This window comes from Mesorhizobium sp. NPDC059025, assembly GCF_042739655.1.
Classification (GTDB): Bacteria; Pseudomonadota; Alphaproteobacteria; order Rhizobiales; family Rhizobiaceae; genus Mesorhizobium.
The window spans coordinates 113,848-224,458 of the sequence record NZ_JBHYIM010000002.1 but is presented as its reverse complement, the minus strand read 5'-3'; the positions used below and the strand labels follow the sequence as shown (position 1 = coordinate 224,458).

General features: G+C 59.6%; 115 protein-coding genes and 2 tRNA genes (2 of these 117 running past the window's edge). 73 read left to right on the top strand and 44 right to left on the bottom strand.

Annotated features, from left to right (window positions below; genetic code table 11):
* Positions 1-432, top strand: the 3' portion of a protein-coding gene (locus ACFWYE_RS05220) for a MerR family transcriptional regulator (RefSeq protein WP_379110053.1). It extends 108 nt beyond the left edge of the window; only the last 432 of its 540 coding nucleotides appear in the window; its start codon lies off the left edge, out of view; its stop codon occupies positions 430-432.
* Between the two features lie 126 nt (positions 433-558).
* Positions 559-635: transfer RNA gene (locus tag ACFWYE_RS05215), tRNA-Pro, on the top strand.
* A gap of 190 nt (positions 636-825) precedes the next feature.
* On the opposite strand, the gene ACFWYE_RS05210 is transcribed toward ACFWYE_RS05215, so the two are convergent.
* The 4 genes from ACFWYE_RS05210 to ACFWYE_RS05195 form a co-directional block, all read right to left on the bottom strand.
* Positions 826-2,178, bottom strand: coding sequence for an O-antigen ligase family protein (locus tag ACFWYE_RS05210; RefSeq protein WP_379110051.1), 1,353 nt, complete (start codon positions 2,176-2,178; stop codon positions 826-828).
* On the bottom strand, positions 2,175-3,713 hold the full coding sequence (locus ACFWYE_RS05205) for an undecaprenyl-phosphate glucose phosphotransferase (RefSeq protein WP_379110049.1): 1,539 nt from the start codon (positions 3,711-3,713) through the stop codon (positions 2,175-2,177). The genes ACFWYE_RS05210 and ACFWYE_RS05205 overlap by 4 nt, the downstream gene beginning before the upstream one ends.
* A gap of 216 nt (positions 3,714-3,929) precedes the next feature.
* Positions 3,930-5,090, bottom strand: coding sequence for a P1 family peptidase (locus tag ACFWYE_RS05200; RefSeq protein WP_379110047.1), 1,161 nt, complete (start codon positions 5,088-5,090; stop codon positions 3,930-3,932).
* A 36-nt stretch (positions 5,091-5,126) separates the two neighbouring features.
* Positions 5,127-5,729 (bottom strand): TetR/AcrR family transcriptional regulator, encoded by a 603-nt coding sequence (locus ACFWYE_RS05195; protein ID WP_379110045.1) that lies wholly within the window; start codon positions 5,727-5,729, stop codon positions 5,127-5,129.
* A 145-nt stretch (positions 5,730-5,874) separates the two neighbouring features.
* On the opposite strand from ACFWYE_RS05195, the gene ACFWYE_RS05190 reads away from it, so the two are divergent.
* The gene (locus ACFWYE_RS05190; RefSeq protein WP_379110043.1) at positions 5,875-7,281 is read left to right on the top strand and encodes an APC family permease; all 1,407 of its coding nucleotides are present in this window, start codon (positions 5,875-5,877) and stop codon (positions 7,279-7,281) included.
* Between the two features lie 260 nt (positions 7,282-7,541).
* Here the strand turns inward: ACFWYE_RS05190 and glnA are convergent, their stop codons facing one another.
* Both glnA and ACFWYE_RS05180 read right to left on the bottom strand, forming a co-directional pair.
* The gene (gene glnA, locus ACFWYE_RS05185) at positions 7,542-8,951 is read right to left on the bottom strand and encodes a type I glutamate--ammonia ligase (protein ID WP_379072101.1); all 1,410 of its coding nucleotides are present in this window, start codon (positions 8,949-8,951) and stop codon (positions 7,542-7,544) included.
* Between the two features lie 58 nt (positions 8,952-9,009).
* The gene (locus ACFWYE_RS05180) at positions 9,010-9,348 is read right to left on the bottom strand and encodes a P-II family nitrogen regulator (protein ID WP_024926327.1); all 339 of its coding nucleotides are present in this window, start codon (positions 9,346-9,348) and stop codon (positions 9,010-9,012) included.
* A 304-nt stretch (positions 9,349-9,652) separates the two neighbouring features.
* Here ACFWYE_RS05180 and ACFWYE_RS05175 point away from each other — a divergent pair, with 304 nt between their 5' ends.
* On the top strand, positions 9,653-11,167 hold the full coding sequence (locus ACFWYE_RS05175) for an NAD(P)H-hydrate dehydratase (RefSeq protein ID WP_379110041.1): 1,515 nt from the start codon (positions 9,653-9,655) through the stop codon (positions 11,165-11,167).
* Positions 11,168-11,284: 117 nt separating this feature from the next.
* The gene (locus ACFWYE_RS05170; RefSeq protein WP_379110039.1) at positions 11,285-13,057 is read left to right on the top strand and encodes a gamma-glutamyltransferase family protein; all 1,773 of its coding nucleotides are present in this window, start codon (positions 11,285-11,287) and stop codon (positions 13,055-13,057) included.
* Between the two features lie 5 nt (positions 13,058-13,062).
* Here the strand turns inward: ACFWYE_RS05170 and ACFWYE_RS05165 are convergent, their stop codons facing one another.
* Positions 13,063-14,586, bottom strand: a complete 1,524-nt coding sequence (locus tag ACFWYE_RS05165; protein WP_379110037.1) for a DHA2 family efflux MFS transporter permease subunit — start codon at positions 14,584-14,586, stop codon at positions 13,063-13,065.
* Positions 14,587-14,808: 222 nt separating this feature from the next.
* On the opposite strand from ACFWYE_RS05165, the gene ACFWYE_RS05160 reads away from it, so the two are divergent.
* Positions 14,809-15,372 (top strand): TetR/AcrR family transcriptional regulator, encoded by a 564-nt coding sequence (locus ACFWYE_RS05160; protein WP_379110035.1) that lies wholly within the window; start codon positions 14,809-14,811, stop codon positions 15,370-15,372.
* A 53-nt stretch (positions 15,373-15,425) separates the two neighbouring features.
* Here the strand turns inward: ACFWYE_RS05160 and ACFWYE_RS05155 are convergent, their stop codons facing one another.
* Positions 15,426-16,061 (bottom strand): VOC family protein, encoded by a 636-nt coding sequence (locus ACFWYE_RS05155; RefSeq protein ID WP_379110033.1) that lies wholly within the window; start codon positions 16,059-16,061, stop codon positions 15,426-15,428.
* Between the two features lie 235 nt (positions 16,062-16,296).
* Here ACFWYE_RS05155 and ACFWYE_RS05150 point away from each other — a divergent pair, with 235 nt between their 5' ends.
* From ACFWYE_RS05150 to ACFWYE_RS05135, 4 genes are all read left to right on the top strand, one after another.
* On the top strand, positions 16,297-19,203 hold the full coding sequence (locus ACFWYE_RS05150) for a valine--tRNA ligase (protein ID WP_379110031.1): 2,907 nt from the start codon (positions 16,297-16,299) through the stop codon (positions 19,201-19,203).
* Between the two features lie 423 nt (positions 19,204-19,626).
* A complete protein-coding gene (locus ACFWYE_RS05145; RefSeq protein ID WP_379072077.1) occupies positions 19,627-20,832 on the top strand; it encodes an outer membrane protein transport protein in 1,206 nt (401 codons plus the stop codon).
* Between the two features lie 287 nt (positions 20,833-21,119).
* Positions 21,120-21,371, top strand: coding sequence for a hypothetical protein (locus tag ACFWYE_RS05140; RefSeq protein WP_379072074.1), 252 nt, complete (start codon positions 21,120-21,122; stop codon positions 21,369-21,371).
* Positions 21,358-22,191, top strand: coding sequence for a tetratricopeptide repeat protein (locus tag ACFWYE_RS05135; RefSeq protein WP_379072072.1), 834 nt, complete (start codon positions 21,358-21,360; stop codon positions 22,189-22,191). Before ACFWYE_RS05140 ends, ACFWYE_RS05135 begins: the two co-directional genes overlap by 14 nt.
* Positions 22,192-22,226: 35 nt before the next feature.
* Here ACFWYE_RS05135 and xth read toward each other — a convergent pair whose 3' ends face one another.
* From xth to ACFWYE_RS05120, 3 genes are all read right to left on the bottom strand, one after another.
* Entirely contained in the window at positions 22,227-23,021 is a 795-nt protein-coding gene (xth, locus tag ACFWYE_RS05130) for an exodeoxyribonuclease III (RefSeq protein WP_379110029.1), read from the bottom strand.
* A 192-nt stretch (positions 23,022-23,213) separates the two neighbouring features.
* Positions 23,214-24,302, bottom strand: a complete 1,089-nt coding sequence (locus ACFWYE_RS05125) for a nucleoside hydrolase (RefSeq protein ID WP_379110027.1) — start codon at positions 24,300-24,302, stop codon at positions 23,214-23,216.
* Positions 24,303-24,438: 136 nt separating this feature from the next.
* On the bottom strand, positions 24,439-25,407 hold the full coding sequence (locus ACFWYE_RS05120; protein ID WP_379110025.1) for a GlxA family transcriptional regulator: 969 nt from the start codon (positions 25,405-25,407) through the stop codon (positions 24,439-24,441).
* A gap of 122 nt (positions 25,408-25,529) precedes the next feature.
* Between ACFWYE_RS05120 and ACFWYE_RS05115 the strand changes: the two genes are divergently transcribed.
* Positions 25,530-26,150: a cysteine hydrolase family protein gene (locus ACFWYE_RS05115; protein ID WP_379072060.1), complete on the top strand. Its 621-nt coding sequence runs from the start codon at positions 25,530-25,532 to the stop codon at positions 26,148-26,150.
* A 72-nt stretch (positions 26,151-26,222) separates the two neighbouring features.
* Here ACFWYE_RS05115 and ACFWYE_RS05110 read toward each other — a convergent pair whose 3' ends face one another.
* Positions 26,223-27,923, bottom strand: coding sequence for an amidohydrolase (locus ACFWYE_RS05110; RefSeq protein WP_379110024.1), 1,701 nt, complete (start codon positions 27,921-27,923; stop codon positions 26,223-26,225).
* A gap of 212 nt (positions 27,924-28,135) precedes the next feature.
* Here ACFWYE_RS05110 and ACFWYE_RS05105 point away from each other — a divergent pair, with 212 nt between their 5' ends.
* The gene (locus ACFWYE_RS05105) at positions 28,136-29,026 is read left to right on the top strand and encodes a response regulator transcription factor (protein WP_379110022.1); all 891 of its coding nucleotides are present in this window, start codon (positions 28,136-28,138) and stop codon (positions 29,024-29,026) included.
* Between the two features lie 30 nt (positions 29,027-29,056).
* On the opposite strand, the gene ACFWYE_RS05100 is transcribed toward ACFWYE_RS05105, so the two are convergent.
* The 4 genes from ACFWYE_RS05100 to erpA form a co-directional block, all read right to left on the bottom strand.
* A complete protein-coding gene (locus ACFWYE_RS05100) occupies positions 29,057-29,962 on the bottom strand; it encodes a DMT family transporter (RefSeq protein WP_379072052.1) in 906 nt (301 codons plus the stop codon).
* A 120-nt stretch (positions 29,963-30,082) separates the two neighbouring features.
* Positions 30,083-30,466, bottom strand: a complete 384-nt coding sequence (locus tag ACFWYE_RS05095; protein WP_379110020.1) for a VOC family protein — start codon at positions 30,464-30,466, stop codon at positions 30,083-30,085.
* Position 30,467: 1 nt separating this feature from the next.
* Positions 30,468-30,980, bottom strand: a complete 513-nt coding sequence (locus ACFWYE_RS05090; RefSeq protein WP_379110018.1) for a hypothetical protein — start codon at positions 30,978-30,980, stop codon at positions 30,468-30,470.
* A complete protein-coding gene (gene erpA / locus ACFWYE_RS05085) occupies positions 30,977-31,324 on the bottom strand; it encodes an iron-sulfur cluster insertion protein ErpA (protein ID WP_379072044.1) in 348 nt (115 codons plus the stop codon). Before erpA ends, ACFWYE_RS05090 begins: the two co-directional genes overlap by 4 nt.
* A 73-nt stretch (positions 31,325-31,397) precedes the next feature.
* Here erpA and ACFWYE_RS05080 point away from each other — a divergent pair, with 73 nt between their 5' ends.
* From ACFWYE_RS05080 to ACFWYE_RS05070, 3 genes are all read left to right on the top strand, one after another.
* On the top strand, positions 31,398-32,612 hold the full coding sequence (locus ACFWYE_RS05080; protein WP_379110016.1) for a deoxyguanosinetriphosphate triphosphohydrolase: 1,215 nt from the start codon (positions 31,398-31,400) through the stop codon (positions 32,610-32,612).
* Between the two features lie 62 nt (positions 32,613-32,674).
* Positions 32,675-34,432, top strand: a complete 1,758-nt coding sequence (gene argS, locus ACFWYE_RS05075; RefSeq protein ID WP_379110015.1) for an arginine--tRNA ligase — start codon at positions 32,675-32,677, stop codon at positions 34,430-34,432.
* Between the two features lie 102 nt (positions 34,433-34,534).
* Positions 34,535-37,582 (top strand): SPOR domain-containing protein, encoded by a 3,048-nt coding sequence (locus ACFWYE_RS05070; protein ID WP_379110013.1) that lies wholly within the window; start codon positions 34,535-34,537, stop codon positions 37,580-37,582.
* Positions 37,583-37,711: 129 nt separating this feature from the next.
* On the opposite strand, the gene ACFWYE_RS05065 is transcribed toward ACFWYE_RS05070, so the two are convergent.
* Positions 37,712-38,326 carry a CGNR zinc finger domain-containing protein gene (locus ACFWYE_RS05065; protein WP_379110011.1) on the bottom strand — a complete coding sequence of 205 codons (615 nt, stop codon included), beginning with the start codon at positions 38,324-38,326 and terminating at the stop codon, positions 37,712-37,714.
* A 139-nt stretch (positions 38,327-38,465) separates the two neighbouring features.
* Here ACFWYE_RS05065 and ACFWYE_RS05060 point away from each other — a divergent pair, with 139 nt between their 5' ends.
* Both ACFWYE_RS05060 and ACFWYE_RS05055 read left to right on the top strand, forming a co-directional pair.
* A complete protein-coding gene (locus ACFWYE_RS05060; protein WP_379110009.1) occupies positions 38,466-38,831 on the top strand; it encodes a hypothetical protein in 366 nt (121 codons plus the stop codon).
* Positions 38,831-39,430, top strand: coding sequence for a YdeI family protein (locus tag ACFWYE_RS05055; protein WP_379110007.1), 600 nt, complete (start codon positions 38,831-38,833; stop codon positions 39,428-39,430). Before ACFWYE_RS05060 ends, ACFWYE_RS05055 begins: the two co-directional genes overlap by 1 nt.
* 47 nt (positions 39,431-39,477) lie before the next feature.
* On the opposite strand, the gene cml is transcribed toward ACFWYE_RS05055, so the two are convergent.
* Entirely contained in the window at positions 39,478-40,674 is a 1,197-nt protein-coding gene (cml, locus tag ACFWYE_RS05050) for a CmlA/FloR family chloramphenicol efflux MFS transporter (RefSeq protein ID WP_379110005.1), read from the bottom strand.
* A 341-nt stretch (positions 40,675-41,015) separates the two neighbouring features.
* On the opposite strand from cml, the gene ACFWYE_RS05045 reads away from it, so the two are divergent.
* From ACFWYE_RS05045 to ACFWYE_RS05035, 3 genes are all read left to right on the top strand, one after another.
* The gene (locus ACFWYE_RS05045) at positions 41,016-41,336 is read left to right on the top strand and encodes a DMT family transporter (protein WP_379072022.1); all 321 of its coding nucleotides are present in this window, start codon (positions 41,016-41,018) and stop codon (positions 41,334-41,336) included.
* Positions 41,337-41,501: 165 nt separating this feature from the next.
* Positions 41,502-42,707 (top strand): MFS transporter, encoded by a 1,206-nt coding sequence (locus ACFWYE_RS05040; RefSeq protein ID WP_379110003.1) that lies wholly within the window; start codon positions 41,502-41,504, stop codon positions 42,705-42,707.
* A gap of 9 nt (positions 42,708-42,716) precedes the next feature.
* The gene (locus ACFWYE_RS05035) at positions 42,717-43,184 is read left to right on the top strand and encodes a hypothetical protein (protein WP_379110001.1); all 468 of its coding nucleotides are present in this window, start codon (positions 42,717-42,719) and stop codon (positions 43,182-43,184) included.
* 13 nt (positions 43,185-43,197) lie between these two features.
* Here ACFWYE_RS05035 and ACFWYE_RS05030 read toward each other — a convergent pair whose 3' ends face one another.
* Positions 43,198-44,100, bottom strand: coding sequence for a DMT family transporter (locus ACFWYE_RS05030; protein WP_379109999.1), 903 nt, complete (start codon positions 44,098-44,100; stop codon positions 43,198-43,200).
* Positions 44,101-44,192: 92 nt separating this feature from the next.
* A complete protein-coding gene (locus ACFWYE_RS05025) occupies positions 44,193-44,492 on the bottom strand; it encodes a putative quinol monooxygenase (RefSeq protein ID WP_379109997.1) in 300 nt (99 codons plus the stop codon).
* Between the two features lie 114 nt (positions 44,493-44,606).
* Between ACFWYE_RS05025 and nagZ the strand changes: the two genes are divergently transcribed.
* From nagZ to ACFWYE_RS04970, 11 genes are all read left to right on the top strand, one after another.
* Positions 44,607-45,626, top strand: coding sequence for a beta-N-acetylhexosaminidase (gene nagZ, locus ACFWYE_RS05020; protein WP_379109995.1), 1,020 nt, complete (start codon positions 44,607-44,609; stop codon positions 45,624-45,626).
* Positions 45,627-45,693: 67 nt separating this feature from the next.
* A complete protein-coding gene (locus tag ACFWYE_RS05015; protein WP_379073083.1) occupies positions 45,694-46,491 on the top strand; it encodes a segregation and condensation protein A in 798 nt (265 codons plus the stop codon).
* Complete coding sequence (gene scpB / locus ACFWYE_RS05010; RefSeq protein ID WP_379109993.1) at positions 46,488-47,228, top strand: SMC-Scp complex subunit ScpB; 741 nt, start codon at positions 46,488-46,490, stop codon at positions 47,226-47,228. Before ACFWYE_RS05015 ends, scpB begins: the two co-directional genes overlap by 4 nt.
* Positions 47,229-47,406: 178 nt before the next feature.
* Positions 47,407-47,625, top strand: coding sequence for a twin-arginine translocase TatA/TatE family subunit (locus tag ACFWYE_RS05005; RefSeq protein ID WP_129415574.1), 219 nt, complete (start codon positions 47,407-47,409; stop codon positions 47,623-47,625).
* Positions 47,626-47,777: 152 nt separating this feature from the next.
* Entirely contained in the window at positions 47,778-48,455 is a 678-nt protein-coding gene (tatB, locus tag ACFWYE_RS05000) for a Sec-independent protein translocase protein TatB (RefSeq protein ID WP_379110618.1), read from the top strand.
* A complete protein-coding gene (tatC, locus tag ACFWYE_RS04995) occupies positions 48,452-49,324 on the top strand; it encodes a twin-arginine translocase subunit TatC (protein WP_379109991.1) in 873 nt (290 codons plus the stop codon). Before tatB ends, tatC begins: the two co-directional genes overlap by 4 nt.
* 173 nt (positions 49,325-49,497) lie before the next feature.
* The gene (locus tag ACFWYE_RS04990) at positions 49,498-50,082 is read left to right on the top strand and encodes a hypothetical protein (RefSeq protein WP_379109989.1); all 585 of its coding nucleotides are present in this window, start codon (positions 49,498-49,500) and stop codon (positions 50,080-50,082) included.
* 80 nt (positions 50,083-50,162) lie between these two features.
* Positions 50,163-51,467, top strand: coding sequence for a serine--tRNA ligase (gene serS, locus ACFWYE_RS04985; protein WP_379109987.1), 1,305 nt, complete (start codon positions 50,163-50,165; stop codon positions 51,465-51,467).
* Positions 51,467-52,225, top strand: coding sequence for a 5'/3'-nucleotidase SurE (surE, locus tag ACFWYE_RS04980; protein WP_379109985.1), 759 nt, complete (start codon positions 51,467-51,469; stop codon positions 52,223-52,225). The genes serS and surE overlap by 1 nt, the downstream gene beginning before the upstream one ends.
* A complete protein-coding gene (locus tag ACFWYE_RS04975) occupies positions 52,222-52,872 on the top strand; it encodes a protein-L-isoaspartate(D-aspartate) O-methyltransferase (protein ID WP_379071990.1) in 651 nt (216 codons plus the stop codon). The genes surE and ACFWYE_RS04975 overlap by 4 nt, the downstream gene beginning before the upstream one ends.
* 136 nt (positions 52,873-53,008) lie before the next feature.
* On the top strand, positions 53,009-54,601 hold the full coding sequence (locus ACFWYE_RS04970) for a peptidoglycan DD-metalloendopeptidase family protein (protein WP_379109983.1): 1,593 nt from the start codon (positions 53,009-53,011) through the stop codon (positions 54,599-54,601).
* Between the two features lie 117 nt (positions 54,602-54,718).
* On the opposite strand, the gene ACFWYE_RS04965 is transcribed toward ACFWYE_RS04970, so the two are convergent.
* Entirely contained in the window at positions 54,719-55,588 is an 870-nt protein-coding gene (locus tag ACFWYE_RS04965) for an ATP-binding protein (RefSeq protein WP_379071984.1), read from the bottom strand.
* Positions 55,589-55,819: 231 nt separating this feature from the next.
* Here ACFWYE_RS04965 and yajC point away from each other — a divergent pair, with 231 nt between their 5' ends.
* From yajC to ACFWYE_RS04935, 6 genes are all read left to right on the top strand, one after another.
* Positions 55,820-56,158 (top strand): preprotein translocase subunit YajC, encoded by a 339-nt coding sequence (gene yajC / locus ACFWYE_RS04960; protein WP_379071981.1) that lies wholly within the window; start codon positions 55,820-55,822, stop codon positions 56,156-56,158.
* Positions 56,159-56,207: 49 nt separating this feature from the next.
* Entirely contained in the window at positions 56,208-58,754 is a 2,547-nt protein-coding gene (gene secDF / locus ACFWYE_RS04955) for a protein translocase subunit SecDF (protein ID WP_379109981.1), read from the top strand.
* A gap of 23 nt (positions 58,755-58,777) precedes the next feature.
* Complete coding sequence (locus tag ACFWYE_RS04950; protein WP_379073080.1) at positions 58,778-59,173, top strand: Mth938-like domain-containing protein; 396 nt, start codon at positions 58,778-58,780, stop codon at positions 59,171-59,173.
* A gap of 20 nt (positions 59,174-59,193) precedes the next feature.
* Positions 59,194-60,018, top strand: coding sequence for a phytoene/squalene synthase family protein (locus tag ACFWYE_RS04945; RefSeq protein WP_379109979.1), 825 nt, complete (start codon positions 59,194-59,196; stop codon positions 60,016-60,018).
* 128 nt (positions 60,019-60,146) lie between these two features.
* Entirely contained in the window at positions 60,147-60,584 is a 438-nt protein-coding gene (locus ACFWYE_RS04940; RefSeq protein WP_379109977.1) for a hypothetical protein, read from the top strand.
* Positions 60,584-61,534 (top strand): sterol desaturase family protein, encoded by a 951-nt coding sequence (locus ACFWYE_RS04935; RefSeq protein ID WP_379071972.1) that lies wholly within the window; start codon positions 60,584-60,586, stop codon positions 61,532-61,534. The genes ACFWYE_RS04940 and ACFWYE_RS04935 overlap by 1 nt, the downstream gene beginning before the upstream one ends.
* 73 nt (positions 61,535-61,607) lie before the next feature.
* Here the strand turns inward: ACFWYE_RS04935 and ACFWYE_RS04930 are convergent, their stop codons facing one another.
* The 4 genes from ACFWYE_RS04930 to ACFWYE_RS04915 all read right to left on the bottom strand — a co-directional run bounded on the left by ACFWYE_RS04930 (position 61,608) and on the right by ACFWYE_RS04915 (position 64,514).
* Positions 61,608-62,171, bottom strand: coding sequence for a hypothetical protein (locus tag ACFWYE_RS04930; RefSeq protein ID WP_379109975.1), 564 nt, complete (start codon positions 62,169-62,171; stop codon positions 61,608-61,610).
* A 63-nt stretch (positions 62,172-62,234) separates the two neighbouring features.
* Positions 62,235-63,662 (bottom strand): methylenetetrahydrofolate--tRNA-(uracil(54)-C(5))-methyltransferase (FADH(2)-oxidizing) TrmFO, encoded by a 1,428-nt coding sequence (gene trmFO / locus ACFWYE_RS04925; RefSeq protein ID WP_379071967.1) that lies wholly within the window; start codon positions 63,660-63,662, stop codon positions 62,235-62,237.
* A 525-nt stretch (positions 63,663-64,187) separates the two neighbouring features.
* A complete protein-coding gene (locus ACFWYE_RS04920) occupies positions 64,188-64,328 on the bottom strand; it encodes a DUF1127 domain-containing protein (RefSeq protein WP_129415561.1) in 141 nt (46 codons plus the stop codon).
* A 45-nt stretch (positions 64,329-64,373) separates the two neighbouring features.
* Positions 64,374-64,514 carry a DUF1127 domain-containing protein gene (locus ACFWYE_RS04915; protein WP_129415560.1) on the bottom strand — a complete coding sequence of 47 codons (141 nt, stop codon included), beginning with the start codon at positions 64,512-64,514 and terminating at the stop codon, positions 64,374-64,376.
* 239 nt (positions 64,515-64,753) lie between these two features.
* Here ACFWYE_RS04915 and ACFWYE_RS04910 point away from each other — a divergent pair, with 239 nt between their 5' ends.
* Complete coding sequence (locus ACFWYE_RS04910; protein WP_379109973.1) at positions 64,754-65,872, top strand: DUF2157 domain-containing protein; 1,119 nt, start codon at positions 64,754-64,756, stop codon at positions 65,870-65,872.
* The gene (locus tag ACFWYE_RS04905) at positions 65,866-66,462 is read left to right on the top strand and encodes a GDYXXLXY domain-containing protein (protein ID WP_379073078.1); all 597 of its coding nucleotides are present in this window, start codon (positions 65,866-65,868) and stop codon (positions 66,460-66,462) included. Before ACFWYE_RS04910 ends, ACFWYE_RS04905 begins: the two co-directional genes overlap by 7 nt.
* Positions 66,463-66,631: 169 nt before the next feature.
* On the opposite strand, the gene ACFWYE_RS04900 is transcribed toward ACFWYE_RS04905, so the two are convergent.
* Positions 66,632-66,766, bottom strand: a complete 135-nt coding sequence (locus tag ACFWYE_RS04900) for a hypothetical protein (protein ID WP_379109971.1) — start codon at positions 66,764-66,766, stop codon at positions 66,632-66,634.
* Between the two features lie 408 nt (positions 66,767-67,174).
* On the bottom strand, positions 67,175-68,800 hold the full coding sequence (locus ACFWYE_RS04895; protein ID WP_379109969.1) for a D-glucuronyl C5-epimerase family protein: 1,626 nt from the start codon (positions 68,798-68,800) through the stop codon (positions 67,175-67,177).
* Between the two features lie 331 nt (positions 68,801-69,131).
* Between ACFWYE_RS04895 and ACFWYE_RS04890 the strand changes: the two genes are divergently transcribed.
* Positions 69,132-70,286 carry a tyrosine-type recombinase/integrase gene (locus ACFWYE_RS04890; RefSeq protein WP_379109967.1) on the top strand — a complete coding sequence of 385 codons (1,155 nt, stop codon included), beginning with the start codon at positions 69,132-69,134 and terminating at the stop codon, positions 70,284-70,286.
* Here the strand turns inward: ACFWYE_RS04890 and ACFWYE_RS04885 are convergent.
* The 6 genes from ACFWYE_RS04885 to ACFWYE_RS04860 form a co-directional block, all read right to left on the bottom strand.
* The gene (locus ACFWYE_RS04885) at positions 70,283-71,614 is read right to left on the bottom strand and encodes a hypothetical protein (protein WP_379109965.1); all 1,332 of its coding nucleotides are present in this window, start codon (positions 71,612-71,614) and stop codon (positions 70,283-70,285) included. The genes ACFWYE_RS04890 and ACFWYE_RS04885 overlap by 4 nt on opposite strands.
* A 915-nt stretch (positions 71,615-72,529) precedes the next feature.
* Complete coding sequence (locus ACFWYE_RS04880; RefSeq protein WP_379109963.1) at positions 72,530-73,066, bottom strand: hypothetical protein; 537 nt, start codon at positions 73,064-73,066, stop codon at positions 72,530-72,532.
* Positions 73,063-73,392: a hypothetical protein gene (locus tag ACFWYE_RS04875; RefSeq protein ID WP_379109961.1), complete on the bottom strand. Its 330-nt coding sequence runs from the start codon at positions 73,390-73,392 to the stop codon at positions 73,063-73,065. Before ACFWYE_RS04875 ends, ACFWYE_RS04880 begins: the two co-directional genes overlap by 4 nt.
* Positions 73,393-73,396: 4 nt before the next feature.
* Positions 73,397-74,008, bottom strand: a complete 612-nt coding sequence (locus tag ACFWYE_RS04870) for a hypothetical protein (protein WP_379109959.1) — start codon at positions 74,006-74,008, stop codon at positions 73,397-73,399.
* A gap of 36 nt (positions 74,009-74,044) precedes the next feature.
* Positions 74,045-74,659 (bottom strand): hypothetical protein, encoded by a 615-nt coding sequence (locus ACFWYE_RS04865; protein WP_379109957.1) that lies wholly within the window; start codon positions 74,657-74,659, stop codon positions 74,045-74,047.
* Positions 74,660-74,684: 25 nt separating this feature from the next.
* Positions 74,685-75,251, bottom strand: a complete 567-nt coding sequence (locus ACFWYE_RS04860) for an Arc family DNA-binding protein (protein WP_379109955.1) — start codon at positions 75,249-75,251, stop codon at positions 74,685-74,687.
* 108 nt (positions 75,252-75,359) lie between these two features.
* On the opposite strand from ACFWYE_RS04860, the gene ACFWYE_RS04855 reads away from it, so the two are divergent.
* The 10 genes from ACFWYE_RS04855 (at position 75,360) to ACFWYE_RS04810 (ending at position 80,483) form a co-directional block, all read left to right on the top strand.
* On the top strand, positions 75,360-75,569 hold the full coding sequence (locus ACFWYE_RS04855; RefSeq protein WP_379109953.1) for an Arc family DNA-binding protein: 210 nt from the start codon (positions 75,360-75,362) through the stop codon (positions 75,567-75,569).
* 11 nt (positions 75,570-75,580) lie between these two features.
* Positions 75,581-76,021 (top strand): hypothetical protein, encoded by a 441-nt coding sequence (locus tag ACFWYE_RS04850; protein ID WP_379109952.1) that lies wholly within the window; start codon positions 75,581-75,583, stop codon positions 76,019-76,021.
* Positions 76,018-76,275, top strand: coding sequence for a twin-arginine translocation signal domain-containing protein (locus tag ACFWYE_RS04845; protein ID WP_379109950.1), 258 nt, complete (start codon positions 76,018-76,020; stop codon positions 76,273-76,275). The genes ACFWYE_RS04850 and ACFWYE_RS04845 overlap by 4 nt, the downstream gene beginning before the upstream one ends.
* Entirely contained in the window at positions 76,272-76,529 is a 258-nt protein-coding gene (locus ACFWYE_RS04840) for a hypothetical protein (RefSeq protein ID WP_379109948.1), read from the top strand. The genes ACFWYE_RS04845 and ACFWYE_RS04840 overlap by 4 nt, the downstream gene beginning before the upstream one ends.
* Positions 76,516-76,710: a helix-turn-helix transcriptional regulator gene (locus tag ACFWYE_RS04835; RefSeq protein WP_379109947.1), complete on the top strand. Its 195-nt coding sequence runs from the start codon at positions 76,516-76,518 to the stop codon at positions 76,708-76,710. Before ACFWYE_RS04840 ends, ACFWYE_RS04835 begins: the two co-directional genes overlap by 14 nt.
* Complete coding sequence (locus tag ACFWYE_RS04830; protein WP_379109946.1) at positions 76,707-76,910, top strand: hypothetical protein; 204 nt, start codon at positions 76,707-76,709, stop codon at positions 76,908-76,910. Before ACFWYE_RS04835 ends, ACFWYE_RS04830 begins: the two co-directional genes overlap by 4 nt.
* On the top strand, positions 76,907-77,332 hold the full coding sequence (locus tag ACFWYE_RS04825; protein WP_379109944.1) for a hypothetical protein: 426 nt from the start codon (positions 76,907-76,909) through the stop codon (positions 77,330-77,332). Before ACFWYE_RS04830 ends, ACFWYE_RS04825 begins: the two co-directional genes overlap by 4 nt.
* A 73-nt stretch (positions 77,333-77,405) precedes the next feature.
* Positions 77,406-78,143: a hypothetical protein gene (locus ACFWYE_RS04820; RefSeq protein ID WP_379109942.1), complete on the top strand. Its 738-nt coding sequence runs from the start codon at positions 77,406-77,408 to the stop codon at positions 78,141-78,143.
* On the top strand, positions 78,143-79,891 hold the full coding sequence (locus tag ACFWYE_RS04815; RefSeq protein WP_379109940.1) for a toprim domain-containing protein: 1,749 nt from the start codon (positions 78,143-78,145) through the stop codon (positions 79,889-79,891). Before ACFWYE_RS04820 ends, ACFWYE_RS04815 begins: the two co-directional genes overlap by 1 nt.
* A gap of 31 nt (positions 79,892-79,922) precedes the next feature.
* Positions 79,923-80,483, top strand: a complete 561-nt coding sequence (locus ACFWYE_RS04810; RefSeq protein WP_379109938.1) for a transcription termination/antitermination NusG family protein — start codon at positions 79,923-79,925, stop codon at positions 80,481-80,483.
* 123 nt (positions 80,484-80,606) lie between these two features.
* Here the strand turns inward: ACFWYE_RS04810 and ACFWYE_RS04805 are convergent, their stop codons facing one another.
* Together ACFWYE_RS04805 and ACFWYE_RS04800 are read right to left on the bottom strand one after the other, a co-directional pair.
* On the bottom strand, positions 80,607-81,068 hold the full coding sequence (locus ACFWYE_RS04805; protein ID WP_379109936.1) for a hypothetical protein: 462 nt from the start codon (positions 81,066-81,068) through the stop codon (positions 80,607-80,609).
* Positions 81,069-81,082: 14 nt separating this feature from the next.
* Positions 81,083-81,277, bottom strand: coding sequence for a hypothetical protein (locus ACFWYE_RS04800; protein WP_379109935.1), 195 nt, complete (start codon positions 81,275-81,277; stop codon positions 81,083-81,085).
* A 356-nt stretch (positions 81,278-81,633) separates the two neighbouring features.
* On the opposite strand from ACFWYE_RS04800, the gene ACFWYE_RS04795 reads away from it, so the two are divergent.
* Entirely contained in the window at positions 81,634-81,870 is a 237-nt protein-coding gene (locus ACFWYE_RS04795; protein WP_379110650.1) for a hypothetical protein, read from the top strand.
* Here ACFWYE_RS04795 and ACFWYE_RS04790 read toward each other — a convergent pair.
* On the bottom strand, positions 81,775-82,050 hold the full coding sequence (locus ACFWYE_RS04790; RefSeq protein ID WP_379109933.1) for a DUF2158 domain-containing protein: 276 nt from the start codon (positions 82,048-82,050) through the stop codon (positions 81,775-81,777). The two genes, ACFWYE_RS04795 and ACFWYE_RS04790, sit on opposite strands and share 96 nt — an antisense overlap.
* Before the next feature lie 130 nt (positions 82,051-82,180).
* Here ACFWYE_RS04790 and ACFWYE_RS04785 point away from each other — a divergent pair, with 130 nt between their 5' ends.
* The 15 genes from ACFWYE_RS04785 (at position 82,181) to ACFWYE_RS04715 (ending at position 98,539) form a co-directional block, all read left to right on the top strand.
* Positions 82,181-82,627, top strand: a complete 447-nt coding sequence (locus ACFWYE_RS04785; RefSeq protein ID WP_379109932.1) for a terminase small subunit protein — start codon at positions 82,181-82,183, stop codon at positions 82,625-82,627.
* Positions 82,572-84,020 carry a hypothetical protein gene (locus ACFWYE_RS04780; protein WP_379109930.1) on the top strand — a complete coding sequence of 483 codons (1,449 nt, stop codon included), beginning with the start codon at positions 82,572-82,574 and terminating at the stop codon, positions 84,018-84,020. The genes ACFWYE_RS04785 and ACFWYE_RS04780 overlap by 56 nt, the downstream gene beginning before the upstream one ends.
* A 220-nt stretch (positions 84,021-84,240) precedes the next feature.
* Complete coding sequence (locus tag ACFWYE_RS04775; protein ID WP_379109928.1) at positions 84,241-86,088, top strand: hypothetical protein; 1,848 nt, start codon at positions 84,241-84,243, stop codon at positions 86,086-86,088.
* Between the two features lie 14 nt (positions 86,089-86,102).
* A complete protein-coding gene (locus tag ACFWYE_RS04770; RefSeq protein WP_379109926.1) occupies positions 86,103-86,390 on the top strand; it encodes a hypothetical protein in 288 nt (95 codons plus the stop codon).
* 278 nt (positions 86,391-86,668) lie between these two features.
* Positions 86,669-87,433: a hypothetical protein gene (locus tag ACFWYE_RS04765; RefSeq protein WP_379109925.1), complete on the top strand. Its 765-nt coding sequence runs from the start codon at positions 86,669-86,671 to the stop codon at positions 87,431-87,433.
* 5 nt (positions 87,434-87,438) lie between these two features.
* Positions 87,439-88,404, top strand: coding sequence for a phage major capsid protein (locus tag ACFWYE_RS04760; RefSeq protein ID WP_379109923.1), 966 nt, complete (start codon positions 87,439-87,441; stop codon positions 88,402-88,404).
* Positions 88,405-88,416: 12 nt separating this feature from the next.
* A complete protein-coding gene (locus ACFWYE_RS04755) occupies positions 88,417-88,689 on the top strand; it encodes a hypothetical protein (RefSeq protein WP_379109921.1) in 273 nt (90 codons plus the stop codon).
* Between the two features lie 82 nt (positions 88,690-88,771).
* Positions 88,772-89,548: a hypothetical protein gene (locus tag ACFWYE_RS04750; protein ID WP_379109919.1), complete on the top strand. Its 777-nt coding sequence runs from the start codon at positions 88,772-88,774 to the stop codon at positions 89,546-89,548.
* 1 nt (position 89,549) lies between these two features.
* A complete protein-coding gene (locus ACFWYE_RS04745) occupies positions 89,550-90,254 on the top strand; it encodes a hypothetical protein (protein WP_379109918.1) in 705 nt (234 codons plus the stop codon).
* On the top strand, positions 90,254-91,870 hold the full coding sequence (locus ACFWYE_RS04740; RefSeq protein WP_379109917.1) for a hypothetical protein: 1,617 nt from the start codon (positions 90,254-90,256) through the stop codon (positions 91,868-91,870). Before ACFWYE_RS04745 ends, ACFWYE_RS04740 begins: the two co-directional genes overlap by 1 nt.
* Positions 91,870-92,331: an N-acetyltransferase gene (locus tag ACFWYE_RS04735; RefSeq protein ID WP_379109916.1), complete on the top strand. Its 462-nt coding sequence runs from the start codon at positions 91,870-91,872 to the stop codon at positions 92,329-92,331. Before ACFWYE_RS04740 ends, ACFWYE_RS04735 begins: the two co-directional genes overlap by 1 nt.
* Positions 92,276-93,706, top strand: coding sequence for a tail fiber domain-containing protein (locus tag ACFWYE_RS04730; RefSeq protein ID WP_379109914.1), 1,431 nt, complete (start codon positions 92,276-92,278; stop codon positions 93,704-93,706). The genes ACFWYE_RS04735 and ACFWYE_RS04730 overlap by 56 nt, the downstream gene beginning before the upstream one ends.
* Positions 93,703-93,948, top strand: coding sequence for a hypothetical protein (locus ACFWYE_RS04725; protein ID WP_379109912.1), 246 nt, complete (start codon positions 93,703-93,705; stop codon positions 93,946-93,948). Before ACFWYE_RS04730 ends, ACFWYE_RS04725 begins: the two co-directional genes overlap by 4 nt.
* A complete protein-coding gene (locus ACFWYE_RS04720) occupies positions 93,948-96,470 on the top strand; it encodes a hypothetical protein (protein ID WP_379109910.1) in 2,523 nt (840 codons plus the stop codon). Before ACFWYE_RS04725 ends, ACFWYE_RS04720 begins: the two co-directional genes overlap by 1 nt.
* A 224-nt stretch (positions 96,471-96,694) precedes the next feature.
* A complete protein-coding gene (locus ACFWYE_RS04715; RefSeq protein ID WP_379109908.1) occupies positions 96,695-98,539 on the top strand; it encodes a hypothetical protein in 1,845 nt (614 codons plus the stop codon).
* Here the strand turns inward: ACFWYE_RS04715 and ACFWYE_RS04710 are convergent.
* Positions 98,534-98,737: a hypothetical protein gene (locus ACFWYE_RS04710; protein WP_379109906.1), complete on the bottom strand. Its 204-nt coding sequence runs from the start codon at positions 98,735-98,737 to the stop codon at positions 98,534-98,536. The genes ACFWYE_RS04715 and ACFWYE_RS04710 overlap by 6 nt on opposite strands.
* 70 nt (positions 98,738-98,807) lie before the next feature.
* Here ACFWYE_RS04710 and ACFWYE_RS04705 point away from each other — a divergent pair, with 70 nt between their 5' ends.
* Both ACFWYE_RS04705 and ACFWYE_RS04700 read left to right on the top strand, forming a co-directional pair.
* Positions 98,808-100,181, top strand: coding sequence for an SGNH/GDSL hydrolase family protein (locus ACFWYE_RS04705; protein ID WP_379109905.1), 1,374 nt, complete (start codon positions 98,808-98,810; stop codon positions 100,179-100,181).
* 550 nt (positions 100,182-100,731) lie between these two features.
* Positions 100,732-102,405: a hypothetical protein gene (locus tag ACFWYE_RS04700; protein ID WP_379109903.1), complete on the top strand. Its 1,674-nt coding sequence runs from the start codon at positions 100,732-100,734 to the stop codon at positions 102,403-102,405.
* 136 nt (positions 102,406-102,541) lie between these two features.
* Here the strand turns inward: ACFWYE_RS04700 and ACFWYE_RS04695 are convergent, their stop codons facing one another.
* Together ACFWYE_RS04695 and ACFWYE_RS04690 are read right to left on the bottom strand one after the other, a co-directional pair.
* Positions 102,542-102,823 carry a hypothetical protein gene (locus ACFWYE_RS04695; RefSeq protein ID WP_379109902.1) on the bottom strand — a complete coding sequence of 94 codons (282 nt, stop codon included), beginning with the start codon at positions 102,821-102,823 and terminating at the stop codon, positions 102,542-102,544.
* 124 nt (positions 102,824-102,947) lie between these two features.
* Positions 102,948-103,469 carry a hypothetical protein gene (locus tag ACFWYE_RS04690; RefSeq protein ID WP_379109900.1) on the bottom strand — a complete coding sequence of 174 codons (522 nt, stop codon included), beginning with the start codon at positions 103,467-103,469 and terminating at the stop codon, positions 102,948-102,950.
* 42 nt (positions 103,470-103,511) lie between these two features.
* On the opposite strand from ACFWYE_RS04690, the gene ACFWYE_RS04685 reads away from it, so the two are divergent.
* The 3 genes from ACFWYE_RS04685 (at position 103,512) to ACFWYE_RS04675 (ending at position 105,143) form a co-directional block, all read left to right on the top strand.
* The gene (locus ACFWYE_RS04685; RefSeq protein ID WP_379109898.1) at positions 103,512-104,327 is read left to right on the top strand and encodes a hypothetical protein; all 816 of its coding nucleotides are present in this window, start codon (positions 103,512-103,514) and stop codon (positions 104,325-104,327) included.
* Between the two features lie 3 nt (positions 104,328-104,330).
* Positions 104,331-104,579: a hypothetical protein gene (locus ACFWYE_RS04680; RefSeq protein ID WP_379109896.1), complete on the top strand. Its 249-nt coding sequence runs from the start codon at positions 104,331-104,333 to the stop codon at positions 104,577-104,579.
* A gap of 165 nt (positions 104,580-104,744) precedes the next feature.
* A complete protein-coding gene (locus ACFWYE_RS04675) occupies positions 104,745-105,143 on the top strand; it encodes a hypothetical protein (protein ID WP_379109895.1) in 399 nt (132 codons plus the stop codon).
* A 19-nt stretch (positions 105,144-105,162) separates the two neighbouring features.
* On the opposite strand, the gene ACFWYE_RS04670 is transcribed toward ACFWYE_RS04675, so the two are convergent.
* The 4 genes from ACFWYE_RS04670 to ACFWYE_RS04655 form a co-directional block, all read right to left on the bottom strand.
* A complete protein-coding gene (locus tag ACFWYE_RS04670) occupies positions 105,163-105,786 on the bottom strand; it encodes a hypothetical protein (protein WP_379109893.1) in 624 nt (207 codons plus the stop codon).
* A 90-nt stretch (positions 105,787-105,876) separates the two neighbouring features.
* The gene (locus tag ACFWYE_RS04665; protein ID WP_379109891.1) at positions 105,877-106,122 is read right to left on the bottom strand and encodes a hypothetical protein; all 246 of its coding nucleotides are present in this window, start codon (positions 106,120-106,122) and stop codon (positions 105,877-105,879) included.
* Between the two features lie 756 nt (positions 106,123-106,878).
* Positions 106,879-107,016 carry a hypothetical protein gene (locus ACFWYE_RS04660; protein WP_379109889.1) on the bottom strand — a complete coding sequence of 46 codons (138 nt, stop codon included), beginning with the start codon at positions 107,014-107,016 and terminating at the stop codon, positions 106,879-106,881.
* Between the two features lie 176 nt (positions 107,017-107,192).
* Positions 107,193-107,277: transfer RNA gene (locus ACFWYE_RS04655), tRNA-Leu, on the bottom strand.
* A 340-nt stretch (positions 107,278-107,617) separates the two neighbouring features.
* On the opposite strand from ACFWYE_RS04655, the gene tig reads away from it, so the two are divergent.
* Both tig and ACFWYE_RS04645 read left to right on the top strand, forming a co-directional pair.
* Positions 107,618-109,084, top strand: coding sequence for a trigger factor (gene tig, locus ACFWYE_RS04650; protein ID WP_379110617.1), 1,467 nt, complete (start codon positions 107,618-107,620; stop codon positions 109,082-109,084).
* A gap of 241 nt (positions 109,085-109,325) precedes the next feature.
* Positions 109,326-109,850 carry a hypothetical protein gene (locus ACFWYE_RS04645; RefSeq protein WP_379071961.1) on the top strand — a complete coding sequence of 175 codons (525 nt, stop codon included), beginning with the start codon at positions 109,326-109,328 and terminating at the stop codon, positions 109,848-109,850.
* A gap of 119 nt (positions 109,851-109,969) precedes the next feature.
* On the opposite strand, the gene radC is transcribed toward ACFWYE_RS04645, so the two are convergent.
* Positions 109,970-110,611, bottom strand: partial view of a DNA repair protein RadC gene (radC, locus tag ACFWYE_RS04640; protein ID WP_379071958.1) — the 3' portion only. It continues 111 nt past the right edge of the window; 642 of the gene's 753 nt are visible here — the last part of the coding sequence; the start codon falls outside the window, past its right edge; its stop codon occupies positions 109,970-109,972.

Sequence of the window (110,611 nt, the reverse complement as noted above, 5' to 3'; positions counted from 1 at the left end):
CCGATGAAACGCGGCGGCGGCCGTCGTTATTACCGGCCGCAGGATGTCGAGCTGATCAAGGGCATCCGCCACATGCTCTACGACCAGGGCTACACCATCAAGGGTGTGCAGAAGCTGCTGCGGGAGAACGGCAACCAGTTCCTGATCGCCGTTGGTCATGGTGATGTCGCAGCCGTCGAGGCGATTGCGCAGCGCCGCCAGGCCGAAGAAGTGCCGCTGACGTCGGCCGCGCAACCGCGCACCGACGACGAGATGCTGGTCGGCCAGCCGACAGCCAAGCCAAATCGCCGTTTCTTTGGTCTCGGCAAGGCCGACGATGAGGGCCCCGTGCAGGCCGGTTCCGGTAAGCTTTCGCGCGACAATCGCGCATTGCTGCAGGAGGCGCTGTTCGACTTGCTGGAGTGCAAGCGCCTGCTCGATCAGGTGCGGTAGCAGTCTGCCGGATCGACAGAAATGTCGGCAGACAATGTTCCTTTGCAGAGGCTTGGCTCCACTTCGCAAAATCGCTTGCAAAACAGGTTGACCGGCGCAGGGGTATCACGTACATCGCGACCGGCTCGGAGTGTAGCGCAGCCCGGTAGCGCACTTGACTGGGGGTCAAGGGGTCGTCGGTTCGAATCCGGCCACTCCGACCATTTTTCAGACAGATTGACTTGACCCCATTGCCGGTTCGCCCGGCAATTACCCATGCCCGCAAGGGCTGGACCTGGCTTTCGTTCCGGAACCTAGAGCATTTTAGCCAAGTGGAATCGCTTGGCGTTGCAAAAATGCGGTGAAAACAAAAGCTTAGAGCATTTCCGCGTTTCCGTGAAAAACGGAACCGCTCTAGTTCGCGGGCGCCAGGGACAACAATGATACGGAGCGGACGGCGGGCTGGGCCTCTTGCCCGCTGAGGACAGCCGGACCGACGCTCTGCCGGCGGCTTGTTTGTGTAGCGACGGGCTCGGCCAAGGCAATCAATCCACGCTGATAACGGTATTCCAGCGCGATGCCACCCCAGACAAGGCCAAGCAGCAGGTAGAAATGGCGCCAGTGGTCGATATCGATGACGCTGCCAAGCCCGATATGGCCGACATAGACGACATAAGCGCATAGAACATAAGGTTGCCATGGCCTGTTGCGCAGCAGCAGGCGGAAGCCGGCGGCGATCGTCCAGATCGTCAGCGTCAGGTAAGACACAAAACCCAGCCAGCCATAATCCATCAGCGTCTTCAGCCAGATGTTATGGGTGTCTTCGCCGTAGATCTTGCCGAACACCAGCGCGCCGATGCCGAACGGCTTTTCCAGGGCCAGCATGAAGCCGATGCCATAGCGGGCAAACCGGCCGAGACGCGCCGAATCGTAGTCTTGCGCTAGTCTCGCGCGCGTGGTCAGCATCTCCGACACGCCCGGTATCTGCAGCACCACGAGCATTGCAACCACCAGCAGCACCAGTGCTGCAATGGTCATGATCACAACGCGCAGCCGGAATCGGCCGCTGGTGTTCTCAAGGAACACCAGCCCGGTCAGCAGGATGACAGCCACGCCAAACAGGCCCCAGGCGCCACGCGAAAAGGACAGAAAGATACCGCCGACCACGATCAGCAACGGTATTGCCAGGAACGGCATTCGCTGCACAGGCCCGGTCAGCAGTCTGTAGAACAGGTAGATGCCGGGCAGGACGAGGAACGGGCCAAAGACGTTCGGATCCTGGAAGGCGCCGGCGGCGCGCTCATACTTGGTGAAGATTTCGGCCCCCGGAAACAGCCTGAAATAGCCGGCAATGCCGAGGATCGAGGTGAAGACCGCAGTGGTCACATAGGCCAGGAAGATGAGCCTGTAGAGATCCGGCTTCCGCTCGAGCACGGAAGCGAAGAAAACAGCGGTGAAGGCCAGAAACAGCGAGACGGCCAGATAAAGCGGCGTCCACGAAAGGTCCGCCATTTGCGTCATGGCGATCATGCCGCCAATGTTCATTGACACCAGCAGGATGAGCAGTGGCACGACCGGCCGCGAAATGTGCAGGCCGAAAAGCGCCCACACGCCGATCAGCGCTGCCATGTAAAGCTCGTACGGGGCGGGTTCCTCGATGACGAAGCCCGAAAGCAGGATGCCGAAAATGATGGCGCTTGATGACAGCAGCGCGATCAGCTTGGCATTGACCGCGCTCGAAGGCAGCTCATGTGTCAGCGTGCTCAATAGGCATTTTCCGTGTTGAGCAGGCGTACCGGCGTCAACAGCAGGATCTTCAGGTCGAACAGCATCGACCAGTTTTCGATATAATAAAGATCATACTCGGTACGCATGCGGATCTTGTCATTGGTGTCCATCTCGCCGCGCCAGCCATTGATCTGCGCCCAGCCGGTCACTCCCGGCTTGACGCGGTGGCGGGCGAAATAGCCGTCGACCACTTCATTATAAAGAAGGTTGTGGGACTGCGCCGCGACAGCGTGCGGTCGCGGGCCGACGAGCGAAAGCGTGCCGAACAGCGAATTGAAGAACTGCGGCAGCTCGTCGAGCGAGGTCTTGCGGATGAAGCGCCCGACGCGGGTCACACGCGGATCGTTCTTGGTGACGGTTTGCTTGGCGCTGGGATCTGACTTGTCCGTGTACATGGAACGGAACTTGTAGACCACGATCTCCTCGTTGTTGAAACCGTGCCGCTTCTGCTTGAAGAGCACAGGGCCCTTGCTGTCCAGCTTGATGGCAATCGCTGTCGCCAGCATGATCGGCGAGAATGCGACGATGAAGAGGATCGAGAAAATGATGTCGAAGGCTCGCTTGGCGACCGAATCCCAGTCGTTGATCGGCTTGTCGAATATGTCGAGCATCGGCACGGAGCCGATGTAGGAGTAGGAGCGTGGCCTGAACTGCAACTGGTTGCTGTGCGCGGAAAGGCGGATGTCCACCGGCAGCACCCACAGCTTCTTCAAAAGCTGCAGCACGCGCGCCTCCGCCGAAATCGGCAATGACACGATCAGCATGTCGATGCGGGCGACGCGGGCGAATTCGAGCAGCTCCGCAATGGTGCCGAGCTTAGGATAACCCGCAACCACGGGCGGCGAACGACTGTCGTCACGGTCGTCGAAGATACCGCAGATGCGGATATCGTTGTCCGGCTGCTTTTCGATCGAGCGGATAAGCGTCTCCGCCGCCTTGCCGCCGCCGACGATGACGGCACGGCGCTCCATGCGTCCGTCCCGCGCCCAGCGGCGCAGCAGGCGTGCGGTGACCAGCCGCATCAGGAAAGTGAGGACGAAGCCGACGATGAACCATGTGCCGAACAGAAGTCGCGAATAATCCTCGGAGATCTTGAGGAAGAAGGCGGCGACGGCAAGCGCCGCGAACGTGCCTGCCCAGACTGACAGGAGGCGGCCTAAATTGGCGACAGGCCTGAGCAGTCGCGGGACCTGATAGCAGTCGGCCACCTCGAGAAGGATAATTGCAAGCAACGAGGCGGATGCAAAAGTCAGCGTGTATTGCCAGGCGAGGTTCTGGAAGAAGCCTTCGTAGAAGACGTAGAGGGCAAGGCCGGACACGAACAGCAGCGAAAATTCGATCAGCCGCAACGTGCCGATGACCATCACGGGCGACATCGTATCGCTGCGATACTGCGCAGCCACCTGGCGGGCAAGCTCGCTCAAGCCGGCGGAAGACGTCTTGTCTGCGTCCGGATCTTCGAACTTGCGCACCGCATCTGCTGAAAAGCGGCTGCCCGGATCGCTCTTGTTCATGGAATAGTCCCCAAGCTGGCTTCACCCTATCACAGGAGAGCTAATATTCTCTTCCTGGAACCTTTAAGTTCAAACTTTCAAGCGGGGTGCTGCTCCAGGCATGCTAGCAGAATGCCGTGGGCTTGTCGCGAAAGCCAACATCGGTTCGGGACTACGCGGGACTGACTGGCGCGTCGACGAACGCCGACGCGCTTTCGTGGGGACGGGGATCGGCTGTCAGCCTGCGATGGCACCGCGTGCCTTGAGGGCCTCTACGACACGATCGTGCGGCAGCGCGGGACTGCGATGGCCATCGCGGCCAATCATCTCCGCATTGGCGACCAGCGCGTTGACCACTGCCTCCTCGGTGGCCTGCACCACCGCGGTATAGAAATCGTCCATGCGGCCCCACAGGATGAAATCCATATGGCCGTAGGCGCTGGCATCAGGTTCGCCCCTCGGAAAACGGCCGCTTAATGCATCCCGATTGCCGGTCGAGAAGGCGAGAAAGATGTCGCCGGAGAAATGCGAACCTGCAGTTCCCGTGCGCGCAAGTCCAAGGGGTACGCGCCTGGCGAGCGCCTTGCACTGGCCGGGCAGGAGAGGGGCGTCGGTGGCAACGATGCCGATGCAGGAGCCGGCCCCGGCGGGCAGGCTGGCTGCAAAGGCCTCCATCGGGTTGTCGTCGGAGAGTTCCGCGCCAAGCGGCACTCCAGCAATGGTGAGCTCGTTGCGGGAACCGAAATTGGTCTGCAGAAAGACGCCGACCGTATAGCTGCGATGGCCGTAGTCGACGACACGCGAAGCAGTGCCGTTGCCGCCCTTGAAGGCATAGCAGTTCATGCCGGTGCCACCACCGACTGAACCTTCCTCGATCGCGCCGCTCCTTGCGGCGTCGAGCGCCGCGACGGCATGGGCGCTCGTCACATGCGGTCCGTTGATGTCGTTCAAATAGCCGTCCCAGGTCTCCGCTGCCACCGGCAGCATCCACTGGTTGGCAACCTCCGGCTTGTTTCGCACCATCCAGTCTATGGTGCCGCGATGGCAGGGACCGACCGCGTGCGTGTTGGAAATGAGGATCGGCATGTTGAGCGCGCCGGTTTCTTCCAGCCATGACACGCCGGTCATCTCGCCATTGCCGTTGAACGAATGATAGCCGGCGGCGATCGCCTGGCCGGCACCTTCCCGGCCGAGCGGCAGGATCGCGGTGACGCCCGTGCGCACCGGCCCCTTGCCGATTTCCATGCCGCCGTCGCCCGATATCAGCGTGGTGTAGCCGACCTCGACCCCAGGCACGTCGGTGATCGCGTTCAATCGACCTGGATTGCCGGTGAAGGGAATGCCTAGCGCCCGGGCGCGCGGTTTGCCTGCGGGCGTGACATGCGAGGTCTCACTCATACGTTCTTCCTTGAAGGTTGACGGTTGGAGAAATGGTCAGGAGAGGCGGCAGCCGGTCGCAGTCTCGGCGTAGGCAGTAAGGATGCGGAGCGCGGTTGGATGGTCGACGGCGGGTACGACGTTGAGAAGGTGAAGGCCGAGACCGTCTTCCAGAATGACAAGGCTGCGAGCCAGCGTGTCGCTGGTATCGGAAAGTTTGAACGTGCCGGTGATGGCGCCTGCCTCGAGGATGCCGACATAGATGGCGACCTGCCGCTCGAACAGCGTGATGTGACGCGCCGCATAGGCGGCATCGGAGCGGGCATAGGCACCAAGTTCCATCAGCAGTCGGCAAAGCCGGTCGCTGGGGTCATCAGGTATGCCGGAGCGGATCATCGCCTTCAGGCGTTCGCGCGGGTCCGAAATCTGCGCAATCGCCATGGCCCTTACCGTGCAGAAACGCTCGACAGCTTGTTTCTGCACGTCGTCCAGAAGGTCTTTCAGGCCCGGATAGTAATAGAGCGCGGCGCTCGAACTCATGCCTGCCTCATTGGCGACGGCACGCAAGGTCACGCCAGCGAGGCCGTGCTTGGCGATCATCGTCTCGGCGGCGCTGATCAAGGTGAGGCGACGTTCGGTCTGGGCAGCAGGTCTGCTCATATTTTCTCCTGAATGATGTTCAAATTAAAATCGATGCTGTGAGCATTGCAAGCGATTTTAGCCGAAGTTCATTGACGAATTGCTGAGTCGGGCGTAGCGTTTTGATGGGAGCATTATTTTAATAATATCAAAATGGGAGGGCTTGATGCCATCACAGGAAACGCCATCGAGCGGGGGGCTTGATCGCGCGCTCAACGGACTGGGCACATTGATGATCGTGCTGTCGGCGGTGACGCCGGCGTCATCGGTTTTCATCATCGTGCCCGGTGTTATCGCACTGGCCGGCACAGGTTCGTTCCTGTCATTTCTCTTTGCCGCGATCATCGGCCTGTTCATGGCGTTCGTTTATGCGGAGCTGTCATCGGCGTACCCGACAGCCGGTGGCGAATACACCATGATCGGTCGCACGCTCGGCCGTTTTTGGGGTTTTGTGACGCTGGTTCTCGTCTTCATTTCCATCGTGCTGATCATCGCGGTGGTGGCGTTAGGCGTAGGCACCTATCTTGGAGTGCTTCTGCCCAACCTCAATGCGCAGTGGGTCGGGGTGGCAACGATCATCCTGGCCGGCATCGTCGCGGCATTGCGGATCAAGCTTAATGCTTTTGTCACCGGCATCTTCCTCGGCATCGAGATGCTGGCTCTGCTGGTCCTGGTTGCGCTCGGTTTCATCAACATCGAACGGCCGCTTTCCAGCCTGTTTACCTCACCACAGATTCTCGACGCTGCAACCAATTCGCTGGTTCCGGCTTCAACGGGTCTGATCCTGGCCGCCACCGCCGTCGCCATCTTTGCCTACAATGGCTACGGTGCCGCAGCCTATTTCGGTGAAGAAACACAGGACGCCAAGCGCAGCATCGGCAAGGTCGTGCTGTGGGCGCTCGTCATCACGGTCGCCGCGGAACTGATCCCGCTGACCGCTGTCCTGCTCGGCTCGCCCGATCTCACCGCCTTGCTCGCCGCACCAGCGAAGATTGAATATTTCCTCGAGGCACGGGGCGGGCACGCGCTGACGGTGGTCGTCAGCCTTGCCATCGCGATTGCGATCTTCAACGCAGTGATCGCCATCGTGCTGCAGGCGTCTCGTCTCCTGTTTTCGTCCGGCCGTGACAAAACCTGGTTCGGACCGATCAACAATGCGGTCGCGTCGGTGCATGGTACCTATGCATCGCCCTGGGTCGCGACCATTGTGGTGTCGATTGCCGCAGCCGCAGCCTGTTTCATCGATCTCAGCCTGCTTCTGGTGGTGTCCGGCACGTCGCTGGTCGTCATCTATGCGCTGCTCTGCCTGGCGGCTGTTGCCGGGCGCCGCAACGGCACAACCTCGGAGGGGCATTATCGCATGCCGCTTTTCCCGCTGCCGCCGATCCTTGCTTTCGTTGCGCTTGTCTATGTCGCTTATCAGAACTGGCTGGACGTCGCCTTCGGCAGGCCGAGCCTGCTCGCGACGCTCGCGATCGTGGCCGTGGCGGCAGTCTACTATGTGGTGTTCCTGGCGCGTCGTGCCGATTGGACGATGCATGCACCTGAAGAGATCGAAGAGATTGCCGGGTAAGTCGTCCTCCTTCGACAAATCCAGCAATACCCCGGCCGCGAGGCCGGGGTCTTTTTTTTGCCCACCACCCGTCCTCGGCCTCGCTGTTACAAGGCGGGAAGGCGTCGTTGATCCTGAGGCGGCGGCGACCCGGGCTGGTCGATGCCAGTGAAGCGGCTGATCAACCCGCGCCTGCTGGCGCTTCCGCATGACCGTGTGTCAAAAAGCAAGGAACCCCGGTCTTGCGACCGGGGTTCTTCTCGTCAGGCGGATAGGGAAGCTTAGATCGAGTAATACATGTCGAATTCGACCGGATGCGGGGTCATTTCGAAACGCATCACCTCGGCCATCTTCAGTTCGATGAAGGCATCGATCTGGTCGTCGTCGAAGACGCCGCCGGCCTTCAGGAAGCCGCGGTCCTTGTCAAGGCTCTGCAGGGCCTCGCGCAGGCTGCCGCAGACGGTCGGGATCTTCTTCAGTTCCTTCGGCGGCAGGTCGTACAGATCCTTGTCCATCGGCTGGCCGGGATGGATCTTGTTCTTGATGCCGTCGAGACCGGCCATCAGCAGCGCCGCGAAGCCGAGATACGGGTTTGCGCCCGGATCGGGGAAGCGGACCTCGACGCGCTTGGCCTTCGGCGAATTGCCGAATGGAATGCGGCAAGATGCCGAGCGGTTGCGAGCCGAATAGGCGAGCAGCACCGGAGCCTCATAGCCCGGCACCAGACGCTTGTAGGAGTTGGTGAGCGGGTTGGTGAAAGCGTTCACTGCCTTGGCGTGCTTGATGACGCCGCCGATGAAGTACAGGCAGTTCTCCGACAGGCCGGCATATTCATTGCCAGCGAAAGTCGGCTTGCCGTTCTTCCAGATCGACATGTGCACATGCATGCCCGAGCCGTTGTCGCCGAAAATCGGCTTCGGCATGAAGGTGGCCGTCTTGCCATAGGCATTGGCAACCTGGTGCACGACGTACTTGTACAGCAGCATCTTGTCGGCGTTGCGCACAAGGGTGTCGAACTTGATGCCGAGTTCGTGCTGGGCGGCAGCCACTTCGTGGTGATGCTTCTCGACGCGCACGCCCATCTCGGTGAGCACCGTGAGCATCTCGGAACGCATGTCCTGGCAGCTGTCGATCGGCGGAACCGGGAAATAACCGCCCTTGACGCGCGGGCGATGGCCAAGGTTGCCGGTCTCGTAGTCGGTGTCGTCGTTGGACGGCAGTTCCGAGGAGTCCAGTTTGAAACCGGTATTGTACGGATCGGCCTTGTACTTGACGTCGTCGAACACGAAGAATTCGGCTTCCGGGCCGACATAGATGGTGTCGCCGATGCCTTCGGCTCTCAAATAAGCCTCGGCCTTCTTGGCGGTGCCGCGTGGATCGCGGTTATAGGCTTCACCGGAGACCGGATCGAGGATGTCGCACAGGATGACCATGGTCGACTGCGCGAAGAACGGGTCCATGTGAACCGTGTCGGTATCGGGCATCAGCACCATGTCGGACTCGTTGATGGCCTTCCAGCCGCCGATCGAGGAGCCGTCGAACATGACGCCGTCGGCGAACATGTCTTCATCGACTTCGGCCACATCCATGGTGACGTGCTGCAGCTTGCCCTTGGGGTCGGTGAAGCGCAGGTCGACGAATTTCACGTCGTTGTCCTTGATCTGCTTCAAGATGTCTTTGGCTGTCGTCATGTCTCTTTCCTGTATGATGACGTTGAAATTCGAAAACTGAAAACGGTGGCGCGGAGCGTCAGATCGCGTCCGGGCCAGTTTCGCCGGTCCGGATACGCACGACTTCCTCGATGTTGGAGACGAAAATCTTGCCGTCGCCGATGCGACCCGTCTGGGCGGCTTTGCGGATGGCCTCGATGGCAGCCTCGACGGACTCGTCACCGAGCACAACCTCGATCTTCACCTTGGGCAGGAAGTCGACGACATACTCTGCGCCGCGATAAAGTTCGGTATGGCCCTTCTGTCTGCCGAAGCCCTTGGCCTCCGTTACGGTGATGCCTTGCAGGCCGGCCTCCTGAAGCGCTTCCTTCACTTCATCCAGTTTGAACGGCTTGATGATCGCTTCGATCTTTTTCATGTCGATATGGGGCCTCCACTGCCGGTACAACGGGTTGTCAGTCCCGCTCGCGCATCCTTGAAGCATGAAGCGTGCCAATTGGCTCCGCTGAGAAGGTATCGTTGCGAATTTTCATGGAAAGCACATGACGCAACAGGTTTGCGCCGCTCGTCCTGTGACGGGTAGATTGTGCTGCGTGTCGCCTCATAGCCCAAATTTCCAACCGTTTGCACAATTTTTGAGCAAATTGCGCGCGGATTGCGCATTTGCCTCCCGTCTCAAACTGTCCGAATGTCTGTTCGGGCGCGCCAATGGGAGATACGGCATGAACCTTGAGTTGCTCACGCCCACTGAAATGGCCGAGGCCGATCGACTTGCCATCGCCAACGGGCCATTCGACGGCATCGGCTTGATGCGCAACGCAGGTGCGGCTGTCGCTGCCGTCGTGCTCGAGCGCTTTCCGTCCAGCAACCGCGTCCATGTGTTGGCTGGTCCGGGCAACAATGGTGGCGATGGCTACGTGGCGGCCAGGATGCTGCATGAGAGCGGTGTAGCCGTTTCACTCTGGTTTTCGGGTGCGCCGCGCGACGGCAGCGATGCCGCCGTCGCAGCTGCTGAGTGCCCGGTGTCGGGGCGGCCTATTGCTGATTTCGATGCCGGGGCCGATGATTTGATCGTCGACGCGCTTTATGGCGCCGGCTTGTCGAAGCCGCTTGCCGATGACGCCGCGCGCGCGCTTTCGCTCGTCACCACCAGACGATTGCCGGTCGTCGCGGTCGATTTGCCGTCCGGTGTCTCGGGTGAAAGTGGCAGGGTGCAGGGCAACGCCTTTCAAGCCGTTGTAACCGTGACCTTCGCGCGCAAGAAACCAGGCCATCTGCTGCTGCCGGGCCGCGCATCCTGCGGCGAGGTGGTCGTCGCCGACATTGGCATCGCCGCGGGTGTTATCGATTCCCTTGCTGTGGGCACCTTTGAAAACCAGCCGGCACTGTGGCGGAAAGCCTTCCCATTACCCGATGTCGATACACACAAGTATCGCCGCGGCCATGTCGGCGTCTTTTCAGGAGGGCCGACCTCGACGGGCGCGGCCAGGCTTTCGGCGCTGGCCGCCGCGCGCGCCGGGGCTGGTGCTGTCACGGTTCTGGCGCCTGGCAGCGCATTGGCGATCCACGCCATGCACCTGACTTCGATCATGCTGCGCAAGGTTGAGGACGTTGCGGAGTTCGCGGCGATGTTGGGCGAGGGGCGCTCCTCCGCGTTCGTGCTGGGACCAGGCTTTGGTGTCGGTGAAAAGGCGCGCGATTTTGCGCTGGCGGTGCTGGCCGCCGGTGACCGGTTGAGCGAGCCCCGCGCCGCGGGGCTGGTTCTCGATGCCGACGGCATCACGGCCTTTCGTGAAGCGCCGCAATGGCTGTTCGAGGCTGCTGCCCGTCCCGGTGCCCCCGAGCTGGTTTTGACACCGCATGAGGGTGAGTTCGCCCGGCTGTTTCCCGACATTGCCGGGGGCGATGACCTGTCGAAGCTCGGCAAGGCGCGTGCCGCCGCCAGAAGAGCGAATGGGGTCGTCATCTACAAAGGTGCGGATACGGTCATTGCCGCGCCGGACGGTCGCGCAGCGATCAACGCCAATGGAGTGCCATGGCTTGCAACGGCGGGTTCCGGCGACGTGCTGGCCGGCATTGTTACCGGGCTCATCGCGCAGCGCATGCCAGCCTTCGAGGCGGCGTGCGCGGGTGTCTGGCTGCACGCCGAGGCGGGCCGACGCTTTGGTCCCGGCCTCATCGCCGAGGATCTGCCCACGGCGCTGCTCCCGGTTCTCGCCGAACTTTACGGAGGGTAGCTGGGGTCAAGGCGGTTCTGCTGCCCGAGGGGTGAGGGGCGGTTGACGTTTATGCTTGCCAAGTCGAGCGGTATTTTGAGAAGCAGAAGATCCTGCCTGGTTTCCGGTGTTGCAACAATGACTTCTATCCTGGGTGTCACGAGCAGTTTTGCGCCATCGGCGACGCCCTTCGGCACGCCGACCGGGACGGAAAATCCAGGCGGGCGGCTCAATGGCACGACCGTGCCCGGGATGCGCCCGATGGGATGGTCCGAACAGGGACGGTCAGAGATTGTCGCGCGCAACGGCATGGTCACCACAAGCCATCCGCTTGCTGCTCAGGCTGGACTGGAAATCCTGCAGAAGGGCGGCAACGCAATCGATGCGGCCGTCGCTGGACTGGCGACGCTCGATGTGGTGTCGCCCAACGATACCGGCATCGGCGGCGATGTCTTTGTTCTTTATTGGTCAGCCACCGACCGCAAGCTCTATTCCCTCAGTTCGGCAGGCTGGTCCCCCGAAAGCTGGACGACCGACTATTTCAGGGACCGTAAGCTTGAAGGCGTGAATTCCGTTACCGTGCCGGGTGCGGTCGCAGGTTTCGACGCCATGTTGAAGCGCTGCGGCACGATGACTTTCAAGGAGACCTTCGAACGCGCCGCAACCATTGCCGAACAAGGCTGGGGAATGAGCGAGCGCCACCACAGGGATCTGGTGCATAACCTGGATGTCGTACGCAAGGATCCGGAATCCGCGCGTGTCTTCCTTCGCGATGGTGATGTACCGCCACTTTACAGCATCCTCAGAAATCCCGACCTGGCCAGGACCTTGCGGTTGCTGCAGGAGAAGGGGCGTGACGGTTTCTACAAAGGCCCGGTGGCTGACGCGATCGTTGCCCGCGTGAAGGCGGGCGGTGGCGTGATGGCCAACACGGATCTCGAAGCATTCGAACCGGAATGGAACGAGCCGATCACGACGAGCTATCGTGGCTACGATGTCTTTCAGGTGCCGCCGCCCGGTCAGGGGTGGGCGACGCTTCTCCAGTTGAATCTGCTTGAAGCTTGTGGCCAAAAGCTCGGGCTCGACCTGAGCAAATTCAATCATAGCTTCCCGGAATACTGGCATCTTCTGGTGGAGACGAAGAAGCTCGCCTACTCAGATCTGCTTCGATACAACGCCGATCCCAGATTCGCGGATGTCCCGCTGGGCAGGCTGTTGTCCAAGGACCACGCGGCTGAGGCCTGCTCCAGGATAGACATGAAGAAAGCTGGAACGCCCGACGTTGCCGGTACCCTGAAAGGTGGCACGGTCAATCTGATTGCCGCCGACCGCTGGGGCAATATGGCTTCGGTAGTTCACAGCGTCTACAACGTCTATGGCTCCAGGATAACGGTTCCGGGCTACGGCTTCCTCCTGCACGACAGGGGGAGCGGCTTCTCGTTGGATCCAGTCAGCCCAAACCGTGTCGAGCCGCGCAAGCGTCCCTTCCACACCATCATAACCGGCTTTGTGATGAAGGATGGTGAGCCGCTGTTGGGCTTCGGCAATATGCAGGGTTCCATCCAGGCCTATTCACTCACCACGCACCTGGCGAACATGATCGACCTCGGCTTCAGTCCGCAGGCAACAGCGGATGCGGCCCGCTACGTGCATGAGCAGAGGAATGACGGCCCGGGCAAGCTTGTCCTGGAGCCTCGCCTGTTCGAACGGGTCGGCCAGCAATTGCGGGCGCTAGGTCATCCGGTCGAAACCATGAAGGCGGATATGAGTGTGGGTGGTTTTCAGGGGATATTGTTTCAGCAGGACCAGTCGATGCCCGCGCCGCCGAGATACCCCGAGCAGGCTCCCGTAAATGGCGTTTATCGTGCAGGTTCCGATCCACGCAAGGATGGGCAAGCAGTAGGATGGTAACGGCATTATCCAGGATCGATCGCGAGGTTCGGGCCGTGATCGCGGAGGGTGTGCTGTCCAACTGCCACGAGCACGGCGGCTGCCAGCAGACCCAAGGCCCCGGCGCAGGCAACGGCCATAGAAAATCCCTGGCCAATGGCCTCTGCAAGCAGTGATCGGAACAGGTCGGGCGCCATGTCGAGGCCGGCCGGCATCGCGTGCTGCCTGACCGCGGTGGTTGCGGCACCGAGGGCGTCAGTCGCATTCGTGGTGGAGAGGTAGTCTGTCAGCGAGGAAATGGCGCGGGCGCTCATCAGCGTGCCGAGCAGGGCGATGCCGACCGTCATGCCGCCCTGGCGAAGTGCGTTCATCGTTGCCGAGGCGGCCCCGCTTCTTTCGCGTGGCGTGGCTGCCATTGCCGCCGCCCCGGTAGAGGGGACGGCCAGCCCCATGCCGATGCCCAGGATCGCGAAAACCGAGGCGATGATCGGGTAGGGCGTGCCCGGCGTGAACAGGGCCATGGCCAGCATCGAGCTGCCGAGCAGGGCATAGCCGACGATCATCGGCCAACGGGTTCCGCACCACGACGAAAGCTTGCCGAACAAGGAAGAGGTGAGCGCCATTGCGACGAAGACGGGGGTCATTCGCCATCCCGCCGCCGTTGCTGACAGGCCTTGCACCTGCTGGAGAAACAGGGAAAAGAAGAACAGGCTGCTGTAACCTGAAAAGCCGAGTGCGAAGGAAGCGAAGTTGACCGCTGCGAACTGCCGGTCACGGAAAAGGTCGACCGGCAGCACCGGGCGCGCCGCGCGCAATTCCATGGCTATGAAGGCAACGAACCCGGCAATCGCGACAGCAAGCGCGCCGGCAATGCGCGGTGACGTCCAGCCGGCATCGCCAGCCCCGATCAGCGCATAGGTCAGTGCACCGAGAAAGACGACAGACAGCGCCTGTCCGACAGGGTCGAGGGCAGCGTGGTCAGGGTCTGCGCTCTCGCTGATGCCTCTCAGTCCGAGTACCATGGTGATCGCACCCAGCGGTATGTTGATCAGGAAGATGCTCGACCAGCCGACAGTGTCGACCAGGAACCCGCCGAGCATCGGTCCGAGGATAAGCGACACGGCGCTGAAGGATGCCCAGCCTCCGATCACATGGGCACGTTGCGCGGGATCGGCAAATGCCTGCGTCAGAATGGATAAGGCGCCCGGGATGACCAGCGCACCCGCAATACCCTGCAAGGCGCTGCCGGCGATGAGGGTGCCGAGCGACGAAGCCATGGCCGAGATCGCCGATCCAGTCGAAAACAGCGCCACGCCCACCAACCAGACGCGCTTGCGCCCGTAGCGGTCGCTGATTGGTCCGGCGGACAGCATGAAGGCGGAAAGGCAAAGCGCGTAGGACCCCACGACCCACTGCAACCCGGACAGATCGGTTCCGAGCGCCGCCTGGATGGACGGAAGCGCGACGGTGACGATGCTGATGGCCAGCGTTGCCATGAAGGTGCCAAGGTAGACGGCCGCGACAAGGTCGCGTCTGCGAGATGATGGCATGGGATAAATCCTGATGATTTAACTCAACAATATGATTCGACCGACCGTCGGTCAATACAAAAACATGTTGAAATCATTACTGCTATGCGAGGGGAGGTCGGTTGTCTTAAACTGACGACGCCTTCGCTGACGGGAATCGGGATGAACGCAAACGTAGCTGCAGAACGCCGATCGCGCCCCCGGCGGCGTACCCTGCCGCCCGAGGTGCGAACGGATGATCTGATGACATCCGCGGCAGCCCTCTTCATCGCGAAAGGGATCGAGGCGACGACGATCGACGAGATCGTCGCGCGCGCCGGTGTAGCCAAGGGAACTTTTTATCACTACTTCGCGACGAAGACGGATGTTGTCCTGGCCCTGCGGGAGCGTTTCTCGCAGGATTTTTTGAGCAGCGTGAATGAGGCAATCGAGGCTTGTCCCGCAACGGACTTCCCGGCGCGGCTGTCAGGATGGGTCCATGGCGCGGTGCAGGCCTATCTCGCCAATTTCAAACTGCACGATGTCGTCTTTCACGATTTCAGTCACTCCAGGCGGCAATCACGGGAAAAGGACGTCGTGATTGCTCAGCTTGTTGCCCTGCTCGAAGCCGGCCAGGCGGCCGGGGTCTGGACCATGCCCGATGCGCGCATGACCGCGCTCATTCTGTTTGATGGCATGCACGGTGTGGTGGACGACGCGATTGCGCGTGAGATCCGCGATCCGCAGCCGCTCTGCGACATCCTGCTGGAGTTGTTTTCCAGGATGCTGTCGGCCGGCGGAAGCTTCCTGCCGAAGGCCGCCGGGTGATCGAGCGGTGAGAGCCGGCTCGCGCTTTCGATGCCGGCTCGCCGTCCCACGGATCATGGAGCTGCGGTGAAACACACGAGGTTGTTATCAGGATCGCTCACGATGAAGGCACGCGAGCCCCAGGGTTCTGTCTTGAGCTGCTGGAAGAAGGAAACGCCGGCGGCCTGATAGTCGAGGAACAGTTTCTTGATGCCGTGGTCCAGCACGATCGTGGCCACGACGAGATGTTCGGGCACGATCCTGCTGGTATCCACCACTGGTGTATCGACATGACGCAGGTTGATGCGCGCGCCATCCCGAAAGACCTGGGCGAAAAAGGGTGGTTCGCCATAGGTGAATCGGAGCGTGAAGCCGAGCTTGCTTGTGTAGAAATCGCAGGCCCGGCCGATATCGGCAACGAACAGCTGTGGTTCCGACAGGGCAAGGAAGGGTTCTTTTTCAGCTGTGGTGGAGGTGCTCATGTCTGAAGATCCTTTTTTGAGCGCCTCCCAGTTTTCGAAACCGGCCTTGCGGGCAACAAGCTCCTGGGCGTCGGCGAGCTTGAACTCCTGCTCGAGGATCTGCGTGTCGCTGAGATCTCGAAAGCGCGGCAGCAGGGAACGTATCGCCGCCGCGGCGGGATAACGGCCCTCGCGATGCCATTTGAGATAAAGTTTTGCCTGCTTGCGGAAATGCTCGAACTGGGACATGGGCGCATTCTGGGTTGATGTGGCGTAGGCGGGCAATGCCCCTTCGGCCGAAACCGGTGCGCCCTACAGCAGCAGCAGGATCGTAGGCGGAGCACGCCGCCAAGGCAAGAGGTCGCCTTGGTTCGGCCGTCTGGTGCTCCTATCTGTCGGATGGCGGTTGTTCGCGTGGTTGACTTGGTCAAGTCCTTCCGATTTACCGTCACCAGCAAATCCCGACAGTCCGGACGCCTTTCCCATGCTCGAAAAAACCTATGACGCAAAAAGCGTCGAGCCGAAGATCGCCAAGATTTGGGAGGAGGCGGATGCCTTCCGCGCCGGTGCTGGCGCCGAGGAAGGCGCAGAACCCTTTTCCATTGTCATCCCGCCGCCCAATGTCACCGGCTCGCTGCATATGGGCCATGCGCTCAACAACACGCTGCAGGACATTCTGGTGCGCTTCGAGCGCATGCGCGGCAAGAACGTGCTGTGGCAGCCGGGCATGGACCATGCCGGCATCGCCACCCAGATGGTGGTCGAGCGCAAGTTGATGGAACGGCAGATCCACCGCCGCGACCTCACCCGGGAGCAGTTCGTCGAAAAGGTCTGGGAGTGGAAGGACGAATCTGGCGGCGCTATCTTCAATCAGCTGAAGCGGCTGGGCGCCTCTGCGGATTGGTCGCGCGAGCGCTTCACCATGGATGAGGGCCTGTCGAAGGCCGTACTCGAAGTGTTCGTCACGTTGCACAAGCAAGGCTTGATCTACCGCGGCAAGCGGCTGGTGAACTGGGATCCGCAATTCGAGACGGCGATCTCGGACCTCGAGGTCGAGAACAGGGAAGCCGACGGCCATATGTGGCACTTCAAGTACCCGCTGGCCGGCGGCGAAACCTACACCTACGTCGAGAAGGACGCGGACGGCAACGTCACGCTGGAGGAGGAGCGTAACTACATCTCGATTGCGACCACCCGGCCGGAGACGATGCTGGGCGACGGCGCGGTCGCTGTTCATCCTTCGGACGAGCGTTACGCGCCAATCGTCGGCAAGCTGTGCGAGATCCCGGTCGGCCCGAAGGAGCACCGGCGCCTGATCCCGATCATCACGGATGAATATCCGGATCCGACCTTCGGTTCAGGTGCGGTCAAGATCACCGGCGCGCATGATTTCAACGACTATCAGGTCGCCCGCCGCAACAACATTCCGCTCTACCGGCTGATGGACACGCAGGCCGCGATGCGCGCTGACGGTGAGCCCTATGCCGATTATGCGGCGCAGGCGCTGGAAATAGCTCGCTCCGGAAACGTGCCGAACGAGGCCGAAGTCGATGCCATCAACCTGGTCCCGGACGAGTATCGCGGCCTTGACCGATACGCTGCCCGCAAGCTGATCATCGAGGCGATCACGGCGGAAGGGCTTGCCGTTACGGTCAAGGATGCCGACGGCAACGACATTCCCTTCGTGGAAAAGAAGAAGCTGATGCAGCCTTTCGGCGACCGGTCGAATGTCGTGATCGAACCGATGTTGACCGACCAGTGGTTCCTTGACGCCAAGGTCCTTGCAAAGCCGGCACTGGCATCCGTACGCGAGGGCCGCACCAAATTCGTGCCCAAGAACTGGGAAAAGACCTACTACGACTGGATGGAGAACATCGAGCCCTGGTGCATCTCGCGCCAGCTTTGGTGGGGTCACCAGATCCCGGCCTGGTATGGCCCGGACGGACATATCTTTGTCGAGAAGAGCGAAGAAGAGGCACTCGAGGCTGCCATCCAGCACTATCTGGCGCACGAAGGTCCGTGGAAGGCCTGGGTCGAGGAGAAGCTGGAGAATTTCCAGCCGGGCGAGATCCTGACCCGCGACGAAGACGTCCTCGACACCTGGTTCTCATCCGCGCTGTGGCCGTTCTCGACACTCGGCTGGCCGGACAAGACGCCGGAGCTGAAGACCTATTACCAGACCGACGTGCTGGTGACCGGCTTCGACATCATCTTCTTCTGGGTCGCCCGCATGATGATGATGGGCTTGCACTTCATGGACGAGGAGCCGTTCCACACCGTCTATGTGCATGCGCTGGTGCGCGACAAGAACGGGCAGAAGATGTCGAAGTCGAAAGGCAACGTCATCGATCCGCTCGAACTGATCGACGAATATGGTGCGGACGCCCTGCGTTTCACCCTGGCGGTCATGGCCGCGCAGGGGCGTGACGTGAAGCTCGACCCAGCCCGCATCGCCGGCTACCGCAATTTCGGCACCAAGCTTTGGAACGCAACGCGCTTTGCCGAGATGAACGGTGTGGCTCGCGACGACACGTTCTGGCTGAACGACGCCAAGCTGGCGTTGAACCGCTGGATCCTGACCGAACTGACCCGTGCGGCGCGCGAGATCACCGACGCGATCACGTCGTATCGCTTCAACGAGGCGGCGGGCGCCGCCTACCGGTTCGTCTGGAACCTGTTCTGCGACTGGTATCTTGAGCTGCTGAAGCCGGTGTTCATGGGCGAGGATGAGGCTGCCAAGGTCGAAAGCCGGGCTTGCGTCGCCTTTGTGCTCGATGAGATCTACAAGCTGCTTCATCCCATGATGCCGTTCATGACCGAAGAGCTGTGGGCCGAGACGGCAGGCGAAGGCAAGGAGCGCTCCTCGCTGCTCTGCCATGCGACGTGGCCGTCGCCGGACTTCGAAGATGTCGAAGCCGCGGACGACATCAACTGGCTGATCGATCTGGTCACCGGCATCCGTTCGGTGCGTTCGGAGATGAACGTGCCGCCGGCTGCGATTGCACCGCTGGTGGTCATTGGCGCCAATGCCACCACCCGGGAGCGTCTGGTCCGCCATGATGCCGCGATCAAAAGGCTGTCGCGGATCGGCGAGATCTCGCACGGCGACACGGCGCCGAAAGGCTCGGCACAGATCGTGCTGGCCGAGGCGACGGCGTGCCTGCCATTGGGAAGCCTGATCGACCTGACCGCCGAGGCAGCGCGCCTGCAGAAGGAACTGGCCAAGGTGACAGAGGAGATCGCCCGCCTGCACAAGAAGCTGTCGAACGAGAAGTTCGTTGCCAATGCGCCGGAAGAGGTGGTTGAAGCCGAGCGCGAGAAACTCGTCGAATACAACGAACAGCAGGCAAAGCTCTCGGCAGCACTTACCCGCGTGCGCGACGCCAGCTGAGTACGGCAGGCAATTTGAGGCCGATTCCGGTGGTCAAATTCTGCCTGCCGGAAATGCGATTCTGACGTTGCGTCCGCTGCTTTCAAACCGATCGCAGGCAGCCGGAAAGAGCATTCCGCAGCGTCACAATTGACGTAAAGGGAAAGTTTTGAACCGCATTGTTGCCATAATGTAACAATGCGAACGAGTACCCCGCAAAATGCGGCTTTTTCGGGTGTTTTCAGCGCGTTTCGCTGCGATTTTGCTGCCGCAACCTTCAAAAATGGTGGCTTTTTGGTGTCCGGCCAAGGGTTGGGGCGAGTATCCGCAGTGTATTCGGCGTCACAGTAAAAAACTGTACTTGTACGCCTTGAAATTCCTTATTGCCTCATTAACGCGAATTGGCTCTAGCTTGGTGCACGGAATTTCCGGGGAGAGGATTTCATGACCAATCTACGTATCAAAGCGCTCCTGGGGGCAGGGTGCATGTCGCTGGCGATGATCGGCACTTCGAATGCCGGCGGCTTCTCGCGCGGCTCGGCCGATACGGACATTCTTTTCGAACAGGGCAACTTCAACATGCGCTCGAGCGTCACCTATGTGACGCCGACCCGCAAGTTCAACAAGAATGGCAATCCGAAGCTTATCGGTACCGATTATGCCGAGGACTATGTCATTCCGTCGGCCGCGGTGAAGTTCAACCTGACCGATAACCTGCGTTGCGCCGGCACGCTGGTGAACAACAACGGCGGCAATGCAAAGTATGACTTTCCGACGCTGAGCGGCAAGATTTCCGAGGAGTTCACGACCTATGAATCCGCACTGACCTGCGGTGTCGGATTTGATGTCGGCAAGGGCAAGCTCTGGGTGCTCGGCGGCGGCTTCATGGAGAAGTTCGACTACAATCGCGTGAATTCCTACGCGGCACTGGGCCTCGGCAACGCTACCCTGAACCTCAAGGGCCAGGAATACGGCTACCGCATTGGCGCTGCCTATGAGATTCCGGACATCGCCTTGCGCGGCCAGGTCATGTACCGCTCGGGCACGAAATATGGTGCGGATGGTGGTTTGACCGCGCCGGCCGCCGTGTTGGCCCAGGCAACGGCAGGCACGCCGCTTCAGGCCCGTTTCCTCCAGATCATTCAGCAGGCAGGCCCGAATGCACAGGTGCCCGTCGATGCGATCGGTGTCGGCAATCTGCCACAGAGCGTCGAGTTCAAACTGCAGACTGGCGTCGCGCCTGGCTGGCTGGCGTTTGGTAGCGTCAAGTGGACCGACTGGAGCCAGCTGACCACGCTTGATGTTCGTTCCAAGATTGGTGGTGTGACCGTTTCTTCGGACAAGTATTTCTGGAAGGACGGCTGGACCGTTACCGGCGGCGTTGGCCACGCATTCAACGATCAGGTTTCCGGTTTTGCCAGCCTGACCTGGGATCAGGGTGTTGGCACCGGCTGGGACGTCATTGGCGACACCTATACGCTGGCAGTCGGCGGCTCATTCAAGGACGGTATGGGCGGCGAGTTCCGTGGCGGCGTCGGCTTCAGCTATCTCGGTTCCGGCGAAGAAACCAAATATGCTCCGGGCACCAACCAGGGTGTGAAGTCGGGCTATGCCATTGCCTTCAACGGTGGTTACAGCATCAAGTGGTAAGTCTTTCATTTTGAACAAAAAAGCCGGGCCACGTGCCCGGCTTTTTTGTTGCAAGGAGCATCCGGCACAACCGTTTTGTGGGGTCGGGCGTCCCGCGCGCCAGCCCGTGCCGTAAATGCAACATCAACGGCCTCATTCATAATTGTGACGTTTCGGCAACAGTTTCGAAACAAGCCATCGGCTAAGAAGTCGACATGGGCGCGATGCCCATTTCCCGCCATAAACCCGGAGCACTTCGATAGGGCCCCGGCAAGACCGAAGACGGTTGGCGTGAGGGGATAGGCCGCATGGCCGCGGCAGGAATGGAAATGAACGCCAGCGTGTTTATCAATGCCAGCCAGTTGAACCGCAGCGCGGCCGCCATTTCGCTGCGCGGTTTCAACCGCAGTTTGGCCGAAAATGCGTGGCAGAATTCGTTTGAATATGAGTCCCAGCGCCATGCGCCGCGCAAAGGCGTGGCCGTGAAGTCGCTGGCTGGTACGGGTTCGATCGTCCGCATGGGCGACACGAAAGAAATGCGCAGCCATGCGGGTTGGTGAGTTGGCAAGATCTTCTGTTTTGACGGTGCTGGTCGCGGTGGCGACCCTTGGCGCTGCCGGACAGGCTTTTGCCTTCGACGAAAAGGTTTTCGACGACAAGAGTGGCGTGAAGCCGAAGTCCAGCCCCTGGGAAGTCTTTCAGTTCGGTTTCTCGGCCTACAAGAACGGCCACAAGGAACAGGCTGTCGAGGCCTATAAATATGCCGCAGAGAACGGCCAGATCGGTGCGACCTGGAAGCTGGCGCGCATGTATGCCGAAGGCGATGGCGTCGCCCAGGACGACTACGCGGCCTATAAATTCTTCTCTGAAATCGCCGAGCAGGATGTCGAGCCCGGTTCGCCGGAAGAAAGCTACGTCTCTGATGCGCTGGTCGCCCTGGGCGACTACCTGAAGCAAGGCATCCCTGGCAGCCCCGTCAGCGCAGACCCGGTCACGGCGCAGGAGTACTTCACGCGCGCTGCCGCCAACTACCGCAATCCAAATGCCCAGTACGAATTGGGCAAGATGTTCCTGAAGGGTGAGGGCGGTGCAAAGGCCAGTGTCAGGCAAGCTGGCCGCTGGCTGCAACTTGCCGCCGAAAAGGGCCACGCCGGCGCGCAGGCAACGCTAGGAAACCTGTTGTTCCAGAGCGGCAAGGTGGTGCGTGGGCTGGCCATGATGACAGCCGCGCTTTCGCGCGCGACACCGGCCGATCAGCCGTGGATTCGTTCCATGCAGGAAGAGGCTTTTGCGGTTTCCGGCGAGGCTGACAGGCGTACCGCCATCTCGCTGGCCGATGACATGCTGGCCAAGGGCGTCACCGGGGCCGAACAGCAGTAGTCTGCTGTCATTTCACTGGAATACTCGCTTGCTGGTCACGCCGCAGTGAGCGTCAGGTCCACTGCCACCGGCACATGGTCTGACGGCTTTTCCCATGCGCGAACATGCTTTTCGATCGATGCTGCGGAGAAACGGTTCGCTGCCTCGGGTGACAAAAGCAGGTGGTCGATGCGGATGCCGTTGTTTTTCTGCCAGGCGCCGGCCTGGTAATCCCAGAACGTATAGACACCCGGCGCATCCGTAACGGAGCGCACGGCTTCGGTGAAGCCGAGGTTCAGCAGGCGCCGGAACGCCTGCCGGGTCTCCGGTTGGAACAGCGCGTCTCCCAGCCAGGCTTCGGGATTTCTGGCATCGATGGCTTCGGGAATGACGTTGTAGTCTCCAGCCAGCACCAGGGCTTCTTCCAGCGCCAGCCTCTGTCGGGCCCATCGCTCCAACCGCGCCATCCAGGAGAGTTTATAGGGAAATTTCACCGGATCGCTGATTGGATTGCCGTTCGGCAGATAGAGCGACACGACGCGCAACGCGCCCTTGTCGGTGGAGAACACGCCCTCGATGAAACGAGCATGTTCATCGGCATCGTCGCCCGGCAAGCCGCGATTGACTTCGTCGAAGCGCAGCTTCGACAGAATGGCGACACCATTGAAACCCTTCTGGCCGTGCGTCTCCACATGGTAGCCGAGCGCTTCCACCTCAAGGCGCGGGAACTGGTCGTCGACGGTCTTGATCTCCTGGAGGCAGACGATGTCAGGCTGGCTCTCTTCCAGCCAATGGACGAGGTTTTCGATGCGGGCGCGTACGCCGTTGATATTCCAGGTGACGATCTTCATGAAAATCTCGCGTCTGTCTCAGGCAAATCAAGCGGGGCAAACCCATGTCGATTCGATCCTGCAATATCCATTGCGGGAAAGGAACCCGGGTAACCGGGATGGGCACATCATCTTGCCAATTCCTGTCCGCAGGTCAGACGTGATGACTTGCAACAAAGGCCGCCTGGACAACGGCCCTTGTTGGACTTGAACCTAGTCTTTCGTCACGGGAACCGGTCTGGTGAGCAGATCGACGTAGAAGTCATTGAAGCGTTTGTTGTCGAACTCCTTCACCACCTTGACCTTTTGCAAAAGCTGAGTCGGCTGCTCCTTCCAGTAACCGAACGTGCGGCCGTACCCGGGACCAAAGGCTACATCCACGTCGATGAAGAGGTCTTCCACCCTGGTCGCGAAAGTGGGGTCGACAAGGTAGGCAAGAGCCAGCGTGTCGAAGACATTTGCCTTGGCGTTGGCATCCTTGGCGAAGCGCTTGGCCATCCAACTGTCGCCGAGCAGTTTCTGCACCGGCCCTTCCTTGGCGACGATGCGGTCGAATTCCGCTTTTCCGATCTGGGTGATGTCGGTGACGTCGAGCGGGATGAGGGCTTGCGCGATGGGCTCTCGCATGACGATGCGGGCGGCCTCCGGGTCGATCCAGACATTCATTTCGGCAGCCGGCGTCGTATTGCCTTTCACGTCAACGGCACCGGCCATGTAGACGATCTGCTTGATCAAGGGAACGATTTCCGGATTCTTGCGGATCGCGAGTGCGATGTTGGTGGCCGGACCTATCACCAGGAGCGACACCTCCCCGGGATTCGCCTTGACTGTATCGATAATGAAGTCGACCGCGTTTTCCTGCCGCAACTTCGCCTTCATGGCAAAACCATCCGGCGGAGCGATCAGATCCTTCTCGGTCGGTTGCGGACGATGGAATGCAGTCTTGTAGCTTTCGCCGAAGCCAAACAGGGCACGTTCGTGTTCGAAACTGCGTGGATCATGGACCAGTGGAAGGTTTGCACCGGCATACACTCCAACCTTTTCGTCGATCCCGAGGCGCTCGACGGCCCGCAACGCATCGACGACCTCCTGTTTGAGCCAGTTGTTGCCGGTGACCACCGTGACGCCGAGCAGGTCGATCACTCCCTCTTTTTGCAGCTGCGCCGCCATGATGAGTGTCTGGCCATCGTCGCCGATGGTGCTGAAATCCGTGTCGAGAATGACTTTCTCCGGTGCCGCGCTGGCCACCGACGCCAAAACGGCCCCCGCAGCAGCCAGTAACATCGTGATGAAACGTTTCATTTGAAGAAGATACCTCCCGTCAATTTCGTCCTTGATCCGCCCATGCGTATCAACAGACGACAGATCTGCCCAAGTCAAGCTGGCAGGCTTGCCGGAAGGAAAATGGACGGGGACGATGAAGGCTCGCCTCTCGTGGTCAGGCATCTTCCACGGCAGGTTTCGTCTGGAACTGGCGCCGATAGCTGGCCGGTGAGATCGAAAAGGCCCGCGTGAAATGCTGGCGCAGCGACACCGTCGAGCCAAAGCCGGCCATCACGGCTATGTGGTCGATCGAACATGATCCGGTCTCCAGCAGGCGTTGCGCTGCGGCGAGGCGATGGTTCAGCAGCCATTGCGTGAAGGTCGTGCCGGTCTTGTTGCGGAAATGTCGAGTGAAGCTGCGCAGGCTCATGCCCGCGCGCGCCGCGAGCCGGTCAAGGCTCAAAGGTTCGTCGAGATGCTCGATTGCCCAGCCGATCGCCGCGCCGATCCGATCCTGGTCGCCACCTGTCGGCAAGGGCTTTTCGATGTATTGCGCCTGGCCACCATGACGATGCGGTGCGACCACCAGGCGTCTGGCGACACGGTTGGCGATCTCCGCACCGTGATCGCGGCGCACGATATGCAGGCAGCAATCAAGAGCGGCGGCTGTTCCGGCTGACGTCAGGACATCGCCGTCATCGATGTAAAGTGCATTCTGGTCCAGGGCGACGTGCGGGTGGTTGCGCTCGAACTCAACGGCCCAGGCCCAATGCGTGGAGACCGTGCGCCCGTCGAGCAGGCCGGCTTCGGCGAGGACAAAGGTGCCGAGACACAGGCCGACCATGCGCGCGCCACGCGCATGCGCCGTCCGGAGAGCCTGCAGGAGCGCTTGTGATGGTCGCTCGTCGGGATCACGCCAGGCGGGTACGATGATCGTATCCGCTTCCCTCAGTCTGGTGAGGTCGTGTTCCACATCGATCCGGAAACCGGACATGGTGGCGACCGGCCCGATCTGCTCGCCGCAGATCAAGAGGCGATAGCGTGGTGCGCCCAGCTTCAGCAGATCGTCCCCGAATACGACGCAGGGTACCGAGAGATGAAACGGACTGATGCCTTCGAAGGCGACGATGGCGATTGTGTGCATAGGAAGACGATCCAGGAACAAGTTGGCCGGAACCTATCACATATTGTCATTCAGGCCACTTCTGTCGATCCACCGATTTTGGGACCAAGCGCCATCGGAAAATTGCAAGGAAAGGAAGTTCCGTGGCACAGCACCCAACCATCCGCGCCATCGCCGGCGCGCCCGCGCCTCAGCAACTCGATCCGACAAAAACAGCGCTGTTGGTGATCGATTTCCAGAACGAGTATTTCAGCGGCAGAATGCCGATCCCGAATGGTACGAAGGCGCTGGATAACGCCAGGCGCCTGATTGAGCGCGCTGACGCCGAAGGCACCGCAGTCTATCACATCCAGCATGTCACCCCCGCCGGCAGCCCGGTTTTCGCCGAAGACAGCGAGACCTCCGCATTCCACCGCGACAGCCAGCCGGCAGCCAATCATGTGATCCTGCGCAAATCGTCGGTCAGCGTTTTTCCGACAACGGACATCGACCAGCGCCTGAAGCAATCCGGGGTCGATACCTTGATCATCACAGGCCTGATGACCCACGCCTGCGTGGCCGGTGCGGCACGCGACGCGGTGCCGCTCGGCTACAACGTGATCGTGGCGGAGGACGCCTGCGCAACTCGCGATCTCGATACCGGCAATGATCGGACCATAGCTCACGATTCGCTGCATCGCGCCGCTTTAGCCTCGATCGACGACACCTTCGGCGACATCCTTACGACCGAGCAGATCCTGAAGCTGCAGCGCGTGGCAAAGTAGCAACGGGCAGCCTTCCCGCTGGCTGGCCCCGGCGGGAGGGCCCTCCCGACATCTTGTGTCGGGCTGTTGTCGCTACGGCTTACGATAGACTTCGTTGCCGGCCAGGTAGGTTGCCTCGACCTTGCGCTGGCGGATCGAGCGATCGAGCGGATCCGGGAGACTGCCGTCAATGACGACGAAGTCAGCCCATTTGCCGACACTGATCGATCCGATCTGGTTGCCCCATGGGGTCATGTTGGCTCCGGCCTGGGTGTAGGAAAACAATGCCTGGTCGAAACTCACCGCCTGCTCGGGATGCCACGGTCCGTTCCCTAGTCCGAATGGGCTTTCGCGGAAGACGGCATCATTGATCTGGGTGAGGGGACTGAGTGGCGATGTCGGCCAGTCCGAGCCGAATACCAACGGCACTCCGGCCTCCAGCATGGAATGCCAGACATAGGCTCTGGGTTCGCGGTTTTCGCCGATGCGCTCGGTAATGTATTTTCCGATCGTGCCGGTGGCATGGTTCGGTTGCATGGAGGCAACGACGCCGAGATCCTTGAAACGCTTGATATCCGAGGTCTCGACAACTTCGATATGCTCGATCCGGTTTGGCTGGGCGCGCGGAACGGAGGCTTCTGCAAAGGCATCGAGCACCAGGCTGACGCTGCCGTCTCCGATCGCGTGCACCGCGGTCGGGAAGCCGTTCTCGTTGGAGGCACGGATGGCCGCAGCGAGCTGTTCCTTGGTCTCGAACGGTTTGCCCTTCCAGCCCTTCTGATCCGAATAGTCCTGGTGAAGATAGGCTGTACGGGTGGAGAGAACGCCGTCCATCACCGACTTGGTGTAGCCGAGTTTCAACAGCGGTCCCTTTTTCTCCTGTTCGCCGCTTTCGCTCGAGATCTTGTCGACCGCTCGCCGGTCGTTGACAGCTGCCGCGATCTTTTTCGGATCACCTTCAAAGAAGCCATACCAGACGCGCAGCGGCATCTTCTTGTCCGCGACAAGGGCGGCATAGTCGTGCACCGCGGCAAGGTCGGACATGTCGTTGACGGCGGTGATGCCGACACTGTTGGCGAATTTCAGCGTTTCCAGCAGGCCTGCGCGCCGTTCGGCATCGGTCGCTACCGGCCGGTGCTTTTCGACAAGCTCTCCGGCAGCCTCAAGCAGAATACCGCTCGGCTCGCCCTTGTCGTTGAGCAGGATCTGCCCACCTTCCTTGACCTCCGATTTCGCGGTGACGCCACCAACCTCCAGCGCCTTGGAATTGACCCAGACCGAATGGAAATCGATATCGCGCAGGATCACGACGCGATCGGGAACGACGGCATCGAGGTCTTCCTTTGTCGGCAGCTTGCCTTCGCCCAGCGTGTAGTCCCAGCCACCGCCTGTCAGCCACGCGCCCTTCGGCAGACGGGCGTCGGCTTCCTTGATCTTTTCGAGCCAGGTCTTCTTGTCCGGGATGTAGGAGAGGTCGGCTCCGAGGACCATATCGGTTCCCATGGTCAGGTGGGTGTGCCCATCGATGAAGCCGGGCGTTATGGTCTTGCCGCCGGCATCGATGGTCCTGGTGCTGCTGTCGGCCAGTGCCTTGATCTCGTCATTGCTGCCGACGGCTGCGAATTTGCCGCCCTCCACCGCGAAAGCCTGCGCCTTCGGCTTGGCCGGATCGGCCGTACGCACATCGGCATTGACGACGATCAGATCGGCGGCAGCGATCGCTGGACCGACACTGACGGCAAACGCTATCAGGCAAGACGCCAGCAGTTTCTTTTTCTGGTCTTTGTGTTTCATGGTTTCCCTCGAGTGCAGTCCGGCGGACGCAATTCCTGACGGGCGCCTGGACAGATGCATCGGGCATTGTGGATCGCTGCGGGAGATTGAAAATACGCCTTCGGGCTAGGTGCTGCTGTGAGAGGTTTCTAGCAGTGTCGCGCCGGGGCGCCCGCGCTGCTTGCCGACCTTGTGGCGTTGTCCTACGCTGCGCCCGGGAGAGGAGACCCAAGATGCATGGCGAGCTATTCGCCCAAACAGCCGGTGGCCAGACATCGGCGATAACCGAACTGGCGCTTTCACTGCTTGCGGGAGTCGGCTCGCCTGATTTTCAGGAGCAGCTTGCACGGTCGCTCAAACGGCACGTCAAGGTCGATGCCGGCCTGATCCTGCTCTATCGCAGGGACGCCGCGCCCAAAATACTGTTCAACGACTGGTGCAACGACAGGGGGCTCTCCGACATCCGCAGCTATCTGCAGGGTTCCTATCTGCTGGATCCATTTTATCGGCTTGCGTTGGACAATGGCGATGACGGACTTTACCGACTGAACCAGATCGAACCATCGCTCGACCGCTCGCGATATTATCGCGACTACTATCGGCATTCCGGATTGCACGACGAGTTCAACATCTTCGTCAGTCTCGACGTCGACACCAAGGTTGCGATCTCGCTCGCCCGGCGCAGGTCGCACGAGATCTTCAGCGGCGAAGATGCCGAGTTCCTGCAGATGGCTGCCCCGTTGTTGAGCCAGGCGGTGCTCAAGCACTATCGCGACTTGCGGCCGGAAGCCATTGAAGATCAAGGATCATTACTGCAGAGCGCATTGGCCCAGGCGCTGAGGAATTTCGGACGCAGCATGCTGACCGCGCGCGAATGCGAAGTTGCTCAGTTGATCCTGCGTGGCTTTTCCGTGAAGGGGGCCGCGGTGCGGCTCGGTATTTCGCCGGCGACGGTGAAGCTGCACCGCCGCAATCTTTATGCGAAGCTCGACATTCCTTCCCAGACCGCGCTGTTTTCGCTTTTCATCGATGCCGTCGCGTCCGCGGGCAATGCCTCGGAAGATCCGCTGATCACTTATCTCGGTCGGCGCGGCCTGCTGACGGGGCAATTTGTGTCCAATTGAAGCTGGCTGTCGCCTGCCTGTCCGGTCGCTTCAGGCTTCAGCTGCCGCTTTCTTCCGCTCGGGCAGTGTCATCGCGATTACGCCCGCGATCACGGCCACCAGGCCGATGCCGGCGGTCGCCGTGACGGTTTCGCCGAGGACGACCACACCGATTGCCACGCCGATGGGGACCCTCAGGTAAGCCTGCGCGGTTGCGCCGACTGAGCCCAACGTCTGCAACAGCCGGAAATAGATCGCAAAGGCCAATGCGGTCGAGAAGATCGCAAGGCCAAGAAGCGCCAGCAGCGAGTGTGTCGAAGGGGTCAATGTCCAGGGACGATCGGCGACAAGGCTGAGCGGGATGAGCATCATGGCTCCCGCTATCAGCGAGCCGGCTGCCGGCATCATCGGGTCCATCCCCTTGAAACCCTTTCCGGTTATCGCCGCAGCGCCGTAACAGACGGTCGCGGCCACCATGGCGAGCTGTGCCCATAGCTCGGTGCCCAGTCCGTTTAGGGCCTGCAATCCGATGATCAGGCATGCGCCGGCAAGTCCGGCTGTCACGCCGAACAGTTTGCGGCTGGTGACCTGCTCGTGCCTGGTCACGAGAGCCGTGAGCAGGAAAGCGAAGATGGGTGTCAGTGAATTGAGGATGACGGCGAGACCCGCATCGATGGAGCGTTCGGCCCATGCGATCAGCGTGAACGGTATTGCGCTGTTGAGCACCGCCTGCAGCGCGAACCGGCGCCACATCACCGCATCCCTCGGCAACCGCAGGCCACGCCAATGCAAGACGCCGAGCAGGATCAGTCCGGCAATCAGCGTGCGCGCTGCGATGAACGTCACCGGCGGAATGGTCTCCACGCCTATCTTGATGAATGTGTAAGAGGCGCCCCACAGCGTCGAGAGGAGAACGAGAAGGGCGAGTTCTGTGACTGGAACGGTCCTGGCGGGCATCGCGCTGGTCCTTGTGACGTTTTACCGTCATCTAGCTTGCTGCCGCCATGCAATGTTTCGATATGGGTCGAAGTGTTGGGCCACATCCTCGTACAGAGGCCGTGCGCTCAGAACAGGCCGTTAGCTTGTCTTGCGCTCGACCAGGCCGATGGTATTGCCGGCAGGATCTTTCAGGAAAGCCATCCATTCGCTTTCGCCCGCCGGCCCGAACAGGCCGTTCACGTCATGGTGCACCATTGCCGGTGCCGCGGTGAACGGCACGCCCGCTGCTTTGGCCTGCGCGTGGAAGTTCTCGATGTCAGCTATGTCGAGGTAAACGGTGCCCGCTGGCACGCCGTCGGCAAAATACAGCCTCACATGCCCAGCCATGATGAAAGCCATGCCGGGCGGATCGAAGCGCGAATGCAATGGCAGACCGAGCACATCATGCCAGAAGCCGAGCGTGGCATCGAGATTGCGCCCGGCCGACAGCGCAACCTGACGAACCGCGCCGATCAAGGGCATGCTAGCTTTTCTCCAGAGACAGATGAGTTCTGTTCGCGGCGAGAAGCGCTGCAATCACATCATGCAGATGTTGTGCGTCTTCCCGCTCTGTGCGTTGATCAATCCAATCACAGCCATTGTCAAAGTCACCCAGCCATTCAGGATATCCATATAGGGATTCGATCGGGCTCAGCATCCGACACGTCTGGAATGGCTTGGATGCATCATCCAGGTACGCCCTGATGCGCCGAAGAAAGATGGATCGCGCGATTTCCTCACCCTCCTTGGAGGTCAGAGAGAAAGCGGGGAAGCGGCGCCCGACCAATTCATCGAGATGCTGGCGGGCCTTGCCCAAGTTGCCTTCATTTCGCGGATTTGATCGCGCCAAGTTCAGAAAATCCGCGTCGTCGGCATAGCTCTCGCTCGGCCGGTGGCGATTTGCCCAAATGATGATCTCCAGATCGGAAATCGCATTGATCTCGCGCGCAATGAGAACCGTCGTCGGATTCTCATGCCCTTCGAGAACTGACTTCATATGCTGAAGCTGGTTCCGCAACCGCAGGAGGCGACGGCGTTCGGATTCCTGATCTGGAACGACTGCCCCATCAGATCATCGACGAAGTCGATGACGGAGCCACCCATATAGATCAATGATATGTCGTCGATGAGAATGGTGGCGCCGTCGCGCTCGATGGCGATGTCGTCATCGTTGCGGCCATCCACCAGGTCGAACTTGTAGGAGAAGCCGGAACAGCCGCCACCTTCGACGGCAACGCGCAGCGCGGTTTTGCCGGGTTCGTCGCGGACGATTTTGGAAATCCGCTTCGCGGCGGATTCCGTCATCTCGACTTTCATGGCGGTTTTGGCGTCGGCACCCATGGGCGTCACCTTGCGTTCGGTTCTGCATGATAGGTATGAAGCGGGACGGGGCAAGTCAACAGCGACAGGGGCGATGACCAGCGAGCTTGGCGATATCGGCTTCGGCTACCGGCCACGCGCAGCCTATGCGTGCGATCCTGCGCGTTCGCGTGGGCGACTGTTCCAGGAGGTGGAAAGCCCGACACGCACGCCTTTCCAGCGTGACCGCGACCGTATCATCCATTCCACGGCTTTCCGACGGCTGAAACACAAGACGCAGGTTTTCGTCGCCCATGAAGGCGACCATTACCGCACCCGACTCACCCACACGATCGAGGTAGCGCAGATCGCTCGCGCGCTCGCGCGGGCTCTCTGTGTTGATGAGGATCTGGCCGAAGCGGTGGCGCTGGTGCACGATTTTGGTCACACGCCCTTCGGTCACACCGGCGAGGACGCCCTGAACGAGAAGATGGCGCCGTGGGGCGGTTTCGATCACAACGCGCAGTCGTTGCGTGTCGTCACACGGCTGGAGCGGCGCTACGCCGAGTTCGATGGGCTGAACCTGACCTGGGAGACGCTGGAAGGACTGGTCAAACACAACGGCCCGCTGACCGACGGTGCGGGGCAGGGCCTGAAAGGGCCGGTCCCTCGGGCGATTCTGGACTATTCCGAACTGCATGACCTCGAATTGTCGCGCTATGCCAGCGTCGAGGCGCAATGCGCGGCCATTGCCGACGACATCGCATACAATACCCATGACATCGACGACGGCATCCGCTCGGGGCTGATCAGCCTGGATATGCTGGAGGTCGTCGGTTTGCCGGGCTCTATCCTCAAGGGGGTGCGCGAACGTTACCCGGCGCTTGATCCGGTACGCACCGGCCACGAGCTGATGCGGCGCCAGATCACGCAGATGGTCGAGGACGTCATCGTCACGGCCAAGGCCAATCTCGCGCGGCTCGCTCCGGGCAGCCCCGATACCGTGCGTGGGGCTGGCGAAACCGTTGTCCGGTTCTCCGAAGCGATGGCCGGGGCGGAGGGGGAATTGAAGACCTTTCTCTATGCGCATCTTTACCGCCACCCAGAGGTCATGCGTGTGCGCGCCGAAGCCGAGCAGATCGTGAAGGACCTGTTCGATACCTATTTCGCCGACCCACGCGCCATGCCGGACGGCTGGCGCGAAGGGCTCGACCGCGCCGAAGATCGCATCAAGGCGCGCGACGTTGCCGACTTCATAGCCGGCATGACCGATACCTACGCGCTGAAGGAACACCGACGTTTGTTTGACCGAACGCCCGATTTGAGTTAGGCCGGGCGCGATTTTCGCCGGCCAATGACCGGTTCTTCTTGCATAAACGTTGAGCAGTTTTCATGAACATCTTCGCCGACTTCACCGCGCGGGTCATCAGGGCCGTGGAAAGCCTTGATCTGAAAGACAAAGATGGCGGCGTGCTCGATCTTGGCCGCATCGCGGTCGAACCGCCGCGTGACGCGAGCCATGGCGACCTTGCGACCAATGCCGCGATGGTGCTGGCCAAACCTGCCGGACAGAATCCGCGCGCACTGGCTGAGCGCATCGTCGAAGCGCTGCGCAACGACGCGGATGTCACCAGCGCGGAAGTCGCTGGCCCGGGCTTCGTCAACCTCAGGCTCACCGACGCATTCTGGCACCGGCATCTCACTGGTCTGGTCGCCGAAGGTCAGGACTATGGTCGCTCGAAGATCGGCGACGGCCTCTCGGTCAATGTCGAATATGTCTCGGCCAATCCGACCGGGCCTATGCATGTCGGCCATACGCGCGGCGCCGTTGTCGGCGACACGCTGGCCAACCTGCTCGCCTTTGCCGGTTACAAGGTGACCAAGGAATATGTGATCAACGACGCCGGCGTGCAGATCGATGTGCTCGGCCGCTCAGCCTTCCTGCGCTACCGTGAGGCTCTGGGCGACGACATCGGCGAGATACCCTCCGGCCTTTACCCCGGCGATTATCTGGTGCCGGTTGGTCAGGCGCTGGCCAACGAATTTGGCCGCAATCTCTTGCAGATGCCGGAAGATGAAGCGCTGGCGATCGTCAAGGATCGCACGATCGATGCCATGATGGTGATGATCAAGGAAGATCTCGCGCTGCTCAACGTGCATCACGATGTCTTCTTCTCCGAGCGGACGTTGCATGCCGACAGCGCCAAGGCGATCCGTGCGGCGATCGCCGATCTGACGCTCAAGGGACATATCTACAAGGGTAAGCTGCCTCCTCCCAAGGGTGAAAAACCCGACGATTGGGAAGACCGCGAGCAGACGCTGTTCCGCTCGACGGCGGTCGGGGATGACATGGACCGTGCGCTGGTCAAGTCGGACGGTTCCTTCACCTACTTCGCTGCGGATGTGGCTTATCTGAAGGACAAGGTCGACCGCGGTTTCGATGAGCTGATTTATGTGCTCGGTGCCGATCACGCCGGTTACGTCAAGCGGCTGGAGGCTCTGGCGAAAGCTGTGACGGATGGCAAGGTCAAGCTCACCGTGCTGCTGTGCCAACTGGTCAAGCTGTTCCGCGACGGCGAACCCGTTCGCATGTCGAAGCGCTCGGGCGATTTCATCACACTTCGCGAAGTGGTCGAGGAAGTCGGCCGCGATCCCGTGCGCTTCATGATGCTCTACCGCAAGAGCGATGCACCGCTCGACTTCGACTTCGCCAAGGTAACCGAGCAGTCGAAAGACAACCCTGTGTTCTATGTGCAGTATGCCACCGCACGTTGCCATTCGGTGTTCCGCCAGGCAAAGGAGCAGCTCGGCATTGTCGATCCGTCGCGCCAGCAGCTGTCGGCCGGGCTTGATCTGCTGAAGGATGAAGGTGAGCTTGCGCTGATCAAGAAGCTTGCTGAATATCCGCGCCTGATCGAGCAGGCGGCGCAGTCGCAGGAGCCGCACCGGCTGGCTTTTTACCTGTACGATCTGGCCAGTGGTTTCCACGCACAGTGGAACCGCGGCAATGATCATGTGGACTTACGTTTTGTTAAGGTTAACGACCCACAATTGACCTATGCCAGACTCGGGCTGGTGCAGGCTGTTCTGGACGTATTGTCGTCTGGCCTTGCGTTGATCGGAGCGGATGCCCCGACCGAAATGCGCTAGGTTCGACCGAAAAGCCTGTCACCATTTGCCCACATTGCGCTGGTAGGGGCCAACCTTCCGCGACGTCCATGGCGTCCGATGAGTGCGAGTTCGGGAACGACAATGGCAGACAGAACCCAGGCGCGTGTAGCCAACCACAACGACATCGCAAGTGACGATCCGTTCGCGGAACTGACCCGCATCATGGGCTTTGATCCTCGCGAACCTGTGCAGCGCCAGGCTGCGCCGCAGCCCGTCGCGGGGCCGTCCGAGGACTTCGATATCGACCTCGAAAAGGAGTTGATGGGCGAGTTCGGTGTCTATCAGGAGGAGCCTGTCGCAGCGGTTCAGCCTATGGCCGGCGTTCCGCAGCTGGCGGCCGAATCGTATGCAGACAACGGACTGGACGATGATTTCGTGGCTTCGATGGAGCACGAGTTCAATGTCGCCGAGCCCGCTGTCCCGGCGATCGCCGGCCCGGTGGAAGACGACGCGCCTGATTTCGATTTCACGGCCGCTGCCGGAAACATGGACGAGCAGGCTTTTGATGCCGTCACGGTCGATGAAGAGATCGTTTCGGAAGTCACGCCGACCGGGCAGCAGTTTGAAGACTATGAAGCTGCTATGGGCGACGTTGATTTCGGTGATCTCGATTTCACCGATGAAACGGTAGGAGAGCCTGTCGCAGCAGTTGAGCCTGTCGCTGCCGGACACGTTGCGGTCGAGCCTGTCGCCGAAGTATCGGCAAGCCTCGCGGCCGAACCGGTTGCCGTCGATGATTTCGACAACCATTTCGACACGGCCATGGCCGGTGTCGATAGGGATTTCGGCGCGCACGAAGAAGCGCCCGTTGTCGCCGAGGCAGAGGTTGATGCCGATCCGCTGCGCTCCGAGCAGACTTTCATGCCAACGTTCGGTCATCACGCACAGGCAACGGACGTCGTTGCCGAGAGCGAGCCTGACTTCGACATCGATCTGGACGATGCTTTCACCGACGAAAGCCAGGCCGTGGCGCTGGCTGCCGCCGAGCCCGAGATGGTCGAGCCTGTTGCAATGGCTCCCGAGCCCGTGGCCGAAGTGCCCTCCATTGCTGCGCAAGACCGCAGTCTGGAAGATGAACTGAACGCGCTGCTGGGGCGCATGACGGCGCGGCCGGCTGCGGCTCCGGCCGCAGAGGTCGAGACTTGGCGCCCGCAATTTGCAGCTTCTCCTGCGATGAGCGAGCCTGAGGTTCCGCATGAGGTCGATGCCGATCTCGACGCTGCGCTGGTTCAGGAGTTTGCAGCGGCAGAAATCGAAGAAGCTCCGCGTGCGGAGGCCGACATCGATTTTGATACCGACGCTTTTGATGCGGCAATGGCCGGTGGCCTGGATACGCTCGACGAGGAACCTTCCGAACAGATCGAAGATCCTGTCGAAGCATTGAAATGGGCGGCTCCGGCCGCAGCGGTTGCTGCTGCTACCGCGACCTTCGCTCAGCCGATTCGCGCATGGAGCCGCGGTAATCCCGTGGCGCCTTCGGCGCAGCCATACGCGGCTCCTGCACAGCCGTACTCTGCATCCGTGCAGCAGTTTTCTGCGCCGATGCAGCTGACACCGGTTCAGCCGGCGATGCAGATGGAGCCGCGCGTGGCAGAAGCGCCGCAACCGGCCGTTCAAGCCGCTGCTCCGTCCTGGCAGAAGCCTGCGCATCAGGCCGCTGTTCGCGAAGATGTGCCGGATATCGAGACCATGGATGTGCCGGAGCGTGTGGTTGCGCTCGCGGACGATCTCGACATTCCGGAAGTGCCGTTCGAACAGGACAAGCCGGAAAATTCCAATTTCGACGAACTTGACGCCGAATTCTCGACCCTTCTGAACGAGATGCTGCCAGGTGAATCGGCTGCACCTCAGCAGACGGCACAGTATGACGACGACACCGGCAACGGCTACAAGCGCGACCGTGTCGAGATGCCGGCATATGCCGACTCGCCGCAGGCCGCGGCTGCTGCCGCCGCCTATGCGGATCTCGGCTACCAGGCTTACGATCCTCGTGGCGCTCAGCGTTCCACACCTGCAGCCGGCCAGATCGCCGATGACGGTTTCGACTACGATCCGGATTTCGACGAGAGCATGACCATCCCGGACGCATCTGCTGCCGAACCCAACGAGGCGCCGCGTCGCCGCGGTTTGATGATTGCGGCCCTGGTCGGTGCAGTCGCCGTGGTTGGAGGCATCGGTGCCTTCGCCTTCTCGTTCGGTGGCGGTTCGAGCTCGGAAGCGCCGGCGATCGTCAAGGCTGACAGCCAGCCGATGAAAGTGAAGCCGGAAAATCCCGGTGGCACCGTCATCCCGAACCAGGACAACAAGGTCTATGACGCCGTCGCCAAGGGCGCGCGCCCGGCCAATCCGGTGCAGCCGAAGCTGGTTGCCAATGCCGAGGAACCGGTCGATGTCGTAGCCAAGGAGCAAGCCGCTCAGGCTGAGCGCACTGCTGCCTTCTCAGGAACAGACGACAGTGAAGGCGGGGCACAGAATGCCGCGCAGCAGCCGGTCAAGTCGGAAGACCGCGTTGCCCAGGTCGCACAGGAGAACGCAGGCACGCAGGAAGGTGCGCTGGTAACACCGCGCAAGGTCCGTACCATGGTGGTCAAGCCCGATGGCACGCTTGCACCGCGTGAAGAGCCGGCCCTCGCTCCGGTTGCCGCTTCCGAACCGACTGACCCCACGCCGCAGCGTGTTGGCCAGGATCAGACCGGCACTGTGCCGCAAGCTGCCGAACCTGTGCTGAAGCCGGCCAAGCCGAGCACCGTCGCTGCAACGCCGTCCGCTGCTCCGGTTGTCCCGCAGCGTCCGTCCGACCAGCCGGTCGATATCGCCGGTGAGGTCAAGCCGCAGGCACAGCAGCAGGTTGCTGCGGCGCAGCCGCAGGCTCCGGCCGCCGCAGCATCTGGCTGGTCGATGCAGATCGCATCGCAGCCGAGTGTCGAGGGCGCGCAGTCGACTTATCAGGACCTGGCTCGTCGCTATTCGAATGTGCTGGCTGGCCGCAGCGCCAACATTGTGAAGGCAGACGTTGCCGGTAAAGGCACCTTCTACCGGGTACGCGTCATGGCGCAGTCCCGTGAAGACGCCATCAAGCTGTGCACCAGCTACAAGGCGGCTGGTGGCAACTGCTTCGTCTCGAAGTAGGCTGGACACACGTTTCAACAAGAACGGCGCGGCCTTTGCCGCGCCGTTTGCTTTTTGAAGAAATCCTTGTTCCGTTCCCACGACTTTGCCGGCAGCCAAGCCCCGACGTCAGCGGGTCCTTGACGGGGTTCATTTCACTCGCCTTGCACGGTAGGCGCGGCGCACACGCTCGCGATTGCCGCACAGGTCGCTGGCGCACCAGATACGGGAGCGGTTGTTGGTGTGATCGATGAAAATCGCCCGGCAGTCCTTCGCATGACAGGTCCCCAGCCTGCCGAGGTCCTCCGAAACCAGCAATGACGAAAGTGTCCACAGAACGGGCCATAGCGGCTCGGCGAGGTTTTGGCCCGGCAGATCGTAGGTGGCTTCTCCCGTCCCTCGCATTTTCTGCAGCCGGGGTGGGGAGGCGAGATATGCGAGATAGGTGTTGATCAAGGGCAGTAATGGCGAAAGGTCGCCATTTGCCTGTGCCGTTTCAGCGAGCTGGCGGATGACGCTGCGCAGCGCCAGCGCGTCCGCCAGCGCTTTGGCGGCGTCTGAGGGCGCCGTACGTGCCCGCCGCCGCAGCTTTTCTCCCGTCGCCGAGGGCATCGTACCGCGTGCCACGCTCCAGCCGACAAGTGCGTCGTAGTCGGCGATCAGGTCGCGTTCTTTTGGCGTACCGGTCAGATCGATCGTGTTGACGAAATCCAGACACAGGGTGCCTGCGACAAAGCGGTGCGGCCAGACCGGTTCTGCAGGCACATGAACCTCTTTTGTCAGGATGATTGCCTCGATCGGCACTCAATTCTTGCTAACGCCTGGAGCCATTAGTAGCGTGGAGGTGCGGCCTGGGCAACCGGCGCGCTACTGCCCTTGGACGCGATGCTCAATGGAGGAAGTCATGACGCAGGCAAGCCTGATGACGCAGATCGTGCGCGTTTGGCGCGGCAGCACTCCGGCCAGTCGCGCCGACGATTATGAAGCCTATCTCTATGCGGAAGGTCTTCCGGATCTGAAGGAATATGCCGTCGGCGTGCAGATGCTGCGGCGGGATCGTGCGGGCGAAAGCGATTTTGTCGTCATGTCCTTCTGGAAGGACATTTCGTCCATGTCGCGTTTCGCCGGCAGCGATCCCACGAAGATCAGGCACCTTGAGCGGGATGAGGAATTCCTGACCAATTTGCCCGAGACGGTCGAGATCTTTGAAGTGAAGGCCAGCACGCTGCCGGCGCCGTTGACGCTTGCCTATTCGGCCAAGGCGCACTGATGGCGCCGGTTTTCGTTGACCCCGCGAAGGTATGTGAGTTCCCGGACGCAGACAGTTTCTATCGCTGGCTTGCCCAAAATCGTTCCGGTGAAACGGAGGTCTGGATCAAGATCCACAAGGTCGGTTCGGGATTGCCCTCGATCACACCGCTTGAGGCCATCGACGTCGTCCTGTGCTGGGGCTGGATCGATGCCATCCGCAAGGGGTTGGACAAGACCAGCTATCTGCAGCGCTACACGCCACGCGGCAGGAAAAGCATCTGGAGCCAGATCAATGTCGACAATGTCGCTCGACTGATCGAGGAAGGGCGCATGACGGAGCATGGTCTGCGTGAGGTGGATGCCGCCAAGTCCGACGGACGATGGGCCAACGCCTACAGTGGCAGCAAGAACTTGACGGTTCCCGAAGACCTGCGGGCCGCTATCGACGCCGAGCCATTGGCGCGCGAAATGTTTGCCAAATTGAGTTCGCAGAATCGCTTCGCGCTCGTGTTCCGCATCCACAATTTGAAGACGGAGGCCGGCCGCAGGAAAAAGGTCGCGGAATTCGTGGCGATGCTGATGCGCGGCGAGACCATCTACCCGCAGAGCAGGAAGTGACGGCTCTCCCGCAGGGCGACGGCGCGCCACGCGGGAGAGGGATGTCATCAGCGTGACCGGTCCTGATCGCGATGCATGGTCAGCGCTGTCAGCACGATTGTCGCCATGACGACCATGTAAGCTGCGAGTGGCCAGGCCGTGTTGCCGTCGAATGCCAGCACAGCCAGTGTGCCGACGCCGCCGACGATCAGGCTTTCGATGCAGAAGTACAGTGCCACGGCCGTTCCCGCGCGATCACCGAAATCGGCCAGCGCGCCATTTGCCGTCACCGCGCCGGTGAACACGATGCCGATAGCCGCTACCCACATCGGCAGGATGAAGGTGACGAAGGACGGTTCGGCGAATGCCTGCCCCAAGCCAAGGAACAATGCCGCTGCCAGCAGCAGCACCATGCCACGTTTCGTGCATCCGGGAATGCCCCAGCGGGTCACGAAACGCCTGGCGAAGCGCGTCGTCACAATCATGATGCCGGCGACGGTGGCAAACACGAGGCTGAACACCAGTTCCGAGTAACCGGCCTGGGCAATCAGCACGCGCGGCGCCGTCGAGAAGAACACGAAGAAGCTTCCCATCGCGGCGCTGAAGGCCAGCGTATACGTCCAGAATGCCGGGCTGCGCAGTATGGGCAGTATCGCGGGGGCAGTCTTCGTGATCGCTGCCGGCCGGGTTTCATGCCACCGCACAAACGCATTGGCGACGGCTGGCAGCGCCAGCAGGCCCAGCGCGACAAACACGGCGCGCCAACCGCCCTGGCTGGCGATCAAGGCGCCGAGGATCGGTCCAAGTGCCGGAATGAAGGCCAGCATGGCGCTGAAAAGGCTGTAGATGACAGTGCCTTCCGACCGCTCGGCATAGACATCGCGCACCGTGGCGAAGGTGGCGACCAGCGCGGCCGATGCTCCGACAGCCTGCAACAGACGCAGGCCGAGGAACAGCGCTCCGGTCGTTGTCGTAGCGAGGGCGAAGGAAGCGGCTGCAAACAGCATGGCGCCGCCAAGCAGTACCGGCCGGCGACCAATACGGTCAGAGAGGGGTCCGAACACGATCTGGCCTGCGCCGAGCAGGACCATATAGAGGCTGAGCGTCAGCTGGATAAGGGCAGGGCTCGTGTTCAGCTTTTCGGGCATCGCAGGGACGACGGGCAGATAGATGTCCATCGCCAGCGAGGCGAGAAGGTCGAAAGGGGCCATCAGCAGCAGCGCCGCCGGCAGGCCATGGGCCCATACGGGATTGTTCTTAGACATGATAAAGGGTCCGCTCAAAAAAGGGTTCGAGCAGCGCCTGTCAGTCAGTCCGGTCGATCGGCTGGGAGTGGACAGCACGCCGCAACAACGAAAGCGTCGTTGCGGCCTATCTGTCTGATTGCGGTAAGGCTCCCATGCCGGTGCTCCGATGATGATCGCGAAGAGCGGCGTTTAGCACCCCGTCTCGTGCAGGGCAACGCGGTTTGGCAGGCGCGCATGGCAGCCATGCGCCGCAAGCCATTGCTCCGATGCCGAAAAACCTTAAATTAGAGCCAGAGGACGACCTCCCCAGCTTGGGAAAGAATGTCCGGGACGGCCCGGCTCTCCAAAGGAGGGTCGTCATGGCCTGGGTTTATCTCATAGTCGCCGGACTGCTGGAAGTCGTCTGGGCCTTTTCGATGAAGAAGTCGGAAGGTTTCACCGTGCTCACCCCTACCATCATCACCATCGTCATGATGATCGCGAGTTTCGGGCTGTTGTCGATTGCCATGAAGACGTTGCCGCTCGGCACGGCTTACACGATCTGGACCGGCATCGGGGCCGTCGGCGCCTTCGCCGTTGGCGTGATGGTGCTGGGCGAAGCAATGACGCCGATGCGTGTGCTGGCCGCCGTCCTCATCGTCAGCGGCCTTGTCCTGATGAAGCTGTCGAGCAGCCACTAACCCGGAATCGCGGTTGCTGTCAGGTCATGGCAGCTATCATCGTGTCCGAAAAAGAAAACCTCGTCCAATGTGTCGGCGGTCTCCGGCCCGGAACGTCATTTTGATGACGGCGGGCCGGTGGTCGGCACGCCTTCGGCAGTTTCCTGCTTTGGGAGGCGGACGGATATGGGTACTTCTTATCGTTGGGTGATCGTCGCAGCCGGTGCGCTGATGACCTGTGTCGCGCTGGGCGCGATGTTTTCCCTCGCGATCTTCCTCGAGCCGATCTCGGTCGACACCAACTGGTCGCGAGCCGGCATTTCCAGCGCCATGACGCTGAATTTCCTGGTCATGGGCGTTGGCGGCTTCATGTGGGGCGCCGCGACCGATCGGTTCGGCCCACGCATCGTGGTGCTGATCGGCGCTGTTCTGCTCGGGCTCGCTCTGGTTCTGGCAAGCCAGGTGCATTCATTGCTGATCTTTCAGGGCATCTACGGCGTGCTGGTCGGATTGGCGGCAAGTGCCTTTTTCGCACCGATGATCGTCGCCACAACGGCATGGTTCGACAAACACCGCAGCCTGGCGGTTTCGCTGGTCTCAGCCGGCATGGGCGTGGCGCCAATGACGATTTCGCCCTTCGCGCGCTGGCTGATCACCGCCTACGACTGGCGTACCGCCATGTTCTGTATAGGCGTGATGTCCTGGGTATTGCTGGTGCCGGCGGCCCTTCTGGTGCGGCGTGCGCCGGACGGGCTCGCCGCCGACGGCGAGGGTGGAGCCGTTGCCGGCGACAGCAACGGCATGACCGTTGGCCAGGCATTAAAGTCCATGCAGTTCCTGGTTCTGGGGCTGACGTTCTTTGCCTGCTGCATGGCGCATTCCGGTCCGATCTTCCACATGGTCAGCTATGCCATGGCCTGCGGGGTGGCGCCGATGGCAGCCGTCTCCATCTATAGCGTCGAAGGTCTGGCAGGCCTCGGCGGCCGTGTAATATTCGGTGTCCTTGGCGATCGGCTCGGCGTCAAGCCGGTCCTGATTGCCGGCTTGCTCATCCAGTCCGTTGTCATCGCAGCCTATCTGATGGTCAGCACACTCGGCGAGTTTTACACGCTGGCGCTGATTTTCGGCGGTACCTATGGCGGCGTCATGCCGCTCTATGCCGTGCTGGCGCGTGATTATTTCGGGCCACGTATCCTGGGCACCGTCTTCGGCGCGGCAACCATGCTCTCCTGTATCGGAATGGCCTTTGGTCCGCTGGCCGGCGGTTGGGTCTATGACGCCTATGCGAGCTATTCGTGGCTGTTCATCGGTTCTGCGATCGTTGGTCTGGGCGCCGTGGCCATCGCTCTGGCGTTTCCACGGCAGCCGAGACAACAGCTGCAGTCCGCATGAGGCTGGATCGTGTTTCAGGTCCATGCAGACAACCTGGAAAGCTATTTCGAGTTCGACCCTCGACGGCGGGGCGAACTCGAAGCAGTCGACGGCTTGATCCGTCGTGCGGCTCCAGGACTTCTCCGGTATTTTCATCGTGGCACGCCGGCTGGCGAGGCCGGCATGCGTTTGCAGATGATCGGCTATGGCCAGTTCCGCTATGCGGTCGGGGGCGAAAAACAGGTACTATGGCCAGTGATCGGGCTGGCGCTGCAGAAGAACTACATCAGCCTCTATTGTGCAATCACCGTCGACGGACGTCCTATCGTGGCGCTCTATGCCGGTCAGCTCGGCGCGCTTCGCGCCGGGCGCAACAATTTCAGCTTTGAGCGCTTTTCCGATCTCGATGCCCATACATTGGAAAAGCTTGTCACTCGCAGCGCTGAAATCTTCGAGGCCGAGCCCGACAACCCCGTTCGCTACAAACAAGGTGCATAGGGGCCGAACACCGTCAGTTTCGGCTTCGCGCCATGGATCCTGACAGCATTGGCCAACCGAGGTTGACTGCCAGCCCAGCCAGAAGAATGAGAACCAGCCCGGCGCCTTGCGTGAGCGTGATCGAGCGCCCGAAGACGGCCAGATCCGTGATCAGCGCGGCAGCAGGATTGAAAAAGGCACCAACCGCGATCACCGGGGTTGGTAGCTTGGGATATGCGGAATAGAGCAGGACGTACACAATACCCGTATGGATGAGGCCGAGGCCCGCCAGCCAACCCCACATCGGCAAGCCGCCGGTGAGTGTTGCGGTCCCCACGAACGGGGTGAAGGCAACAAGACCGATCATGCAATGCAGCGTGCTCAGCACATCCGGCTTGACCGATTTGACGGCGCGGGTGGTCAGGGTTGTCGCCGCATAGAACAGCGACGCCAAAACTGCCAGGCCGATACCGATCAGCCAGTCCCGGTCTGCCTGCATGGCGCCGATCTTGGGCAGGATGGTCAGCACCAGGCCCATGAACGCGATCGCGATCCAGCCGAGCTTGTCGCGCGACAGCGTTTCCCCGAGAAACAGGCCGGCGATCAGCACGATCCAGAACGGCTGCAGATGATAGATGATGGTCGCAAAGCCGATCGAGGTGCGGTTGAATGCCTCGAACAGTGCCAGCCAGTTGATGACGAGGCACAGTCCACTGATCAGGATCAGTGGCCATTGCCGCCTGGCTATACGGAAGTAATCGCTGCAACCGCCACGAAAGCAGACCCAGGCGAACAACACGACCGCGCCGAACAGGCAGCGGAAGAAAACAACATTGAACGTGGGCTGGCCGGACATGATCGAGAACAATCCCGATGTTCCGGACAATGCCATGCCGGCCGACAGCATGATGGTGGGGCGAGCGAGATCGTTTTTCATCGTCGTCTGGTTCTGGACAGGCATCATCTACGTGGCATAAGGCCAGTATGCCAATCGGACTGGACGCCTCTTCTATCAGGCCAGGCGACGGGCTACGTCGCCCGTGCTTCACCGATCTCGTAGACGAGGAGGTTGCGGTCAACGATGCCGAGTTGCGCCCAGGTCGCCCGCCAGGCCTTGATGTGGTCGGAAGCAAAATGGGCGTCGAGCGAAGCCTGGTCGAGCCAGACTTCCTTGACGTGGATACGCCCGGCAACCAGCACATCCTCGGCATAGGAATATTCGAGGCAACCTGCTTCAACGCGGCTGGCGAGGATCATGCGCTCCATCACCGGGCGCGCTTCGGCCAGTTTTTCAGGCGGTAGGCGGACAGTGCCGATGATCAGAAGCATGTTTGGAAGCCTTGGACGTGTTGTTTTGGCATCTTATGCAGCCCGGCAGTCGTCCAGATTGCGGCCGTTCGGCCCGAGATTCCCTTGGCCTGCCGAAAGCTCTAGACTCTGGCCATGACCGAATCACAGACCCTCATCCTCGGCTGCGCCGGAACATCTCTCACCCGTGAGGAAAAGAGCTTCTATCGGAGCGAATGTCCATGGGGCTTCATCCTGTTTGCCCGCAACATTTCCGAGCCGGAACAGATCCGCGATCTCGTGGCCGAGATGCGCGATTGCATCGGCCGGCCGCAGGCGCCGGTGTTTATCGACCAGGAGGGCGGGCGCGTGCAGCGGCTGCGGCCGCCTCTGGCACCGAACTATCCAGCCGGCGCGGCGTTTGGCGCATTGTACCGGGAAAATGAAGAGGCCGGGCTGCGCGCCGCCTGGCTGCTTGCCCGGCTGCATGCTTTCGATCTCCTGCGCTACGGCATAACCGCCGACTGCCTGCCGGTGCTGGATGTGCCGGTGGAGGGCGCCAACGACGTCATCGGCGCGCGCGCCTATGCCAAGGACCCTTCGATCGTCACCGCGCTTGGCCGTGCCGCCGCCGAAGGTCTGATGTCGGGTGGCGTCATCCCCGTCATGAAGCATATTCCCGGCCATGGCCGGGCCTTCGCCGACACGCATCTCGAGTTGCCGACGGTGACAACGTCACTGAAAGAGCTGCGCAGGCATGATTTCGCCCCATTCCAGGCGCTCAACCACCTGCCGATGGCGATGACCGCGCATGTCATCTTCAGCGCGGTCGATCCCAACAATCCGGCGACCACCTCCGGCAAGGTCGTGGAGGAAATTATCCGCGGCGAGATCGGTTTTGACGGGCTCCTGGTGTCGGATGACACGTCCATGAAGGCACTTTCTGGGGATTTCCAGACAAAGGCCGCCTCGATCCTTGCGGCGGGCGTCGATCTGGTCCTTCACTGCAACGGCGTCATGGAAGAAATGATGGCCGTGGCTTCACGGGCGAAACCTCTGGAAGGCAAGGCGCTGGAGCGGGCCAATCGGGCACTCGCTTCGGTCAAGGGACATGACGGCAAGGACGAGGCCGAACTGCGCGCCGAGTTCGCGGATTATTTCGAGGCGGTCGCGTAACCGCATGGAGTGAAAAAGAGGCAAGGTGGCGGAACTCGCGGAGAAAAGGGCCGGCAAGGCCGCGCCGATGGACCGCCTCTGGACTGAGGGTGACGGCGATCGCGTCACCGGAGATCCCGAGCTGGTCGTCGACGTCGCCGGTTTCGAAGGACCGCTCGACCTTCTCCTCCATCTTGCCCGCAACCAGAAGGTCGATCTCGCACGCATCTCGATCCTGGCGCTGGCCGAGCAGTATCTGGCCTTCGTCGAGAAGGTGAGGGCGCTGCGCCTCGAACTTGCCGCAGACTATCTGGTGATGGCAGCGTGGCTCGCATTCCTCAAGTCGAAGCTGCTAATTCCCAAGCAGCCAGGCGAGGAGGGGGAGAGCGGCGAGGAGATGGCGGCGGTGCTGCAGTTTCGACTGCGACGCCTCGAAGCCATGCGAGATGCGGCGGCACGTCTTGTCAACCGCAACCGGCTCGGCCGCGATGTTTTCCAGCGTGGCATTCCGGAGATGGTCATCGTTGAGAAGCGCAACGAATACTCTGCGACGCTCTACGATCTGCTCACCGCCTATGCCGGCCAGCGTCAGCGTCAGGCGATCTCCAATGTGCGCATTGCCAAGCGCGGGGTCTGGTCGCTCAAGGAAGCGCGCACCATCCTTGCCCGGCTGATCGGTACGTCGGCGGACTGGACAGCGCTGGACAGCTTCCTGATCGAATATCTGGCGAGTCCGGCGGAAAAGCGCACTGCCATGGCGTCTTCCTTCGCGGCGACATTGGAACTTGTGCGCGAAGGCAGCATGGAAATGCGCCAGGATGAGGTGTTCGCCCCACTTTATCTGCGTGGGCGCCAGCGCGCGAAGGCAGTCGAGGTCGTGCAATGAACGAAAGCAGCAACGCTTCGGTCATCCCCTTCACGGTGGAAGACGAGGAGGAAGCGGTCTCGGTAAAGAATCCGGCGGAACGTCTCCATCAGGCCGAGGCCGTGCGCATGGCCGAGGCCATCGTCTTTGCCAGTGCCGATCCTGTGACCGAGAAGCAGCTCGCCCAGCGCTTGCCCGACGGTGTCGACGTTGCGGCAGCGATGGTGGAACTGCAGGACATCTATTCGCGCCGCGGCGTCAACCTGGTGCGTGTCGGCGATAGTTGGGCCTTCCGCACCGCGGGCGATCTCGCTTTCCTGATGAGCCGGGATTCGGTCCAGCAGAAGAAGCTGTCGCGCGCGGCGCTCGAGGTACTGGCCATCATCGCGTACCATCAGCCGGTCACGCGCGCTGAAATCGAGGACATCCGCGGCGTCGAAACCTCAAAGGGCACGCTGGACACGCTGCTGGAGACGGAGTGGATTCGCATGCGTGGCCGGCGCAAGACCCCGGGCCGACCTGTCACCTATGGCACCACCGACAAGTTCCTCGACCATTTCGCTCTGGAGGAAATCCGCGATCTGCCGGGCATCGAAGAACTCAAGGGGGCTGGTCTGCTTTCCACTCGCATGCCGGCCAATTTCTCGGTGCCGCTGCCGCCGGCCGATCCCGACGAGTTGACCGAGGACGAGGATCCGCTGACCGACATCGATCTTGAAGAGCTTGGCCTTCTGACGCCGCGCGTCACGGAAGAGTGATTGGTCACCACCGGGAAACCGGTTCATGCGCTGTTTGGTAGCGGCCTATTTCCGGATGCGCCCAACAAATCCGGCTGACAATTGGCCGCACGTGATAGAAGCTGTCGCGGTTCCGTTTGAATCCGGATGCGAAAACGCATAGATCAGCGGCAGGGAAACAGTTCAAGAGAGAAAAACAATGGGTTCCTTTTCGATTTGGCACTGGCTGATCGTGCTGGTCATCGTGCTCCTGGTGTTTGGCCGGGGCAAGATTCCGGAGCTGATGGGCGACATGGCCAAGGGCATCAAGAGCTTCAAGAAGGGCATGGCCGACGATGAAGCCGATGATTCCCGTACCGTCGAGCACCGCGCCGACGAGACCGTCTCGAACATGAAGGAAAAGGCTGGCAAGAGCTGAGCCAGAATTTTCCGGAGATACCGTCAGGCACTGGAGCGGTTCCGTTTCTTCACGGAAACGCGGAAACGCTCAGATCCTTTGTTTATATGCAATTCCGGACGCAAAACCGCTGTGCACTTTTGCTGGAATTGCTCTAGTCGGAACCGATAGTGATGTTCGAAGTCGGCTGGACCGAGATGCTGGTGATCGCGATCGTCATGATCGTGGTCGTCGGCCCGAAGGATTTGCCGAATATGTTGCGCACCTTCGGCCGCACAGTGGCCAAGTTGCGTGCCATGGCGGGTGATTTCCAGAAGCAGTTCAACGAAGCGCTGAAGGAAGCCGAACTCGACGACGTCAAGAAATCGGTCGACGAGCTGCGCAGCCTCAATCCGGCCGCGCAAATCCGCAAGCAGCTCAATCCGTTCGAGCAAGCCGCTGCCGACGTGCGCTCCGGTGTCGACAACATGATGAAACCGAAACCGGCGGAAGATCCGGCGGCACCGGCAGCCGCTGAGCCGCAGGCGGCGGAGCCTCTGAAGAATGGCGCCACTGTTCTGCCGGGGGTGAATGGCCCGGAGACCATGCCGGCGGCACCTGTCGTTCCGGTGACGGAGCCTGCTGCCGCTGCGGTGGCTTCTGCAACGCCTGCAAAACGCAAGTCCGCCGCCAAACCGGCAAAGGCGGCCGTTGCTGCTGCGGCCAAGCCGGTCGCGACAAAGGCTGCCGATCCGAAGGCTGGAACCAAACCTGTTGCGAAAGCTCCTGCAGCCAAGGCGCCAGTGAAACCCGCGAAAGCGTTATCCGCTGCAAAAGCACCTGCAAAGAAGACGGCGAGGACCGCCAAGTGAGTGTTTCGGAACAGGATGAGATCGACAAGTCGTCGGCTCCGCTCATCGAGCATCTGATCGAGTTGCGTCGCCGGCTCATCTGGTCGATTGCAGGCTTCTTTGTCGCCTTCCTGGTCTGCTTCTTCTTCGCCAAGAAGCTGTTCAACCTGCTCGTCGTGCCATTCAAATGGGCGACGCAGTGGGCCGGCCTCGATCCGCACAAGGTCGAGTTGATCTATACCGCGCCGCAGGAGTTCTTTTTCACGCAGGTCAAGCTCGCCATGTTTGGCGGCATGGTCATCGCGTTCCCGCTGATCGCGACGCAGATCTACAAATTCATAGCGCCTGGTCTCTATAAGAACGAACGTGCAGCCTTTCTGCCGTTCCTCATCGCTTCGCCGATCCTGTTCTTGATGGGCGCGGCGTTGGTTTATTTCTTTTTTACACCCATGGTGATGTGGTTCTTCCTCGCCATGCAGCAGGCGGGCACCGACAGCGAGGTGCAGATTTCGCTGTTGCCCAAGGTTTCGGAATATCTCAGCCTCATCATGACGCTGATCTTCTCCTTCGGCCTGGTCTTCCAGTTGCCGGTGGTGACCAGCCTGATGACGCGCGTCGGGCTTTTGTCCTCACAAGCATTGGTCGATAAGCGCCGCTGGGCAATCGTCATCGCTTTTGTGGTTGCTGCGGTGCTCACGCCGCCCGATCCGCTCAGCCAGATCGGTCTGGCACTGCCCACCATCATCCTCTACGAGGTCGCGATCATCACCTCGCGCATGATCGAGAAGAGCCAGAAACGCGAAAAACTTGCGCGCGAGAAAGAAGAGGCAACCGCTTCTGCCGAGGCTCAGTCTTCCGAGACATCGACGGATTCCGCGCCGCAATCCTGATCAGACCTGCCAATTGCCGCGTTTTTCCAGATTGCGGCAATTGGTGAGGTTTCGTTAGCAAAATTCCCTCATCCTGCGACGGACCGAATGATGCTGTCGCACGAGACATGATGTCCTGTGCCTGATTTCCGGTGTTCTGCTTCATGACGAGCGGCTGCATCAGCGAGATCGCCATGCTTTCGACTATTGCACTCAACCAGGTTTCGTCGCTTTTCCTGCAGATCGCCCCCATTGTGCCGCGTTCGCAGAAAGCTGCGGCTGTCGGAGATAAGATTCTCGAGGCGCTTCACAACGATCCACCCCGGAGGGATACACGCAGCAGCGAACTGCCAATGCAGGTTCGTGCCAAAGCCGTCGAAGCCATGTTCAGCGTGAACAGCCTTGATGTGACCGCGCTGAAGGTGTCGCTCATCGAGCGCGCCGGTCAGGAACTCGGCGTCAAACAATCCGACTACGCTTCAACGCGGGAGTACGGCGCTGCCTTGCAGCAGGCCTTTGCCTCATTGCAGCGGAGCCCGAACGCCTACCTTGTCATCAAGGAGATCGAAAAGAAGCTTGGATTGGATGAGATCGGAATCTCCTTGGAGGATCTGATCAATGCGATCGCAGATCCGGATGGCAAGGGGAACGAAAAGCTCAACAACGCCCTGGATATCTATGTGCATGGAATTGTCGACCGTGACCGCAACGGGGCGGCTTCCGGCGACAAAACTCCTGCCACCCATCCGCTGGACGAGATCGGCATCTACAGGCGCTGAGACTGGCACCCGGTCGTCCCGCCCTTGCATCCTGCGCCGAGGAGAGTTACCCCACGGCTCCCTCTTCAGGATGGATGGACATGCTCGATATCAGATGGATTCGCGAAAACCCGCAGGCCCTTGTCGAAGCGCTGGTGAAGCGCTCGTGGTCGCAGGCTGACGCCCAGTCCACTGTCGACGACATCATCGCCACGGACGAAGCCCGTCGTGCCCATCTCGGCCGGCTGCAGGAGGCACAGGAGCGTCGCAATACGGCGTCCAAAGAGATCGGCAGAGCGCTCAGCACGAAGGATGCCGAGCTGGCTGAAAAGCTGAAGGCTGAAGTCGCCGAGATCAAAAGCTTCATACAGGGTGGCGAAGCCGAGGAACGCCGGCTCGACGAGGCACTTGAAGGTATCCTCGCCGTCATTCCGAACGTGCCGCTCGACGACGTGCCGGTCGGCAGGGACGAGCACGACAATGTCGAGGTGCACAAGATCGGCAAGGTTGCGACGCGACCGAACTGGGTCAAGGAGCATTTCGAGGTTGGCGAGGCGCTGGGCCTGATGGATTTCGAGCGCGCCGCCAAGCTGTCGGGTTCGCGCTTCACCATTTTGCGAGGCCAGTTGGCGAGGCTCGATCGTGCGCTCGGCCAGTTCATGCTCGACCTGCACACGACCGAGCATGGCTACACGGAGGTGCAGCCGCCGCTTCTGGTACGCGACGAAGTGCTTTTCGGCACCAACCAGCTACCGAAATTTGAAGAGGATCTGTTCTTCACCCCGCATGGCGAGAGCAGGCTTGGCCTTATCCCGACGGCAGAGGTGCCGCTGACCAACCTGGTGCGCGAGGAGATCGTTGCGCATGACAGATTGCCGTTGCGCCTCACCGCACTGACGCCCTGCTTCCGTTCGGAGGCTGGTTCGGCCGGTCGCGACACGCGCGGCATGCTGCGCCAGCACCAGTTCTACAAGGTCGAACTGGTTTCGATCACCGATCAGGAAACGTCGATCGCAGAACATCTGCGCATGACGCAGTGCGCAGAAGAAGTGCTCAAGCGGCTTGAATTGCCGTTCCGCACCGTGGCGCTGTGCACCGGTGATATGGGTTTTGGGGCGCGCAAGACCTACGATATCGAGGTCTGGCTGCCCGGGCAGAACGCCTATCGTGAAATCTCGTCCTGTTCGGTCTGTGGCGATTTCCAGGCCCGGCGCATGAACGCCCGCTACAAGGATCGTGAGGGCAAGGGTAACCTATTCGTCCACACACTGAACGGATCGGGCGTCGCCGTTGGACGCGCACTGATTGCCGTCATCGAAAATTACCAGAACGAGGACGGCAGCGTAACCATTCCTGAAGTCCTCAAGCCCTACATGGGCGGCTTGGAAAGAATCGAATCGAACTAATGCGCATTCTTCTGACCAATGACGACGGCATCCATGCCGAGGGACTTGCGTCGCTCGAACGCATCGCCCGTACGCTTTCCGACGACGTGTGGGTGGTGGCTCCAGAGACCGACCAGTCCGGCTATGCGCATTCGTTATCGATTTCCGAACCGCTGCGCCTGCGCAAGATCGGCGAGAAGCATTATGCCGTCCGCGGTACGCCGACCGACTGCGTCATCATGGGCGCGCGCAAGATTCTGCCCGAACTGCCGGATCTTATTCTGTCGGGCGTCAATTCCGGCGCCAACATTGCCGACGATGTCACCTATTCCGGTACCGTTGCCGGAGCCATGGAGGGCACGCTGCTTGGCGTGCGTTCCATCGCCATCAGCCAGGCCTATTCATATGTCGGCGAGGACCGCGTCGTTCCCTATGAGACGACCGAGGCGCTGGCCCCGGCATTGTTGAAGAAGCTGATTGCCACGCCCTTGCCGGAGGGCGTGCTGCTCAACGTCAATTTTCCGAATTGCACGCCAGCCGAGGTCGAAGGCACCGTGGTGACGTCGCAAGGCAAGCTGGTGCACTCGCTATGGGTGGATGAGCGTCGCGATGGCCGCGGCCTGCCATACTACTGGCTGCGCTTCGGGCGCGAGCCTGCGGAAGGCAAGACTGGCACCGATCTGCACGCCATGCGCAACAGACTGGTATCGGTGACGCCGCTTCACCTCGACCTGACCGCTTATGAAATTCGAGACCAACTGACGAAGGCGCTTGCATGATCGGTTCCGACGAACGCGAAGGGTTTGCCGCCTTTCTGCTTCGCCTGCGTGGCAAGGGTTCTGTTCCGAAACCGCTGATCGCTGCCTTCGAAGCGACGCCGCGGCATGCATTCATCTCGGGCCAGTTCCATTCCATTGCCTGGACTGACCGTATGCTGCCGATCGAATGTGGTGAGGCGATGGAAGGGGCCGACCTTCAGGCTGCCGTCATCACCGCGCTCAACATCGAGCCCGGCAATCGTGTGCTGGAGATCGGCACGGGCTCAGGTTTCACCGCGGCGGTCATGTCGCGGTTGGCCGCGCGGGTGGTCACCGTCGACCGCTACAAGTCTCTTATCGAGCTTGCCAAGCAGCGCTTCGAGGCGCTGGGCATCGCCAACGTGTTCGCGCGCCACGCGGACGGCTCCAACGGTCTCGTCAATGAAGGACCATTCGACCGGATCATTGTCTGGGCAGCCTTCGATTCGCTACCGCGTTTTCTGCTCGACCAACTCTCCAGCGGTGGTACCGTGATCGCGCCGATCGGACCGGAGGAGGGGGAGCAGGTGCTGGCCAAGCTGCTCAAGGTTGGCAGCCGCTTCGAGCGAGAGGACATCGGCACGGTGCGCTTCCAGTCGATCCTGCCGGGCGTTGCAGCCTTTATCTGATCAGCGCCACGCGCTGCCCCGATCCGGACAAACATTTTAAGAAAAATTTCGACGGATTCTAACGGCTTAACCGACCAGTAACATTAACGCGCTTTAATCCGGGTCAGTGAGTACCGGGTAAGTGCGGGTTATTGCGATGCGGCTCAAATCCTTGAAGGCAAACAAGCGCAATCTGACGCGTGGCTGCGCCATGTTGCTGGTCATCGGCGCGGTTTCTGGATGCAGTTCCCAGGTTGCCCGCTTCGGTGGCGTCGATACGATGGCGACAGCCTCGACCGACAATCAGCGTTCGATCATCTCCAAGCAGGCGGCTGCCCAGCCTTATCCAGGTGATCCGCAGTATCAGGCTTCCAACGCCAATTACTCGCGCTCTTCGGTTGCCCGCTCGAGCCTGCAGCCGGTTTCGTCGCAACCGCTGCCGACAGTCGCGCAGGCCACTGCTCCCGCGGTCAACAAGGCGCGCGCCGCAGCCGAGCCCGTCATCGCACAAGGGCAGGCCAAGGTGTCGAAGGTCGATCAGACCGTGACCGGCGGCATCAATCAGCTGCAGGCGCCGGTCAATTCGACCATTGCCAATGCGCAGGCCTCCGCCGAGGAAGTGAAGGGCTGGTCGCGCGCTGGCGGCACTCAGATCACCGCACGCGAAGGCGAGACGGTCTACAACCTCTCGCGCCGTTACGGCGTGCCGGCCGACGTCATCATGAAGACCAATGGCCTGGCCTCCGCCGATGGCCTGAAGAGCGGGCAGAAACTCGTCATCCCGACTTATGTCTACACCAACAAGGCTCCGGTTTCCGCACCCGACAACGATCCGAATGTTGCCGATGCGAAGTCGTCGCGCGGTACCAACGCGCCTGCCAACAAAGTGCCGCTGCCGGGCAATGCGCCTGCCGAGAAAGTGGCCGTGTTGCCGCAGCAGCCGAAGGTCAAGGAGGGCAAGGCTGCTGCTCAGGTCGATGCATCCGCCGCTGCCAGCGATCCGAAGGCAAAGCCAGCCAAGGAAGCTCAGGTCGCTGCGGCGCAGCCGAAGGCCGGCGCCGGTGGCTACACCGTCCAGCAGGGCGACACGTTGTCTTCGATCGCCCGCAAAACCGGGGTTTCGACCACCGCGCTGAAGCAGGCCAACGGTATGCAGGATGGCCTGCTGCGCATTGGCCAGACGCTGAAGGTTCCAGCAGCTGGCACCGCGCCTGCTGCGGCCGTGGCGGCAGCAAAGCCCGTCGCACCGGTCGACCCGGTCAAGACTGCGTCGATCCCTGCGCCGGAGAAGCCGAGCGCAACGCTTGCCACATACACGCCGCCGAAGAAGGACCAGAAGGTCATTCAGCAGGCGGAAAGCGAAGCTGCGGAAGCGCCGGACTCCACTGGCATTGGCAAGATGCGCTGGCCGGTGCGCGGTCGTGTCATCTCCGGCTACAAGTCGGGAGCAGGCGGCATCGACATAGCAGTTCCGGAAGGCACGCCTATCAAGGCTGCTGAGAACGGCGTCGTCATCTACGCCGGCGACGGGTTGAAGGAATTCGGCAACACGGTGCTTGTACGTCACGAAGATGGGCTGGTCACGGTCTACGGTCATGCCTCTTCGCTGGAGGTGCAGCGTGGCCAGAAGGTCAAGCGTGGCCAGGAGATCGCCCGTTCCGGCATGAGCGGTACCACCGACGCGCCGAAGCTGCATTTTGAGGTGCGCAAGAATTCGTCGCCGGTCGATCCGCAGACGTTCCTCGAGTAGGTCGGGCTCGAATAGAAGAACAAGAAGATTACGGGTCGTCGACCTCCAGTCCGGCCCGGCGCTTGGCCCGCTCCCCAGGGAGCGGGCTTTTTCGGTTATGGCTGGCGAACCGGTGAGTTAGAGTTGTTTGCCGAGGCGGCCGGCCAGATCCTGTGTGAACTGCCATGCGACACGGCCGGAGCGGCTGCCGCGCGTGGTTGCCCATTCCAGGGCTTCCGCGCGCAGTATGTCAGCGTCCATGTCCAGTCCGAAGTGGCGGACATAACCGTCAACCATGTCGAGATAATCGTCCTGCGAGCATTTGTGGAAGCCAAGCCACAGCCCGAATCGATCCGACAATGACACTTTTTCTTCCACGGCTTCCGACGGATTGATCGCTGTCGAGCGCTCGTTGTCGATCATGTCGCGCGGCAACAGGTGTCGGCGGTTCGAGGTTGCGTAGAAGATGACGTTGTGAGGACGGCCCTCGACGCCGCCTTCGAGCGCAGCCTTGAGAGACTTGTAGGAGGTGTCGTCATGATCGAAAGAGAGGTCGTCGCAGAACAGGATGAACCGGTAGGGGGCTGCCTTGAGCATCGTCATCAGCTTTGGCAGGGTGTCGATGTCCTCGCGATGGATTTCGATCAGCTTGAGCGCGCCGTCCAGTTTGCCGGATGCGTTGATCGCAGCATGGACAGCTTTGACGAGTGAGGATTTGCCCATGCCGCGTGCGCCCCACAGCAACACGTTGTTGGCTGCATAGCCCAGGGCAAAGCGTTCCGTATTATCGAATAGGATATCGCGCACCCGGTCGACGCTGCGGATAAGGGCAATGTCGACCCGGTTCACCCTGGCGACCGGCTCGAGATAGCCGGGATCCGCCTGCCAGACGAAGCAGTCGGCCGCGGCAAGGTCGGTCTTCGGCGGCGCTGGCGGCGCCAGCCGGGCAACGGCTTCGATCAGCCGGTCAAGTTTTTCAGACAGCGCTTCGATGTTTTCCTGGGGCAAGGGACGTCCTCGGCATCATGATGACGTACACATTTCACATGCGTACCGTAACGTACGGTTCTCTCATGGGCTTTGGCTTTTTGCAAGCATTGGTGCGACCAAAGCGACACGGTGGCATAACAGCGGTGTGAGCAGGGCGGGGAATGGTTGCAATAGTGGCTTTACTGACTATATTCCGCGCAAATTTCGTGGGCCGGATAACGGCTTTCCTCTACGTCTCAGGAGTTTTCGATGTTCGTGACACCGGCATACGCCCAGGGCGTTGGCGCCACACCTGATGTCTTCATCAGCATTTTGCCGTTTGTCCTCATTTTCGTGATCATGTATTTTCTCATCATCCGTCCGCAGCGCACCCAGATGAAGAAGCGCGGTGAGATGCTGGCCGCCATCCGCCGCGGCGACACGGTCGTTACCGGCGGCGGGTTTGTCGGCAAGGTCACCAAGGTGGTCGACGACAATGAACTCGAGGTTGATCTCGGCAACGGCCTGAAGGTCACCGCACTGCGCAGCACCATCGCCGACGTGCGGGTCAAGGGCGAGCCGGTCGCCAACCAGAACGCCAAGAACTAAGCGCAGCGGCGTGCCCGGCACGCCGGATCGACGCACTGGATCGTAGAACATGCTCTATTTTTCGCGCTGGAAGGCAATCCTGATCTGGCTGGCTGTTGCCGTCACGTTCGTCCTTGCCGCGCCCAACCTCATCCCGGCCGACACCTTGGCCAAATTGCCGAGTTGGGTCCCGAAGAAGCAGATGACCTTGGGGCTCGATCTGCAGGGCGGTTCTCACATCCTTCTCCAGATCGATCAGAACGATCTGATCAAGGATCGGCTCGAAGCCAGCCGGGACGAAATCCGCACCCTGCTGCGTGACGCCAAGATCGGTTACACCGGTCTGTCCGGTTCAGGCCGTGTGGTTCAGGTCCGTATCCGTGACGTAGCCCAGGTCGACGCCGCCAAAGAGGCGCTGAAGGGGCTGGTGGCACCGATAACGTCCGGATTGTTCAGCGGTGGCACGATCACCGAGTGGACCGAGGATGAGCCGGAGCCCGGTCTGCTACGCTTCACCATGACGGATGCTGGCGTCAAATATCGGTCCTCAACCGCGTTGACCCAGTCGATCGAGGTCGTTGACCGGCGCGTCAACGAACTCGGCACCACGGAACCGATCGTTCAGCGCCAGGGTGATGATCGTATCGTCGTGCAGGTGCCTGGTCTGCAGGACCCGCAACGGTTGAAGGAAATTCTTGGCCAGACCGCCAAGCTGACCTTCCAGATGGTCGATCAGACGATGCCGGTGCAGGAGGCCATCAATGGCCGTCCGCCCGCGGGCTCCAGTGTGCTCTATTCGAAGGATGATCCGCCGGTTCCATATCTGATCGAGAACCGTGTCATCGTTTCGGGCGAGAACCTGACGGATGCTCAGGCGACATTCAACTCGCAGACCAACGAACCGGTCGTCTCGTTCCGCTTCGATTCCAAGGGCGCCACGCGTTTTGGCCAGGCGACCCAGCAGAATGTCGGCAAGCTCTTCGCCATCATCCTCGACAACCAGGTGATTTCTGCGCCGCAGATTCGCGAGCCGATCCTCGGGGGCACTGGCCAGATATCTGGCAATTTCACGGCCCAGAGCGCCAATGACCTTGCGGTCCTGTTGCGTGCCGGCGCTTTGCCTGCAACGCTGACCGTCGTCGAAGAACGCACCGTCGGTCCAGGCCTCGGACAGGACTCGATCCAGGCCGGCAAGATCGCCGGCATCATCGGCTCGATCCTGGTCGTCGGCTTCATGTTCGTCGCCTACGGTTTCCTCGGCTTCCTGGCCAACATTGCACTGGCCGTGCACGTTGCCATGATCGTCGGGTTGCTGTCGTTGCTTGGCGCCACGCTGACAATGCCGGGTATTGCCGGTATCGTGCTGACCATCGGCATGGCGGTCGACTCCAACGTGCTGATCTACGAGCGTATCCGCGAGGAACGACGACAGGGGCGCTCGGTCATCCAGGCGATCGATACCGGTTTTGCCAAAGCGCTGGCGACCATCGTCGATTCCAACGTCACCTCCTTCATCGCCACTATCGTGCTGTTCTGGCTCGGTTCCGGTCCGGTCAAGGGCTTTGCCGTTACCTTCGCCATCGGCATCCTGACTACGGTCTTTACTGCCTTCACCTTTACGCGCCTGCTGGTTTCGATCTGGCTGCGCCGCGCAAAGCCGAAGGAACTCCCGCGGGCTCCCGTGACCTTCGTGAAGCCCGGCACAAAGTTCCCATTCATGGGCTTGCGCCGATGGACCTTCGCGTTGTCGACGCTACTGTCGATCATGTCGGTCGTCTTGTTCATGACCGTCGACATCAATTATGGCGTCGACTTCAAGGGCGGCTCGACGATCGAGGTGCAGTCGAAGAGCGGACCGGCGGACATCGCAGATATCCGTGGCAAGCTGTCGGAACTCAACATCGGCGATGTGCAGGTGCAGCAATTCGGCAGTCCGACCGATGTCCTGATCCGCGTGGCGGCGCAGGAGGAAGGCGACAATGCCGAGCAGAGCGTCATCGACAAGGTGCGCGCGGAACTGCAGGACAAATATGAATTCCGCCGCGTCGAAGTTGTCGGTCCGACGGTATCGAGCGAACTCGCCACGCAAGGCACGATCGGCATGCTGGTCGCGCTGGTTGGCATCCTGATCTACGTCTGGTTCCGTTTCGAATGGCAGTTCGCTGTCGGCGCCATCGTGGCGACCGTGCACGATATTGTCATGACGATCGGCTTCTTCTGTATAACCGGCATAGAGTTCAACCAGTCATCGATCGCCGCGATTCTGACGATCATCGGCTATTCGCTGAACGATACCATCGTGGTCTATGACCGTGTCCGCGAGGATCTGCGCAAATACAAGAAGACGCCGATGCCGACGATTCTGAACACGGCGATCAACGAGACGCTGTCCAGAACGACGTTGACCGCGGTGACGACGATTCTGGCCCTGCTGGCGCTGGTATTGTTCGGCGGCGAAGTGATCCGCTCGTTCACGCTGGCAATGCTGTTCGGTGTGGTGTTCGGCACCTATTCGTCGATCTTCATCGCCGCGCCGTTGCTCATCCTCTTCAAGCTGCGCCAGGCCCCTAATGCAGCCGAAGAGAAGCCAGCGAACGGCAAGGCACTCACGACCTGATAGGCAAGAACGTGGCCAAGAGCCTGTTCGGCGGCAAAGGCATAATCATCCGCGAGGCCCACTTCCCCGGCCGCGCGGCGATTGAGGCCTACGGCAATGGCGGCTTCCGCTTCGCTGACATGTCGCATCGCGGTTCGCTGCTGTGCCTGCCATCGGGCGTCCACGGTTGGCAGCCAGCCAATCCGGCTGCCTTGACCGCTGCGGATTTCGACAAGGTTCTGGCTGAAGCCGCCAGCATTGAGATCCTTCTGGTCGGCATGGGGCCGGACCTGCGGCCCTTGCCCGCCGCCCTGAAGGCGGCATTCAGGCAGGCCGGGATTTCCGCCGATCCGATGTCGACCGGTGCTGCCGTGCGGACCTACAACGTGCTGCTTGCTGAAGACCGCGCCGTCGCCGCCGCTTTCATCGCGGTTGATTGACCGTGCCCGGCGCGACCGTCATGGACACGGTGCGAGCGGCTGATCATGACCGCTACCTGTCCGCGCTCTATGCTCCCGGCGACAGGCGTGATGCGCTGCTGGCGCTCTATGCTTTCAACGCCGAAATCGCCGGTGTGCGTGACCGCATTCGTGAAGCGTTGCCGGGCGAAGTGCGTCTGCAGTGGTGGCGGGACGTCATCGCGTCGAACGCGCCGGATTCCGGCGCGGGCCATCCGCTTGCCGAGGCGCTGACGGCGGCGATCCGGCAGTACGACCTGCCAAGGCAAGCCTTCGACAACTATCTCGAGGCTCGGATTTTCGATCTCTATGACGACCCGATGCCGTCGCGCACCGATCTCGAGGGCTATTGCGGTGAGACGGCGTCGGCCCTGATCCAACTGGTCGCCCTGGTCCTCGACCGTGCCGAAGCGCCGAGTTTTGCCGAACTTGCAGGCCATGCGGGCTGCGCGCAGGCGATCACGGGTCTGCTGCTTTTGCTGCCTCAGCACCGGGCGAGGGGGCAATGTTATGTGCCCTCGGATATCCTGTCCGCGGTCGGTTCGTCGCCGCAGGAGTTCCTGGCAGGCAACGGCGGTCCGGCGGCTGGCCGAGTCGTCACCGCGATGATCGCCTTGGCGCAGGAGCATATGGCCGCTTTCGAACGTGGCGCGGCAAAGCTGCCGGCTACACTGCGCCCAGCCTTTCTCCCGCTGGCGCTGACCAAAGCGTACCTGACTTCGATGAACAGCCGCGATGCGGTTGCATCAGTTTCCGGAACTGTGCAGTTGTCGGCTTTGAAGCGGCATTGGCTGCTGTTTCGCCGGGCCGGGCGCGGTTGGGCCTGACCGCGCATCCAATAGTCTGCTGCTCCTGGGGTTCGCGGCTACGTCGATTTTCTTTGACGTAAACGTCAACCGTGCTAGTTTTCGCGCGGGGGTTGGGCGCGAGGAGGCGTTCGCCCGGAGGAGCGCCTTTGATCAGTCTGCCAGTTCTCGTGGTGATGGTCGTCGTCGGTATTTCGATGGCCGTCGCAGCCGTGCATTTCACCGGCGGCAGCCGGGTCACGCGGCTGGTTGATGCCGGACAGGCTCTGGACCGCTTTGCCGTGGATTTCCCTGATCTTACGCCGGGAGCGGTGCAGCTCACTGAAAATGGCGATACGGCTTTCATCGACCTCGGCGATGGGCGCACCGGTATCGTCCACGCCATCGGCGACCGGTTTTTGACTCGTCTCGTGGCGCCGTCGGAGATCGAACTCGCCAGACTCGGCGATGGCAGGATCCTGACGCTGCGCTTCAAGGATTTCACATGGCGGGAAGGACGCTTTGCCTTTGCGGATGCCGCAACCGCTTCTGCGGTTTTCTCGGCGTTGGATCCGAAAAATCACCAGGCTAGGCAGGAGGCCGTCTGATGCAGACCTATCAGTTTCCGGATGTCACCAAACTCGCGATTCCATTCTTCGTCGTCGCCATACTTCTGGAAGTCTGGCTGGTGCGCACCGGCCGGGCCAAGGGAGAGTTCGAAACACGCGACACGCTGACCAGCCTGATGATGGGCACCGGCAATGTCGCGGCGGGAATTCTCCTGGGTATCGTTTCCTTCTCCGCGCTGATGTGGGTCTGGCAGTTCCGTTTCTTCGACCTTGGTGTCTCGGTCTGGACCTGTATTGCCGCTTTCCTGATCGATGATCTCCGCTACTACGTCTATCATCGTATCGCCCATCGCTGCCGTTGGGTGTGGGCCGAGCACGTCAACCATCACTCGAGCCAGCACTACAATCTCTCGACCGCGCTCAGACAGAGCTGGACAGGGCTGTTCACCGGCATGTTCGTGCTGCAGGTGCCATTGGTGCTGCTAGGCTTCCATCCGGCCGTAATCGCCTTTGTGTATGGCTTCAACCTCGTCTACCAGTTCTGGATCCACACCGAGACCATCGGCAAGATGTGGAACTGGGTGGAGTTTGTCTTCAACACGCCCTCGCATCACCGTGTGCATCACGCCACCAATCCGCGTTACCTCGACGCCAACTACGCCGGTACACTGATCATCTGGGACCGGATGTTCGGCACCTTTGTCGAGGAACTGGAAGAGGACCGGCCGCGCTATGGCATCGTCAAGAACATCGGCACCTTCAATCCGGTGAAGGTAGCGTTCCACGAATGGATCGGCATGTTCAGGGACGCATTTTCTCCAGGCCTGACCTTTGGCCAGCGGCTTCGGTATCTGTTCATGCCACCAGGCTGGAGCCATGACGGCTCACGCGACACCTCCGAAACGCTGAAGGCGGCCTATGTGCGTCGAAATCCAGCTGAAGCGGGCAAGCCGGGGCTGCCCGATCAGAAGATCGAAGCTGCCGAATAGGCGGCATATTGAGATTTGTGCCGCGCTAGCCGTGCCGCAGACTTGATCTCGGCCAAGTCCAACTATGCCCTGGTCAACCGGCTTTGAGCTGTTGCGCGCCATTGATGGGAGTACCCCATGAAGGCAGGGGGCTGTCGTTCGACGTCCTCACCAGCGAATCATAGACGGCAAGACTCTGCAGGCGCTGCGTTTCGCTGCTGCATTGCCGGACGAAGCCACCCGCGTACCAGGTACAACCGAGCCGTTCGCCCGGCAAGGCGCCCGTGGCCCAATCCTTGACGACCCCGTCGGGCCCGACACGAAAATAAGCAAGCCGATAGCGCGTGCCCACGCTTTCGCGCTGCATCAGCACGCCGGCGTCCACATTCGTTCGCGTGGACTCCACATTGTCGATATGCCGGTAGACAGTATCGCCGTCCGCCAGACGATACTCGCCGATCATCGGCCCATAGATGGTCGCACCCGCCAGACCTTCGACCGACATCTGGCTTTGCGATGCGATCTGCATGTAAGGCTTGCCGGTCGCATACCGCATGTAGTTGCGATCACCGAGCGACTGCAGCGCTTCCGGTGCCGTGGTACAGCCGGCGCAGGCCGACAGAACAACGAAGGCCAGCATCCTTCTGCGTGAAAACATGATGGCCCCCCGACCGATATGAGGGTCGCAGGCTAATCCGCCATCGCTTAAACGTAAATCCGCTTATTCTGCTGCCTGGGCGGCGCGCGCCGGCAGACCGAGCCATGCGCGGCAATCGGCCAGTGCCCGTGCGGTTGTCGCTTTCTTCTTGGCGATCGATTTGTCCTTGCCGCGGAAACGGCCCTCGAAACCATCGGGGCGTAGTTTCGTGCCAGCTTCAAGCGGCGGAAACAGACCGAAATTGACGTTCATCGGCTGGAACGAGCGCTTGCCTGGTTCGTCGTCGGAGGTGATGTGACCGCCGGTGATGTGGTTGAGCAGCGCGCCAAAGGCCGTGGTGGCTGGTGGCAGCGAAATCGCCGCGTCGAGCCGCTCGGCCGCGGCGAAGCGTCCTGCCAACAGCCCGATGGCGGCACTTTCGACATATCCTTCGCAGCCGGTGATCTGGCCGGCAAAACGCAGGCCTGGACGGCTCTTCAGCTGCAACGAACCGTCGAGCAGGGTTGGCGAGTTGATGTAGGTGTTGCGATGCAGGCCGCCGAGACGAGCGAACTCGGCATTTTCCAGACCCGGGATGGTCTTGAAGATGCGGACCTGTTCACCATGCTTCAGCTTTGTCTGGAAGCCGACCATGTTGTAGAGCGTGCCCAGTGCATTGTCCTGCCGCAGCTGCACGACCGCATAGGCCTTGACCGTCGGGTTATGCGCGTTGGTCAAGCCCATCGGCTTCATCGGCCCATGTCGCAGTGTTTCGACGCCACGTTCGGCCATGACCTCGATCGGCAGGCAACCGTCGAAATAGGGCGTACCTTCCCACTGCTTGAATTCGGTCTTGCCGCCCTCGATCAGGGCCTGAACGAAGGCATCGTATTGTGCCTTGTCCATCGGGCAGTTGATGTAGTCCTTGCCGGTGCCGCCGGGGCCGACCTTGTCGTAGCGGGACTGGAACCAGGCCACGTTCATGTCGATCGTCTCGAAATGCACGATCGGTGCGATGGCATCGAAAAAGGCGAGCGCATCGGCTCCGGTTTCGGTGGCGATGGCCTCGGCGAGTGAAGGTGCCGTCAGCGGTCCCGTTGCAACGATGACCTGACCCCATTCCGCCGGCGGCAGGCCAGTCACTTCCTCGCGCTGGATAGTGATGAGCGGATGTGCCTCGAGCCTGGCAGTAACTGCGGCCGAAAAACCATCGCGGTCGACGGCAAGTGCTCCGCCGGCCGGAACCTGGTTGGCGTCGCCCGCGGCCATGATCAGCGAACCGGCCAGTCGCATCTCAGCGTGCAACAGGCCGACGGCATTGGCTTCTGCATCGTCCGAGCGGAAGGAGTTCGAACAGACCAGTTCGGCAAGATCCTGTGTCTTGTGCGCGTCGGTACCGCGCACCGGGCGCATTTCATGCAGGATCACCGGCACGCCGGCCTGTGCGGCTTGCCAGGCTGCTTCCGAACCGGCGAGGCCACCGCCAACAATGTGAATAGGGTCTTTGCTCATGCGGCCCGCAATAGTCCTTCGGCAGTGCGAATGCAATTCTCGCGATGCCGACCGGTTTTCAAAGCTGTTGCAGGAGCCCGAATAACACAACACCCGCCGGGGGAGGAGGTCCGGCGGGTGTCGTTTGGGTGACCGACCTCAGGGAGGAGGAGGAGGTCGGCCTTATTCGTCGTTGCCCGGGAGGAGGTGGGCTTTGACAAAATCTCTTTCGCCAATCAGAGAGGACGAAACTCTCTTTCGGAAACAATGCCCGCCGCTGGGAGGAGGAGTGCGGCGGGCACCGTTTCGGTGGTCGGCCTCAGGGAGGAGGAGGAAGCCGACCTATTCGTCATCGCCGGGGAGGAGGTCGGCTCTGACAAAATCTCTTTCGCCAATCAGAGAGGACGAAACTCTCATTCGGAAATAACGCCCGCCGCTGGGAGGAGGAGTGCGGCGGGCGCCATTTCGGTGGTCAACCCTTGGGAGGAGGTAAGGGGTGACCGTATCCGTCAGGGTCTGGGAGGAGGTAGACCCTGGCGAAATTGCTTAGCTCGCCTTGCGAGCGGCCTGCTTGATTTCCATACGGAACAGGCCGATGTCTTCCAGCTGGCGGTTCGACAGGCGACCGAGCTGTTCGACCGTGTCGCGGTAGGCGCGCCAGTTACGGTAGCTGCGGATCAGGTTCATTGTCGTGTCTCTCAATTCGGTTCGGGCCGGGTTCGGCCCGACTGGTTACGCAGCCTTGCGGGCCACGTAAGGGATGTCGCTGCGGCTGATGCCGATATCGCTCAGCTCACGGTTGCTCAGGCGGCTCAGCTCGGAAACGGTGTCCCGGTAGCGGCGCCAGTTGCGGTAGTTGCGGATCAGGTTCATGATATTTGCTCGTTTACGTCTTTGTTCGTTCGTTCATCTTTTCTGTACGGTGCTAAAATAGGTGGACCCATATCGATTTAAAAGTGCGATTGTCGCATGGCAGCAATGCGTTTTGTGCAATGCAACATGGCAGCCATTTCACACCATCGTCATAAAGAAGCCAGAATCGGAAAATGACGCGCTGCCAATGATTTGCTCCGACCGGCTGGTAATCCGACTAAAATAGTGGAGTGAGACTCTTGGCAAGCTATGCGAGCAAGGTCGGGCAGGATATCGCGCGTTGGGTCGAAAACGGCCTGATCGATGCTGAAACCGCCGAAAAACTGCGCCGCGACATCGAAGCGAATGTGCGCCGCTCTCTTTCCTTCGGAACGGTCCTTGCCATGCTGGCGGCCATTCTGCTTGGCGCCGCCATCCTTATCTTCATCGCTGCCAACTGGGAGACCATCCCGCGCATCGCGCGCGTGGTGGCTGTCTTTGCCGTCATCGCGGCGGGCTATGTAGGCGGCGCATGGCTGAAGCTGCGCGACCATCCCGCCTTTGCGGAGGCCGCATGGGTGGTTGCGGCGGCTGCCTTCGGTGGCGCGATCGCACTGATTGGCCAGATGTATCATTTCTCGGGCGACGAATCCGGCGCGATCCTCACCTGGTGTGCCGGCACCGCGCTTGCCGCGGCAGCGCTGCGCTCGAATCCGCTCACCGTCATGGCGGTGGCCATCGCCGACGGCTGGATGGTCATGATGCTGCTCAACGGCTTCGACTTCCGCAGCGGATTCGATATTCCTTATCTCTATGTGTTGATGGCATTCGCGCTGTTCCTGATCTCCTACTGGACGCGCAGCCAGCCGTCCCGACACCTCATCATCCTGTCGCTCATTATCTATGCGGGCTTCGTTGCCGTGGCAGACGAGTGGGATGCGATGGCGATTCAGCTGGCGATCGGCTCGGCTGCGGTCTTTGCGGCGGCGGTCTATGCATCCGAGCCGCTGGATAGCCTGTTGCAACTTGGCGGGCGACTGCCGTTGCATGCCTTCCTTGGTTTCCTCATCGGGATGGCCATCCTGCAATTCGAATATGACGAGGGGGGAGGCCTGATCCTCACCTCGGCGCTGATGCTCGCCGGCATCGTTGCCGCCATCGTGTTGGCCGGGCGTGACAGCCGTGGCCTGCGCTGGCTCGCTTACATCGGTTTCGCCTACGAACTGGTCTGGATCTATCTCGTCATGATGGGGACGATGCTGGACACGGCCAGCTTCTTCCTTGCTGCGGCGGTGATCCTTGGCCTTCTCGCCTTTGTCATCATTCGCGTTGAAAAGCGCATGCGTGGACATGCAACGGAGGGAGGGGCAGCATCATGACCGGAAAGAAGCTCATCATCTCCGCCGTCGTTCTGGCGCTTGTCCAGATCGGCTTCCTGAGCTGGATCATCGCCGGCCGCGCCGCCATCCTGCGCAACGGCACTGAGGTCCTGTTGAAGGTCGAGCCCGTCGACCCGCGTGACCTGTTGCGGGGTGACTATGTCCGGTTGGGGTACGAGATCTCCACCATTCCGGCAAAGCTCGTGGCTGATCTGGAGGCCGGTCGGACAAAAGCGCCAGTTGAGCGCATATTGGTACGGCTGAAGAAAGATGCCGATGGCTATTGGCGTCCAGTTTCCGTTTTCTTTGGCACCCCGCCGTCCGCTCCTGGTGTGGACCAAGCCGACATCGCGGGCTCAATTCCTCCTGGTTACATTCCTGCGGACCATTCTTTTGAGCCGGATGCCACGCTCTCGCCGGACTACGGCATCGAGCGCTTCTATTTGCCGGAGGGCCAGGGGCGGGCGATCGAGACCGACATGCGTGTTCGCCCCTTCGGGGTACGCGTTGCGCTGGCCAAGGACGGTACCCCGCAGATCAAGGCACTGGTCGACGGCGACAAGACGCTGTTCGAGGAGCCGCTTTATTAAGAGGGTGCCGGTAGGTGCATGGCGATGTCGAGGGTAGGAAACGTCGAGACGCATTGGGAAGTGTGTTATGTTTGTATGGCGCAAATTCTAACCCACGGCTGCGAGCGCGACCATCTGGCATCTGGTCAGCCGCCCATCGAAAACGCGAGCGCAACGAAAAGCCGTGAGGTTAGGAAAAATTGGTGAGGATGAGGTTGGGCGCCTCGGCGTATTTGTCGTAGATCGAAATGAAGCGCCGCGCTTCTTGCACGGCATAGTTCTTGTAGGTGGCCACCTCTGCCTGTGCGGCGCGCTGACCCCGCACTTTCGGCAACCTGTCGCAGCATCGCTGGATCGGCGACGTCTAACAGGAAAGCACGCGAGGTAGCCACATGATAGGCTATTCGACGATCAGTCCAAGTGCAATCAGACAGTAAATAGTCGGGCTGTCGCTTCCGCCACTACGCGCGTTGCTCAACCGGTTCCGAGATCGTACCTTGAGAGCCGCTTGCTCCGTGCGGGAACTCGCCTCCACGGACGTTGCCCATGGACTTTGGCTATTACTGCATTCCTCCCAAGAAGCGCCTCTCTCGCCACTTTTGTCGTTCCGGGCATCATGTGTCTCACTTAACTCAACCTACATCTTAGCTGGCGGCCTGATAGTAGAGTTTCAACCATCGTCACAAGGGAATGTGGTACGAAATCTTCAGCGCAATGTCAGCAAGTGATCGATCTATTTTTCGAAAACGACGGCACCATCGCTTTTCTCAAGCACCCGAAAGAACTCATATTGGTTTTCTGCGATCGAGACTCGCCCTAACCTTATATGAGCAGGTTGGGTCATTTTGTCCGTAAATATGACAAGGGTGATACCGTCAATGCTCATCAAATCGTCAGCGCCTTCAAATCCCAGTTTTGAAAACGACATAATTTGTTTGATGCCGGCAGAGCCGGGAATAAGGTATCTCTCAACCATCATATCCCCATCATGCAAACGAACCGCCATTTTCATTGGCGCGTCCGTCTCCACTTCGATTGATACAATGGCCGCATCAGATAAGGCCCGATTTGGGAATTTTAGATCGAGACGGGCTTCGTCATCGAGGTACGTCTTTTCCCCAGGGGGCGATGACGTCACTGACGGGTCAATCTTGATCCATCCATCTTCACCTTTTACTGCATCAAGGCTTGGATAGATGGGGGATGCGATGGTTACGGCGGCATCGTCGCTATTCACTTCGCGAAACCAATTCGTTTGGTAGATCTCGAAAGCTTGGTCCATGTAGTTCGACATGACAGAGCAAGTAGGCGTTGCTGGTGAAGGGCCGAAAGCGAATGCCCAGCGCATGAAACCTCTTCGATTGTCAGTCTGGTAGCTGACAGATTGGTCCCCATCCGAGCAATTGAGATGTATCTCAAAGAGATCGAGATTGTAAGGATGAGGATTCCCAGAGGACGAAAAGAAAACTGTTCGCCCCTCCCGTCCGTTGACGAGATATACCGGATAATATCGGCTAAATACGTCGCTTCGGTTGATCTCTTGCTGTTTGAAGAAGGGGTACCCCGACAACTGATACAAACCGGCAAACTGCAATTGCTCGAACAGCAGGTAGTGAGGTGGATTGATCGTCGGCTTATGCAACATGTACAACGGCCATTTCGTATCCTTGAGAAACCGATCGGCAAGCTTAACTGTGCCTGCCGTAGCACATTCGAAAGCCGACTGGAGCTTTGGAGATCCAAGTTTGTCTGCAAGGATTTTTAGCGATGTGAGGGCAAATAGGTGGCCGTTAAGGACGTAGTACTCATCCTCTCTCTTCATGCCTTCCCAGGAATATTCTGAAAGCCAGCAGCCACTTCCATTGTCTGGCCACATCGAGCCGCCTTCTTCTGGTGAAGTTAGAGCGAGATCGAGCATCTTCCTGGCTAGGCCTATATAATTTTCATTACCAGTTTTCTCGGCAACGGCCACCAAAACCATCGGCATGAAGAACATGTCCATTCCGGACCACCAACCCGGCGCAAGCTTCTCGTGCTGGAACCCATAGGTAAGCTTTGCCATGCGATTCAGATTATACTTCGCGATAATCTGATCAAGGCGTTTAGACGCTTCCGCAGCATCTCTAGTACTATAGAAATTCGCCCAGACTGCCCACGTGCTCAGTAGCGGATTATCCTCGGTTATCAATTCGGAAAATGGTTTTTCAAACAATGCTCTTGATGACCAATTGAACTGCTTTAGCGAAATCTGATCGAGATCAATGATATCGACCTCACGATTTTTCACAGCAAACCAACCAGTAACTGAAGTTGCGAGCATCACCACCGCGATGGCGAAGCCCGCCAAAGTTTTCTTCATAGGTATCCCCCCCGTTCCGGGCTATTAGCCCACCGTTGCGATAGAACGCAACAGCGGTTTCATTTCTGTGCTGTCACTGCCAGACTCGAGGTTAAGACCTCTGTCTCAACCTCAGCAGTCGCATAGCTAGAGATGTCCTGGAGTAGGGGCGGATGAAGGGCATCCCTTTGAAATATCAGGGCTTATCAGCGCCTCTCATCTCTTCTCAAGGTCATTGACCCTATTGGGGTTTCCTGTTTCGTTCCGTTTCATCTCTTCTCATCTCGTTGCAGCCTAGCGCACGATTGAATGGGGATTTTTCAGGGGACGTCAGAACAGGGAGTCCGAAGCAGTGGGAGTGATGAATCGACTGACCGTTAAGGGCATAGCCTCGCTTTCTGCGGGCAAGCACGCCGACGGCGGCGGTCTGTGGCTCTACAAGCGCGAAAATGGTGCGCAATGGGTGCTCCGTTTTACGATCCACGGTCGCCGCAGGGAGATGGGTTTAGGCTCTGCAACCCATGTAACGCTTAAGGAAGCGCGGGAAACGGCTAGCGACTGCCGGAAGGTGGTTCGCGCGGGGATGGACCCTATCAAGGAGCGTGCGCGCAAGCGCCGGCAGGCAGCCCGAAACATCCACATGCTGAAGGACATTGCAGAAGAGGCTTTCGAAGCCCGTAAGGCCGAATTGAAGGGCGACGGCAGGGCTGGCCGGTGGTTTTCGCCCTTGGAACTGCATATCCTGCCGAAGCTTGGAAAAATTCCAGTCGCGGATCTAGATCAAAAGGATATCCGCGATACGCTTGCTCCGATCTGGCACTCTAAGGCTGAGACAGCGAGCAAGGCGCTGAGCAGACTTGCCATCTGCCTGCGGCATGCTGCGGCTCTCGGCTTGGATGTCGATCTGCAGGCGACCGACAAGGCTAGGGCACTGCTTGGCAAGCAGCGTCATAAGGCTGAGAACATTCCGGCGATGCCCTGGAAGGACGTGCCGACGTTCTACGCTAGCCTCAACAACGGCAGCGTCACGCATCTTGCCTTGCGGCTTCTGATCCTCACAGGCGTTCGCTCAGGGCCACTGAGGCATATTCATGAGGATCAGATAGCTGGCGATGTCTGGACGATCCCTGGCGAAGCCATGAAGGGCAAGCGAGACGCGACCGCCGATTTCCGGGTGCCGCTGTCTTCTGGAGCGATGGAAGTTATCAACGAGGCTCGGCGCCAGGCCAGAGAAGGTTACCTACTCCCTAGTCAGCGGAAAGGCGTCATCTCGGACATGACGATGGGCATGTTCATGCAGCGGGCTGAAATGGAGTATCGGCCGCATGGTTTCCGATCGAGCCTGCGCGATTGGATCGCGGAAACGACGACGACACCACACGAGGTGGCTGAGACTGTCTTGGGGCATATTGTAGGCGGTACCGTGGAGCGCGCCTATCGCCGGACGGACTATCTCGATCAGCGGCGCACGTTGATGGAGCGGTGGGCTCTCTACGTTCAGGGTTAGTAGCTGTCGATTACATGAATGCGATTATTGGTGGCTTGCCACTTGACGACCCAGGGCGACACATTGAGTTCTTCGGCTATTTCTTGCACTCGGTATGTCGAAATTGAACTACCGCCCGACCTTGCCCGGATATGTCTGATAGGAGCTAATAATTCGGCGGCGAAAGCTCGACTGGCTTGCTGATCGCGAGTTCTAGCTGTCGTGATAAGCCGCTTGTCCGGGTGTTGCCTCTGGTCCAGCGTCAGAAATATGCCCCTGGCCGCAGTAAATCGTCTCTGAGACTCTTTGCGCTCAACCATCGATAGGCGAACCTCATCGATATTTTCGGGATCGAGCGCCCCGGAAACACCTGCAAAATCAGTTTGTTCCGTTGCCACAACGTGGTTGTCAGTCGAGCAATCAATTCCAAACTTATCAAATAGCGTTGTTCCACCCTCTGGGTCATTTGCGGACACGCCGATTTCTTGTCGGACGCGATGTGCTGCGTCGATTCCTCCGCGCCAAGCAGGAATGTCATCAGAAGGCAGGCGCCTAAACGCAGGCTGGAGCGAGGCGAGAGAAAACGGCCTGGCGTCTGTCAATGCATCATAAGCGCCAGATGCAATGGCTGCACTTCGGCGCAAGGTAAATTCGTCGGATGCCTGGCAAAGATCTAGAAGCGCACTTGGCGTCAGATGATCAGATATTTCGTCTAGGATGCGGTCAATTTGACTGTTCTCGTCGTAGGGATTAAGTCCCAAGGCTCCCATTAAAGTACAGTAAAATTCCTGATTAGGCGTGGTGCTGCTGATCAGCCCCCAGAGCTCGCTCACAAGAGTTTCGCCAATTTCGCGGGTCTTCAGGCGCTTAACGACTTCGGAAACAAGTTGACCGAAAACTTGTCGAACACTGTCTCGGGGAACTTCACAGGTTGTTTGTTCCGTAAACGTCAGTCGTGCAAAGCGTAGGTACGCCTGCCGACTTGAGAATTCAATCTGGTCGCCTGTTGGAACCAGCCACAGATCTGGAAGTGCAAATCCAGCGCGTGCGCTGCCGAGCCAATGACGGGACATATACCCATCTTCGTCCTCGCCTTCATTCTTGCGCGGCTCGAACAGAAGTGCCCACCAATTGCTCACGATCCACTCAGCCAAGGAGTAGATTGGAATTTCAACTTTGTCGCCAACGTCGCCTTTGTCCGACTTGTAATTAGTGGCGAATGTATCCCGCAGACCAATACTCAGCCGAGCCAGCGTCGCGTCCAGCGCAGCGCTAGTTGTTGTGGCTGAGTCGATCCATTTGAAATTTATGGATAGATCGCCAGATTTTATCTCAAATTCGTCGGCCATTCGCGTCGATCTTCAAGTGGATAGGCATGATACTCGCCAGATTGGCGATTGGTCAGCCGCGCTTCATATAGAACGGTATCTTCGAGGTGCCAAGCATACCTAGGGTACTTGCCCTCCAAGGCCATCGAAACTCGACCGGCACGCATAGCTTCCCTCAACGCATGTGTCGCTAGATCTTTTGTCCATCGGGGGTCACACTTGCTAGCATGCGGGTAGCGTCTGCCCGCGGGGATACCCATTCGAGAACCTGCTGGTCGGTGGTACGCACTTCCACCATACCAAGCCGTAGCTGCAGCTTGCTTAAGCGCCCCAATCACTTTCGGATCACAGGTCGTCAAATCCAGCATTGTTCTCCCGCGAGCTCTGTTTTTCACGCGAGCGTCGCGACGTTGCGGTTTTTCCAGCGGCATTCTTCTGCTCGCCCTCCCAGAGCATGCCAAAGCTTCGCTTGCTTTGGCTGAGCGCGCAAGTCAGATTTGCTGCGTACCCGCTTCGGAATTACTTGTGGATGGAAACAACGAGTAAAGGAATATCAGGTGGCTGGTGGGCGTATTACTGGATGGCTAATTGCCTCCCTTTGTTGGACTGGCTTGGCCCTGCAACCAGCTTTCGCAGCAAACACCCCATGCAGCGGTCGCAAAGGCGGCATCTCTCACTGCCAGGGCAGAACCTTCATCTGCAATGACGGTTCGGTCAGCGCCAGCAAGCGAAACTGCTCGGCGGATATGGGAACTGCTTCATCCGGCGCGGTGGGACTGCTAAGCGATCCGAGTGCTTCAGAGATGGCACCGACTGCCGGCCAGGGCGAATGCTCATGCAGGGCAGGGCAGTACTGCGTCGGGCCGCGCGGCGGGCATTACTGCTTCACGGATAGCGGACGGAAGAGCTATTTGCGGAAGTAGCAAACGCACCTAGCTACTCCTGAAGCTCCTCATCATCCACGGCCATCCTCAATGAAAAGCTGCGAATGTCCGGTGAGAGGCGAGGATCGCCAAAGGCCTCAATGATGAAGAACTTCAGTCGGTCTGCGATAGTGAGAATGGGCACCAGTCCGCTGGCTGGTATGCTGACCAATGGCTTCCATAGAGACCTAGAGCGGCCGAGATAGCCAATGCTCTCGCTCGACCGAGTTTCATCGACTTCTGGTTCGGTAGGAACAATGGTGAGCTGAACCGCCCGGAGTTTGAATCTGCTTGGACGGATGAGGTTGCCTTTGAGAACAAGGTGACGAAATTCCTGGCGCTTCCAGTCGTCGCGTGAATGAGGATTTCTGACCGCGGACAACGAGTAGTCCCATTCCCAGCTCTCAATCTCAGCGATCAGCTTTGTGGTTTTAGATTCTGGAGGTTCACCGGGAGGCTGTGCGGGCGAGGCGTCGTCCAAGCCTAAGTGCTTTAAGCGCGCTTCAGCGGTCGGACCAAGCTTCTTTTTCTCTGGTCGGTCGTTGGTCAAAACTTTGGTCCCCTTCGCCGGAGAAGATCCAATCGAGGCGCGGCAGGTTTCCGGCGTTTCTTGTCGGAAATAGTCGCCTCAGGTTGGTCCTGCTCAACTTCCGTGGGACTGCTTGATAGGGTCGCCGCCTCCTTGGCGGAGGTCGAGTTCCTCTGCCGAAACAGCTCGGCCTCATTTGTAGTGATGCGAAGTAGCTTCTCTCCGAGCTTAAATGCCTTCAATTCTCCGCTTTCGATCAAGTTGCGGATGTGGCGTTCCGAACAATGCCATGCGTCGGCCAGCATTTTCGGCGTCATAACTGGTGGCAGCGTCGGCTCTTCGGCCATCGTTTCAATCCCATACTCCGCTCCCGGATGGAGGGTCACCTTCCGGATCGTAAAGTTCGTCGGGCTCTGGAAAAAGCCTCTTTTCAGCTAACCTGGCGGCAACGGCTTCCGCCTGTGCTTGTTGAAGTTGCATCACACGCTCCTTCGCCCAACTGACTAGCCGCGTGTATTCAGGAGAGGCACTTGGAGAGGCCAGCAATAGGGCCAACCCCGACTTAAACTCGTCTATCTTCCGCTGAGCAGAGGCCATCTCAACGATGAACGCATCGCGGGCCGCTTCCCGTTCCTTCCGCCTTTTCGCGAGCGCTCGCCTTTCCGAGAGATGCTGAAGATGTGCTCTTCCTCTTTCACCTAGGAAATATGCTGGGGCGTGCAGGACGCGTCTAAGGTTCAGTCCATGCAATGATGGGTCACTAACTGCGGGAAGGACAGGTTTGGATACGCTGTGCCCAGCTTCAATTTTCGCCCAATAACCACGGCCAGGTAACGGTATTTCATGCTTCCGGCAAATCTTAGCAAAACCGTTGTCGGAGAGACCGAACCGCCCGGCCACCTGCGAAATTGGCGTTGACCAAACGAGGTTGTAGATCTCTTCACGCGTGTAGATTCGGGTCACCGGCCGCTGTCCCCTAGCGATGCTGCTTGAGCGTCCTCAAAGGTAACCGCTGCCGCGTCGTCGGTTTAGTTCTGCGAGAAACCCGCGTCCCTTTTTTGTCAAAGTGACTGTCTCGATCTCGTTTTTAGCAGACTTGGTGAACTCGATGAGACCGCGCAATTCTAGGCGCTCCATGGTAACCGGTCCAGCATCGGCGATAGTCGATACATGCTGTGGTTCGGCGGTTCTAGAAACGAGTTGTTCGATCACCCGCCGCTCGCGATGCTCCAGATCGCTACGGAGCAAATCTGTCTCCCATTTTGCCGTGACCTTTGCATGCCTGGCAGCTTTCTGTTCTTTCGTTTCGTTCTTGTTCCAATGCTGCCTATCGGACCGAGCCAATTCGGTCAGCTTGCTCTGGATTGCTATGCCTGGACGATCTTGTGGAGCTGGTTGATCCGGGCGGGCGGCCAGCAGCTCGTCGATCCGGTTTACGGGTTTAACAGTTACCGAAGCCGCGTTCTCAGGAACCAAGCGTACCGCTACATCGCCGATCTGAACGATCGGGATGTATCCAGCGCGGGCGGCGCCTTTGCAAATCGCGGTAATTTGGCGGGCAGTGAGGCCGGGCTTTCTGGTCATCGCACCCAATTTGATAGCAATGAGGGCCATAATGAGAGCTAAGAATTGCAAATAGTTATTTGTAGATACTCCAAACGGAATGGATCAAGCTTTCTGTTAAGTCGAATTCCACTCTGAGTTTTTTGGAGTCCTCGCTGCCTACTTGGTATTCCATAATCTCGACAAGATGCCTCACCGCCGACAAGTACCCTGTCAATGCAGCGAGAAGTATTTGTTTCGGAGGCTCTTTCTTTCGTATTGAACCGTATATGGATCGAAGTTCCCATATATGAGCAAGCGCCGCAGAGCCTGCTTGCTCGGCGAGTTCACGAGAGTTTGAAGTCGCCTTGCGTTTAACGCCATCACCAACGATCAAACTTAGCAGGAAGTCTTCGTCTTTGATCCTGTCGTCAATGAATGATTTGAGCCGCTCCATAACTCGCTCGGCAAACATCACTGGCGCTTCGCTACTCCTGCCAGTGAGGTAGTCTTCGTCCAGCAAGCCGGTTTCGAGACGGGCCACGATCTCAGCGTTCATGGAACGATTATTGGCTTCGGCAGCCTTCTTAAGCCTCTCGCGCATTCCATCCGGAAGGCGGACGATGACCTTGTCTAAGCTGCGGCTCTCGGACTCCTGGACCACGAAAGACTCCCTTATCCAAAGAATATGGCAATAGGCCAACATTTGGCTTGCGGCAATGTCGGCCTTAGGCCATATTGGCCTTAGGCCATACTGTTTAAGGAGCCGTTAATGACGCAATCGAGAAACGCTGAAAAGTACATCATCCGATTTCCGGATGGCATGCGCGAACGCATTCGCGAATGCGCCGCTGAAAATCGGCGTTCGATGAACGCGGAAATTGTCCACTACCTCGACCGCGCTCTTTCGGAGCACGCGCAAACAAAAGGCCCGGCAGAGGCGGCAACCTCTCCGAGCCACGATCACCAGCAACCCCGGTAAGGATAGCAAATATGATGACGGAACATACCCAACCCGACCGCGATCCACAAGCACCTCGCGGGCCGATGACCTGCGCAATCGACATGGACGCACTTCGGCGCATGGACATGAAGGAGCTCCGCGATTTCCGAGCAGTATCGCGAACCGTTGCAGATGTGCTCTGCGGCTTGGCCGGACAGCCACGGTTCAGTGACGACGATCAGGAAGATGGCAGCAACGAAGCCGGACGCCTTATTGACCGGTGGGTGGAGTTCTTCTGCGGGTACGAGCAGGCCGCAATCAATGTCGCTCGGGCCGCAACTCCGGCGGATGTGAGTGAGGCCGAAATGCGCGCCTGGAACCTGGTTGGGTTCGAAGCGGACATGTGCGGTGAACTGCCGGTTGTGTCAGCACTCTCAGCAGAGATTGTTCGCCAACAGATCGTCGCCGAGCGGGAAAGGCGGGCAGCATGAGCATCTCCCGCCGCCTTTTTCTCAGAACCACGGCCACTGCCGGCGTTGCGGCCTCGATCGGTACGATTGCTGACGCCGAAGCCGCACCTCAATCGCCGCGTGAGCGTTTGGAAGCCGCAATAAAAGAGCTGAAGGCGGCCGCTGCCGACCTTTGGCCAAACGCCAATGACTGGATGGTGAGGCTCGACGCAAGCCCCTCGATGCCTTTGCTCATCAACGCCTATGATCCCGATTGGGAGGAGCGCGAAGCATGACCCGCTCTTCAGACCTTCTTCTCCCGCTCAGCCTCACGCTGAACGTCGAACAACTCCAGCAATGCGCATGGCGCGCAACTGCGATCATCAACCTTTGCCGGCGTGTGGCCGACAATCTTCCCGTCGATACGAACTCGGTGGATGCCGGCTCCGATATCAATCAGGCTTTGGCTATGGCCTACGAACTGGTTGGTTTCATTGGCGACCACCTCGACAATGAAGTCAGCAAAGGCGGGTCCAATGAACACCATTGATCCGCTCCTGAGAGCCGGCGAGGTTGCCAATCTTCTGCGGGTGAGCATCCCGACCCTTTATCGCTGGATAGCCGATGGCACGGTTCCCGAGCCGACGAAGCTCGGGAACTCTTCCCGCTGGTCTAAAGCCGAGATCGAAGCTGCGATCAAAGCAGCAAGAAAGGGGAGGGTTGTGCGGTGACCAACGTAGATCCTCCCAACCCGGCGATCGCCGCGCATGATGCCTTCCAAGCTTACGCGCGTGCCAAGCGGAAAGCCGATGCGTCACTGTCGTTCCCGGATTGCCACGACGCTGCCCAAGCTTGGCTGCGGTTCCTGAACTTGTATCTGCCACCGGATCAGAAGATCGTGTCCTCCGACGCTACAGGAGGTCTCGTATGACCTTGCCGAATTTGCTTAAGCTGATCCGCGACGCGGCGATCACTCCAGAACTGTTGGAAGAAGTGGCGACGGCGGTGGATGATTACGTTCGCGCCAACCCTGATCGCAAGCAAGACAGCGATGCTGTTATGTGGGTCACCTTCGAAACCTTCAAAGGGAGGAATCTGTCGCCGCATACCCTGACTGCAATCATGTTCCGGATGGAAGCGTTGAGCCGCTTGACCAAAGCCGGGAAAACCAAAGCCTGGCAACTTGGCGACAAGGACGCAAAAGGCGCTGTCTCAATCAACGTTGCCGTGTTTGCCGCCGCTGCTCAGGCAAAATTGATCCTGTCGAATCGCCGTGGAGTTCCCCCACGGTTTAATCCTGATGAATTTCAGCGCCTTGCCTTGCTTGCGAGCAAGCCAGAGGGCGAAGCCTGAGTGCAAGATGAGCGATCGTGGAGCGCAATGGTACAAACGGGAGCCCCGCGCCTTCTTGGAGGGCGTCAGGCGAATGACTGAGCGAGACATAGCTGTCTATGCGGTCGTTCTCGATCTGATTTACGACGGCGGGCATCAGACGCTCGACGATCCCAAGCATATCGCATCGTACTTTTCAGACGTCGGATCGGCGTCCGTCAGACGCACGATCGACCGTCTTATTGAGGCTGGAAAGCTCGTTCGTGAAGGCCGCTTTTTGACCAACAAACGGGCGAAAAACGAAGGGAAAACTCGGGAAGAACTGGCAGTAAGTCGGAGAAAATCGGGTCATTTAGGCGGCGCTTCTTCCGGGAAATCGCGGGCGAAATCCAACAATGCCAATGCTTTAAGTGAAGCAAGTGCTTCGTCGGAAGTCGCCCTAGATAAGATAAGAGAAGATATAGAAGCTAAGGCTTCTTGTCCGAAACCGGCAAGCCGGATTTCGTACCCGCCTGAATTCGAGGAAGTCTGGAAGGCCTATCCAACCGACAAACTGATGTCGAAGAAGGATGGCTTCAACGCTTGGCGAAAGCTGGCAGACGATGACAGGGACTTGCTCGCCAAATCTCTGGCGGCGTTCAACGCCCATTGCCAGTCCGACCCGACATACCGGCCGGTGCATTTCGTCCGATACGTGACCAGCCGGCGGTTTGAGGGCATGGCAGACGACAGCCGTCCGATGCAGGGTCGGCAGCGGATCGAGGTCAACGGCAGGCCGACCCGCGATGCCAACGGCGACCTAACCCGCGCCGCGCTGTTCGGGAGGGGTTGATGCAGGACACGCGCTCAGCTCTCGCCTCGCACGGCATCCGGCTTCGTGATGACAAGGCCGGCAACCACAAGACCACTTGTCCGAATTGCTCCAGCAGCCGGCGGAAGAAATCCGATCCCTGCCTGTCCGTCAGCGTCGAGCAGGATGGTCGGGCCGTCTGGAACTGCCACCACTGCGGTTGGAGCGGGGTGACTGGTGGAGAGGGCTATCGTCCGGTCCGTGAGCACCGTGCCTATCGCCGACCGGAGCGGATTGCCCAGCCGCAACGTCCCGACAGCCTCCTGGCATGGTTCGCAAAGCGCGGAATCTCCCAAGCGACCGTCGAGAAATTCGGCGTGTACAAAACCCGCCAATGGTTCCCGCAAACCGAAAGGGAAGAGGAATGCATCGCCTTCCCGTACGAGTGGGAGGGTACCCTTCGAAACGTGAAGTATCGGACCGCCGAAAAGCACTTCCGGCAGGAGAAAGATCCAGAGCCGGTGTTCTTCAACGCCGACAGCATCGTCGCAGACGCTGACCTGATCATCTGCGAAGGCGAGATCGACGTGATGGCGATGGTCGAGGCGGGTTTTCAGCAGGTGGTTTCCCTCCCCAACGGGGCGCCGTCAGGGCCGGAAACCAGCGACAAGCGCTATGAACCCTTCGGCACCCACTGGGACGCTGTGATGAAAGTCCGTCGCGTGCTGATTGCCACCGACATGGACGAGGCCGGCGAAGCATTGGCTCAGGAAATCGCGCGGCGTGTCGGTAAAGACCGTTGCTACCGCGTTCGCATGCCAACTCAGGGTGACGCTCAGTGTAAGGACGCAGACGAATGCCTCATCGACCACGGCGCCGACGTTCTGCGCGAATGCGTCGCCAACGGCGAACCCTGGCCGATCGACGGTTTGCATGAGATCGAGGATTTCGCAGTCGATGTCATGGACCTTTACGAAGGAAAAGGGCCACAGCCGCAATCGACTGGGTTCATCGAAGTCGACAAGGCCTTCAAATATGTGCCCGGCCAGTTCATCGCCGTCACAGGCATCCCTAACCACGGCAAGTCGCGCGTGCTGGATCAGATCATCGTCCAGACGGCCCGCCTCAGAGACGAGAAGTGGGCCATGTTCTCGCCAGAGACGGGCGAGGGAAACCACATCGCGGATCTGTGCGAAGTTTGGGTGGGAGCTCCATTCTTCGACGGTCCTACACCACGCATGTCGAGCCGGGATGTTTCCGACGCCATGGCTTGGCTCAACCAGCACATCTATTTGCTCGGGGCAGTCGAGCACACGCCGTCAATCGATTGGCTCCTTGAGCGGGCGCGGGCTGCTGTCGTGCGCTATGGCGTAACGAACATTGTCATCGACCCGTACAATGAGCTTGAGGCGTCACGGCCGGAAAAGCAGACCGAAACGGAGTTTGTTTCGCAGCTAATTTCGAAGTGCAAGAGGTTCGCCAAGCATCACGGCTGCACGGTCTGGATGATCATCCACCCCACAAAATTGCGCGCCGACAGCGACGGCAAAGAGCCTGTACCTGGATTGTACGACCTCGCCGGCAGTGCGCATTGGCGCAATAAGGCCGACGCTGGCTTAGTCGTCTATCGCGACTATGAAAAGGACTGCACGTTCCTGATTTCCAAAAAAATCAGACGCCAGCCGATGTGTGGCCGACCGGGTTCGGTGAAACTCGAATTCATCGGCGCCGATCGGCGTTTCCGAGCGATCCCTGACAGCTATCAAACCCTTGGGAGTGACAGCAGATGACCAAACTCCTGCAAATGCTGAAGGTGCGAGCATGAACTGGTACGCAATTCGTACAGTCCCAGGCTCGCAAAAGCCTCAAAGGGAATACGCAGTCGAAACGACGTCGCTAGACAAAGACGGCAGGCCGCGAGGGAAGGGGTATCGGATCGTCCCAAGCCTCAACCCGAACTATTCCGCTGTGGAACTAGCGCTATCGCGGTCGGGGTTTACCTACTACATGCCCGCCGAAAAGCGCCTGCAGCGCGACAGGCTCAAGCCCTACCTCTGGAAGACGAGACGGTTCGCGTTAATGGTCGGGTACATCTTTGTTCGAGATCCACAGAACTGGAGCAAGTTGCTCGAAACGCCTGGTGTAGTTGGTGCAGTTACCAACGGGGAGGGGAAACCGCTGGTAGTCGACTTTGTCGACATGTTGAAGATCAGATCGGCCGAGGGGGCAGCAGAGGCAGCGTTTGATGATCAGCTCCGCAAGGCTCGCCACAGCCTTCGCAAGGCAGCGAAAAAGAACCCTGATCTTCAGAAGCTGGTCGACGATTTGGATATCCGGGGGACAATGACCGCTGCGCCACCCGACGGGAAACTGGCAGCTTGACAGGGATTCGTTCCTAGGACTAAATTCACAGAAGGTTATTTGCAAGCGACTGGGGAAGCCCCGGCTTGCTCGTGGTTCTCCAGACTGTGGAAACTGCATGAGTGGCGACGCTTCAGTGCGCAGCTATTCTCCGTAGCTTGCGAAATGTAGTTCGAGCTCCCGCAGTACGATCGTCGCGACGTCAGCAACTCTCTCACTGGTCCCATCGTTCTTTTCGATGAAGATGGTTTTTCCCCCGAAAGTATCTTGACCAAAGGCGAATGCCCCAAAGGGGACGCCAGCCAGCACTACCTGCTGATGATTGGAAACAAGACGCGCTCTTCCTTTTAGGGTGCCGTGCTTCAAAGAAAATGCAGCGTCTCTGAGAAGCTCATACTTGGGAATGGCAGTTGCAGCCACATTGCGGAAGTCACGGTCCTCATCTTCGACACGAGCACCAGCCTTCTTGAGTCTGGCGTGAAGAACTCCAACTACGGCGTCCAAAGAAAGGATGGCGTTCACAGCGAGCCGAAAATCATCGTGGGCCGCGGCCAAAGCTTTGACGTTGGGCTTGCAAACGGTTTCAAGAAACTGACGGGGAGTCATCGGTCATCGAATTTCTATGCACCGCGGGCAAAATTTCGCAGATTTTCGAGGCGCTTTGTGACGTCGCGAAACGTCTCCCTCACATAGGAGCCTGTTCCGTCGGTGAAAGAGATGTCTGTACCCTCTTCGGTCGGGAGAAGTAGCTTCACGTTGTCGAAGTTGATCGCGATCATTTGCCCATCATGCTGGGTGAGGGTTAGCCACATCATATGTAATCCTCCGAGCGTAGATGCGGGGCTATAGGGGGAAGATGCTCAGGTAGACGGCAGAAGAGAGGTAACGAACAATTCAGCCGCCAAACCCCACTATGAATGGGATGTCTCTTCCTGCGGATGCGATTGCAGTGGTAAGTGCGGCTCTTCGCGAATCCAAATTGTCCTCGTGGCGCATTGCCTCAAGGCTGGAGCCAGAAATCCGGTATCGGCCGCATTCTTCGCAAATAATCTCTGCGAAATCCCCGATGCGCGGCAACGCTTCACGCGCGGCTTGCCGGCATACCGGACAGTTGTCGTTGCTCCAGTCCATGGACACCTCCCAAGTATCACCTGGCATTAGGAAACCACACATGCCGCAGGTCGACAAGCAGCGCCGCGAGGAAGCGGAGCGGCTGCGTAAGGCAACGCTGGAACGATCTGAGGATGAGGCTAAAAAAGCTTGCTGCTGCTGTCACTGCTCGGCTGGCCAAGCGACGCCAAAAGCAGGCGGCTTAAGGCTCAAGGAGTTTGAGCGACGTAATTGGGAAGACGGCGCTTTCCTTCTTCCAAGGAGTCTTGTCTTGGATAAACCAGTCGCAAGCCGCTGATAACACCCCATAGTTATCCTCAGCCCAACTAACGGTCATTTTCGGTCCCCCAGATTTCAATTGAACGACACTGCCTGGTTTAATCTCGTCTGCCATGTATCCCTCCCATGGAACCCATGTGTAGGAAATCACACATGGCGCGGCGCGACAACCAGTCGCGCAGGATGCCAGTGGCAGCATCACTGCAATAAATAAGCGCTCGCGGCCTATAAATGGCCGATCTGTAGTGTGCCACTGGTCATTGTAGCTCCCCTCCCGATAACCCGCTTCAGGAAATCAAACATGGCTCGTGGAAGCAAGGCGGCACCCAATGGCTAACTCAGGCCGGCCGACAGACTACAGTCCCGCGCTGGTAGGCCTGATTTGCGAGAGGATTGCGGACGGCGAAAGCCTTCGCTCGATCTGCCTTGACGACGACATGCCCGCCAAGGCCACAGTGTTTCGCTGGCTCGCTGCGCATGAGGCGTTCCGAGACCAATACGCCCGCGCCCGCGAAGCTCAAGCAGACACGTTTTTCGAAGACGTGGTGGACATTGCCGACGATGGCCGCAACGACACGTACAAAGACGACGAAGGCAACGCTCGAACCGACCATGACGTTATCGCACGCTCCAGGCTGCGCGTTGACGCTCGCAAGTGGGCTGCATCCAAGCTGAACCCGAAGAAGTACGGGGAAAAGGTTGCCTTGACGGGTGACGAGGGTGGCCCGCTCCAAATCAACGTTGTTCAGCGTGCCCAAACTCGATCTTCCGCATGACTGGGAGCCACGCGCCTATCAAGAGCCGGCGTGGCAGTCATGGCTAAACGGATGCAATCGGCAACTGCTCGTCTGGCATCGCCGGGCAGGCAAAGACGATATCAATTTGCGTATGCACTCTGTCGGTGCATTCAATCGCGTAGGCACCTACTGGCATATGCTGCCCGAGTATGCGCAGGCCCGAAAGGCGATATGGGACGCGGTTAACCCGCACACTGGCAAGCGTCGCATAGACGAAGCGTTCCCGCACGCTCTCAGGGCGAGCACCCGCGAAACCGATATGTTCATTCGATTCAAGAACGGGTCTACCTGGCAGGTGGTCGGGTCGGACAACTTCAATGCCTTGATCGGAACGCCACCTATCGGCCTGACGGCTTCCGAGTGGGCTCTGGCCAATCCAATGGCGTGGGCATATCTCGCGCCGATCCTGGCCGAAAACGGCGGCTGGGCTTCGTTCATTTCGACGCCTCGCGGCAACAACCATCTGAAATCCATGCTCGATCGCTTCAAACACGATCCGGCTTGGTTCACGCAGGTTTTGACGGCGCGGGATACCGGGGCGATATCAGACGCTGCAATTGAGGCGCAGCGTGCAGAGTATGAGGCCCTATTCGGCAAGGCTGTAGCTGATTTGCTGGTGGAGCAGGAGTTCTTCTGCTCCTTCGCTGGCGCAATGGTCGGTGCATATTGGGGCGCGGAAGTCGCCGCGGCTGATGTTGAGGGCAGGATAGGCGTCGTGCCGATCGACTGGCTGCAGCCCGTCCATACCGCATGGGACTTGGGCAAGGCCGCAAACAATCCGATCTGGTGCTTTCAGGTCATCAAGGGCAGGCCCCGGATTGTCGATTTCTACCGCCCGGAAAGCGACGACCTGGCGGACTGGTGCAAATGGCTGGACGATCGCGGCTACCACGGCACGGACTACGTTCCGCATGACGCGGTTGTCAAAAACTGGGGTGACAAGCGGACGCGTGTCGAAACGCTCAAGGCTCATGGCCGCAAGCCAAAGGTTGTCACGATGGCCAGTGTTGCCGATGGCATCAACGCGGGCCGCGAGACGATCAAGCTTGCCGAACTGCACCAGGGCCCCGACGAACGCGGCCAGCGCATGCAGCATGGAATAGACGGGCTGAAGTCCTACCGCCGCGAATGGGACGATGACCGCAAGTGCTTCAAGGAAAGCCCGTTCAAGGATTGGGCGGAACACATCGGATCATCGTTCCGGTATCTCGGCTTGGCCTGGCGCGATGTGGCGCCGGTCTACGTGGCGCCGAAGAAGCCGCAGGGTCCGACCTATGAAGTCAGCAAAGACGGCGTGGTGCGCGCAGACATTGGCGTGCGCGAGGCTGTCGAAGCTATGGCCAAGCGAAGAAAGCGCGCGATGAATGGCTAAGAACACTGGACAGGGCACAAAGGCCGGCGCGGCACTGCGCGAAACCGGCAAGAAGTGGCTTGAGCGGATCAAGGATTCCGAGAAGGCCGAAAAGACCTTTCTCGACGATGCTGCCGTGGCGACAGCGATCTATCGCGGCAAGTCGGCCCAGAAGGCGGGTGGTGATGGCGATACCGCGCCTTTCGATTTCAACATTCTGTTTTCGAATGTCGAAACCATCGTGCCGGCGGTGATCAACTCGGCGCCAGCGCCGGACATTCGCCGCCGCTTCGGCAATGACGATCCTGTCGCTCGCGACCTGGCGCAACTCTTGGAAAGGGCAATCTCTGTCCAGATCGATGACAGCCGGTTGCAGACCGAGCTTGAAGCCATGGCACAAGACGGCTTCCTTGCGGGGCGTGGCATTGTGCGGTTGCGCTTCATGTCCGACTTCGAAGGCGGGGGTGAGACCACCGACGACGAACTTGCCAAGCTGAAGGACGGCGGCGAGGTTGACAAGCAGCCGGCAACGCCAGAACGGGCAGTAAACGAGCGGATCACGTTCGAGGCGATAAGCTGGCGGGATTATCGCCATGGTCGCGCCAAACGTTGGGGTCAACGCCCATGGGAAGCCTATCGCCATACGATCGCATGCGGCGACTATGACGACTTCGCGGACGCGGAACTTGTGGCCAGCCAGGCCGACGACAATGACGAAGCGGCGGATGCCGGCGCCGATCATGAGGTTTGGGAAGTTTGGGAGCGCAAGAGCCGCAAGGTGATGTTCATCGCTGCCGGCGACGGCAAGGTGCTGAAACAGGTCAGTGATCCTCTTGGCCTGTCGCAGTTTTATCCGATCGCAACCCCGGTCCAGCCCGTCGAGGTCAATGGGGATCTAGAACCGGTCAACCCGTTCGCGATCTATCGCAAACTTGCGGACGAGCTGGACTCGACGACGAAGCGCATTCGCGTCATCACCAAGCAATTGAAGGTAAAGGGCTGGTATGGTGTCAGCCCGACCGACGTCCAGGCCGTTCTTGAAGCCGACGACAACGAATTCGTTCCGATCGCGGACGCAGAGGTGTGGGCAAAGAACGGCGGCCTGCAAAGCGCGGTGCTGTTCTGGCCAGTCGAAAAGCTAATTGTAGTGTTGGCGCAGCTCTACGGTCTGCGCGACCAGACGAAACAAGCCATCTACGAAATCACCGGCATTTCGGACATCGTTCGCGGTGCTTCGAACGCTGCCGAGACCTATGGTGCGCAGCAGATCAAGAGCCAGTGGGGTTCGCTGCGTATCCAGAAGATGCAACGCATGATCGAGCGGGCATCGCGTGACCTGTTTGTCATGATGTCCGAAGTGATCCCGGCGAAGTTCTCGCTAGAGACGTTGCAGAAGATGACTGATGTTCAGTTGCTGCCGGCAGCGCAGGAACAGACGCCAGTCATGCCGAAGCCCGTCCCCCAGGGATTGCCGCCTGAACAGGCCGCCCAGGCACAGCAGGCGGCTATGCAGGAAGCGCAGCAAGCCGAACAGGCACGGCAGGCGAAGCTTCAGCACCTCATGCAGCTTCAGGCGCTTATGCGGGAAAAGGTGGCGACGTACTACCGGATCGATGTCGAGAGCGACAGCACGATACGAGCGGACGTGACCAGCAAGAAACAGGAAGCCACCGAGTTCATGCAGGCGTCGGCGGCATATTTCGGTGCTGTCGGCCCGATGGTGCAGCAGGGCGCCTTGCCGATGGAATTGGCCGTGGAAATCTTCGGCTCGTTTACCCGGCTGTTCAATCTCGGCAAGACGGTTGAGGACGTGCTGGACGAATTGGTGAAGATGGCAAAGGCCAAGGCCGGCCAGCCGCAGCCGAACCCACAAGCCGAGCAAGCGGCGGCGGACCAGAAGGCAAAGGCGGAAAACGCCAAGGTCGACCAGCAAATCAAGATCGAGAACGCCAAGACCGATCGCGAGATTAAGCAGCAAAACGCGGCGCTCGATCTTCAGATCAAGAATGCGGAACTGCAAATCAAGACTGGTCAACTCGCCCTGGTGCAACGGCAGTTGAACATGCAGCAGTTCGGCATGGCCGGATAATCAGGACTTCCAACATGGTTCGTTACGTCTTCCGCGACGGTCATTTCCGTGACCGCCGTACCGGCACGCCTATGGACGTTCCGGCCGGCCCGCTGACTGTGCCGAACATCACCAAGCCCATGCCGGAATATGCGAGCCCGGTGACGGGCCGGATGATCACCACGCGCCACGAGCGACGGGAAGACATGAAGCGCAACAACTGTGTCGAGGCAGGCGACATGCCGTCGCCCACCGGCGGGAAGATCAGGAACAAGGCTTTTGCCGCCAAGCGCGGCCTTACTGTGAGCGAGGAATATCGATGACAAATCTTATGGAGACTGCACCCGCGCCAGATGCCGCCGCCGTTACGGCTAGCGTTGAGACCGTGACAGATGACGCTAGCCTTGGCGCGGTATGGGATCAGCACCAGCGCGACAATGGCGCGGGCCGCGACGAGGCTGGCAAATTCACCAATGCGAACGGCGCACAGGCGCCTGATGGTTCCTCCCAGGAAGGTGAGGAAACGGGAGAGGCACAGGCACAAGCGGCGGTTTCCTCGCCCGCTGCCCAGGCTGTGCCTCTCCCGGCCAACTGGGGCGGCATGGATGCCGATTGGGTGAAAATCCCGGCAGACGTGCAAGCCAAGATCGCGGCCCGCGAAACCGAGTTGCACACCCGCATGTCGGAGCAGGGCCGCCAAATCGGCGGTTTCAAGGCATACACAGAGATTTTCGAACGCAACGCCGATCTGCTGGCAGGCAAGACCAAGCCCGATGGCTCGGCACCAACCATGGCCGATGCCGTTGACTTCCTTTTCCAGGCACAGCGGCGGCTGGACGAAAATCCAATTGCCGCGCTGATCGATATTGCCGACCGCTACGGCGCCCGCGACCATCTCGCGGCGGCGCTCGCCGGTCAAATCGCCATTCCTGCCGATCGTCAGCGACAGACGCTTACCGAAGCGGATGTTACCCGGATTGTCAGGGAAAGCTCGGAACATGACGCCACACAGCGCGCCGCGAACGAGGAAATCAGCCGCTTGGCCAAGGACAAGCCGCTTTATGCCGAAATCGCGGAAGACGACATGGTGCATGCAATCTTCAAGGCACGTAACAGGCTTGGCGACGCCGCTTCGAATGAAGCCGTGTTTGACCTGGCCTACGACATGGCCGTCAACGCAGACCCCGACTTGAGGACCAAAGCAGCCGCCGCAAAAAAGGCCGCCGCCGAAGACCCGAAAAAGACGGCCGATGCGAAGCGCGCGGCTTCCGTCAACGTGACTTCCACAGCAACCGGCCAAAACCGGCAGTTCACCGAAGATGAGCTGTTGGGACAGGCTTATGACGAAGCACAGAACAGGAGTTAGACCCGATGGCTGGTCCCTCTACCGTGTTCACGCAGATGGTTTCGACCACCCTGCGGAACGCCGCGACGGAAGTCGCGGACAACGTGAGCAAGAACAATGCCTTGCTCGCCCGACTGAAGAAGAAGGGCAACATTCGCAACCTCGACGGCGGCACGGAAATTCAGGTGCCGCTCGAATACGGCGAGAATGGCACCTATCAGCGCTACGGCGGCTATGAGACGTTGAACACCAACGCTTCTGACGTGGTGACCTCCGCAAAGTACGATTGGGCGCAGATCGCGCTGCATGTCGTGTCGAGCGGTCGCGAGCTTCGCCAGAACTCCGGCAAGTCGGCCATGATTAATTTGGTCAAGACCAAAAAGAAAAATGCGCTGCACACCGCAGCGAACAACTTCTCGATCGACCTCTATTCCGACGGTTCGCTGTCCAACCAGATCGGCGGCCTTGCCAACATCATCCAGTCGAACGGCCAGGGCACGGTCGGCGGCATCGATTCGGCACTGTGGCCGTTCTGGCGCAACAAGTTCCGCGAGATCCCCGGCACGGACGCCTACACCAAGGACACGATCCTCGGTGAAATGAACCGCCTCTGGATGGCGCTGACGCGCGGCACCGACACGCCCGACCTGATCACGTTCAGCCACGACCTGTTCTCGGTGTATGAAGCATCGCAGCAGCAGTTCCAGCGCTATCAGGACGCCGACCTCGCCCAGACCGGCTTCCTGTCCTACAAATACAAGACCGCCGACGTGATCTTCGACGACAACACCAACTTCGCCACCAATGCGGAGAAGGGTCTGTTCCTCAACACCGACTATTTCTACATCTTCCAGCACAAGGAAGCTCAATGGTCGCAGGATGAGGAGAAGAAACCCGTCAACCAGGACGCCGTTGTCATCCCGTACTACTGGATGGGCAATGTCGCCTGTTCGAACCGTTCGCTGCAGGGTGTCCTGCTCGACGCGGCGTAAGGAGACGCGACCATGACTTACTCTGTCACTCCCATCATCGGCCTCCGCATCGGCGAGGTGATCAAGACCGGTGAAGATGCAGGCGGCTTCCTTGGCACGGTCGTGACCGGCAATGACGGCCACGACTACATTCTTGCCCAGGCAACCGGCAACATCGCCAACGCCGCAACGGCGGTTCTGACCGAACCGGCCATGACCATGGCGTCGGGTGCCGGCGCCTGGACGAATACGAGCCCGGCGCTCGTTTCAGGCGACCGTGCCTGGTTCAAGAAGACCGCGATCTAAAATCTAAATCCTTTCCGAAAACTGAGAGGGCGGGCCTTTGGGCCTGCCCTTTTTCGCACTCACCTTCCAAGGAGCAACGACAATGGCAGACAATGGAACGCCGAATATCCGTGTGATCGGTTTCAGGACCACATACGAAAAGCTGCCGGTGCGCGGCGAAGACCCGCTGAAGGATAAGACCGACGCGCACGGGTTCCTGCTGAACGATGCCGGAAAGCGCATCATCGAGCCGCAGGAAGTCGACTGGGTGACTTATGCCCCGGCCCATTCTCCGCTCGGAACCCACAACGTCGAACGCGTCAAGCACCTGAAGCCGGACCCGAACAAGTTCGGTGACGATATGGACGGCACCAAGTTGGCCTACGCAACGGCGCGCTGGGAGCAGATCAGGCCAGCCTATGAAGCGTGGAAGGCCGGCAAGGAATTGCCGACCTCGGGAACGCCGCTCACCTCCTGGCCGGCGCTCAACGAAGAGCAGGTAAAACTCCTGCGTCAGGTCGGCGTGCAATCGGTCGAGGAAATCCGCGACCTGGCAGAAACGCAGATCGGCCGGGTTCCCCTGCCGAACATGCGCGAGATGATCAAGCAGGCCGCCGTATTCCTCGGCAACCTCGACACTTCGGCAGCGGCCGAGCGCGAGGCGCGCAAAGACGAGGAAATCGGAGACCTGAAAGACCGCCTGGCCGAACTGGAAAAGCTGCTCGACAACCGCACCAAGCCGGTGACGCAGCCGTCCAGCGATACGCCGGCCGATGATGAGGTGGCAGGGCTCCGCGCCGAACTCGACGCCAAGGGCATAGATTATGACAGGCGCTGGGCAGCTCCGAAGCTGCGCGCAGCTCTGGAAGAGGCCGCATAAGATGGCCATCAGCGACGTTCTCAAGAGCGTCTGCGTAGCGGTTGGCGACAGCGCGCCGACCGCTTTCTATTCTGCTGCTTCCAGCACGATACGGAAGTGGCAGGAAATGCAGATGCTCGCCAATCAGGCAGCGTTGATGATTGCCGACGCCTACGACTGGCAGGCGTTGCGCAAGATTGCGGAAATGACCGGGAACGGTACGGCCGAAGCATTCACTTTGCCGTCCAGCTATCGGCGGATGCTGAAGAAAGCGAGCGTCTGGTCATCCCGATGCCGTTGGGACATGACCCACATCGTGAACAGTGACGACTGGCTGTCGTTCGAGTTCACAACCATTGGTCCGCTCTATGGCGCCTGGACAATCTACGGCGAAAAATTCCACGTTCAGCCGATCATGCAGACCGACGAAAAGGTCAAGTTCTTCTTTGTCTCCAGTCAGGCCGTGCGCGCCTCAAATGGCGACCCCAAGACGGCCTTCAGCGCAGATACCGATACATTCATCCTGGATGAGAATGTGCTGAAGCTGGCGATTGTCTACCTCTGGAAGCAACTGAAGGGAGAGGATTTCGCGGCAGAGCTGGCGGACTACGAAATTGCCGCCGATCAAGCATATGACAGCGACGGCGGGTCCAAGCCGATCCTTTCGGGCAATTTGCCCGTCAATTGGCGTGGGCGCACGGTCTGGCCCGGCAAGGTTTCCGGCTGATGAAGAGCGCATACCTTGCCCGTCTGTCGAAGCCGGGGCGTGCCCGGCGCTCGGATATGGTCACGCTGTCGTCTCCGATGGCCGGGTGGTTCACCGCCGGAAATCTCGACGTGATGCCGGTGGCGACGGCGCAACGGCTCGAAAACTGGCGTCCAACGGCGACAGGTATCGTTCAGCGCAGCGGCAGCCGGAAATACGCCAAGGTAACAGACGGTGCTTCGCCGGCTGTAAGTTTCATCACCTACAACGCGACACTGAAGAAGCTCTTTGCGGCTTCGGCTACATCGATTTTCGACATTTCCGTTATTGCCGACCCCGAAACGATCCCGGTTGCAGCCGTTAGTGGGCAGACAAATGGCTACTATTCGTTCGTCAATTTCACCACCAGTGGCGGCGAATACCTTACGGCCGTCAACGGCGCCGATGCCCTTCTGCTCTATGACCCTATAGGCGGGTGGAAGAAGATAACGGGTACATCAACGCCGCTGGCCATCACCGGCATTACCTCGACAGCCGAACTTTCGTCGGTATGGGTCTACAAGAACCGGCAGTTCTTCACTGGCCAAGGCATGCTTGCCTATTGCTTGCCTGTTAGTTCCGTCGCGGGTGCTTTGACGAAGATCGATCTGAACGGTGTGTTCCAGCGTGGCGGCCGTCTGATGTTCGGCGCTTCGTGGTCTCTGGATGCTGGAGACGGCCTGGACGACAAATGCGTTTTCGTAACGACGCAAGGTGAAGTCGCTGTCTACGAAGGCAATAATCCGGGCGATCCCAACAACTGGCAATTGGTTGGGCGCTATGACCTTGCCGCGCCTCTTGGTCCGCGCGCTTTTATGCGTTCCGGTGGGGACCTGCTGATTGGAACGGAAGTGGGGCTTTTGCCTATTTCGGCAGCGGTAAGCAGCGATGCTTCCATTCTGGAGCAAAATGCAAAGAGCCGGGCAATATCGCCGGATTGGCGCAAAGGTGCTGTGACCAGGCGCACCCAGCCATGGGAAATCGTGAGGCACCCGGAGTTGGGCTACGCAATCGTTTCATTGCCCGGTGTCACCGCCGCGCAACCTGGTCTTTGTTACGTGATGAACACTGAGACCGGCGCATGGTGCAGTTATACCGGCTGGGATGCGCGCTGTCTCGCTTACCACGACAAGACGCTCTATTTCGGGACGCGCGACGGCAAGGTCATGATTGGCGAGGCCGGTGGCAGCGATGATGGGCGAGCTATTTATTATACGTGCGTTGCCAACCCCGATCATCTGGGACAGCAAGGGGTTTGGAAAACGGTCCATCTTGCGCAGGCGAAGTTCAAGGCGGCAACGCCTTTCGATGCGCTTATTTCGGCGTCAACAGACGGCGCGGTCGAACTTCCATCCCCTCCAGATGCTGCTGCCGATAGCGGCACAGGAAACGCATTTTGGGATACAGGGAAGTGGGACACTGCGAAGTGGGACACTGGGTTTGCGTTGGCGGGAATATCCTCGGTCAAGGCGTCGATTGGCAAAACCGGCTCGACCGTCCAGTGGCAATTGCAGGTGACTGGATCACAGACAATCCGGCCTGTCGTTGAGTTGGTCAGCATCAACCTTTCATTCGAAAACGGGGCGCCGCTGCTCTGATGCTTCCATTTTGGGGGTATGACGAGGCCGTCGCGGCATGGGTCGCGGAGCATATTCCGGGCTGCGCGCGGGGTTTTGAGAACTGCCGCGCGCTTGGTGTTCTCGATGGGGAGCAATTGGCGGCCGGTGTGGTGTTCCACAATTGGGAGCCGGAACACGGCGTCATCGAACTTTCGGGCGCGTCGACAACGCAGCGGTGGCTTACCAAGCCTGTGCTTTGGCAAATGTTCGCCTATCCGTTCCTCGGCATCGGCTGCCAGTTGGTCGTGATGCGCGTTTCGGAGCGCAACGAACAGTGGAACGGGCGAGGGCTTCCCCGCCTGCTCAAAGCTTACGGGTTCGAGGTAACGCCGATCGCGCGCCTCTATGGCCGACACGAGAACGGCCGCCTGTTCTCGCTGACTGATGATGCCTGGCGGGCAAACGGATTTCACAAAAAGGAGCTTGCGAACCATGGGTAAGCCGAAAGCACCGACGCCGCCCGATCCCAAGGTCACGGCGGCTGCTCAGACAGGTACGAACGTTTCTACAGCGATGGCCAACGCGGCACTCGGCAACGTCAATCAAGTGACGCCGTACGGCAATCTGACATACAATCAGAACGGCTATCATTACTTCACCGATCCAACGTCTGGCGCCGTCTACAATGTGCCGACCTATACGGCGACACAGACGCTCAGTCCGTCACAACAGGCCATCTTTGACCAGTCCCAGGCTGCGATGGGAAACCTTGCCAAGATCGGCAACCAGCAATCGGCGTTTCTTTCCGACTATCTCAACAAGCCGATGGACTTCAACAATCTGCCGGCTGGCGGCGATGCGTCGAAGATCGGGACGCCCCAATATCAGCAATTCCAGGGCGGGCCGCAGATGCAGACGCAGATTGCTGACGCAGGGGGCATCACGAGGGACTATGGGCCGAAAGACGGCTATGCCGGCAACGTCCAGCAAGTCCAAGACGCGATGTTCTCGCGCCTCAACCCGCAGATCGACCGGCAGCGTGCCTCGCTGGAAACCTCGCTTGCCAATCAAGGCATTCGGTTGGGTTCGACCGCCTATGACACGGCCATGAACCAGTTCAATCAGGGCCTGAATGACCAGCGCACCTCGGTGCTGCTGGCATCCGGCCAGGAACAGAGCCGGCTTGCCAATCTCGACGCGCAGCGCGCCGGCTTCCAGAACGCCGCGCAACAGCAGCAGTTCATGCAGAACAGTGCGCAGGGCGAATTCGGCAACACCGCCAGACAGCAGATGTTCCAGAACCAGAACAGCGTGACCGGGCAGAACAACGCACTGCAGGACCAGCGCATGAATGCCCAGCTCGCGCAGTTCAACGCTGCCAACCAGCAGCGGCAAATGGCTTTGCAGGAAGCCTATGCGCGGCGAGCCCAGCCGATCAACGAAATCAGCTCGCTTCTAGGGAACACCCAAGTTCAGCAGCCGAATTTCGTCAACGCCAACATGCCGAACATTCCGACAGTGGATTATGCCGGGTTGGTCAATGAAAATTACAATCAGCGTATGGGCGCCTACAACCAGAGCATGGCCCAGCGAAACAGCCTGCTAGGCGGTCTGTTTGGCCTTGGCGCTGCCGGCATCATGGCGTCCGACCGCAGGGTCAAAAAAGACATCAAGAAGCGGGGTCGCATTGATGGCGCCAATATCTATGAATTCCGGTATCGCGGCGAGGATGGCGACGCGCCGAAGCATATCGGTGTGATGGCGCAAGAGGTCGAAAAGAAGCGGCCTGACGCGGTGATTGAAATCGGAGGCGTCAAGCACGTCGATTATGGCAAGGCGCTACCCGGTTTGCTCGGATTGGGGGCGGCATCGTGAACGGCTTCATTTTCGACGGCAACAAACCACGCCAGCCACTTTCGCCTGACGAACAGCGCGCGCAACAGATGGCGCTCGCCATGAACATGCCGCAAGGGCTCGACGGCGGCCTTTCGGCGATCGGGCAGGCGCTGATGTACCGGCAGAACAAGAACGGCAGTTTTCCGGCGGCCCCTGGCGCAAGCCCGCTGTCGGGGCTGTTCGGACTCGGCGCGAAGCTCACCAAGGGAGGGCTCTACTGATGGTTCGATCGTTCATCTTCGGCAAAGGCCAAGAATACAAGACCCCCGAAGAGCTGTCGAAAGCGCGGGCTGTGGCAAATGCCATGCTGCTCAATCGAGAAACGCCGAAGGATGTTGGCTCTGGCCTCAATGCCATTGGTCAAGCGCTCATGTATCGCGCCATGATGGGAAACGTTGACGCCAGCGCCAAAGCCAACAGGGAAGGCGCTGATGCGGTATTCAATCCTGTGGTCGCATCGCTTGGCGGACCAGGCTCCTTTCCGGCTGCACCGGGCTCCCAGAAAGTCAGCGACGCCTTGTTCGGGAAATCGACGCAGAAGGCGGAAAATCCGAACTTGCCGAGCCGGTTTGATTTTGCGGACAAGGGCAATATCGCCAACGGCATCCGCGACACAGCATCGGCGCTGGGAATTGACCCCGTGGACCTTGGCACGGCCATTTCCTACGAGACGGCAGGAACGTTCAACCCGACAAAGCGTGGCCCAACCACGCAATATGGGCAGCATCGCGGGCTGATCCAGTTCGGAGAGCCGCAGGCGCAGAAGTACGGCGTGGATTGGAGCAATGCGGTTGACTCTCAGCTAGGCCCAAACGGTGCCGTGGCAGGCTACCTGCGCGACGCGGGGGTCAAGCCAGGCATGGGTATGCTGGACCTGTATTCCGCTATCAATGCCGGCCGCGTTGGACGATACGACGCATCTGACGCCAACAACGGCGGTGCGCCCGGAACGGTGCGCGACAAGGTTGAGCAGCAGATGGCCGGCCACCGCCGGAATGCGCTTGCTCTGTTGGGGACAGATCAGCAGCCAGCCGTTGCTGCAGTGAACGCGTTTGCCAATGGCCAGCAGCCCCGCCCAGCGGAAATGGGGCAGGCTGATGTTGAGCGCTTCCGTAACGCTCCCCGCCAAGCCGACGCCGTCGCCTACAACGGCCCCGGCTCAACGATAAATCCTGGCGATGTGCTTGCTATGGAGGCCGAGCGTAAGGCGCGCGAGCAGGAAGGCTTGGACGCGAACACTCCGCAATGGGTGCGCGACATGATTAACGGCAGCCAAAATGGCCAGCAGGTTGCCAGTCTTGACCCGTCCATCGGCATGGCGACGGCGCGCACCGTGCCGCTTCAGCCCGGCCCGATGTCGAGCGATCCGGCCCATCAAGCATTTGTTAGTCGCATGACTTCGCCACGACCGATGAGCGGTGGTGCTCCAATGCCGATGCAGATGGCAGCCCAGCAGTTGGCCGCGCCGCGGCCGCAGCAGATCCCACCACAACAAATCAATGCGCCAATGCAGGTCGCTCAGGCTGGCCAGCCAGACTTGTCGCGCCTGCCAGCCTCTGCCGGTGGCACGGTGGATGCATTCAACGCCTCGCAAGGTCCGACGCTGGAGATGCTTGCCCGGGCGGCGGCAGATCCGAACTTGAATGATGGTCAGCGCGCGGTCGTAAACATGCTGCTGAGCGAGAGAATGAACCAGCAGAACGACCTCCGCGAAACTCAGGCCGCACGCAACAACTGGCTTTTCCAGCAGCAGTATCAGGAACAGGCGAATGCGCGAGATCCGCTGAGGCAGGCTCAGATCAACAATCTGAACCGAAAGACCGAGAACAGCGACAATTTCAAAGTCGTCGGCAATCAGCTTGTCCGGATCGGGCCAAACAACGAAGTGATCAACGTCACGCCGGCAGCAACGGCACAGACGGGAGGCGCATCGATCAACCTCGATACGCTTCCAGCCATCGGGGTGAACGACACCGGTTTGCCGGATCAATCCGCGCAGAATGATTTCCTGAAGCAGTTGCCGCCGTCGCTCGCCGCACAAGTGCAGGGCATTGCCGACGGCCGCATAGACCTCAGCAAAGTCACCTCTCTCCGGGGCGGTGAAAGGCAGGAACTGGCCAAGATTGTTTCGCTGTATGATCCCACCTGGGACATGTCACAGACTGGAGCTCGAGCCGCAACCCGGAAGGATTACGCAACCGGCGAAATGGCGAAGCTCGCGGCATCCACCAACCTGGCTATCCAGCACATGGGCGGGATGGTCGGAGAAGCGGAAAAGCTCAACAACACCGATTATCCATCTTGGAACACGGTCAAGAACACATTCGGTCACGGCACAGGCGATCCTGCGGTAAGGGCGTTCGAAACCTATCGCCTTGGCGTTGCCGACGAGTTGGCAAAGGCTTTCAAGGGCGTGGGTGCTCTCAACAAGGAGGAGGTGGAGCAGTGGCAGAACGCTATCAGCACCAGCAGCTCGCCGGAACAACTCAAAGCAGCCGTCACCTCAGCGATGCACATGCTGGCGGCTCGAACTGAAACCTACAGCCAGCGCTATCGCAATGTGATGGGCGCCGATGCACCGAAATTCCTGACCGGCGCGTCCGTCAAAGCTCTTGAAAAAATTGGCATCGACCCTGCCGAGATCGACCCGCGTTTCGCTGTCAGCACCGAAACGGTGCCACCACAAAAGAGCGGCGGCGGTCGCAAAACGTCTGGCGGTCTCAACTGGAGCATTGAACCATAATGCCAACGCTCAACATTCAAGGCAGGCGCATCAAGGTCGACGATGCTTTCCTGTCCCTTTCACTGGAAGAGCAGAACAAGGCGGTTGATGAAATCGCCAAGTCCCTGCCGGCCGTCGAAGCCCCGAAAGCTCCGGATCAGCAGCAGGCGCCAGATCCGCGCAATCCAGACGGCACATATGGCCAACCGCCTGAAGGCATGACGCGCAATCCGGTCACCGGCCAGATGGAAGATCTGCGCAGCCCGATCAACCCTCACATTCCGCAAGGCACGGCGAATGCTGCTGCTCTCGGCATGGGCCAGGGCATTGGCTTCAACATGCTGGACGAGGCGACGGCCGGCGCGTCTACACTGTTCGGTGGTGACTACGATTACAATCTTGATCGCATGCGGGAGGCCGACCGACGCGCGGCGAAAGATCACCCTGCAGCTTACTACAGCGGCATGTTGGGCGGCGCGGCTACTGGTGGCGTTTCACTCGCCAAGGGCGGCGCATCGATGGCGGCAAATGTCGCGACGCGACCTGGCGCCACACTCAGCCTTATCGCCGGAGGTTCTGCACTTGACGGGTCTATCATGGGCTTGCTTTCCGGCTTTGGCAGTGGCGAGGGGGCAGAGGATCGCGCGAAGCGTGCTGCTATCGGCGCCCCGCTGGGAGGCGTTCTTGGTTACGCTGCCCCCTATGCTATTTCTGCCGTCCAAGGGTTGGTGTCCCCGGCAGTAAATCTGATCGGCGCACGACTGCGACCGGAAAAGTATGCTGCCGACGCCATTGGCCGCACCGTTGAAAAGAGCGGATCGAACCCCGCGACCATCGTCAAGGCATTGGAGGCAGCACAGGCCGACGATCAGCCGGTTTACACGGTCGCCGACGCGCTGGGCCTGAGTGGACAGCGTGCGCTCTCGACCGTGGCCCGTAATCCCAACGAAGCCCGACAAACCGTTGTCGAGGCGCTGAATTCACGCCAGGCCGGCCAGGGGCGTCGTATCACGAATTCCCTGCAAGAGGCTTTCGATACACCTGACACGGCGGCGGCGCGTGTCAACCGCCTGACCGAAGCTCGTGCAGCTGAAGCCAATCAGCTTTACGGGCAGGCGCGCAAGGATGCCGGCGCGGTGAATATCTCGCCCGTCCTGGCACAGATCGACGAAACGTTGCAGCCCGGTGTTCATAGCCTGGTGAGGCCGAACAACCAGATCGCCAATGACAGCATCGAGGGGGCTCTTTCCCGCGTCCGCTCCATGTTGAGCGACGGCAAGTCCAACCTGACCGATTTCAACGGTGTATTCCGCGCCAAGCTCGATCTGGACGATATGATCGAAAAGGCGGTTGGGCAAAATGCCGGCAATCGCGCAAATGCGCTCCAGCAAGTTCAGCGTGTTCTCGACAATGCCCTGGCCGAAGCATCCCCGTCATATGCCCAGGCGCGCGACGCCTTCGCCGCAGCTTCGCGGCGCATCGACGCCGTTGAGGCCGGAAAGGTGGCCGCAACGCGTGGCCGGTCTGCCGATACGATAGCGGACTTCAATTCGAGAGTGCCCGAAGAACAAGTCGGGTTCCGGGCTGGTTATGTCGATCCGCTTATTGCCCAGGCAGAAGGTGCCGCGGTTGGCGTGGACAAATCGCGCCCATTGATTTCGGATGCGACCGGCAGAGAATTCCCGGTCTTTGCCGCGCCTGGCAAAGGTCGGCAACTTTGGGATCGTCTCGGCCGCGAAAAGACGATGTTCGAAACGCGCAACGCTGCAACCGGCGGATCACGAACGGCCGACAATATAGCCGATGCCGCAGACATGGCCGAATTCGATCCGAGCGTGATGGCAAAGCTGTTCCGTGGCGATGTCATGGGCGCCGGCCTGTCGGCAGCAACGCGCGCAATGAATGAAGCCAAGGGACTTCCGCCAAGCGTACTTTCACGCGTCGGTCAGGCGTTGATGATCACGGATCCGGCAGTTGCTGCAAAAATGCTCGCCAATGGCGCACAGAGCATCACGAACAAGGCGGGGCGGCGTGCGATGGCGTCCACGATTATGAACGCGCTCAACTCATCGGTTGGCAGCAAACTATGAGAACGGCCACTTGTTGCCGGTCTTCTCAATCGCGAAGGTAGCCAGCGTGCCCATGGTGAAGCCACCAAGGCCAATCGCCCACCAGTCGGGACTGTTGAAGTAGAGATATCCAACCCACGAGAATGCGACCATGAGCCAAAGACCCCACCAAATGGCGTTGGTCGGCCGTTGCTCGTTGGGGTCGTGCTCGATCTGCATGGCCCCTTCTAACCGATTTCCTGGCGCCCGTTAAGCGCACCCATTCCCGAACAGATCAGGAGAACCGCCCATGCCCCGCGTGAATGGCGTCTATCAGCTATTGCCGAACGTTTACGGCACTGCCGACGATCCTATTCAATCGGCGCCCTACAATGCTCAACTCGATGACCTGGCAACTGAGGCGAATAGCGCGCGGCCGGTGAAAGCGGGGGGCACGGGCGCGGCCACACCGGATGCCGCTCGCCTAAATCTAGGCATCGACCTCACAAAGTACGTGACAGTCATAGCGGCGAACACCAGCAAGATCACGCGCCTGAAGGCTGACGCAGCGCGACGGTCGGTCTACTGGATCGGGAGCAATAGGCCCGGCCCATACGCGTCCGGCATATCGGGCGGCCCCACTGCTGCTGGCCGCACCTTCGTCATGAAGAATGCGGTCAACCATAGTTTCCAAGACGGTTTCATTCGCAAAGTCAATTTTACGACACAGAGCAACGGCGGAGACCCTTCGAACTCCTTCAAGCTAAAAGTTTTGCGTCCAAATGGAAGCAGCTATGACGTTGTTGCCGAAACGGCGCTTATCGCGGTTGGTGCCGGGAACGCTTTGAAAACGTTTGTCTTGCCAAGCCCCCTTGGCCCATTCCGCATGGGGGATGCCCTTGGCATCTTCATGACTGGCGGCGTCGGCGCAACTTCTTGGGGGCTTGCCGGTGACAACACCGGCGCCGCCGCCGGATCGATTGTCCAGTTTGTGACCGGTGACGCTATATCCGGCGCGGTGTGGTCGGAAGATACGCCCTTTGTTTTGCCCATGTGGGGAACGGGGCCTTCGCCGCTCATGATCTCCGTTGGGGACAGCATTATCGAAGGCCATCCCAACTATCACAGCTTTTTACACCTCGGCCCGGCCGGGGACCGAAACAACGACATCATGTACCATGTGATGAATGCAATCCCGAATTTTGATTATCAGAACTTTGGGCGTGGCGGGTCCACATGGGCCGATGTGCTTTCAATCTCCATGTTGGCGGACAATGCTCCATCCGAACAACCGCGCAGCTATTTATTCTATTGCGGCGTAAACGACATAGTAAACGGGCGCACATGGGCACAGGTGCAGGCTGACATGTATTCTTGTCTTGCGCGTGTCGCGGACGGCACTCCGGTCTTTCTTTCCGAAATGATCCCCTATAGCGGGCCAGGCAATGCAACTGATGCCGTTGCCGCGAAAATCAGGGACTTCAACCAAAGATACGCGGATTGGGCCGGCCTTAATGGCGTGACCTTGCTCAAGTGCTGGGACGCCATGGGGCAGGTCCGTCCGTCCACCGGCTTCAAGGATGATCTGATCGCCGCTTACAACACCGGTGACGGGCATCTGACGACAGCCGGCGCCAAGGCGCTCGCCGAAATCTACGTGCCTCAAATCTTGAATGGGCTCTAAGCTACCAGGCTTTGGCCCTATTACAGGTGGAGAGCTTTCGCAGCCTCGATGGCGGCCCAATAAACGACAAAGCCCCAAACGGCATAAATCGCGGCATCTGTCACGATGCGCTTGATCCACTCTGCCTTGGTCAAGATCTGATCCCCACCGTCGCGCACGCAGGCGCAGCCCCTTTTGCGCCCATTTAATGACCGCTTTGTGTCAGCGGCTCTAATCGCTCCGGTTGAGTCTCGCATCCCCCGATTGGGGTAACTCCTTGAAAGGACAATCCAAGACGGACTGGCCCATCGGCGTGGCGATGGTTGCGAGGTCGTCGCGTACAGAGAAACTCGTGACGATCGGATTCACTAAAGCTCAGCTGCGCTAGCCCTACAGCCACCGACACTGCCTGACGTGTATGCCTGTGAAAGGTGGTCTTGACCGTGAAAACCTGTGAACGGCCGAGCCTCAATAGATTGTCTTGATAAGAGGCTAGATCATCATTCGACGGCATCACCCTCATCTCGCCGATGTGGCGGGTCGGTGGTTGGCTACTTCGAAAGGATCAATCATGACGGACGTATTCGCTACGCTGGCCGAGGCTAAGGCTTACAGCCCTCCCACCGCACCAAGCTTCATCCAAATTGCCGGTTACTCGATGGTCGGTGATGGTGGCGGTGCTTCATACAAATCGGTTCCAACCCAACCTGCTCATGCGGGCAAGTTTTCAATCAAACTCTCGGATGGTGTCACCATCGTTTGGTACGAACTCTCGGAGCAGATCCCCACCAGTGCAATGCTTGGCGCCGTGCGGGACGGCTCGACGGATGACACTGCGGCGATTCATGCCTTGGTGGCCTACGTGAAATCGAAAGGCTTGGAGAACTTCGTAATTTCCCCGGGTTTCCACGCCGTGACAATGGTGGAAATAGAGAAGCTAAACGGCCACGAAATCACGTTCCTAGGCTACTTGTCCGGCATAGCCACCACAGCAAAGGACGCTGTTTTCCGTCTTAAAAATTCTGCGGCTGTCCGGATCATTGGACCGAAAGTGACGGCAGGGAAGAACCTGAACTACAAATGCGGCATGCTGTTCGATACCGATATCGCAGGTGGCCAAGCATGGTCCGGGTGCAGCAAAATTAGCCTAGTAAATCCGGTTGCCACATCAGTGGCAAAGGCCATGCAATGGGGCAATACTAGCTTCCCGGACACGCTGATTTCCGAGAACTCCGTTGTCGGTGGTTACTGGTACGAGGTCCAGCAGGGAGTTGAAGTCATTGGTTCGCAAGCCTTCCTGTCGCTTGAGAGCTTGCAGAACATTTGCGGTTCAACATCAGGGTCATCAGAATGGCTGGCTATCGAGCCATTCGCAGTGCGATCTGTTGGGTCCGAAGTTCGGACCGGAAAATGCGAGCACCTTCTGACGGCTAGGACCAATGGTGTTGTGTTCGTGATGGAGCCGGTTGCTTCAACGACGTACGGAAATCCGTACGGGCAAATCTATTCGACCGATGACGCATGTGAGACGGCTTCTCCGTTGCTAAAGGTTCGCAATCCCTCTGCCTTGGCAACTCCGACGTCCGCGACCTCGCGGTTCCAGATTTCCGGTCATCACGGATATCACTCGCAGAATACTGCCGAGTTCTTGCAGGTACTGGATACGACATATGCCGGCTTCCTGCATGTTGGGCCTGGGAATTCTTACGGTCCTGTGGCCCGCACCTATGCGAATATCTATTCGCAAAGCGCGCAATGTCACATCTTCCAGGATGACTGCGCGTTCGGTTCTGGGTTCCGCAAGGGGCTCGGGTCGATTGTTGGCGGCATCGTGCACTTCTCGAAGCGAGACATCATGCAGATGTATGATGCTGGCGATCAGGTGCTTGCCGCAAATGTGATGGCAAAAGTTGGGTTTACCGCACGCCGCACAGGCGAAGATTATGAGAGGTTTTACGGAAACTTTGCCGCGGGTACATTCACGACGCCGCAACCATTGAAGGATGTCGAAGTTTCATTTTGCATGCAGACCTCGCCCTACAACTACGACGTCTCTTTCCTCGTCAACGCAGGGGTGGATGTGTTTCCGATAGCAGGGAAAGCTAATACCACCACCCTTGCAGGTGGGACCGTGAAACTCGGCGATGTGCCCGCAGGTACAGCGATCCAACTACAAGCAGTCTCGTCTGGGGGCGCAACGACAATCCTGCAGTATGACCGGATGATTATCTCGGCCAGGTACTGAATCTCTCCCATCAGACAACGTCATGATGTCGGCTCGCATTCGCAATTGCGAGCCGATCGCTGGGCAGCGAGCCCCATAGCCACTTGAAAGGATCAACGATGAATGCGAACGTGCCCGCCGGCGCGGCGACTGCTGTTCAGCGTCCAGCTCTCCGCCAGCCGGCTTGGCGCGCTTCGACCTCCGTGCAAAACCACCGCTCGCCGTATTCGGGTCGGATGATCGTGCTGTCGTAATCATACTGACCCGGCACATGGTAGATGTGTTCGCCGGAACTTATCGAGATATTGCCCTTGATCACGCAGTCGCTCTTGGAGAATGCGGCCGGCGACGGGATGGCATTTCGCAGATCATCGCTGAAGTAGCCAAATCCTCCGGCACCAACAATGAGCAAGGCAATGGCGAACGGGCTTCCACGCATCGTTCATCGGTAGCAGACGGCCATCAACGGCCAGTTGCAGCAATTCCAACAATTTGACCGAAAGGGATAATTTATGGACCGTTCGCGTTTCTTCGCGACGTTGCGCCAACGTCCGGCGTTTTCGTTACCTCCGTCCCGGCGCCATCGACGATGGAAACTCTAGAATGACCGCCTTGTCCCCTCTGAGGATTTCAACCGGCAGATCGTTGTCAGTGTTGGGCACCAAAAGATTGCAATTGCCGCATTGGAAGTATTTCCCGGTCTGTCCCTCGGCTAACGTGACTTCGATATCAAAGCCGTCTCGCGCTGGTTTGTAGTGGACGGCGTAATCCTTGTCGTTGCACCACTTGTCTTGATCGCAAGCCAGATAAACTAAGCAGGTCTCCATGGAGCAGAACATATTGTTGTTCATGCTCTTTATTGCCGTTCGGAGCCTTCTTGCAACGCAGGCGCGGAATTCGTCTGCGGTGATGGTTGCCTGGTAGCAAGCGTTCCTGACTCCGGGAATTGTGAAAAGAGGCTTGCTGTGAGCCAGAGCTGGCATCGCTGAGCCAAGAAAGATCAGGACTACCATTCCTAGTTGCACGGCGATCTCTCGACTCATTTTGAGGCTGTAGCGATCGCCTACCGCAAATGTGTGCGGCACTCCATCGCTCAAATGAACTAAGCCCTGAAAGGACACATCAGTATGACGAACGCACCTACGGGAGCGGGCGACCGCTATTACGTGTACCGCCCGACCCTCGACCTGATAGGCAAGTCCGAAGGCACCGACAAGGGCAGAGGGTACAACGAAACCCTTGGCTACGGCGCCTACACCGGTGGCGACCAGGATCTCGTCAGCATGACGCTCGACCAGATCGACACGCTGCAGACGAAGATGCTGGCCAACAGGAAGAACAAGCTGAAGTCTTCGGCGCTCGGCCGGTACCAGATCATTCGCACCACGCTCCGAACCATGCGCCAGCAGCTCGGACTCACCGGTCGCGAGAAGTTCGACGCTGAGATGCAGGACCGGCTGGCGTGCTACCTGCTTGGCCAGCGCGGTATCGATAAATGGTTGGCTGGCCGACTGAAGCTGGAGACGTTGATCGACAACCTCTCAATGGAATGGGCAAGTCTGCCCAAGGTCAGCGGCAAAGGTCATTACGAAGGCCAGAACGCCGGCGTCTCCGTGTCTCAGGTTAAGGCCGCTCTTGCCGAAGTCGCGCGCCGTCATGCTGAAGGCCAGCCCAAGGTCATCGAGAAGGTTCCAGTAACGGTCGAAACGCCTGTCGTGCCAAAGGATGTCGAGAAAGAAGTCAAGAGGAAGACCGGTCTGTGGGGCTGGCTCACGACGATCTTCGGTAGTGGTGGCGTCGGTGTGGCTGGTTTCCTCGGCGCCGACTGGCAGACGATCGCGGCCATTGGTGTCTTTGCCCTCGTTGTGCTGCTTATCGTGGTCGTCCTTCGCCGGCAGATCATCGGCGCTGTGCAGGACATCCGCGGCGCGGTGGAAGGCTGAGCCATGTGGGCCTTCCTCACCTCCAAGCTCGGCGTCTCGATCATGTGCGGCTTGGTGATCACCGCCTTTCTCGGCTGGACCCACTACGAAATGTACGAGACCGGCCGACGCTATGAGCGCCAGGCCATGCTCAACCGATCCGTGATCATTCTCCGCGAAAGGAGCAAAACCGATGCTGCAGTTTCTGCGATGGATGACGCTGGCCTGTGTTCTGCCCTTGGCGGCGTGTTCACAGACGGCTCGTGTCAGTGATTGTGATGGGGTCGCGAAGTTGACGCCATCTGGCGACACCAGGCGCTTCATCGTCGCGAATGACCGGCCATTCGCCAAGCAAGTAGCGAGCCACAATCAATTCTGGGCCGGTCGCGGCTGCTGGAAATAGCAAGACAGGGCATAGGGGCGGATACGGTGAGCGACATGGCCAACACCTCCGAAAAGATCGTCAACAGCGTGATCATCACGATGATTGCGCGGTTGTCGATGACGCTGGCGATGCCGACGCTGGCGTTTCTATTCTGGCTCTACACCGGATGGCAGGATGACAAGTTCGACGGAATGAAATCGCAGATCGAGCAGTCGCAACGCTCCGCGCAGCAGGCATCGGAGCTTGCTATCAAGCTATCTGAACGTCTGACGACCGTCGAAACCAAACAGGCAGAGGCGACGATTAGCTCCGAGAAGTTTCAGAACGCCACGCTGACAAGGCTCGACAGGGTGCAAGACAGCATCGTCGGTTTGTCCAACACTGTGGCAGCCCTTACTGCGACACTTCAAGCAGTCGCCGAAGACCGCGGTAGATCATCTCTCCCACGCTAATGGCGTAACCGAATTCCGGCTATCGTCGCGATGCTGATCCTGGCGTTGAGGTCGTACTCGGAGAGGTTTCAGGCTGTGCAAGTGTCTTTTGCTTTGGAAAAATCATCGGCATAAACGATCGGATCCCATGTTCATCCATCCAGCCGCCGAATGTGCCGTCGCCGTCGATGCCGAGCCTTGTACCTTTGTCCGTGGATCTGTCCTTATCGCCGTGCGTGTCGACCTTTTCAGGAGTGTTCGAGGTATTGTTAGTCACTTCGTTCTGCTTGGCCGCCTGGCGTTGTTGATCTGCTGTGTACTGAGCCTTCTCGCGTTCATTTGACACTGTTGTGTTTGGACGGGTGAAAAAGCTTGTAATCACGCGCCAAGGTTTCAGTGAAAAGTCGCTCCAGGAATACGTTTGATCGTGGTCGTCCGGATAATCTTCCGCAACCAGTTCTGTCGAAGAGCATGCAATAATCAGCACACTCAAAACCACGCGAGTATCCATCCCGCGATCCCCCCAACATGAGCTATAATTGCCCGCCCAGCCGAAGCTGGATGGGCGGCCCTCTTGCATTTCGGGACAGTGCGGCCGGCTGGTGTTTCTTAAATCACCAGGAGGCAATTTCCAACCGACCGCAGCGCCGAGGCGCGTCTGCACCTTATCTCCAGAAGTTGTTGGCCGCCAACACCGCGAGGGCAACCACGCACCCAGCGAAGTAAATCAGGCTGATCCAGACAATCACTTTTTTCATTGATGGGTCGAGCTGTTTGGGGACGTTCCAGGCTGCAATCTCTCGGCTATATCGTCGAGCAACCCGGCCCTTTCCTGGCAGATCCAGTAAAGCTGCTCTGCGACGTAAGGCGATAAGGCATCCTCGCTCAAGGTCCAACGGCGCAGCGTGTTGGTGGTAACGTTCAGGTCTCGTGCAAGGTCGGATTGCCATCGCGGCCCATACAGCGCCTCGCCAGCTTCCTTTAGGAGTTTTCCGCTCATCAGATGATCTCTCTGCGCTTCAGGCGCGCGTCCGAACCCATACGATCGTGCAAGCGACAAGCGTGACTGCTAAAGCCTGAAACCATCGGCGTTCCCAAAACCGCGTTGGGCGTTCCCAATTATATCGCGACATTATAAATCTCCCCGCCCTGGGCGATCTTCGACCCGTCAGCATAGTCGAGCACCTTACGCCAAGGCTAAGGGCAACTCATAAGATCGGCAAGAACATCTAAGGTTGATACCATGTTGAAGTCACCCATGAAAATCTCTGCCGCTGCTCGGGCCCGGCTAGTCATCGACATGGCGCAATTGCGGACTGGGGCTGGAGTGGATCTGATCCCAGCATTTCTTTGGGAAAACTCTGAGGTTTCGATTGGAGCTTTTAGAGCGACAGATCGGCAAGAAATGCATGCGAGAATACGAAACGCTGATGGATACGAGTACGTTTGGTGTGGCGCGGATGATGCTGCTGAGGGAAAGACCCTCGATTACCGAGATGGGATGTACGTTCTCGATTGATTGACTATTGGGGCTGCGATTTGCACGCAACACCCTTCGGACCATAGAAACAGGGCCAATTCGGGTCGGCGAGGTGTTCGCCGGTCTGACGGCCGTACCATGCAATGCCCACGATGACAGCGGCCAGGACGATCAAGATGAAAACGGCACCAGGGAAATCCCGCCGTCGCATCGCCAGCCAGATCGATATGCTCTTCCGGATAGACATGCCATCTCGTTCCACGCTTCGACGATCTTCTAGAATAGGCTCCAGACCCATTCGCCGGCACGCCACAGGCCATAACCGGCGAGATAGAGCAGGGCACCGCCTACGATGATCGCATACAGCCATTGATGGTGGCGGAACGGGCGGCGGCCGATGCTGTAGCCTTTCATGAAATCCCCCGCATTCTCTTCCGGAGGCTCGCGGTTTCAATGCGCAGCTCTAAAAACACCATGGATACAGCTACATATCGCCACAGTAAGCGAAAAACGCAAAGCTGGATTGCGAAGGGGGTAGGAAATCCTATCTCGCATTAAGTAATTGTTTTTACGAGATAAAATATGAAAAGTGGTGCGGATGAAGGGACTCGAACCCCCACGCCTTTCGGCACCGGAACCTAAATCCGGGGCGTCTACCAGTTCCGCCACATCCGCATGGCGGGCCAAATCCCACGTAGCCATCATTCTGTCAATGTCGATGGTCAAGACACAGCTTGTTGCCGGGCGCGAAGATAGTTGAAAATCGGCCCCGCCTGTGACAAAAGGCGTGTCGAATGTGACGGGATGCGACGATCCGCTTCTGCTAAATGTGATATGAAGTCGGAAAAACAAAGACTTAATCACATTTTGGGGCGTCGTTGGGGGAATTGAGCCGCCGAAGCGGTCAAGGCTCCAGCTTCCGTACCAAAAAGCCACTCCCGGCAAGATTACTCCGGCAGGCTGCGAACGGCAGGTCCGTTAGCCAGTCTCATTGGTTAAGATAAAAGGTTTGATGATGCAGGTCACCGAAACGCTCAATTCCGGCCTCAAGCGCGAGATCAAGGTCGTCGTGCCCGCCGGCGACATGGAGGCCAAGCTGCTGGCCCGGCTGTCGGATGCCAAGGACAAGGTCCGCATCAACGGCTTCCGCCCGGGCAAGGTGCCGGTCCAGCACCTGCGCAAGGTTTACGGCAAGTCCTTCATGGCCGAGGTGGTCAACGAGATCCTGAACGAGTCGCGCACCATCATCACCGGCCGCGGCGAAAAGGCCGCCATGCAGCCCGAGGTCATCATGACCGAGGATGAGAAGGAAGCCGAAAAGATCCTGGCCGGCGGCAGCGATTTCGAATTCAAGCTGAATTACGAAGTCATCCCTGCGATCGAGATCAAGGATTTTTCCGACATCAAGGTGACCCGCCCGGTCTATGACGTGCCGGAATCGGAAATCGACGAGCAGGTCCAGCGCGTGGCCGAATCGTCTCGTTCCTACGAGACCAAGTCGGGCAAGGCCGCCGAAGGCGACCGCGTCACCATCGACTATCTCGGCAAGATCGACGGCGAGGCTTTCGCGGGCGGCGGCGGCACCGATCAGCCGCTGGTGCTGGGTTCGAAGGAATTCATTCCGGGCTTCGAAGATCAGCTGGTCGGCACCAAGGCCGGCGATGAAAAGCTCGTCACCGTGACCTTCCCGGAAAACTACCAGGCAGCACATCTGGCCGGCAAGGAAGCGACCTTCGACGTCACCGTCAAGGAAGTTGCAGCGCCGGGCAAGCTGGAGGTCAACGACGAGACCGCCAAGAACCTCGGCCTGGAATCGCTTGAGCGCCTGCGCGAGGTGGTGAAGGGCCAGATCGAAAGCCAGTTCGGTTCGATGACACGCCAGAAGGTCAAGCGCCAGCTGCTCGACCAGCTCGACACGTCCTATTCTTTCGAGGCACCGTCCAAGCTGGTCGAGGCCGAGTTCACCAACATCTGGAACCAGGTCAATCGTGATCTCGAAGCCGCCGGCCGCACCTTCGCCGACGAAGAGACGACCGAGGAAGAAGCTCGCGCCGAATATACCCGGCTTGCCGAGCGTCGTGTGCGCCTCGGCCTGGTGCTTGCCGAGATCGGCGAGAAGGCTGGTGTCACGGTTTCCGACGAAGAGCTGCAGCGTGGCCTGTTCGAGCAGATCCGTCGTTTCCCGGGCAACCAGCAGCAGGAAGTCTATGAGTTCTACCGCTCCAACCCGGATGCACTGAACACGCTGCGCGCGCCGATGTTCGAGGAAAAGGTCGTCGACCATCTGCTCGGCCAGATCTCCGTCACCGACAAGAAGGTGAGCAAGGAAGAGCTGATGGCCGAGGACGAGGAAGCCGAGACCAAGGCCAAGCCAGCCAAGAAGGCCGCCGCCAAGAAGGCGGAAAAGGCTGAAGAGGCTGGTGCTGAGGAGCCGAAGAAGAAGGCTGCGCCGAAGAAGAAAGCCGCCAAGGACGCTGAATAAGCGTCAATGGAAAGGAACGAGGGCCGCCGCAAGGCGGCCTTTTTCTTTGCATGGACCTGCGCCGCTTGTGCTCCAAAATGGTCTGTCGGCCGGCCGCGTTGCACTCTTGTTTGCTCCACCGGTCTGTACATGCAGACTACTGGCGATTGCTCAAGATGCCACTAAATCACCACTAATCACTTGGTAAGCTGCCGTAGCGTAGCCTGCAGCAGAGTCGTGCCTGTTTTCGCGGAGGGCAAAATTGGTAGGGTCGGTTGTCGGACTTCGTCCGCTGCTTGGCATGGTGTTGCTGGCGTTCGGCTGTGGTGCCGCGCGGGCGGACGATGCTGCCGATCGCTGGCGGTTCGGCTCCGCTTCTGATGGTTCGATCACCGCCTCGCTCTCTGCCGACAGCATCATAGCCATAGGCAGCGGCGCGCTCGGCTATCGCCCGGTCCTGACCATAGCTTGCCGCCCGGACGGGGAGCCGCAGTGGAGCGAGTGGCTGCAGCTGAACGATGGTGTCGCTGTCGCGGACACGATCACCGTTGCCGTGTCAGTCGACCGTGGCGAAAACGTCAGGGAAGACTGGTCGGTGTCCAATGGTTCGCGAACATTGATACGACCTGGGACCGATGCCGTCAGTCGTCTGGCGTCGGCCAAGCACCTCAGGCTTTCGTGGCGTTTTGGCGTCATTACCGGTCGTGCCAACGCCGATTTCTTTCTGGCTGGTGCCGCCGCGGCCATCGACAGGCTGGCCGCCGAATGCAAGATCGCGACGCCTTGACGCCCGGATAGTTTCTGGTCTCGCTTGAGCAATTCCAGGTAAAGCGTGGGACGGTTTTCTGCCCCCAATTGCGTAAAAACAAAGAGTTGGAGCGTTCCTTAAAAACGAAAACGCTCCTGCTAGATCAGCAGCAGTCCCTTCATCGAAGCATGGCCTTTCTTGCCGATGACGATGTGGTCGTGCACCGTAATCCCCAGCCTCTTGCCCGCCTCGATGATCTCCTTGGTCATGTCGATATCCGCGCGTGACGGAGTCGGGTCACCCGATGGGTGGTTGTGCACGAGGATGATTGCCGTCGCCGAGAGTTCCAGCGCTCGTTTCATGACTTCGCGCGGGTAGACCGGCGTGTGGTCAACCGTTCCGGTCTGCTGCACCTCGTCGGCGATCAGCATGTTCTTCTTGTCCAAGAAGAGGATGCGAAACTGTTCGCGGCTTTCGAACGCCATGGCGGCGCGGCAATAGTCCAGCAGCTGTTGCCAGGAAGACAAGGATTCACGACCGGTCACCTCGCTGCGGAGCGAGCGATGCGTAACCGCGGCGACCACCTTGAGGTCGAGCGCAACGGCGGGGCCGACACCCTTCACCTCTTGAAGCAGTCCCGTCGGTGCTCCCAGGACTTCGGCAAGCGTACCGAAGCGGGCAAGCAACGCCTTCGCGATGGGCTTGGTGTCTGCACGTGGGACGAGGCGGAAGAGCAGAAGCTCGAGCAGTTCGTAATCGGGCAGGGCGCTGTGCCCGGCACTGGCAAATCGCTCGCGCAG

Bases quoted from the DNA above. Each gene is read 5' to 3' on its own strand.
- ACFWYE_RS05205 (WP_379110049.1), bottom strand. From the start codon at position 3,713: ATGAACAAGAGCGATCCGGGCAGCCGCTTTTCAGCAGATGCGGTGCGC.
- ACFWYE_RS05200 (WP_379110047.1), bottom strand. From the start codon at position 5,090: ATGAGTGAGACCTCGCATGTCACGCCCGCAGGCAAACCGCGCGCCCGG.
- ACFWYE_RS05195 (WP_379110045.1), bottom strand. From the start codon at position 5,729: ATGAGCAGACCTGCTGCCCAGACCGAACGTCGCCTCACCTTGATCAGC.
- ACFWYE_RS05190 (WP_379110043.1), top strand. From the start codon at position 5,875: ATGCCATCACAGGAAACGCCATCGAGCGGGGGGCTTGATCGCGCGCTC.
- glnA (WP_379072101.1), bottom strand. From the start codon at position 8,951: ATGACGACAGCCAAAGACATCTTGAAGCAGATCAAGGACAACGACGTG.
- ACFWYE_RS05180 (WP_024926327.1), bottom strand. From the start codon at position 9,348: ATGAAAAAGATCGAAGCGATCATCAAGCCGTTCAAACTGGATGAAGTG.
- ACFWYE_RS05175 (WP_379110041.1), top strand. From the start codon at position 9,653: ATGAACCTTGAGTTGCTCACGCCCACTGAAATGGCCGAGGCCGATCGA.
- ACFWYE_RS05170 (WP_379110039.1), top strand. From the start codon at position 11,285: ATGACTTCTATCCTGGGTGTCACGAGCAGTTTTGCGCCATCGGCGACG.
- ACFWYE_RS05165 (WP_379110037.1), bottom strand. From the start codon at position 14,586: ATGCCATCATCTCGCAGACGCGACCTTGTCGCGGCCGTCTACCTTGGC.
- ACFWYE_RS05160 (WP_379110035.1), top strand. From the start codon at position 14,809: ATGACATCCGCGGCAGCCCTCTTCATCGCGAAAGGGATCGAGGCGACG.
- ACFWYE_RS05155 (WP_379110033.1), bottom strand. From the start codon at position 16,061: ATGTCCCAGTTCGAGCATTTCCGCAAGCAGGCAAAACTTTATCTCAAA.
- ACFWYE_RS05150 (WP_379110031.1), top strand. From the start codon at position 16,297: ATGCTCGAAAAAACCTATGACGCAAAAAGCGTCGAGCCGAAGATCGCC.
- ACFWYE_RS05145 (WP_379072077.1), top strand. From the start codon at position 19,627: ATGACCAATCTACGTATCAAAGCGCTCCTGGGGGCAGGGTGCATGTCG.
- ACFWYE_RS05140 (WP_379072074.1), top strand. From the start codon at position 21,120: ATGGCCGCGGCAGGAATGGAAATGAACGCCAGCGTGTTTATCAATGCC.
- ACFWYE_RS05135 (WP_379072072.1), top strand. From the start codon at position 21,358: ATGCGGGTTGGTGAGTTGGCAAGATCTTCTGTTTTGACGGTGCTGGTC.
- xth (WP_379110029.1), bottom strand. From the start codon at position 23,021: ATGAAGATCGTCACCTGGAATATCAACGGCGTACGCGCCCGCATCGAA.
- ACFWYE_RS05125 (WP_379110027.1), bottom strand. From the start codon at position 24,302: ATGAAACGTTTCATCACGATGTTACTGGCTGCTGCGGGGGCCGTTTTG.
- ACFWYE_RS05120 (WP_379110025.1), bottom strand. From the start codon at position 25,407: ATGCACACAATCGCCATCGTCGCCTTCGAAGGCATCAGTCCGTTTCAT.
- ACFWYE_RS05110 (WP_379110024.1), bottom strand. From the start codon at position 27,923: ATGAAACACAAAGACCAGAAAAAGAAACTGCTGGCGTCTTGCCTGATA.
- ACFWYE_RS05105 (WP_379110022.1), top strand. From the start codon at position 28,136: ATGCATGGCGAGCTATTCGCCCAAACAGCCGGTGGCCAGACATCGGCG.
- ACFWYE_RS05100 (WP_379072052.1), bottom strand. From the start codon at position 29,962: ATGCCCGCCAGGACCGTTCCAGTCACAGAACTCGCCCTTCTCGTTCTC.
- ACFWYE_RS05095 (WP_379110020.1), bottom strand. From the start codon at position 30,466: ATGCCCTTGATCGGCGCGGTTCGTCAGGTTGCGCTGTCGGCCGGGCGC.
- ACFWYE_RS05090 (WP_379110018.1), bottom strand. From the start codon at position 30,980: ATGAAGTCAGTTCTCGAAGGGCATGAGAATCCGACGACGGTTCTCATT.
- erpA (WP_379072044.1), bottom strand. From the start codon at position 31,324: ATGGGTGCCGACGCCAAAACCGCCATGAAAGTCGAGATGACGGAATCC.
- ACFWYE_RS05080 (WP_379110016.1), top strand. From the start codon at position 31,398: ATGACCAGCGAGCTTGGCGATATCGGCTTCGGCTACCGGCCACGCGCA.
- argS (WP_379110015.1), top strand. From the start codon at position 32,675: ATGAACATCTTCGCCGACTTCACCGCGCGGGTCATCAGGGCCGTGGAA.
- ACFWYE_RS05070 (WP_379110013.1), top strand. From the start codon at position 34,535: ATGGCAGACAGAACCCAGGCGCGTGTAGCCAACCACAACGACATCGCA.
- ACFWYE_RS05060 (WP_379110009.1), top strand. From the start codon at position 38,466: ATGACGCAGGCAAGCCTGATGACGCAGATCGTGCGCGTTTGGCGCGGC.
- ACFWYE_RS05055 (WP_379110007.1), top strand. From the start codon at position 38,831: ATGGCGCCGGTTTTCGTTGACCCCGCGAAGGTATGTGAGTTCCCGGAC.
- cml (WP_379110005.1), bottom strand. From the start codon at position 40,674: ATGTCTAAGAACAATCCCGTATGGGCCCATGGCCTGCCGGCGGCGCTG.
- ACFWYE_RS05045 (WP_379072022.1), top strand. From the start codon at position 41,016: ATGGCCTGGGTTTATCTCATAGTCGCCGGACTGCTGGAAGTCGTCTGG.
- ACFWYE_RS05040 (WP_379110003.1), top strand. From the start codon at position 41,502: ATGGGTACTTCTTATCGTTGGGTGATCGTCGCAGCCGGTGCGCTGATG.
- ACFWYE_RS05030 (WP_379109999.1), bottom strand. From the start codon at position 44,100: ATGAAAAACGATCTCGCTCGCCCCACCATCATGCTGTCGGCCGGCATG.
- ACFWYE_RS05025 (WP_379109997.1), bottom strand. From the start codon at position 44,492: ATGCTTCTGATCATCGGCACTGTCCGCCTACCGCCTGAAAAACTGGCC.
- nagZ (WP_379109995.1), top strand. From the start codon at position 44,607: ATGACCGAATCACAGACCCTCATCCTCGGCTGCGCCGGAACATCTCTC.
- ACFWYE_RS05015 (WP_379073083.1), top strand. From the start codon at position 45,694: ATGGACCGCCTCTGGACTGAGGGTGACGGCGATCGCGTCACCGGAGAT.
- scpB (WP_379109993.1), top strand. From the start codon at position 46,488: ATGAACGAAAGCAGCAACGCTTCGGTCATCCCCTTCACGGTGGAAGAC.
- ACFWYE_RS05005 (WP_129415574.1), top strand. From the start codon at position 47,407: ATGGGTTCCTTTTCGATTTGGCACTGGCTGATCGTGCTGGTCATCGTG.
- tatB (WP_379110618.1), top strand. From the start codon at position 47,778: ATGTTCGAAGTCGGCTGGACCGAGATGCTGGTGATCGCGATCGTCATG.
- ACFWYE_RS04990 (WP_379109989.1), top strand. From the start codon at position 49,498: ATGCTTTCGACTATTGCACTCAACCAGGTTTCGTCGCTTTTCCTGCAG.
- serS (WP_379109987.1), top strand. From the start codon at position 50,163: ATGCTCGATATCAGATGGATTCGCGAAAACCCGCAGGCCCTTGTCGAA.
- surE (WP_379109985.1), top strand. From the start codon at position 51,467: ATGCGCATTCTTCTGACCAATGACGACGGCATCCATGCCGAGGGACTT.
- ACFWYE_RS04975 (WP_379071990.1), top strand. From the start codon at position 52,222: ATGATCGGTTCCGACGAACGCGAAGGGTTTGCCGCCTTTCTGCTTCGC.
- ACFWYE_RS04970 (WP_379109983.1), top strand. From the start codon at position 53,009: ATGCGGCTCAAATCCTTGAAGGCAAACAAGCGCAATCTGACGCGTGGC.
- yajC (WP_379071981.1), top strand. From the start codon at position 55,820: ATGTTCGTGACACCGGCATACGCCCAGGGCGTTGGCGCCACACCTGAT.
- secDF (WP_379109981.1), top strand. From the start codon at position 56,208: ATGCTCTATTTTTCGCGCTGGAAGGCAATCCTGATCTGGCTGGCTGTT.
- ACFWYE_RS04945 (WP_379109979.1), top strand. From the start codon at position 59,194: ATGGACACGGTGCGAGCGGCTGATCATGACCGCTACCTGTCCGCGCTC.
- ACFWYE_RS04935 (WP_379071972.1), top strand. From the start codon at position 60,584: ATGCAGACCTATCAGTTTCCGGATGTCACCAAACTCGCGATTCCATTC.
- ACFWYE_RS04930 (WP_379109975.1), bottom strand. From the start codon at position 62,171: ATGTTTTCACGCAGAAGGATGCTGGCCTTCGTTGTTCTGTCGGCCTGC.
- trmFO (WP_379071967.1), bottom strand. From the start codon at position 63,662: ATGAGCAAAGACCCTATTCACATTGTTGGCGGTGGCCTCGCCGGTTCG.
- ACFWYE_RS04920 (WP_129415561.1), bottom strand. From the start codon at position 64,328: ATGAACCTGATCCGCAGCTACCGTAACTGGCGCGCCTACCGCGACACG.
- ACFWYE_RS04915 (WP_129415560.1), bottom strand. From the start codon at position 64,514: ATGAACCTGATCCGCAACTACCGCAACTGGCGCCGCTACCGGGACACC.
- ACFWYE_RS04895 (WP_379109969.1), bottom strand. From the start codon at position 68,800: ATGAAGAAAACTTTGGCGGGCTTCGCCATCGCGGTGGTGATGCTCGCA.
- ACFWYE_RS04885 (WP_379109965.1), bottom strand. From the start codon at position 71,614: ATGGCCGACGAATTTGAGATAAAATCTGGCGATCTATCCATAAATTTC.
- ACFWYE_RS04875 (WP_379109961.1), bottom strand. From the start codon at position 73,392: ATGGCCGAAGAGCCGACGCTGCCACCAGTTATGACGCCGAAAATGCTG.
- ACFWYE_RS04865 (WP_379109957.1), bottom strand. From the start codon at position 74,659: ATGGCCCTCATTGCTATCAAATTGGGTGCGATGACCAGAAAGCCCGGC.
- ACFWYE_RS04855 (WP_379109953.1), top strand. From the start codon at position 75,360: ATGACGCAATCGAGAAACGCTGAAAAGTACATCATCCGATTTCCGGAT.
- ACFWYE_RS04850 (WP_379109952.1), top strand. From the start codon at position 75,581: ATGATGACGGAACATACCCAACCCGACCGCGATCCACAAGCACCTCGC.
- ACFWYE_RS04845 (WP_379109950.1), top strand. From the start codon at position 76,018: ATGAGCATCTCCCGCCGCCTTTTTCTCAGAACCACGGCCACTGCCGGC.
- ACFWYE_RS04840 (WP_379109948.1), top strand. From the start codon at position 76,272: ATGACCCGCTCTTCAGACCTTCTTCTCCCGCTCAGCCTCACGCTGAAC.
- ACFWYE_RS04835 (WP_379109947.1), top strand. From the start codon at position 76,516: ATGAACACCATTGATCCGCTCCTGAGAGCCGGCGAGGTTGCCAATCTT.
- ACFWYE_RS04825 (WP_379109944.1), top strand. From the start codon at position 76,907: ATGACCTTGCCGAATTTGCTTAAGCTGATCCGCGACGCGGCGATCACT.
- ACFWYE_RS04820 (WP_379109942.1), top strand. From the start codon at position 77,406: ATGACTGAGCGAGACATAGCTGTCTATGCGGTCGTTCTCGATCTGATT.
- ACFWYE_RS04815 (WP_379109940.1), top strand. From the start codon at position 78,143: ATGCAGGACACGCGCTCAGCTCTCGCCTCGCACGGCATCCGGCTTCGT.
- ACFWYE_RS04810 (WP_379109938.1), top strand. From the start codon at position 79,923: ATGAACTGGTACGCAATTCGTACAGTCCCAGGCTCGCAAAAGCCTCAA.
- ACFWYE_RS04805 (WP_379109936.1), bottom strand. From the start codon at position 81,068: ATGACTCCCCGTCAGTTTCTTGAAACCGTTTGCAAGCCCAACGTCAAA.
- ACFWYE_RS04800 (WP_379109935.1), bottom strand. From the start codon at position 81,277: ATGATGTGGCTAACCCTCACCCAGCATGATGGGCAAATGATCGCGATC.
- ACFWYE_RS04795 (WP_379110650.1), top strand. From the start codon at position 81,634: ATGCCGCAGGTCGACAAGCAGCGCCGCGAGGAAGCGGAGCGGCTGCGT.
- ACFWYE_RS04790 (WP_379109933.1), bottom strand. From the start codon at position 82,050: ATGCTGCCACTGGCATCCTGCGCGACTGGTTGTCGCGCCGCGCCATGT.
- ACFWYE_RS04785 (WP_379109932.1), top strand. From the start codon at position 82,181: ATGGCTAACTCAGGCCGGCCGACAGACTACAGTCCCGCGCTGGTAGGC.
- ACFWYE_RS04770 (WP_379109926.1), top strand. From the start codon at position 86,103: ATGGTTCGTTACGTCTTCCGCGACGGTCATTTCCGTGACCGCCGTACC.
- ACFWYE_RS04765 (WP_379109925.1), top strand. From the start codon at position 86,669: ATGGATGCCGATTGGGTGAAAATCCCGGCAGACGTGCAAGCCAAGATC.
- ACFWYE_RS04760 (WP_379109923.1), top strand. From the start codon at position 87,439: ATGGCTGGTCCCTCTACCGTGTTCACGCAGATGGTTTCGACCACCCTG.
- ACFWYE_RS04755 (WP_379109921.1), top strand. From the start codon at position 88,417: ATGACTTACTCTGTCACTCCCATCATCGGCCTCCGCATCGGCGAGGTG.
- ACFWYE_RS04750 (WP_379109919.1), top strand. From the start codon at position 88,772: ATGGCAGACAATGGAACGCCGAATATCCGTGTGATCGGTTTCAGGACC.
- ACFWYE_RS04745 (WP_379109918.1), top strand. From the start codon at position 89,550: ATGGCCATCAGCGACGTTCTCAAGAGCGTCTGCGTAGCGGTTGGCGAC.
- ACFWYE_RS04740 (WP_379109917.1), top strand. From the start codon at position 90,254: ATGAAGAGCGCATACCTTGCCCGTCTGTCGAAGCCGGGGCGTGCCCGG.
- ACFWYE_RS04735 (WP_379109916.1), top strand. From the start codon at position 91,870: ATGCTTCCATTTTGGGGGTATGACGAGGCCGTCGCGGCATGGGTCGCG.
- ACFWYE_RS04730 (WP_379109914.1), top strand. From the start codon at position 92,276: ATGATGCCTGGCGGGCAAACGGATTTCACAAAAAGGAGCTTGCGAACC.
- ACFWYE_RS04720 (WP_379109910.1), top strand. From the start codon at position 93,948: ATGGTTCGATCGTTCATCTTCGGCAAAGGCCAAGAATACAAGACCCCC.
- ACFWYE_RS04715 (WP_379109908.1), top strand. From the start codon at position 96,695: ATGGAAGATCTGCGCAGCCCGATCAACCCTCACATTCCGCAAGGCACG.
- ACFWYE_RS04710 (WP_379109906.1), bottom strand. From the start codon at position 98,737: ATGCAGATCGAGCACGACCCCAACGAGCAACGGCCGACCAACGCCATT.
- ACFWYE_RS04705 (WP_379109905.1), top strand. From the start codon at position 98,808: ATGCCCCGCGTGAATGGCGTCTATCAGCTATTGCCGAACGTTTACGGC.
- ACFWYE_RS04700 (WP_379109903.1), top strand. From the start codon at position 100,732: ATGACGGACGTATTCGCTACGCTGGCCGAGGCTAAGGCTTACAGCCCT.
- ACFWYE_RS04695 (WP_379109902.1), bottom strand. From the start codon at position 102,823: ATGCGTGGAAGCCCGTTCGCCATTGCCTTGCTCATTGTTGGTGCCGGA.
- ACFWYE_RS04685 (WP_379109898.1), top strand. From the start codon at position 103,512: ATGACGAACGCACCTACGGGAGCGGGCGACCGCTATTACGTGTACCGC.
- ACFWYE_RS04680 (WP_379109896.1), top strand. From the start codon at position 104,331: ATGTGGGCCTTCCTCACCTCCAAGCTCGGCGTCTCGATCATGTGCGGC.
- ACFWYE_RS04675 (WP_379109895.1), top strand. From the start codon at position 104,745: ATGGCCAACACCTCCGAAAAGATCGTCAACAGCGTGATCATCACGATG.
- ACFWYE_RS04665 (WP_379109891.1), bottom strand. From the start codon at position 106,122: ATGAGCGGAAAACTCCTAAAGGAAGCTGGCGAGGCGCTGTATGGGCCG.
- ACFWYE_RS04660 (WP_379109889.1), bottom strand. From the start codon at position 107,016: ATGAAAGGCTACAGCATCGGCCGCCGCCCGTTCCGCCACCATCAATGG.
- tig (WP_379110617.1), top strand. From the start codon at position 107,618: ATGCAGGTCACCGAAACGCTCAATTCCGGCCTCAAGCGCGAGATCAAG.